The sequence below is a fragment of the Sphaerisporangium sp. NPDC004334 genome (assembly GCF_053602655.1).
In genome coordinates this window covers 112,916-228,258 of the sequence record NZ_JBSGDZ010000005.1, presented here as the reverse complement: position 1 = coordinate 228,258, position 115,343 = coordinate 112,916, and the positions used below count along the sequence as shown (strand labels likewise).

General features: G+C 69.5%; 76 protein-coding genes and 1 pseudogene (2 of these 77 running past the window's edge). 37 read left to right on the top strand and 40 right to left on the bottom strand.

Annotated features, from left to right (window positions below; genetic code table 11):
• Together ACWEN6_RS08115 and ACWEN6_RS08110 are read right to left on the bottom strand one after the other, a co-directional pair.
• On the bottom strand, window positions 1-445 hold the 5' portion of the coding sequence (locus tag ACWEN6_RS08115) for a response regulator (RefSeq protein WP_452569541.1). 227 nt of this gene lie to the left of the window's left edge; the window shows 445 of its 672 coding nt (coding positions 1-445); its start codon is at window positions 443-445; its stop codon lies beyond the left edge, outside the window.
• Complete coding sequence (locus tag ACWEN6_RS08110; RefSeq protein WP_452569540.1) at window positions 442-1,710, bottom strand: sensor histidine kinase; 1,269 nt, start codon at window positions 1,708-1,710, stop codon at window positions 442-444. The genes ACWEN6_RS08115 and ACWEN6_RS08110 overlap by 4 nt, the downstream gene beginning before the upstream one ends.
• 232 nt (window positions 1,711-1,942) lie before the next feature.
• Here ACWEN6_RS08110 and ACWEN6_RS08105 point away from each other — a divergent pair, with 232 nt between their 5' ends.
• The 3 genes from ACWEN6_RS08105 to ACWEN6_RS08095 all read left to right on the top strand — a co-directional run bounded on the left by ACWEN6_RS08105 (window position 1,943) and on the right by ACWEN6_RS08095 (window position 13,266).
• On the top strand, window positions 1,943-5,470 hold the full coding sequence (locus tag ACWEN6_RS08105) for a LamG-like jellyroll fold domain-containing protein (protein ID WP_452569539.1): 3,528 nt from the start codon (window positions 1,943-1,945) through the stop codon (window positions 5,468-5,470).
• 615 nt (window positions 5,471-6,085) lie between these two features.
• Window positions 6,086-12,784, top strand: a complete 6,699-nt coding sequence (locus ACWEN6_RS08100; protein WP_452569538.1) for a polymorphic toxin-type HINT domain-containing protein — start codon at window positions 6,086-6,088, stop codon at window positions 12,782-12,784.
• Window positions 12,784-13,266 (top strand): SMI1/KNR4 family protein, encoded by a 483-nt coding sequence (locus tag ACWEN6_RS08095; RefSeq protein ID WP_452569537.1) that lies wholly within the window; start codon window positions 12,784-12,786, stop codon window positions 13,264-13,266. Before ACWEN6_RS08100 ends, ACWEN6_RS08095 begins: the two co-directional genes overlap by 1 nt.
• Before the next feature lie 110 nt (window positions 13,267-13,376).
• Here the strand turns inward: ACWEN6_RS08095 and ACWEN6_RS08090 are convergent, their stop codons facing one another.
• Window positions 13,377-13,994: a class I SAM-dependent methyltransferase gene (locus ACWEN6_RS08090; RefSeq protein ID WP_452569536.1), complete on the bottom strand. Its 618-nt coding sequence runs from the start codon at window positions 13,992-13,994 to the stop codon at window positions 13,377-13,379.
• Between the two features lie 604 nt (window positions 13,995-14,598).
• Here ACWEN6_RS08090 and ACWEN6_RS08085 point away from each other — a divergent pair.
• From ACWEN6_RS08085 to ACWEN6_RS08070, 4 genes are all read left to right on the top strand, one after another.
• On the top strand, window positions 14,599-15,195 hold the full coding sequence (locus ACWEN6_RS08085) for a dihydrofolate reductase family protein (protein WP_452569535.1): 597 nt from the start codon (window positions 14,599-14,601) through the stop codon (window positions 15,193-15,195).
• Between the two features lie 211 nt (window positions 15,196-15,406).
• Window positions 15,407-15,895 (top strand): DUF6220 domain-containing protein, encoded by a 489-nt coding sequence (locus tag ACWEN6_RS08080; protein ID WP_452569534.1) that lies wholly within the window; start codon window positions 15,407-15,409, stop codon window positions 15,893-15,895.
• Window positions 15,892-18,225 (top strand): multicopper oxidase family protein, encoded by a 2,334-nt coding sequence (locus tag ACWEN6_RS08075; RefSeq protein ID WP_452569533.1) that lies wholly within the window; start codon window positions 15,892-15,894, stop codon window positions 18,223-18,225. The genes ACWEN6_RS08080 and ACWEN6_RS08075 overlap by 4 nt, the downstream gene beginning before the upstream one ends.
• A 104-nt stretch (window positions 18,226-18,329) precedes the next feature.
• Complete coding sequence (locus ACWEN6_RS08070; RefSeq protein WP_452569532.1) at window positions 18,330-19,388, top strand: DUF3152 domain-containing protein; 1,059 nt, start codon at window positions 18,330-18,332, stop codon at window positions 19,386-19,388.
• 88 nt (window positions 19,389-19,476) lie between these two features.
• On the opposite strand, the pseudogene ACWEN6_RS08065 reads toward ACWEN6_RS08070, so the two are convergent.
• A pseudogene (locus ACWEN6_RS08065) lies at window positions 19,477-19,590 on the bottom strand (helix-turn-helix domain-containing protein); the annotation flags it as partial.
• 101 nt (window positions 19,591-19,691) lie between these two features.
• Here ACWEN6_RS08065 and ACWEN6_RS08060 point away from each other — a divergent pair.
• On the top strand, window positions 19,692-19,865 hold the full coding sequence (locus ACWEN6_RS08060) for a hypothetical protein (RefSeq protein WP_452569531.1): 174 nt from the start codon (window positions 19,692-19,694) through the stop codon (window positions 19,863-19,865).
• Window positions 19,866-20,627: 762 nt separating this feature from the next.
• Here the strand turns inward: ACWEN6_RS08060 and ACWEN6_RS08055 are convergent.
• Complete coding sequence (locus ACWEN6_RS08055; RefSeq protein ID WP_452569530.1) at window positions 20,628-21,446, bottom strand: hypothetical protein; 819 nt, start codon at window positions 21,444-21,446, stop codon at window positions 20,628-20,630.
• Between the two features lie 310 nt (window positions 21,447-21,756).
• Here ACWEN6_RS08055 and ACWEN6_RS08050 point away from each other — a divergent pair, with 310 nt between their 5' ends.
• Window positions 21,757-22,605, top strand: a complete 849-nt coding sequence (locus ACWEN6_RS08050) for an NAD(P)H-binding protein (protein ID WP_452569529.1) — start codon at window positions 21,757-21,759, stop codon at window positions 22,603-22,605.
• 24 nt (window positions 22,606-22,629) lie between these two features.
• Here ACWEN6_RS08050 and ACWEN6_RS08045 read toward each other — a convergent pair whose 3' ends face one another.
• Window positions 22,630-23,421, bottom strand: a complete 792-nt coding sequence (locus tag ACWEN6_RS08045; RefSeq protein WP_452569528.1) for an SAM-dependent methyltransferase — start codon at window positions 23,419-23,421, stop codon at window positions 22,630-22,632.
• Between the two features lie 118 nt (window positions 23,422-23,539).
• On the bottom strand, window positions 23,540-24,319 hold the full coding sequence (locus ACWEN6_RS08040; protein ID WP_452569527.1) for an ABC transporter permease subunit: 780 nt from the start codon (window positions 24,317-24,319) through the stop codon (window positions 23,540-23,542).
• A 620-nt stretch (window positions 24,320-24,939) separates the two neighbouring features.
• Here ACWEN6_RS08040 and ACWEN6_RS08035 point away from each other — a divergent pair.
• From ACWEN6_RS08035 to ACWEN6_RS08020, 4 genes are all read left to right on the top strand, one after another.
• The gene (locus ACWEN6_RS08035; RefSeq protein ID WP_452569526.1) at window positions 24,940-29,055 is read left to right on the top strand and encodes a Pls/PosA family non-ribosomal peptide synthetase; all 4,116 of its coding nucleotides are present in this window, start codon (window positions 24,940-24,942) and stop codon (window positions 29,053-29,055) included.
• A gap of 20 nt (window positions 29,056-29,075) precedes the next feature.
• On the top strand, window positions 29,076-30,404 hold the full coding sequence (locus tag ACWEN6_RS08030) for a M1 family metallopeptidase (RefSeq protein WP_452569525.1): 1,329 nt from the start codon (window positions 29,076-29,078) through the stop codon (window positions 30,402-30,404).
• Between the two features lie 249 nt (window positions 30,405-30,653).
• Window positions 30,654-31,235 (top strand): hypothetical protein, encoded by a 582-nt coding sequence (locus ACWEN6_RS08025; RefSeq protein ID WP_354920511.1) that lies wholly within the window; start codon window positions 30,654-30,656, stop codon window positions 31,233-31,235.
• A gap of 385 nt (window positions 31,236-31,620) precedes the next feature.
• On the top strand, window positions 31,621-31,947 hold the full coding sequence (locus tag ACWEN6_RS08020) for a hypothetical protein (protein WP_452569524.1): 327 nt from the start codon (window positions 31,621-31,623) through the stop codon (window positions 31,945-31,947).
• A gap of 63 nt (window positions 31,948-32,010) precedes the next feature.
• On the opposite strand, the gene ACWEN6_RS08015 is transcribed toward ACWEN6_RS08020, so the two are convergent.
• The 3 genes from ACWEN6_RS08015 to ACWEN6_RS08005 all read right to left on the bottom strand — a co-directional run bounded on the left by ACWEN6_RS08015 (window position 32,011) and on the right by ACWEN6_RS08005 (window position 37,962).
• Window positions 32,011-33,933: a hypothetical protein gene (locus tag ACWEN6_RS08015; RefSeq protein ID WP_452569523.1), complete on the bottom strand. Its 1,923-nt coding sequence runs from the start codon at window positions 33,931-33,933 to the stop codon at window positions 32,011-32,013.
• A gap of 181 nt (window positions 33,934-34,114) precedes the next feature.
• Complete coding sequence (locus ACWEN6_RS08010) at window positions 34,115-36,208, bottom strand: ABC transporter ATP-binding protein (protein ID WP_452569522.1); 2,094 nt, start codon at window positions 36,206-36,208, stop codon at window positions 34,115-34,117.
• Between the two features lie 32 nt (window positions 36,209-36,240).
• On the bottom strand, window positions 36,241-37,962 hold the full coding sequence (locus ACWEN6_RS08005) for an ABC transporter ATP-binding protein (protein WP_452569521.1): 1,722 nt from the start codon (window positions 37,960-37,962) through the stop codon (window positions 36,241-36,243).
• Window positions 37,963-38,431: 469 nt separating this feature from the next.
• Between ACWEN6_RS08005 and ACWEN6_RS08000 the strand changes: the two genes are divergently transcribed.
• Together ACWEN6_RS08000 and ACWEN6_RS07995 are read left to right on the top strand one after the other, a co-directional pair.
• Window positions 38,432-39,649, top strand: coding sequence for a cellulose binding domain-containing protein (locus ACWEN6_RS08000; RefSeq protein WP_452569520.1), 1,218 nt, complete (start codon window positions 38,432-38,434; stop codon window positions 39,647-39,649).
• A gap of 174 nt (window positions 39,650-39,823) precedes the next feature.
• Window positions 39,824-41,014, top strand: coding sequence for a cellulose binding domain-containing protein (locus ACWEN6_RS07995; RefSeq protein ID WP_452569519.1), 1,191 nt, complete (start codon window positions 39,824-39,826; stop codon window positions 41,012-41,014).
• A 49-nt stretch (window positions 41,015-41,063) separates the two neighbouring features.
• Here ACWEN6_RS07995 and ACWEN6_RS07990 read toward each other — a convergent pair whose 3' ends face one another.
• A complete protein-coding gene (locus tag ACWEN6_RS07990) occupies window positions 41,064-41,804 on the bottom strand; it encodes an SDR family oxidoreductase (protein ID WP_452569518.1) in 741 nt (246 codons plus the stop codon).
• A 101-nt stretch (window positions 41,805-41,905) separates the two neighbouring features.
• Between ACWEN6_RS07990 and ACWEN6_RS07985 the strand changes: the two genes are divergently transcribed.
• Entirely contained in the window at window positions 41,906-42,544 is a 639-nt protein-coding gene (locus tag ACWEN6_RS07985; protein ID WP_452569517.1) for a TetR/AcrR family transcriptional regulator, read from the top strand.
• Between the two features lie 90 nt (window positions 42,545-42,634).
• Here ACWEN6_RS07985 and ACWEN6_RS07980 read toward each other — a convergent pair whose 3' ends face one another.
• Window positions 42,635-43,753 carry a serine hydrolase domain-containing protein gene (locus tag ACWEN6_RS07980; protein ID WP_452569516.1) on the bottom strand — a complete coding sequence of 373 codons (1,119 nt, stop codon included), beginning with the start codon at window positions 43,751-43,753 and terminating at the stop codon, window positions 42,635-42,637.
• Between the two features lie 72 nt (window positions 43,754-43,825).
• Between ACWEN6_RS07980 and ACWEN6_RS07975 the strand changes: the two genes are divergently transcribed.
• Window positions 43,826-44,503, top strand: coding sequence for a TetR/AcrR family transcriptional regulator (locus tag ACWEN6_RS07975; RefSeq protein WP_452569515.1), 678 nt, complete (start codon window positions 43,826-43,828; stop codon window positions 44,501-44,503).
• A 135-nt stretch (window positions 44,504-44,638) separates the two neighbouring features.
• Here ACWEN6_RS07975 and ACWEN6_RS07970 read toward each other — a convergent pair whose 3' ends face one another.
• Window positions 44,639-45,595, bottom strand: a complete 957-nt coding sequence (locus tag ACWEN6_RS07970; protein WP_452569514.1) for an ArsR/SmtB family transcription factor — start codon at window positions 45,593-45,595, stop codon at window positions 44,639-44,641.
• Window positions 45,596-45,782: 187 nt separating this feature from the next.
• On the opposite strand from ACWEN6_RS07970, the gene ACWEN6_RS07965 reads away from it, so the two are divergent.
• The 3 genes from ACWEN6_RS07965 to ACWEN6_RS07955 all read left to right on the top strand — a co-directional run bounded on the left by ACWEN6_RS07965 (window position 45,783) and on the right by ACWEN6_RS07955 (window position 48,716).
• Complete coding sequence (locus tag ACWEN6_RS07965; protein ID WP_354834377.1) at window positions 45,783-46,103, top strand: hypothetical protein; 321 nt, start codon at window positions 45,783-45,785, stop codon at window positions 46,101-46,103.
• A gap of 588 nt (window positions 46,104-46,691) precedes the next feature.
• Window positions 46,692-47,858, top strand: a complete 1,167-nt coding sequence (locus tag ACWEN6_RS07960) for a cellulose binding domain-containing protein (RefSeq protein WP_452569513.1) — start codon at window positions 46,692-46,694, stop codon at window positions 47,856-47,858.
• A gap of 339 nt (window positions 47,859-48,197) precedes the next feature.
• Window positions 48,198-48,716, top strand: a complete 519-nt coding sequence (locus tag ACWEN6_RS07955; protein WP_452569512.1) for a CGNR zinc finger domain-containing protein — start codon at window positions 48,198-48,200, stop codon at window positions 48,714-48,716.
• Window positions 48,717-48,735: 19 nt separating this feature from the next.
• Here ACWEN6_RS07955 and ACWEN6_RS07950 read toward each other — a convergent pair whose 3' ends face one another.
• Window positions 48,736-50,832 carry a hypothetical protein gene (locus ACWEN6_RS07950; RefSeq protein ID WP_452569511.1) on the bottom strand — a complete coding sequence of 699 codons (2,097 nt, stop codon included), beginning with the start codon at window positions 50,830-50,832 and terminating at the stop codon, window positions 48,736-48,738.
• 579 nt (window positions 50,833-51,411) lie between these two features.
• Complete coding sequence (locus tag ACWEN6_RS07945; RefSeq protein WP_452569510.1) at window positions 51,412-52,017, bottom strand: VOC family protein; 606 nt, start codon at window positions 52,015-52,017, stop codon at window positions 51,412-51,414.
• Between the two features lie 400 nt (window positions 52,018-52,417).
• Here ACWEN6_RS07945 and ACWEN6_RS07940 point away from each other — a divergent pair, with 400 nt between their 5' ends.
• Both ACWEN6_RS07940 and ACWEN6_RS07935 read left to right on the top strand, forming a co-directional pair.
• Window positions 52,418-52,912 carry a group II truncated hemoglobin gene (locus ACWEN6_RS07940; protein WP_452569509.1) on the top strand — a complete coding sequence of 165 codons (495 nt, stop codon included), beginning with the start codon at window positions 52,418-52,420 and terminating at the stop codon, window positions 52,910-52,912.
• A 305-nt stretch (window positions 52,913-53,217) separates the two neighbouring features.
• Window positions 53,218-53,427 (top strand): hypothetical protein, encoded by a 210-nt coding sequence (locus ACWEN6_RS07935; protein WP_452569508.1) that lies wholly within the window; start codon window positions 53,218-53,220, stop codon window positions 53,425-53,427.
• A gap of 105 nt (window positions 53,428-53,532) precedes the next feature.
• Here ACWEN6_RS07935 and ACWEN6_RS07930 read toward each other — a convergent pair whose 3' ends face one another.
• A complete protein-coding gene (locus ACWEN6_RS07930) occupies window positions 53,533-54,939 on the bottom strand; it encodes a trypsin-like serine protease (protein WP_354834398.1) in 1,407 nt (468 codons plus the stop codon).
• Window positions 54,940-55,256: 317 nt separating this feature from the next.
• On the opposite strand from ACWEN6_RS07930, the gene ACWEN6_RS07925 reads away from it, so the two are divergent.
• Window positions 55,257-55,871: a hypothetical protein gene (locus ACWEN6_RS07925; protein WP_452569507.1), complete on the top strand. Its 615-nt coding sequence runs from the start codon at window positions 55,257-55,259 to the stop codon at window positions 55,869-55,871.
• Between the two features lie 54 nt (window positions 55,872-55,925).
• On the opposite strand, the gene ACWEN6_RS07920 is transcribed toward ACWEN6_RS07925, so the two are convergent.
• The 4 genes from ACWEN6_RS07920 to ACWEN6_RS07905 all read right to left on the bottom strand — a co-directional run bounded on the left by ACWEN6_RS07920 (window position 55,926) and on the right by ACWEN6_RS07905 (window position 57,845).
• Window positions 55,926-56,240 carry a hypothetical protein gene (locus ACWEN6_RS07920; protein WP_452569506.1) on the bottom strand — a complete coding sequence of 105 codons (315 nt, stop codon included), beginning with the start codon at window positions 56,238-56,240 and terminating at the stop codon, window positions 55,926-55,928.
• Window positions 56,241-56,263: 23 nt separating this feature from the next.
• Window positions 56,264-56,974 carry an N-acyl homoserine lactonase family protein gene (locus tag ACWEN6_RS07915; protein ID WP_452569505.1) on the bottom strand — a complete coding sequence of 237 codons (711 nt, stop codon included), beginning with the start codon at window positions 56,972-56,974 and terminating at the stop codon, window positions 56,264-56,266.
• A gap of 224 nt (window positions 56,975-57,198) precedes the next feature.
• On the bottom strand, window positions 57,199-57,591 hold the full coding sequence (locus ACWEN6_RS07910; RefSeq protein ID WP_452569504.1) for a hypothetical protein: 393 nt from the start codon (window positions 57,589-57,591) through the stop codon (window positions 57,199-57,201).
• A gap of 53 nt (window positions 57,592-57,644) precedes the next feature.
• Window positions 57,645-57,845, bottom strand: a complete 201-nt coding sequence (locus ACWEN6_RS07905; RefSeq protein ID WP_452569503.1) for a hypothetical protein — start codon at window positions 57,843-57,845, stop codon at window positions 57,645-57,647.
• A gap of 128 nt (window positions 57,846-57,973) precedes the next feature.
• Here ACWEN6_RS07905 and ACWEN6_RS07900 point away from each other — a divergent pair, with 128 nt between their 5' ends.
• The gene (locus ACWEN6_RS07900) at window positions 57,974-59,995 is read left to right on the top strand and encodes a DUF2075 domain-containing protein (RefSeq protein ID WP_452569502.1); all 2,022 of its coding nucleotides are present in this window, start codon (window positions 57,974-57,976) and stop codon (window positions 59,993-59,995) included.
• Between the two features lie 80 nt (window positions 59,996-60,075).
• Here the strand turns inward: ACWEN6_RS07900 and ACWEN6_RS07895 are convergent, their stop codons facing one another.
• The 10 genes from ACWEN6_RS07895 to ACWEN6_RS07850 form a co-directional block, all read right to left on the bottom strand.
• Window positions 60,076-63,153 (bottom strand): putative dsRNA-binding protein, encoded by a 3,078-nt coding sequence (locus ACWEN6_RS07895; RefSeq protein WP_452569501.1) that lies wholly within the window; start codon window positions 63,151-63,153, stop codon window positions 60,076-60,078.
• A gap of 67 nt (window positions 63,154-63,220) precedes the next feature.
• Window positions 63,221-67,876 carry a DEAD/DEAH box helicase gene (locus ACWEN6_RS07890; protein WP_452569500.1) on the bottom strand — a complete coding sequence of 1,552 codons (4,656 nt, stop codon included), beginning with the start codon at window positions 67,874-67,876 and terminating at the stop codon, window positions 63,221-63,223.
• Entirely contained in the window at window positions 67,873-71,169 is a 3,297-nt protein-coding gene (locus ACWEN6_RS07885; RefSeq protein WP_452569499.1) for a hypothetical protein, read from the bottom strand. Before ACWEN6_RS07885 ends, ACWEN6_RS07890 begins: the two co-directional genes overlap by 4 nt.
• Before the next feature lie 93 nt (window positions 71,170-71,262).
• Entirely contained in the window at window positions 71,263-73,260 is a 1,998-nt protein-coding gene (locus ACWEN6_RS07880) for a GmrSD restriction endonuclease domain-containing protein (RefSeq protein WP_452569498.1), read from the bottom strand.
• A 211-nt stretch (window positions 73,261-73,471) separates the two neighbouring features.
• Window positions 73,472-76,855, bottom strand: a complete 3,384-nt coding sequence (locus ACWEN6_RS07875; RefSeq protein WP_452569497.1) for a Swt1 family HEPN domain-containing protein — start codon at window positions 76,853-76,855, stop codon at window positions 73,472-73,474.
• A gap of 4 nt (window positions 76,856-76,859) precedes the next feature.
• On the bottom strand, window positions 76,860-79,619 hold the full coding sequence (locus ACWEN6_RS07870) for a DUF1156 domain-containing protein (RefSeq protein ID WP_452569496.1): 2,760 nt from the start codon (window positions 79,617-79,619) through the stop codon (window positions 76,860-76,862).
• Window positions 79,616-83,131, bottom strand: a complete 3,516-nt coding sequence (locus ACWEN6_RS07865) for a helicase-related protein (protein ID WP_452569495.1) — start codon at window positions 83,129-83,131, stop codon at window positions 79,616-79,618. The genes ACWEN6_RS07870 and ACWEN6_RS07865 overlap by 4 nt, the downstream gene beginning before the upstream one ends.
• Window positions 83,132-83,598: 467 nt before the next feature.
• Window positions 83,599-85,191, bottom strand: a complete 1,593-nt coding sequence (locus ACWEN6_RS07860; protein ID WP_452569494.1) for a protein kinase domain-containing protein — start codon at window positions 85,189-85,191, stop codon at window positions 83,599-83,601.
• 36 nt (window positions 85,192-85,227) lie between these two features.
• Entirely contained in the window at window positions 85,228-87,045 is a 1,818-nt protein-coding gene (locus ACWEN6_RS07855; protein ID WP_452569493.1) for a DNA/RNA helicase domain-containing protein, read from the bottom strand.
• Between the two features lie 281 nt (window positions 87,046-87,326).
• A complete protein-coding gene (locus ACWEN6_RS07850) occupies window positions 87,327-88,703 on the bottom strand; it encodes a helix-turn-helix domain-containing protein (protein ID WP_452569492.1) in 1,377 nt (458 codons plus the stop codon).
• A 218-nt stretch (window positions 88,704-88,921) separates the two neighbouring features.
• On the opposite strand from ACWEN6_RS07850, the gene ACWEN6_RS07845 reads away from it, so the two are divergent.
• Window positions 88,922-89,536, top strand: coding sequence for an ATP-binding protein (locus ACWEN6_RS07845; RefSeq protein WP_452569491.1), 615 nt, complete (start codon window positions 88,922-88,924; stop codon window positions 89,534-89,536).
• A 115-nt stretch (window positions 89,537-89,651) separates the two neighbouring features.
• On the opposite strand, the gene ACWEN6_RS07840 is transcribed toward ACWEN6_RS07845, so the two are convergent.
• The gene (locus tag ACWEN6_RS07840) at window positions 89,652-91,205 is read right to left on the bottom strand and encodes a hypothetical protein (RefSeq protein WP_452569490.1); all 1,554 of its coding nucleotides are present in this window, start codon (window positions 91,203-91,205) and stop codon (window positions 89,652-89,654) included.
• 591 nt (window positions 91,206-91,796) lie between these two features.
• Here ACWEN6_RS07840 and ACWEN6_RS07835 point away from each other — a divergent pair.
• Window positions 91,797-92,153, top strand: a complete 357-nt coding sequence (locus ACWEN6_RS07835; protein ID WP_452569489.1) for a nucleotide pyrophosphohydrolase — start codon at window positions 91,797-91,799, stop codon at window positions 92,151-92,153.
• Between the two features lie 410 nt (window positions 92,154-92,563).
• Here the strand turns inward: ACWEN6_RS07835 and ACWEN6_RS07830 are convergent, their stop codons facing one another.
• Together ACWEN6_RS07830 and ACWEN6_RS07825 are read right to left on the bottom strand one after the other, a co-directional pair.
• On the bottom strand, window positions 92,564-93,445 hold the full coding sequence (locus ACWEN6_RS07830) for a haloalkane dehalogenase (RefSeq protein WP_452569633.1): 882 nt from the start codon (window positions 93,443-93,445) through the stop codon (window positions 92,564-92,566).
• Between the two features lie 178 nt (window positions 93,446-93,623).
• Window positions 93,624-94,457 (bottom strand): NAD(P)H-binding protein, encoded by an 834-nt coding sequence (locus tag ACWEN6_RS07825; protein WP_452569488.1) that lies wholly within the window; start codon window positions 94,455-94,457, stop codon window positions 93,624-93,626.
• A gap of 75 nt (window positions 94,458-94,532) precedes the next feature.
• Between ACWEN6_RS07825 and ACWEN6_RS07820 the strand changes: the two genes are divergently transcribed.
• The 7 genes from ACWEN6_RS07820 to ACWEN6_RS07790 all read left to right on the top strand — a co-directional run bounded on the left by ACWEN6_RS07820 (window position 94,533) and on the right by ACWEN6_RS07790 (window position 102,799).
• Window positions 94,533-95,111: a TetR/AcrR family transcriptional regulator gene (locus ACWEN6_RS07820; RefSeq protein WP_452569487.1), complete on the top strand. Its 579-nt coding sequence runs from the start codon at window positions 94,533-94,535 to the stop codon at window positions 95,109-95,111.
• A 110-nt stretch (window positions 95,112-95,221) separates the two neighbouring features.
• A complete protein-coding gene (locus ACWEN6_RS07815; RefSeq protein ID WP_452569486.1) occupies window positions 95,222-95,800 on the top strand; it encodes a hypothetical protein in 579 nt (192 codons plus the stop codon).
• 325 nt (window positions 95,801-96,125) lie between these two features.
• Window positions 96,126-96,836 carry an alpha/beta fold hydrolase gene (locus tag ACWEN6_RS07810; protein WP_452569485.1) on the top strand — a complete coding sequence of 237 codons (711 nt, stop codon included), beginning with the start codon at window positions 96,126-96,128 and terminating at the stop codon, window positions 96,834-96,836.
• 191 nt (window positions 96,837-97,027) lie between these two features.
• Window positions 97,028-99,481: a molybdopterin oxidoreductase family protein gene (locus tag ACWEN6_RS07805; protein ID WP_452569484.1), complete on the top strand. Its 2,454-nt coding sequence runs from the start codon at window positions 97,028-97,030 to the stop codon at window positions 99,479-99,481.
• A gap of 11 nt (window positions 99,482-99,492) precedes the next feature.
• Window positions 99,493-101,946 (top strand): nitrite reductase large subunit NirB, encoded by a 2,454-nt coding sequence (gene nirB / locus ACWEN6_RS07800; protein ID WP_452569483.1) that lies wholly within the window; start codon window positions 99,493-99,495, stop codon window positions 101,944-101,946.
• Window positions 101,943-102,266, top strand: a complete 324-nt coding sequence (locus tag ACWEN6_RS07795; protein WP_452569482.1) for a Rieske (2Fe-2S) protein — start codon at window positions 101,943-101,945, stop codon at window positions 102,264-102,266. Before nirB ends, ACWEN6_RS07795 begins: the two co-directional genes overlap by 4 nt.
• Window positions 102,267-102,595: 329 nt before the next feature.
• A complete protein-coding gene (locus ACWEN6_RS07790) occupies window positions 102,596-102,799 on the top strand; it encodes a cold-shock protein (RefSeq protein ID WP_350929493.1) in 204 nt (67 codons plus the stop codon).
• A 212-nt stretch (window positions 102,800-103,011) separates the two neighbouring features.
• On the opposite strand, the gene ACWEN6_RS07785 is transcribed toward ACWEN6_RS07790, so the two are convergent.
• From ACWEN6_RS07785 to ACWEN6_RS07765, 5 genes are all read right to left on the bottom strand, one after another.
• Window positions 103,012-103,830, bottom strand: coding sequence for a carbohydrate ABC transporter permease (locus ACWEN6_RS07785; protein WP_452569481.1), 819 nt, complete (start codon window positions 103,828-103,830; stop codon window positions 103,012-103,014).
• Entirely contained in the window at window positions 103,827-104,810 is a 984-nt protein-coding gene (locus ACWEN6_RS07780; protein WP_452569480.1) for a carbohydrate ABC transporter permease, read from the bottom strand. Before ACWEN6_RS07780 ends, ACWEN6_RS07785 begins: the two co-directional genes overlap by 4 nt.
• A 101-nt stretch (window positions 104,811-104,911) precedes the next feature.
• Entirely contained in the window at window positions 104,912-106,186 is a 1,275-nt protein-coding gene (locus ACWEN6_RS07775; protein ID WP_452569479.1) for a sugar ABC transporter substrate-binding protein, read from the bottom strand.
• Between the two features lie 91 nt (window positions 106,187-106,277).
• Entirely contained in the window at window positions 106,278-107,999 is a 1,722-nt protein-coding gene (locus tag ACWEN6_RS07770; RefSeq protein ID WP_452569478.1) for a CBM35 domain-containing protein, read from the bottom strand.
• Window positions 108,000-108,139: 140 nt separating this feature from the next.
• Entirely contained in the window at window positions 108,140-110,167 is a 2,028-nt protein-coding gene (locus ACWEN6_RS07765) for a glycoside hydrolase family 127 protein (RefSeq protein ID WP_452569477.1), read from the bottom strand.
• Between the two features lie 295 nt (window positions 110,168-110,462).
• Between ACWEN6_RS07765 and ACWEN6_RS07760 the strand changes: the two genes are divergently transcribed.
• From ACWEN6_RS07760 to ACWEN6_RS07750, 3 genes are all read left to right on the top strand, one after another.
• A complete protein-coding gene (locus tag ACWEN6_RS07760; protein ID WP_452569476.1) occupies window positions 110,463-111,506 on the top strand; it encodes a LacI family DNA-binding transcriptional regulator in 1,044 nt (347 codons plus the stop codon).
• A gap of 131 nt (window positions 111,507-111,637) precedes the next feature.
• Entirely contained in the window at window positions 111,638-111,922 is a 285-nt protein-coding gene (locus tag ACWEN6_RS07755; protein WP_452569475.1) for a hypothetical protein, read from the top strand.
• Window positions 111,919-112,230 (top strand): hypothetical protein, encoded by a 312-nt coding sequence (locus ACWEN6_RS07750; protein ID WP_452569474.1) that lies wholly within the window; start codon window positions 111,919-111,921, stop codon window positions 112,228-112,230. The genes ACWEN6_RS07755 and ACWEN6_RS07750 overlap by 4 nt, the downstream gene beginning before the upstream one ends.
• Before the next feature lie 52 nt (window positions 112,231-112,282).
• On the opposite strand, the gene ACWEN6_RS07745 is transcribed toward ACWEN6_RS07750, so the two are convergent.
• Together ACWEN6_RS07745 and ACWEN6_RS07740 are read right to left on the bottom strand one after the other, a co-directional pair.
• Window positions 112,283-114,070: a sulfatase-like hydrolase/transferase gene (locus tag ACWEN6_RS07745; RefSeq protein ID WP_452569473.1), complete on the bottom strand. Its 1,788-nt coding sequence runs from the start codon at window positions 114,068-114,070 to the stop codon at window positions 112,283-112,285.
• Between the two features lie 215 nt (window positions 114,071-114,285).
• Window positions 114,286-115,134, bottom strand: coding sequence for a CDP-alcohol phosphatidyltransferase family protein (locus ACWEN6_RS07740; protein WP_452569472.1), 849 nt, complete (start codon window positions 115,132-115,134; stop codon window positions 114,286-114,288).
• Between the two features lie 127 nt (window positions 115,135-115,261).
• On the opposite strand from ACWEN6_RS07740, the gene ACWEN6_RS07735 reads away from it, so the two are divergent.
• Window positions 115,262-115,343 carry the 5' portion of a zinc-dependent alcohol dehydrogenase gene (locus tag ACWEN6_RS07735; protein ID WP_452569471.1) on the top strand. The gene runs 905 nt beyond the window's last position, so the window shows 82 of its 987 coding nt (coding positions 1-82); it begins with the start codon at window positions 115,262-115,264; its stop codon lies beyond the right edge, outside the window.

Genomic DNA, 115,343 nt, shown 5'->3' with positions numbered 1-115,343 from the left:
GGTGCGCGGTGACGTCCGCGCGGCGCGTGTAGGTCTCGATCAGGCGCCGGGTGACGCTGGGCGCGAAGAGCATCTCTCCGGCCGCGACGGTGTGGATCGCGGTGAGCAGGCGCTCGGGCGGGGTGTCCTTGAGCAGGAAGCCCGACGCGCCGGCCCGCAGGGCGTTGTAGACGTAGTCGTCGAGGTCGAAGGTGGTGAGGATCACGACCTTCGGCGGCCGGCCCTCCGCGGCGGCGAGGATGCGCCCGGTGGCGGTCACGCCGCTCATGCCGGGCATCCTGATGTCCATCAGGATCACGTCCGGGCGCCTCGCCGCGGCCAGGCGGACGGCGTCCTCCCCGGTGGCCGCCTCACCGACGACGTCGAGCTCGGGCATGGCGCGGATCAGGGCGGCGAGTCCGGCACGGACCAGAATCTGATCGTCGACAACGAGCACTTTGATCATAAGGACGTCTCACCGGCCGGCGTAGGAGGCTGCTCATCCTCAGTCGGGGATGACAGGGGCAGGGTGACCACGACCTCGAACCCGCCGAGCGGGCGTGGTCCGGCGGCCATCGTTCCCTTGTAGAGCTTGACGCGTTCTCGCATGCCGATCAAGCCGTGACCCTTCTCGCTGTCGGGAGCGGCCGCCCTCTCGCTCCCGCCGCCGTCGTCGGTGACGCGGATCTCCAGTTCCGCAGGGCGGTACAGGAGCGACACCCCGGCCCGCGCGGGCCCGGCGTGCTTGAGCACGTTGGTGAGCGATTCCTGGACGACCCGGTAGGCGCACAGGTCGACACCGGGCGCCAGCGGCCGCGCGGCCCCAGTGACCGTCACCTCCACCGCCACCCCCGCGGAACGCACCCGCTCGGCCAGCTGCCCGAGCCGGTCGAGACCCGGCGCCGGGTCGTAGCTCACCCCATCGCCCTCGTCCTCAGGTTCGATGCGCAGGACCGACAGAAGCCGCCTCATCTCGCCCATGACCTCGCTGCCGGTCTGGGCGATGGTCGCCAGCGCGTCGCGCGCGGTGACCGGATCGGATGTGAACACATACCTGGCGAGTCCCGCCTGCACCGAGATGACGGACATGTGGTGGGCGACGACATCGTGCAGTTCGCGGGCGATGCGCACCCGCTCCTGGCTGACCGCGCGCCGGGCCCTGTCCTCCTGGTCGCGGCTGAGCCGCTCGGACAGCTCGGCCAGCCGCCGGCTCCTGTCCGTCAGCAACCGCGCGCTGTTGCCGAACCCCCAGGCCACGGCGATCATGACACCCGCCTGGACGACGCCCGCCCCCAGGAGACCGACGGGTCCCACCAGGAACGCGTGCGTCCACATGACCAGGATGGCCACCGCGCCCACGGCGGCCAGGCGCGGTGACCGCTGAGCCGCCACCGTGTACAGGGCCAGCAGCGGCGGCATGGTGTTCAACCCGTAGTAGTAGCCCAGCGCGTGGTACACGATCGCGGCCGCGCAGGAGATCAGCAGGACAACGAGCGGGGCGCGCCTGCGCAGCGCCAGCGGGAGGTTCGCCACGAGCGTCAGCGTCATGGAGAACCGGTCCGGCAGCCGGAACCCGTGCTCGGGCGTCATCCCCAGAAGCAACGGATGGCGTGCCACCGCCACCTCGATCGCCACGGTCATGCCGGTGAACACCAGGGCGAGCGCCACGTCGACGATGAGCGGGTTCGTCGCGGCGAACCTCCTGAACGGCGCGACGACCCTTGTGCCCATCAGCGCATGGTAACCAGACGACCACCGGTCCCTCATCCTCCGCCGGACCTACGACGCGTACCGCGGAAGTCACGCGCCCGGCGCGTCGTACGGCAGAGGTTTACCCCCCGGCGGCCCCCGGTGTACGGCGATCTCAATCGCACGCGGGATGACCTCTTTGTCTGACCTCCGTAACGTCTTGCGGTAACGCCGGCGGACCGTCCAGCGTGACAGGAGCCCCCAAGGAGAGCGCGTGCGCCGATACCGTCTCCCCAGCCGCGCGGTCCGGGCGATCGCACTGCCCGCCGCGCTGCTCGCGTCGCTGAGCGGCCTCACCACGGCACCACACCAGGCGAGTCCGGCGAAGGCCGCCGCCGAGGCGCCCCCGCCGGCTCCGACCGAGAGGCAGGCCGTGGAGGCGGCACGGCGGTCGGGGACGCGGGTGGAGGTGCTGTCTCTGCGCACCGAGACCCGGCAGGTCTTCGCCGATCCCGGCGGGGGCTTCACCTCCGAGACGGCAGCGCTGCCTGAGCGGGTACGGCGTGGCGGTGGCTGGGCCGATGTGGACACGACGTTGCGGTTCGCCGGTGACGGCACGGTGCGTCCGGTGGCCACGCCGTTGGACCTGGCCTTCTCCGGGGGCGGGACGGTCCCGCTGGCGAGTATCGGCGAAGGCGGGCGTTCGGTCGCGATGTCCTGGCCGGGCGGGTTGCCGAGACCGGTGCTGGAGGCCGGCACCGCGACGTACGCGTCGGTGCTGCCGGGGGTGGACCTGAAGGTCACCGCGTCGGTGCTCGGGTTCTCCGAGGTGCTGGTGGTGAAGACCCGGGAGGCGGCGGCGAATCCGGCGCTGGCCAGGCTGAGGTTCGCGACGCGGGGCGCCGGGGTGTCGGTGCGAAGGTCGCGGGCCGGCGGGCTGAGTGCCGTGACCGAGGGCGGTGAGACGGTGTTCCACGCGCCGGCGCCGCGAATGTGGGACTCCTCGGGGATCTCGGCGGAGGCGCCGTCGGTGGCTCAGCCGTCGGCGTCGGGGTCCTCGGGGACGGGGTTCTTGGACACGGGTCCGCGGCCGGGCGGACGGCAGGCATTGCTGGGCGTCGAGGCCACGCCCGATGAGGTGGTGCTCACGCCGGACGCGCGGCTGCTCACGGGCGCGAACGTCACCTACCCGGTCTACATCGACCCGCAGTGGTCGGGCTCCAAGCAGGCCTGGACCTACGTGGACCGGGCGTTCCCGGACCAGGAGTACTGGAACTCCGCCCACATGCCGGAGGCGGGCAACTACGGCAGCGGGATCAAACGGTCGTTCTTCCGCATGGACTCCAACAACGTCAACGGGAAGCACATCCTGAAGGCGACGTTCCGCATCACCCAGGCCAAGTCGTGGGGGTGCACCTCCTCCCCGCAGGCCGTACAGCTGTGGTTGACCAGCGGCATCTCCAGCTCCACCACCTGGAACCACCAGCCGTCCTGGTCGGACTGGCAGGACAGTGTGTCCTCCGACGCCGGCTACAACTCCTCGTGCCCGGACAAAGGCATCGAGTTCGACGTGACCGCGACCATCGCCAAGGCGGCCAAGTCGGGCTGGCCCAACACGACGTTCGGGCTGAAGGATTACGACGACACCGGCAGCAGCACGTGGGGGTGGAAGGGCTTCGGCAACGCGCCCAAGCTGGTCGTCGACTACAACACCCCGCCCTCGGCCCCCTCGGGCGTCGGCACGTACCCGGCCACGCCGTGCGTCACCGGGGCGGGACGCCCCGCCGTCAACGCCGGCGACGCCGAGAGCCCCATCAGCCTGAAGGCGAAGATCTACGACCCGGACAAGGCCAACGACGGGGTGCGCGCCGAGTTCGCGTTCCATCACTACAACACCACGACGGCGGTGTGGGACGACGTCACCGCCACCCTGCCCGGCGGCGGGAAGACCGCCTACAAGTACACCACCGCGGCGACCGACCACTCGATCAAGTTGTCGGGGCTGGTGACCGGGCAGAGCTACTCCTACAAGGTCAAGGCCTACGACGGCACCGACTCCAGCGCGTGGAGCCCCTGGTGCGAGTTCACCGTGGACACCGTCGACCCCGCGACGCTCCCGAAGGTCACCTCGGCCGACTACCCGGGCGACACCCCCGACGACTGGCGGGGCGGGGTGGGCAGCGCCGGCGCCTTCACCTTCGCCCCGGGTGACGGAGAGACCGACGTGACGGCCTTCAGGTTCGCCCTCGACGACCCGAGCCTCGCCACCCCCGCGACCCAGGTGGCGATCCCCGCCGGGCAGACCTCGGTGACGGTGCCGGTGGCGCCGCGCCATGACTGGCTCAACGCGCTGTACGTCTTCCCGGTGGACCGGGCGGGCAACGTCGGCAAGATCCCGGCCGTCCACAGCTTCTACGTCAAGGCCGGCGCCGACCCGGTGGGGCTGTGGCGCCTGGACGAGACCGCCGGCACCACGGCGGGCGACTCGGCGGCCGCACCCCACCCGGTGGCGCTGGCGGGCGGCACGGCGTGGACGGGCGGCCGGGTGAGCGGGGCCGCGCGGCTGAACGGTTCCACCGGGTACGGCAGCACGGCGGGGCCGGTGGTGCGCACCGACCGGGGTCTGACCGTCTCGGCCTGGGTGCGGCTCACCGCCAGGACCGTCAACTCCTCGGTGCTGAGCCAGTCGGGTGACCGCAACTCCGGCTTTCAGCTGTACTACTCCTCGACTTACAACCGGTGGATCTTCGGCAAGTACGCCACCGATGTGGACGGCACCGCGCTGTCACGGGCGATAAGCGACACCGAGCCGCAGCTCGGCGTCTGGACGCACCTGACCGGCGTGTACGACGCCCCCGCCGAACAGGTCCGGCTGTACGTCAACGGGACGCTCCAGCAGACCGCCGCGGCCTTCCCGTCCACGCCGTGGAACGCGAACGGCCCTCTGCAGGTCGGGCGCACCAAGTGGGAGGGCGGCTTCCACGAGAACTTCGCGGGCGACATCGACGAGGTCAGGGTGTGGGACCGGATCCTGTCCGACGACCCCCGGACCGTGAACGACCCGATGCTGGGCAACGAGATCGCGGCCATGGCCAAGCAGCCGCCCACCCAGCTCGGCCTGTGGAGGCTGGACGAGGGAACGGGCACCACCGCCGCCGACTCCTCCGGGTACGGACGCAACGCGACGCTCGCCGGCGGCGCGTCCTGGTCCGACGACGGCTTCGACGGCGCCGCCGTGCTGCACCTCAACGGCACGACGGCCTACGCCTCCACCACGTCGGCCCCCGTGCGCACCGACCACAGCTTCACGGTGACGGCCCGCATGCGCCTGACCGGGGACGAAACCTGCGCCATGCCCGTCCACACCCTGACGGCCGTCGGCCAGGACGGCGCCAGGAACAGCGGCTTCTACCTCGGCTACCGGACCTTCACCGAGAACGGCGCCACGGTCTACCGGTGGTCGTTCAGCACGGCCGGCAACGACACCGATTCCTTCACCATGACACACGCCCGGTCCGTCGAGACCGTCGGCTGCTCGACCCTCGACACCTGGACGCTGCTGGTTGGGGTGTACGACGAGGTCGCCAAGGAGCTCCGCCTGTACGTCAACGGGCAACTGGCCGACGTCCGCCCCTTCACCGCCTGGAACGCCGGCGGCGCCCTGCAGATCGGCAGGGTCAGGAACAAGGGCGCCTACGTCGACCACTTCGCCGGCGACGTGGACGACGTTCACGCCTTCGCGGGCACGCTGACCGACCGCCAAGTGCTGAACCTCGCCATGGGACTCCCCCTCGACGGCTGATCCACGACCCGACCCGGCTCGACCCGACCCGGCTCGACCCGGCCTGGCCCGGCTCGGCCTGGCCCGGCTCGGCCTGGCCCGGCTCGGCCTGGCCCGGCTCGCCGCCTCCCGGCGGGGCCGGGCCCGGTTCCCCGACGTTCACTGACGCTCATCGCTCCCCCGGAGGAAGCCGTGCTCGGTTCATGGCGAGGCTTGGCCAAGGTCGCAGGAATGCTGGCCGTCGTGGTACCCGCCACGCTGATCACTCCGGTCGCCGCACGGGCGACGGAAGACCCTCGATGGCATAAGGCCCAGGAGCAGCATCCCGTACCGGGGCATGCCCTCACGGCCCGCGCGCCGCTCCCGGACCCGGGGGCGAAGTACGACCTGAAGGCGGCGCCCCCGGTGACCTGGCCGGAGCCGGGGACGGCCGTGGTGCGGCTCCCGGGCGCCGCCGCCGGTGCCGGGGCCGGTGCCGGGGCCGGTGCCGGGGCAGGAGCAGGCGCGGGAACGGGGGCCGGGGCAGGAGCAGGCGCGGGAACGGGTGCCGGCGCGGAAACAGGGACCGGTGCGGAAACAGAGACCGGCGCGAGAACAGGGGCCGGCGCCGGTACACGGGCCGCGGGCCCCGGCAAGGTGCGGGCCGGGCGCCTGCCGGTCTGGCTCGGCCCGGCGACCCCTAAGGCCGGGGCCGACGGGCCGGTCCGTTCCCGGCAGAGCACCGGCGGACAGGGCGACACCCCGCGGCGGGCGACCGCGGGTGCGACGCCTTCCCCGACCTCGCCGGCCGCGCCGGCGCCGCCCGCCGTCGAGGTGCGCACGCTCGACGCCCGCACCGCCGCGGCGTCGCAGATCGCGGGGCTCGGCCTGCGGCTGACCCCTCAGGCGAGACCAGCGGGCACGGTGCGCCTGTCGGTGGAGGTCGACTACTCGGGGTTCCGATACGCCTTCGGAGGCGACTGGGCGGCGCGGCTGCGGCTGGCCAGGCTGCCGGACTGCGCGGCGACGACACCGGACCGTCCCGAGTGCCAGACTCGCACGCCGCTGGTGACCAGGAACGACGCCACGACCGGGCGGCTGAGCGCCGACGTCGACGTCACCTCGGCGGCCCCGATGACGCTGGCCGCGGTCGCCGCGGCATCGGGTTCGACGGGCAGCTACGAGGCGACCTCCCTTTCCCCCTCGGCGACCTGGAACGTCGGCAACCAGAGCGGGGCCTTCTCCTGGTCCTATCCGCTGCGCCTGCCCCCGCCCCCCGGCGGTCCGACCCCGAACATCGGGTTCGCCTACTCCTCGGGGAGCATCGACGGCCGCACCGTCGCGACCAACAACCAGGCGTCCTGGATCGGCGAGGGCTTCGACTACTGGCCCGGTTTCATCGAGCGCAGGTACAAGCAGTGCGCCGAGGACGGCGTGACGCCCAAGCGCGGCGACCAGTGCTGGCGGTACGACAACGCCACGATGTCGCTCAACGGCCAGGCCACCGAGCTGGTACGGGACGACGCGACGGGCACCTGGCAGCCGCAGAACGACGACGGCGCCAAGATCGAGAAGCTGGGCGGCGCCGCCAACGGGGACAACGACGGCGAGCACTGGCGGGTTACCACGCCCGACGGCACCCAGTACTACTTCGGCCTGAACCACCTGCCCCGCTGGGCCGACGGCGACCCCGAGACCCAGTCGACCTGGACGGTGCCGATCTTCGGCAACAACGACGGCGAACCGTGTCACAAGGACAGCGGCTTCTCCGACTCCTGGTGCCGGCAGGCCTGGCGCTGGAACCTCGACTACGTCGTGGACCCGCACGGCACGGTCAGCACCTTCTGGTACGCGCCGGAGACCAACTACTACCGCCGCGACGTGACCACACTGACCGACGGCCAGCCCAACGGCACGCCCACCGTCTACACCAGGGGCGGCTACCTCAAGCGCGCCGACTACGGTCAGCCTTCCAACGCCGTCTACACCTCCTCCGCTCCCGCACGTGTCGTCTTCGACGCCAAGGAGCGCTGCGTCCCGACCTCCACCTTCGACTGCGCCGAGAGCAAGTTCACCAAGGACAACGCCAAGTACTGGCCGGACGTCCCGTACGACCAGAAGTGCGGCTCGGGCGAGAAGTGCATCGACAACTACTCCCCCACGTTCTGGACGCGCAAGCGGCTCGCCTCCGTCACCACCCAGGTGCTGGTGTCCGGCAGCACCTACAAGGACGTGGACACCTGGACGCTCACCCACGAGATGCGCGCCCCCGGCGACGGCACCGCCGCAGGGCTGTGGCTGGCCTCGATCCAGCACACGGGCAAGGTCGGCGGATCGGTCTCCCTTCCGCCGGTCCGGTTCGCCGGAGTCCAGAAGCCGAACCGGGTCGACGCGCTGGAAGGGCGGCCGCCGCTCACCAAGTGGCGGATCTCGGCGATCGACAACGAGACCGGCGGCGCCCTGTCCATCACCTACTCCAACCCCGACTGCGCGGCCGGGAACACCCCGGAGCCCGACTCGAACACTCGGCGGTGCTACCCGCAGTACTGGTCGCCCGAGGGCGCCACCACGCCCGTCCGCGACTGGTTTCACAAGTACGTCGTCACCCAGGTGCAGCAGATCGACCGCACCGGCGGGGCGCCCGACGTCGTTGACACCTACGAGTATCTCGGCGGCGGCGCCTGGCACCACGATGACGATGACGGACTGACCAGGGAGAAGTACAAAACCTGGTCGCAGTGGCGCGGCTACGGCAAGGTGCGCGTCATCAGCGGCAACCCCGGCGAGCAGCGCTCCCAGGCGGAGTTCACCTACTTCCGCGGCATGGACGGCGACGAACTGTCCGGCGGCGGCACCCGGGACGTGAAGGTCACCGCCTCCGAGGGGCCGCCGCTGGACGACGCCGACGCCCTGCAAGGACGCGTCCTCGAGGAGTTCCACTACGACGGTCCCGGCGGCGCGAAGAAGATGGGGGAGATCACCGGCTACTGGGTCAGGCAGACCGGCAAGCGGGTCCGCTCCTGGGGCACCACCACCGCCAACATGGTGCAGGCTGACGTTGTCCGCACCCGCACGGCCCTGGCGTCCGGCGGGTGGCGGCGCACCTCGTCCGACACCGACTACAACGCCGACGGCCTGATCACCCAGATCAGTGACCTGGGCGACGACTCCACTCCCGCCGACGACCAGTGCGTCCGCACCACCTACGCCCGCGACGACGCACGGTGGATGATCTCCTACGCCTCCCGCGTGGAGACGGTGAGCAAGGCGTGTACCGCGACACCGTCCCGGCCCGGCGACGTGCTGTCCGACGTGCGCAAGTACTACGACGGCAACGCGTTCGGCGCGGCCCCCTCCAAGGGCGACGTCACCAAGGCGGAGAAGCTCGGTTCGTGGAACGGCGGCCCGCAGTACGTCACCCTCGGCAGCACCACCTTCGACGCATACGGTCGGCCGCTGGTCATCACCGACCCTTCCGGCGGCAAGACCACCGCGGCCTACTTCCCTGCCACCGGCATCGCCACCCGTACCGAGGAGACCAACCCGGCCGGCCACATCACCAAGATCGAGATGGAACCGGCCTGGGGTGTGCCCACCGCGACCATCGACCTCAACACCAAGCGCTCCGACCTGGCCTACGACCCGCTCGGCAGGCTCACCGGCGTGTGGTTACCGGGGCGCGCCAAGGCCACGTACCCCACAACTCCGAACATGGAGTTCGGCTACCGGATCCGTACCGACGGGGCGACCGCGGTCTCCACCTCCACCCTGCGCAACGACGGCGCCACGTACATCACCGGCTACACCCTGTACGACGGCCTGCTGCGGCCGCGGCAGACACAGCAGCCCGCCCCGGGCGGCGGCCGACTGATCGACGACACCTTCTACGACGCCCGTGGTCTGGTGGCCAAGTCCAACGACGACTACTACACCGAGGGCACCCCGGGCGCCGCGCTGTGGACTCCGGCCAGCGACGACGACGTACCAGGACAGACCGTAACCGTCTACGACGGCATGGAATGGCCCACCGCGGAGATCTTCCGCAAGCGCGGGAGTGAGCAGTGGCGCACCACGGTGACCTACGGCGGCGACCGCGTCAGCATCGACCCTCCGCCCGGGACGACGCCGATCACGCAGATCACCGACGCGATGGGGCGCACAGTCGAGGTGCGCCAGTACAAGGGCGACGGGCCGAGCGGCGCCTACGACGCGACCAAGACCACCTACGCCCCGAACGGCCAGCCCGCGACTGTCACCGACGCGGCGGGCAGCGTCTGGCGCTACCACTACGACCTGCGGGGACGGGTCGAGCAGATCGACGACCCCGACAAGGGCACCGCGACGCTCGCCTACGACGACCGGACCGACGAGCTGCTGTCGAGCACCGACTCACGCGGCAAGAGCATCGCCTTCACTTACGACTCACTGGGCCGCAAGACCGCCGAGTACGCCGGCACCGACGCGACCGGCACCAAGCTCGCCGACTGGACCTACGACACATTACCCAACGGCACCGTCGTCAAGGGCCAGCCGGCCTCCGCCACCCGCTACGTGAAAAACTCCGCCGGCGGCACCGACGCCTACGTCACCGCGATCACCGGCTACGACGATACCTATCGGCCTACCGGCACCCAGACCGTCATCCCCGCCGCGGAGGGCGCACTTCAGGGCACCTACAGCATCAGCACCGACTACAACCTCGACGGAACCGTCCACCGCACCGTGCTGCCCGCTGCCGGAGGGTTGCTCGGCGAGACGATGCTCTACGACTACGACGAGCTCGGCAACCCGACGACGACCCGGGGACTGACGAACTACGTCACCTCGACGACGTACTCCAAGCTCGGCCAACTCCTGGACATGACGCTGTCCACCGGCGGCAAGCGGGTCAAGGAGACCAACTATTACGAGGAGGGCACCAACCGGCTCGCGCGCTCACTGTTCGAGCGTGAGACGGCCCCCATCTCGATCTCCGACACCAACTACACCTACGACCCGTCGGGCAACATCACCAAGATCGCCGACACCCCGTCCGGGCAACCCGCCGACGTCCAATGCTTCAGGCAGGACTACCTGCAGCGCCTGACCGAGGCCTGGACCGCCATCGACGGCTGCGCAGGCGCGCCTGCCCAGACCGTCGTCGGCGGGCCCGCGCCGTACTGGCAGTCCTTCAGCTATGACGTGGTCGGCAACCGCACCAAGGAGATCGACCACGACCCGGTGGGCGACGTCACCAAGAACTTCACCTACGCCGGCGCCGGCAACCCCCAGCCGCACACGCTCACCTCCGTCGCCTTCCAGGGCGGCACGCGCGACGGCCAGACCGATACCTACGCCTACGACCAGGCGGGCAACACCACTGAACGCGGAGACGGCCGCGTCCTGGAATGGGATGTCGAAGGCCACCTCGCCAAGTCGAACGACCCGTCCGGCGTCAGCACCTACGTCTACGACGCGGGCGGCGAGCGGCTCATCCGGCGCGACCCCACCTCCACCACCCTCTACGTCGCCGGCATGGAGATCCGGCTCGACAAGACCACCGGCGCCAAGACCGCCACGCGGTACTACGACCACGCCGGCCAGGTCATCGCCACCCGGACCTCCACAGGCGTGACGTGGCTCGGAGCCGACGAACACGGCAGCGCCGACACCTCGATCACCGACAACGCCGCCCAGACCGCCGACCGCCGCCGCTTCACGCCCTTCGGCCAGATGCGCGGCGTCCAGCCCGCGTACTGGCCGGGTGAGAGAGGCTTCGTCGGCGGGACCATCGACGCGAGCACCGCTCTCACCCACCTCGGCGCCCGCGAGTACGACGCCGAGACCGGCCGGTTCATCTCCGTCGACCCCATCTTGGACGGCGCCGATCCCCAGAGCTGGAACGGCTACGCCTACTCCGGCAACAACCCGGTCACCACCTCCGACCCGAGCGGCCTGACGCGGGACGGTGGCACCCAGTGCGGCATCATCGCCAGCAACCCCTGTGTCAACAGCTCCGCGTCCTCCAATTGCTCGGGCTGCGGCTACCACCCCCCGCCGCCCGCGACCCACCCCAAGCCGCGCTGCGGCACCTGGGACGTCGGCTGTAAGGCGAAAAAGGTCTGGAAGGACCACGGGAAGACCATCGTCTCCATCGTCGTCTCGGTGGACGTCGCAAACGGATGCATCGCCCTCTTGGGCGTGGAAACCAAGGGAGCGGCGGTCGCTGGCTGCTGGGCCGCAGGTGGAGCCGTCGGCGACCTCGCTGGATACCTGGTCACCACGCCGCCGAGCGAATGGAACCTTGGTACCGCCGTCAAGGAGGCGGCGGTCGGCGCCATCTTCGCGATGACGGGCGGCGCCGTGGCCAAGGGCGCTTCCAGAGCCCTGAGCAAGCTCGCCACGACGGCGGGCGGCAAGGTCGTCACCTCAGCCGTCGGCAAGGCCGCGAGCAAGGCCAAGCCCGCCATAGGCAAGACGGGCCGTGCGGCGGCCGAGGGCGGAGAGCGAGGCGCGGGCAAAGCCGCAGGCAAGGGCGGAGGTAGAGGCAGCCCCCGTGCCTCGTCAGGGGGATCCGGCGGCGGTTGCGAGAGCAGCTTTGTGGCCGGAACCCAGGTCAAGATGGCCGACGGCACCTTCAAGCCGATCGAGAAGATCAAGACCGGCGAAAAGGTCCTCGCCACCGACCCCTTAACCGGTAAGACCACCTCCAAGACCGTCCTGGCCACCTACTCCGGTCTCAGCTACCTCACCCTCGTCCAGATCACCGTCGACACCGACGGCAACCGAGGCGATGCCACCGGCACCATCCTCACCACCGAACACCACCTCTTCTGGGACGCCAAGCACCACACCTGGACCCGCGCCGACCACCTAACCCCCACCGACCACCTCCGTACTCCCAGCGGCAAGACCTTGCACATGGTCTCCGCCGCCCTCCGGCAGGGCCATCCCACCGTCCACGACCTCACCATCGAGAGCCTCCACACGTACTATGTGCTGGCAGGAGCCGCGCCCGTCCTGGTTCACAATTGTGGCTCAGCAGTTCCTGGACATCCGACAACATGCGATTGCGCCAACGGCGGAGTGCCGAAGGTGCGAAATGGAAAGCGTGCGGGAGACGTTCATCCCGTAACTAGCGTTCCATTCGATGTACACGGTTTTCCTGACTTCTCCGCATGGCGCCACCCGCAGGTGCCGGATGTTCGGATTCAGCTCACCGGGAGTCGATATAGAGACTTCAGGCTGGCCAATCAGGCGGCCGGGCTGAGCGAGACTCCACCTGGCTATACATGGCATCATCATCAAGATCCAGGGCTCATGCAGCTCATCGACAGACAGATCCATGCCGCCACTGGGCATACGGGAGGATTCTAATGGCGGAACTGTTCGAGGATGGTGACTACTACACCGGCCCTCCCCTCGATGACGGCATGGTCCGTCAAGCCGAGGAAGATCTTGGCGTGCGCCTGCCCCGCAGCTATATTGAAGTGTTACTCCAGCGAAACGGAGGGACTCCGCGGCGCCGCTGCTGCCCCACGACGTTTCCGACGTCGTGGGCCGACGATCACTTCGAGATCAGCGGAATTCGGGGAATCGGTGGACCCTGGGGAATCGACTCCTCGTCCGGCGCAGGTAGCTCATACCTGATTTCCGAGTGGGGGTATCCAGACATCGGGGTAGTGATTTGTGATACGCCTTCCGCTGGCCATGACACCATAATGCTCGACTATTCCGAGTGCGGCCCTGAGGGTGAACCAGCTGTCGCTTACATCGACGAAGACCGCATTCCTCGCCGCGCAGCTCAGTCTTTTGGTGAGTTCATCGCGCAGCTAGTTGTTTGTGGTTCACTCGCATAGGCGTCTATGCATTCCGTCTGCGCCCTCACGGCCGGGTCCGCGCCCCGGCTCGAGTCGGGTTCGATGTCAAACGGCCACCCGGCCATCGCCGTTCTAGGCGCGCTGGAAGCTCAGAAGCGACAGGTGAGGATGCGGCCGACCTTGCGGAGGAAGTAGAAGCGGTTCATGACTGCCAGGGCGGCGCGGTAGCCGGCCGGGAAGCGGTCGACCTCGGGGACGTCGGAAAAGAACAGTTCTTCGGTCAAGTGGAGGCCGGGGACGGCGGTGGTGAGTTCCGCGGGGTCGTCGAGGCCCCAGCGGAGGGTGGGCTGCAAGCGGCTGAGCTTGACGGCGAGGTGGCTCAGCGCGTCGAAGATGATCTCGCCGGAGGGGAATCGGCCGGTGATCCGGCGTAGCAGGTCGTGGACCTCCTCGGTGGTGAGATACATCATCAGCCCCTCGGCCACGACCAGCACCAGGCGATCGGCCGGGACCCGTTCCAGCTGGCCCGGGTCCGTCGCGGGCAGACCGATCATCGTGTAGCTGGTCGCCGCGTCGCCGTCGCGAGGCGGGTAAAGGCGCTCGCGCAGGGCGATGAGCGCGGGGAAGTCGACGTCGAACCATCGGACGGTCTCGGGCGGGTCGAGGCGGTGGACGCGGGTGTCGAGGCCGCAGGCGAGGTGGACCACCGTCGTCCCGGGGGCGCCGGCGAGATGGGCCGCGGTGAGGGGTGTCGAAGGTCTTCGCATGGATGGCCACGCCCAGGGCGTCGGTGGCGCGCATCTTGAGCTTGGAGAAGTCGTAGCCGATGCGCTCGACCGCCTGCTCGGCCAGCGGGTCGTGCAGGACCGGGTCCTCCGTACGGCTGTGTACGGCGCGCCCGTACAGCGCGGCGAGGAGAGTCTCCTTCTCCTTGGTGAGGTGGACCTTCTCGGTACCCATGCCTCCAGGGTGAATCTGAGCGACGGAAAATCTGCAGGTCAGCGGAGTCCGGACGGCGGGCGGCACGCCTGCCGGGCTCGGCGGGGCGCTCGGCGGGTGACGGGCTCGCCGGCCGTCTTGCGCCGTTCGCGTCCCTCCAGCGGCAGACCGGGAGCATCTCGGAGGCCGGTGGAGGCTCCCAGGCGGGCGTCGGCGATCCGGAGCGGGCGGTCGAGCCGGAGGCGACCATCTCGTCACCGACAACCTAAATCCTCTTGACAATTTTAGTTTTCGGTAGCGGTGTATCGGGCAGTAGAGAGGCGGCGGCCGGAAGGATCGGCGCATCGCCTTCGACATCGAGCTCAGAGCACGCGAGGGATCACCCCGAGCAGGGGATCCGACGGAAAGGACGCGACAATGAGGAAGCTGGTCGTGAGCACCTTTGTCACTCTCGACGGGGTCATGCAGGCCCCGGGCGGCCCCGGCGAGGACGACAGCGACGGCTTCGCGCACGGCGGATGGACCGTGAACTACTGGGACGAGCAGGTGGCCGAGTTCATGGACGAGACCATGTCCACGCCGTTCGACCTCGTCCTCGGACGCAAGACCTATGACCTCTTCGCCTCGTATTGGCCGAACGCCTCGGAGGAGGCCGGCGCCAAGCGCCTGAACGACGCCACCAAGTACGTCGCGTCGCGGAGTCGTCCCACGCTGGAGTGGAGCAACTCGGTTCTGATCGAGGGAGACGTCGCCGAAGGCGTCGCGGCGCTCAAGAAGGAGGACGGGCCCGAGTTGCAGGTGCACGGCAGCGGCGACCTGCTGCGGACGCTGTTGCGACGCGACCTCGTCGACCGGTACCGCCTGCTGATCTTCCCCATCGTCCTCGGCTCGGGCAAGCGGCTGTTCTCCGAAGGCGCCGTTCCCTCGGGACTGAAGCTCGTCGACAGGAAGGTCTCTACCACCGGCGTCCTCATGAACACCTACGAATCGGCCGGCGAGGTCGTCACAGGGTCCTTCGTTCAGGACTGACCGCTTCCGCGAAGCGCGACAGCGGGCCCCCTGGCCAGGCGTTCTCGACCGGGACAACCGATCGGCGAGGAGGCGGGCGGTCCCGGGGGCAGGCCGGCGGGTCCGCGTACTCCCCCGGTAGTACGTGACGTGTCGCTGGAGGGGGGACGACGTGAAGCGGCGCGTGCAACAGCATCGGTCACTACCGACCGAGCTACGAAGGGAGCACGCGATGCGCAGAATCTACGCAGCGCTTGCCGCACTGCTATTGATCGCCGTACTGGCACAGTTCTACTTCGCCGCAGTGGGCGCGTTCGCCAGACCACAGGACGACGGCTCCTTCGCGCTGCACAGCATCACCGGCATGATGATCATTCCGGTCCTGTCGCTGCTGGTCACCATCGCCGCCGCCGCTTCCCGCGCCCCTGGGCGGCAGGTCGCGACGGCCCTGCTGCCGTTCGGCCTGGTGATCGTCCAGGTTCTGATCGTCGTGCTCGGCCGCGTGCTGAACGACAGTGCGGACAACACGACCCCCGCCGGGCTCGCCATCATGGGCCTGCACGGGATCAACGCCATGGCGGTCATGGGAGCCGCCGGCATGGTGCTGCGCAACGCCCGCAAGCTCGCCGGTTCCCCGCGCGGCTCGCAGGCCGCCGACGACGCTCCCGCGACCCGGATCTCCGGTCCTCTGGGGGGCGAATCCGCGGCACGGCCCTCGTGACCGTCGAAGGGCTCATGGCGCTCGACCTGCTCGCCGGAGTGCTCGCCGCGGTGGCGTGGCTAAGCGCGGGCGCGGCGGCGGCCACCCGCCGTATCCGGGTGGCCGCCGGTCTGTTCGTCCTGGCGGTGCTGGCGTCGCTGGCCCGGGGCGGGATCGTCCTGGCGCTCGCCGGCGCCGGCTGGTGGTTCGTCCAGGAGAAGCTCACCCTGACGCTGCCGCTGCTGGCGGCCGGCATGATCGCCGCCGCCGTGTTCGCCGCTCCGTCCCTTGCCAGAGCAGCCCTGCGAGCCGGTCGGGGCGCACCCGGCCTCTCGGAGGCCGCCCACACCGAGTCGACGGCGACGGTACCGCACGCCACGGGGGCGCAGGCGGTCGAGAACCCGGCGTCCGAGACACGGGCGAGTGCCGAGGCAGGACGCGATGTCGTACCCGGTGCGGCGGCGTTGACCAGGCCCGGGGCGGTGCCGGCGCTGTTCGGGGCCGGGTACGCGGCGGCGGCCGGGCCGGTGGTCACGTTGCTGCTGGGATACCCGGCGACCTGGAGCACCGCGGTGATCACCGTGGCCCTCGTGGCCGCCGCGGTGCTCACCACCCAGCGGTTGCTGTCCCCCGGCACGCGCGTCCGCGGGGTGCGGGTCGCCGTGGCGGCGACCGCCGTGGCCGGGTTGATAGGCGGAGGGCTCGCGTTCCTGCCGGCCGACGAGGTCGACACCGGCCGCGCCCCGGCCGCCGCCTCCCCGGGCGCCATGCCGATGCCGGGCGGACACGCCGCCATGCAGGTGGCCGGTGGGCGGTTCGGCGCGGGGCACCCGGCAGGGGCGCACACGGCCGGTGCCCCGGGGTACGACCGTCCGGTGACCGCGCTGCGCGGACCCGCCTCGCCCGCGCCGGGCGGCACGGTGCGCCGGTACGAGCTCACGGCGCGCACGGCCACGGTCACCCTGTCGTCGGGGCGCAAGGTGACCGCGTGGACGTTCAACGGGACCGTCCCCGGTCCGCCGATCACCGCCACCGAGGGCGACCTGGTCGAGGTGCGCCTGCGCAACGCCGACATCGCCGCCGGGGTGACCCTGCACTGGCACGGCTATGACGTGCCCGCCGGCGAGGACGGGGTCCCCGGCCTGACGCAGGACGGCGTGCGACCCGGGCAGGAGTTCGTGTACCGGTTCCGCGCCCTCCAGGTCGGCACGTACTGGTACCACACCCACGAAGTCTCCGACGAAGGGGTGAAGATGGGCCTGTACGGCGCACTGGTGGTGACACGGCGTGGACCGGCACCGCCGGACGCCGACCTCACCCTCCCGGTGCACACCTTCGCCGGCCGCACCGTGCTCGGCGACCACGACCGGCCGATCGAGCGGCGCGTCCCGCCCGGCACGGCCGTCCGGCTGCGGCTGGTCAACACCGACAACACTCCGCACCGGTTCACACTCGCGGGCGCCCGGTACAGGGTGGTCGCCGTGGACGGCTCGGATCTGCACGCCCCGGGCGAGGTGGACCGGGTGGGGCTGCGCCTGCCCGCGGGCGGCCGCTATGACCTCGCCTTCACCCCGGCGGCGGGCGCGCCGGTCACGCTCACCGTGGACGACCGCGTGGCCGGCCTGCGCCTCACCCCCGACCCCACGGCCCCCGCGTCAAGCGCCGCACCTGGCTCGTCCCCGGAGAGCGACGGCACCAGGACCGGCACGGGTGAGGGAGGCGCGGACGCCACGACCGGCACGGGCCGGGGAAACGCGGATGCGGGAGGCGCTGGGGCCACCAACGGTGCGAACGCGCCGGCCGTGGATGACGAGGCAGGACAAGGCGGGCGGGGAGCTGTGGCGGTACCCGACACCCGGGGGTGGCCGGAGTTGGACCTGACCCGGTACGGGACGCCGGCCGGGCCGCTTCCGTACAGCGGCTCCACCCGGTTCGACCGGGACTTCACCATGGTTCTCGACCAGGGGCTCGCCGTGTCGGAAGGCCGCCCTCTGTACGCGCACACAGTGAACGGGCGCGCGTTCCCCTCGGTGCCGACCCAGCAGGTGCGGGATGGCGATCTGGTCCGGATGACGGTGGTGAACCGGGGACGGGAGACCCACCCCTGGCATCTGCACGGCCATCGCGTGCTGGTCCTCGCCCGGGACGGCCGCGCGCCGACCGGCACCCCGCTGTGGCTGGACACCTTCGACGTGCGCCCGGGCGAGGTGTGGCAGGTCGCCTTCCGCGCCTCGAATCCAGGCGTGTGGATGAACCACTGCCACAACCTGAGCCACGCGGACCAGGGCATGATGCTCATGCTGGACTATGAGGGCGTCACCACGCCCTACCACGGCGCGCACAGCGGGTGATCCGGCCGATCGCCACCAGAGTGGCCTAAGGTGATCAATGAGGCGATCGGTACTAGGCTTCGCCCTCGATGTCCGGAAATATCACGCCTCGTATTCTTCGTCGGTTGAAGCCCGGGACCCTGCTCATGGCGTTGCCGATCACTGCCATCTTCCTGCTCAGCGGATACGTCTTCCTGCTCGCCGCCGGCCATGACGCGAAGGCGGTCGCGGGTCGGGACAGGACGGCTCGCGCCGCGGTCGCGGTTCCCTCGGCCTCGGTGGCGGGCCCTCCGGGCTCGGTCGCGACCCCCTCCGCCTCGGGTGCGCCCCCATCGGCCCCCTCGGCCGCCGTGACGTCCGGCGCCCCGGCGGGGACGGCGAGCCCACCGTCCGCCGTGGCTCCGCCTCCCAGCCCCACGTCCGCCGCGTCCGGCTCCGGGGACGGCCCGGACGCACGCTCGGACTCAGGCTCGGCGGGCCGGGCGGAGACCGTCCGGGTCCCGTACTCGGCGAAGGGACGGTACAAGGTCGTCAAGGGGGTCGCCGAGCCGCCGGAGGGAACCCGCGGCAAGGTGGTCCGCTACCTCGTCGAGGTGGAGCGCGGGCTGCCGTTCGACGCCGAGGACTTCGCCGCCATGGTGCACCGGACGCTCAACGACCCGCGCAGCTGGGGCCGGGGGCGCATGCGGTTCGAGCGGGTCGACCACGGCCCGGTGCGCTTCCGCGTGGCGCTGTCCAGCCCCGCGCTGACCAACGTACGGTGCCGTCCCCTGCAGACGTTCGGCGAACTGTCGTGCTGGAACGGCAGGCGCTCGGTCATCAACGCCAAGCGCTGGGGGGTGGCGATTCCCGGATACCACGGCGACCTGGTCGCCTACCGGCAGTACGTGATCAACCATGAGGTCGGCCACGCCCTCGGCCACGCGCACCAGCGGTGCCCCGCCCCCGGCGGGCTCGCGCCGGTGATGACGCAGCAGACCAAGTCTTTGCAGGGCTGCCGCCCGAACGCCTGGCCCTTCCCCCGCTCCAAGGGCGGCTCCGGCGGCGCGAAGCACCACGACGAGCGCAGGCACCGTGCCCCCAAGGGGGACACTCCGGATCGGCGCTCGGAGGGGAACTCCCCCGACGACGACCGGCCCCGCGCGGGCGAGCCCGGCCACCCCGGCCGTGGCCGGCACTCCTGACGCCGGCCGCAGGTGGGACTTCGGGCGGGTGGAGGAGCGCGTTGGCCTGGGTGAAGTTGGTCTTGACGCCTTCGCCGTGGTAGCGGGCGTGGCGCCAGGCCAGGGTGCGGTTCCACACCACGCGCACGCAGCCGAACGTGCGGCTCAGCATGGCCACCTGCTCGGGGGTGGGGTAGGCCCGCACCTTGTATGCCGTACGTATGTTCGAATCTTATCAGAGTTGTTGGATTCGATACCGGCGCGACACCGTCCCGCGTTTCCTCCCGGCCCTGAAGGACCGGTTTCCACGCTCAAGGAGTTTTTATGAAGTACCAGCACATCGATGAGAACGGCCAGGTCCAGGTCCATCCCATCGACATCGCGATGGCGCGGCACATGCTGGTGGCCCTGTGCGGCCCCCAGGCCGCCACCCCCTCCACGCTAAGGGCCCCCGCCGTCCCCCTGTTCCCCACCGAGACCCTGCGCCCGGCACCCTGACAACGGCAGACCCGCCCGCCACGAGCTCTCTCCGCCCGCGACCTGGCGGAGAGAGCCGTCCGCCCCTCAGGATCCGGTTCCGTACGGTCAAGCTCCCGCTCGCCAGCTCGCATGTGACGTCGTGGCGACGGCCGGAGGAAGGAATACGGCCGCAATCACCCTTCGAGACGTCGGCCAGTCCAGATAGAAAGGAACTCCACCTCATGAGGTGCCGGAGAGCGTTGTTCGTCTCGTTGTTCGCGTCTTCTCTGTGCTTCGTCTGCGGCGCATGTTCGATGATCGTGGCGGACGGAGGTCAGCAAGCCTGCGTCTCGGCCGTCGACCAGCGAATGACACGCCTCAAGGCGGAGACCTTCGATCTGTTCCCGGCCGGCGCCATCGGCAAGGTCTCGGAATGGAATGACTGCGATGAGGGGCATGACGGGATGGAACTCCAGGTGGACCTTGTCGGGGGCCGGTCGGCAGAGGTGTTCCTTAGTGGCTTCTGGTCTGCCGGCTGGTCGCATCTCACACCCGGCACGCCTTCATACGACCGAATGTGTTACGGCTGCATCGCCGGGGCGACCAAGATTGTGAACGGCCGAGTCATCTACGTCGCGATAAATTCCGCTGAGGACAGATCCCTGTACGCTCAGATAAATTACCGGGATCGAGGCTCGTCGGGACCTGGGTCCCCCCTTCTTTCTCCCGGCTGACGCGATCCTACGCTGAGTGTGGTCACCGAACCCGGGTCATGGGCCATGCGGGCCGGTGCCACCCCCGTCAGGAGACAGCCAGGGTGCGGCCGGCGGCGACGGCCTCGCGTACGCTGCTCGCCAGGACCGCTCCGACTCCGTGGGCACGCGACGCCAGGTCGCGCAGGCCCTCGAGGTCATCGGTGTGCGCCAGCAGGTCGCGGTACTTGTCGTTACTGCGCAGCAGGTCTTCGGCGTGCAGCGCCGCGTCCGCCGCCTGCACGCGACGCGCGTACGCCTCGAGCGCCGCGACCTGCCCGGTCACCTCGTCGGCCGAGCGCCGCAGCGCGGCGAGCTGGGGCTCGAGCACCGCGCGCAGCTCGGGGGTCAGCACTCCCCCGGTCGCCCGGGCGTGCTCGGCGCGCAGCTCGGACTGGGTGCGGAGCACTCTGGCGATCTCCCACAGCCGCCGGGGCAGGACGACGTCGTTGGCCACCGGGTCCAGCCAGCCCATCTGGTTGACGCGGGAGGCGTAGACCGTCTCGACGGCGTGGCCCGCGCGGTCGAGCAGCAGCCGGGCGGACCGGTCGAGGTCGGCGGGAACGACGTAACGGTCCTGGTAGAGCCGCACGAGGCGGGCGGGCGATCCGAGCACGGCGAAGCGGCCCCACGGAAGGCCCACGGCGGCGGCGCCCACCAGCAGGACCGATAGCGTCGCCGTTCCGCCGATCAACGTCATGCGGTCGAGGGCCACTTCCTGCGACACCGCGATGAGGACGAGGATGAGCAGCAGGCCCGCGATGATGCCGAGCCAGCCGGAGGCGCTGGACGGGACGACACGGCGGTCGGCCAGAGCGTTGTTACCGATGATGCGTCGTTTGTCATCGTCGGGGATGTCCGGATCCACCACCGGCCATCGTCCGATCCACCAGGCGCCCATCGTGAAGCAAGCCCCCTCTCGGCGAAATCGCCGCCCCCCGTCAGCGGCAGAGCCGTGGCCCCGCAGCCGACAATCCCCGTTGGCGTCATTTTAACCGTCGTGCACGGCTCGCGGCGTGGTTCATGGGCGCCGGGAATTGATTCCGGGAATAAACGCCTGCCGCCATTCCCAATTGCGACATATCCGGTAATTCAGATCGATGCCGGCCGGGGTGTTGACCTCAACCGCGCTTGATGTTTCACGATGGTCGCCCTGCACCTCTGACAAGGGAGAACTCATGATTCTGGTCACCGGGGCCACCGGTCGCGTCGGAGGGCACGCCGTGTCGGCCCTGCTGGCGGCGGGCGCCGAGACACGGGCCCTTGCCCGCGACCCGGCGGCCGCCCGCCTGCCGGACGCCGTCGAGGTCGTCCCGGGCGACCTGGCGAAACCCGAGACGCTGGAAGCGGCCCTGGACGGCGTCGAAGCGGTGTTCCTGCTCTGGCCCACCCTGTCCGCCGACCACGCCGCCCCGGCCGCCGTCGAGGCGATCGCCGCGCGCGTCCGCCGCGTCGTCTATGTGTCCGCACGGGGAGTGCCACGCGGGCGGGAGGAGTCGGACGGGACGATCCTCGGCTCGCACGCCCGCCTGGAGAGCCTGATCGAGCGGTCGGGGATGGAGTGGACGTTCCTGCGCCCCGGCGGCTTCGCGGCCAACACCCTCATGTGGGCGCCGCAGATCCGGGAGACCGGGACCGTCCGGTGGGTGCACGGCGCCGCTCGCAGGCCGCTCATCCACGAGCGCGACATCGCGGCCGTCGGTGTGCGCGCGCTGTCGGCCCCCGGGCACGGCGGCGCCGCGTACGAGCTCACCGGGCCGCAGGCGCTCACGCAGGTCGAGCAGGTAACCCTCATCGGCGAGGCCATCGGCCGTCCAGTGCGCTGGGAGGAGCTGTCCCCCGAGGTCGCGCAGCGGGCGATGGTCGCCCAGGGCATGCCGGCCTCGCTGGCCCGCGACATCCTGGACGGGCACGCCGCGATGGTCACCGCCCCGGAGACGGTCACCACGACCGTCGAGGAGATCACCGGCACCCCGGCCACCGGCTTCGCAACCTGGGCCCGCGACCACGCGGACGACTTCCGCTGACCCCGCGTGGGGCGTCGAGGCGGGTCAGCGCCGGTGGGCGACGCCGCAGAAGGCGGGCAGGTCGTCGTCCCCCCGGTAGAGCGGGGAGTCGGGCCGCCACGAGCCCAGGCGCGTCAGCCCCGGCTCCACGAGCTCCAGGCCGTCGAAGAACGCCTCGATCTCCTCCTGGGAGCGCAGCACGGCGGGCGAGCTGGCCCTGTCGTACACCGACGTGCCCGGCATCAGCCGCCGGTCGGCCTCGGCGTGCGACAGGACCAGCACCGAGCCGGGGACCACGGCGTCCATCAGAGCGCGGACGATGCCGCGCGGGTCCTCCTCGTCCCTGATGAAGTGCAGCACGAAGACGAGCAGGACGGCCATGGGCCGGTCGAAGTCGAGGTGCTCCCGCAGCACCGGGTCGCCGACGATCTTCTCCGGCCGGCGCAGGTCGCCGGCGACCATGATGGTCTGCTCGTCGGTGGCGAGCAGGGCCTGACCGTGCGACAGGACGATGGGCTCGAGGTCGACATAGGCGACCCGCGCGGCGGGCAGGACCCGCTGCGCCACCTCGTGGACGTTCTCCTGTGTGGGCAGCCCGGAGCCGATGTCGAGGAACTGGCCGATGCCCGCCTCGGCGGCGGCGTACTCGACCGCGCGCCGCAGGAAGCGACGGTTGGCGACGGCGAGCTCGCGCGTGCGGGGGAACACGCCGATGACCCGCTCGGCCGCTTCCCGGTCGGAGGCGTAATTGTCCTTGCCGCCCAGGTAATAGTCATACATTCGCCCGACATTTGGGGTTATCGGATCGAATGCTGCGTTCAGTGGCGCGGAATCCATAATCACTCCGTCGGAGGCCGGGTGTCATGCGGCGGTTCTCACCGACCGTTCACGTTATTCGGGGCCCGACGTTAACAGCCGCCATCCCGATGCTCAATGGCGAGGGCCGATTCGCCGTTCACAGGTCCCTACGGCGCACGAGCAGGGCGCCCGCGGCGAGCGGCAGCAGAGCGTAGGCGAGCATCACGGCCGCCGCCGCGACCGGGGGCAGCAGCGTGTCGAACACCGTGTTCGCGTCGAGGGTGCCGGTGATCTCGCGGGGCAGGTTCGTCAGCAGGACCGACCCGAGCCGCGCGTCCCACGGCGCCGGCAGGTTGATCGCCACGATCGGGATCACGTACACCAGCCCGATCAGGATGACGATCGACCCGGCCGTGGACCGCAGTACGGTGGCCAGCCCCAGCCCCACCAGGGCGAACACCACCACCGACAGGCCGGTGACGATCAGGACCGGCAGCCGGTGGGCCAAGGGGGTGAGGTACACGCCGTTGAACCGGCCCCCGATGAGCGACCGGCAGGCGAAGTAGGTCCCGAACACCACCAGCGGCCCGGTGACGGCGGCCAGCCCGGCGAGCAGGGCCGCCTTGCCCGCGACGACCGGCCAGCGCCGGGGCACCGCCATCATGGTCGCCCTGATCGTCCCGGTGGTGTACTCCGAGGTGATCGACAGCACGCCGAGGATGCCCAGGCACAGCTGGGGGATGATCACCAGGACCTCCTCGATGTAGGAGACCGAGGAGCGCAGCCGCCCTTCGGGCGAGGTTCCGTCGAACGCGGCCGCCGCCGACCAGGCGATGGCCGCGCCGGCCAGCAGGCCGGCCAGGGCGACGCCCAGGGCGTAGTAGGTGGAGCGGACCGAACGGAGCTTGTGCCACTCCGCGGCCAAAACGTCGATCATCGAGTACCTCCGGTGCGTGGCGCCGACAGCACGGACGCCGATGGTGCGATCGCCCCCACCGCGCACGCCGGCCGGGCGGGCGCCGACAAGACGGCGCTGACAAGACGGCGCTGACAAGACGGCGCTGACACGAGCGGGCGCGAGGACGCGGTGCGCCCGGCGCGTGGACGCCGGCCGTGGGCGAGCGCTCGACGGGACGGGCGCCGGTGAGCGGGTGTTCGGGGACGTGTCAACGCTCCCGCAGCAGAAGCGGCGGCGCATCGGCCCTGCGTCCGAACTCCCACACGGGTCTCACCCTCCAGGCCGTCCTCCTCCGGGCTGATCCGCCCCCGCCCCCACCCCTGTCCCCGCCACCGTCGCTCCCGTCCCCGTGCCGGGTCGACGGCGACGGCGACGGCGACGGCGACGGCGACGGCGATCAAGGTGTCGTCGGGGTGTCCATCAGATGGACGGGAATAGGCGGAATGGCGGCGGAAGTTAAGATCGGGCGATGTCCATGGCGTCAGTAGGGCCGGTTCGGAGCCGAAGAACCGCAGCAGGGTGGTCGACCAGACCGTCGTTCCCCCGCCGCCCCTGACGAAGACCCGGGCGAACCGTCCGGGCACTCACCAGGAGCCTTTTTGCCCTCCTCACCGGTGGAAGCCGAGCAGCCGCTCGCGCGGCGAACCCCGACGCCGGCCGCCTCGCGGACGCCCGCGACCAGAGCCGTCCAGCACGCCCCCCTGACACCGGGCAAGCCCTCCACCCCGGCCGGCTCCCTGCCCGGGACCACCTCCGCGCCGGCCGTCTTCCTTGCCGGGGCGGCCGCCGCGCCGCCGCGGACGCTGGTCGACGTCCTGGCCGAGACGACCCGGCGCCACCCCCGCTCCCCCGCGCTCGACGACGGCCGCACCCGCCTGGACTACCAGGCCCTGAGCGCCGAGGTGGAGTCCCTGGCGGGCGAGCTGCGCCGGGCTGGCGTGCGCACCGGCGACCGCGTGGGCGTGCGCGTCCCGTCCGGCACCGCCGACCTCTACGTCGCGATCCTCGCCGTGCTCGCCGCCGGCGCGGCCTATGTGCCCGTCGACGCGGACGACCCCGACGAGCGCGCCGAACTGGTCTTCACCGAGGCGGGCGTCCACGCCGTCGTCGGCGAAGGCCGCGCGATCACCCGCACCACGACCGCGAGCACGGACGACGCTCGCCATCCCCTCCCCGCGAGCACGGACGGCCCTCGCCACACCGTCCTCTCGGACACAGACTCCCGCCCTCACCCCGAGCCGGACGGCACGCCGGAGCGGCCCGGTCCCGGGCCGGGGGACGACGCCTGGATCATCTTCACCTCGGGCTCCACGGGCAGGCCGAAGGGCGTGGCGGTGACCCACCGCAGCGCGGCGGCGTTCGTCGACGCCGAGGCGCGACTGTTCCTCGCCGACGAGCCGATCGGCCCGGGCGACCGGGTACTCGCGGGCCTTTCCGTGGCCTTCGACGCCTCCTGCGAGGAGATGTGGCTGGCGTGGCGGCACGGCGCCTGCCTGGTGCCCGCGCCCCGCGCGCTCGTGCGCACCGGCATGGACCTCGGCTCCTGGCTCGCCGACAAGGGCATCACTATCATCTCGACGGTGCCGACCCTGGCTGCGCTGTGGCCGGTGGAGACCCTCGACGACGTCCGCCTGCTGATCTTCGGCGGCGAGGCGTGCCCGCCCGAGCTGGCCGAGCGGCTGGCCGTTCCCGGGCGCGAGGTGTGGAACACCTACGGCCCCACCGAGGCCACCGTCGTGGCGTGCGCAGCGCCGCTGACCGGGCGGGGCAAGGTGCGCATCGGCCTGCCGCTCGCCGGCTGGGACCTCGCGGTCGTGGACGACGCGGGCGAGCCCGTGGCCATGGGCGAGACCGGCCAGCTCGTCATCGGCGGCGCCGGCCTGGCCCGCTACCTGGACACCGCCAAGGACGCCGAGAAGTACGCCCCGCTGCCCTCCCTCGGCTGGGCGCGCGCCTACCGCAGCGGCGACCTGGTGACCGCCGAGCCGCGGGGCCTGGTCTTCGTCGGCCGGGCGGACGAGCAGGTCAAGCTCGGCGGCCGGCGCATCGAGCTGGGCGAGGTGGACGCCGCGCTCCAGTCCCTCCCGGGCGTGCGCGGCGCGGCCGCCGCGGTCCGCGCGACCGGCTCGGGGCACCAGCTTCTGGTCGGGTACGTCGTCGCCGCCGAGGACTTCGACGCCGAGGCCGCCCGCGACCGGCTGGCCGAGGCGCTGCCGGCCGCCCTGGTCCCGCGCATCGCGCTCGTGGCCGACCTGCCGACCCGCACCTCCGGGAAGATCGACCGCGACGCCCTGCCGTGGCCGCTGCCCGGCGGCGCGACCCCCGGCGCCGATCCGGGCGCGGCGGGCGCGGCCGCGGAGCTGTCGGACGACGAGCGGTGGGTGGCCGAACGGTGGGCCGGCATCCTGGGCGTGGACGCCGCCGACCGCGACGCCGACTTCTTCGTGCTGGGCGGCACGAGCCTGGCCGCCGCGCTGCTGGTCTCCGAGCTGCGCGCCCGCCACCCCGCGGCGGCGGTCGCCGACGTGTACGAACACCCCACGCTGGGCGGGCTCGCCGCCCACCTGGCCGCGATGGCGGCCCCCCGCGCCGAGAACGCGCAGCGTCCCGTGACGCCGGTGCCGCGGCGTTCCGCGCTCGCGCAGACGGCGCTCATGATTCCGCTGCTGACCATCGGCGGCATGCCGTGGATCGTCGGCCTGGCCACGCTGAACAACATCGTGGCCCTTCCGTGGACGCCCACCGTCTCGTGGTGGTGGGTGCTGGCGGGCTGGCTGCTGTTCGTCTCCCCCTGGGGACGCATCGGCGTGGCCGCCGCGGTGGCCCGGGTGCTGCTGCGCGGCCTGAAGCCGGGCGCCTACCCGCGCGGCGGCGGCACGCACCTGCGGCTGTGGTTCGCCGAGCGGTTCGCCGCGCAGATCGGGGTGGGCCGGCTGTCCGGCGCCCCGTGGAACGCCCGGTACGCGCGGGCGCTCGGCGCGCAGGTCGGCGAGGACGTGGACCTGCACACGCTGCCCCCGGTGACCGGGATGCTCAAGGTCGGCACGAACGCGGCGATCGAGCCCGAGGTCGACCTGCACGGGTACTGGCTGGACGGCGATCTGCTGCGCGTCGGTGAGATCCGCGTCGGCGCCGCCGCCACGATCGGCGCCAGGGCGACGCTGCTCCCCGGGGCCCGCGTCGGCAAGAACGCGCAGGTCGCGCCGGGCGCCGTCGTCGAGGGCGCCGTCCCGTCCGGCGAGCGCTGGGCGGGGGCGCCCGCGAGCCGGCAGGGCAAGGCGCGCCGGTTCCCGCCGTCGGAGCGACCGCCGCGCTCCCGGCGCTGGGAGGCGATGTACGGGCTGTCGGCGATGGCGCTGAGCCTGATCCCGGTCGTGGCCGCCCTGTGCGGGCTGATCGTGCTGGACGTCTTCGCCGGAGACGTGGCCACGCTCGGCGAGGCGCTGCCCGCCGCCCTCTACGGCGTCGCGCCCGCCACGGTGACCGCGCTCGCGGCCTTCGCGCTGATCGTCGTGGTCTGCGTGCGGCTGCTCGGTGTCGGCCTGCGCCCGGGACGGCACCCTGTGCACAGCCGCCAGGCGTGGCAGGCGTGGGCGACCGGCCGGCTCATGGCAGCGGCCCGCGTCTGGCTGTTCCCCCTGTACGCCAGCATCCTCACCCCCGCGTGGCTGCGCGCGCTCGGCATGAAGGTCGGCCGGGACGTCGAGCTGTCCACGGTGCTGGCGCTGCCCACGATGACCACCGTCGGCGACGGGGCCTTCCTCGCCGACGACACGATGGTGGCCCCGTACGAGCTGGTCAACGGCAGCCTGCGGGTGGACCAGGTGCGCATCGGCAAGCGGGCCTTCCTCGGCAACAGCGGCATGACCGCCCCTGGGCGCAAGGTGCCCAAGGACGGGCTGGTCGGCGTGCTGTCGGCCGCGCCGAAGAAGGCCAAGGCGGGGTCGTCCTACCTGGGCATGCCCCCGATCGAGCTGCGCAGGACGGCCGAGTCCGGCGACCGGCACCGCACCTACGACCCGCCGCGCCGGTTGAAGGCCGCGCGGGCGTTCGTGGAGATCTGCCGCGTCGTGCCGGCCATGGGCACGGTCGCGCTCGCCGTGCTCGTCGCCGCGACGCTCGAGTTCCTCGCCGCCTCCTACGGCTTCGCGGTCGCGGCCGGGCTGGTCGGAGTGGTGCTGGCGGGCGCGGGGGCCGTGGCCGCCGCGACCGCCACCGCGGCCAAGTGGGCGATCGTCGGCAGGATCGCGGCGGGCAACCGCCCGTTGTGGAGCTCGTTCGTGTGGCGCAACGAGCTGGCCGACAACTTCGTGGAGGTGCTCGCCGCCCCGTGGTTCGCCGAGGCGTGGCTCGGCACCGCCCCGCTGGCCCTGTGGCTGCGCTCGCTGGGCGCGCGCGTCGGCCGCGGGGTGTGGTGCGAGACCTACTGGCTGCCCGAGGCCGACCTGGTCGAGGTCGGCGACGGGGCGAGCGTCAACCGCGGATGCGTGCTGCAGACCCACCTGTTCCACGACCGCGTGATGAGCATCGATAAGGTCGTGCTGCGGCACGGGGCGACGCTCGGGCCGCACGGCGTGGTCCTCCCCGCGGCGACGATCGGGCAGGACACCACGGTCGGACCGGCGTCCCTGGTGATGCGCGGCGAGACGGTGCCCGCGCGCGCCCGCTGGTTCGGGAACCCGATCACGCCGTGGTCCCGTCCGCCGTCGCGTTGACCCGGAAGGCATGACAGAACGTGAGCGTGGCACCAGGCGTCTCCCGCCGTCCCTACTTTCCCGAGCGGGGCAACGAGGGCTACTGGGTCGAGCACTACGAGCTGTCGCTGGACTACCGGGTCGGCGCCGGCCGGCTGCGCGCGTCGGCGGTGATCTCGGCGTTCGCGAGCCGGTCCCCGTCCCTTCCCGCCTTCACCCTGGACCTTTCGTCCTCGCTGCGCGTGTCCGGGGTGCTGGTCGACGGCGAGCCGGCGCGCTACACGCACCGGGGTGACAAGCTGCGGATCACCCCGGCGCGCCCGCTGCAGGAGGGCACGCTGTTCGCCGTCGACGTGCGGTACGGGGGCGACCCTCGTCCCCTGACCAGCCGCTGGGGCGGCCTCGGCTGGGACCGGCTCACCGACGGGGTCATCGTCGCCGGCCAGCCGACCGGGGCGCCGTCGTGGTTCCCCTGCAACGACGACCCGGCCGACAAGGCCACCTACCGCGTCACGGTGACGACCGGGTCGGCGTACGAGGTGGTGGCCAACGGCCGCCTGGCCGACCGGCGCCGCGCCGCGTCCACCACCACCTGGGTGTACGAGCAGCCGCAGCCGATGGCCACCTACCTGGCGAGCGTGCAGATCGGGCGGTACCAGTCGGCCGAGGTGCCGGGGCCGGTGCCGCAGCGGCTGGTCCACCCCGCCCGTCTGGCCTCGCGGGTGCGGGCGGACTTCGCCCGCCAGCCGGCCATGATCGCCCTGTTCTCCGACCTGTTCGGCCCCTACCCCTTCGCCGGGTACACCGTCGTGGTCACCGCCGACGACCTGGAGATCCCGGTCGAGGCCCAGGGGATGTCGATCTTCGGCGCGAACCACGTGGACGGGCGGCGCGGCGAGGAGCGCCTCATCGCCCACGAGCTGGCCCACCAGTGGTTCGGCAACAGCCTGACGCTGGAGGACTGGCGCGACATCTGGCTGCACGAGGGCTTCGCCGCCTACGCCGAGTGGCTGTGGTCGCAGGCGTCGGGCGAGGAGACGGCCGACGCGCTCGCCGCCCGCTGGCACCGCAGGCTGGCGGCGCTCCCGCAGGACTTCACGCTGGCCGACCCCGGCGCGCGCCGGCTGTTCGACGACCGGGTGTACAAGCGCGGCGCCCTCACCCTGCACGCGCTGCGCCGCGCGATCGGTGACGAGGCGTTCTTCGCGCTGCTGCGCGAGTGGACGGCCACCTACCAGCACGGCGGCGTCACCACCGAGCGGTTCACCCGCCTCGCGGCCCGCCACGCCGCGACCCCGCTTGACGACCTGTTCGCCGAGTGGCTCCACACCGAACGCCTCCCGGCCACCCCGGCCCGCCGGACGGTCTGACCCGACCGGTCTTGGGGATCGGTCTTGGGGGCCGATCTTGGGGGCCGATCTTGGGGGCCGATCTTGGGGGCGGCCGTACGAAGTCCTGGATCGGCTGTGGGTGAAACCGCGCGTGCCGATCGGCACGGTGGCGTTGACTGGCTGTCGGGGTCCCGGCCATGCCGAGACCCCTGGGAGCCACGCGGCGCCCGAGTCCTCGTCGCAGGCCACCACCGCGACAGCGGGAGCCGCGCCGAAGGAAAGGGAAGCATGGGCGAGCACGACGCCTTCCGCATCGACCACGGCCACGATCGCGAACTCGCCTCCGAGGGGTCAAGCCGGTACGCCGAGCACGTACGGCGCAACGTCGCGGCGTTCGACGGCGCGTGGGGCGACATCGCCCCGGTCACCTTCGCGTGCGCCGCCTGGCGGCTGGCCATCACCCCCTCGCCGCCCTACGTGCGGCGCCATCGGCGCATCCTGTCCGCCGCCTGCGACCGCAACTCCTGGGACGGCTCGCTCACCGCCCGCGTGCTGCTCGTCTCGCCGCCGCCGGCGGAGCTCACCGCCTCGCGCGAGTGGTGGCACGACCGCGGCTGGCGCGAGTGGCCGCAGACCTTCGGCCAGTACCTCGAGCCCAGCGACCAGGACCTCACCCGGAACCCGTTCCTGCGCACCACCCTGGTGATCGACGCGCCCCTGCCGCTGGACGCCCTGCCGCCCGCCCCCGACGGCCCGAGCGACACCCTGTCCTCCACCGCCGCGCTCGCGGTCACCACCCTGGTCAGAGAGCTCAACGCCCTGCTCACCCCGATCATCCGCCGCCTGGAGACCACCCAGGCCCGCGGCTGATCGCGGCGCGCGTCGTCATCTCCGCGATCCGCGCACTCAGCACCCTGTCACCCGCGGCCCCGTGGTGAGGATGGACATCCGGCACGGCACACCAGTGCGGTGAGCACACACGTCCACCGACAGCGGCTCCCCACTCCCGCCATGTGCGGGACGTGATGGGCGCCGGGTCGGCGGGTCATGGTACGGCGATGCCGGCGCCTGCTACGGCGCCCGAGCCGGTGCACGTTCGTGGAAGCGCATCAGGGCGGCTCAGTCATGCGATCACGACGCCGAGGACAGCTTGACCGATGCCCGGCGAGGGCGGCGAGGGCTTGAGACGGTTGTGAGACTTCACCGGCGGCGCCGGCTGTTAGGTTCCCGGCACAAGCCCACGAAGGAGGTCATCGTGTCCATCGTCCGAGGGATCAGCAACGGGGCGGCCGCCGCCCTGATCGGCGCCGCGGCCGTCGTCGCGACCACGGCCGCGCCAGCGAGCGCCGCCGTCGACCCGGCGAGCTGCGTCTACGGCTACAACCTCTCCATCCCGCAGGTCTCGGCCACCTGCACCAACCCGACCCCGACCGGCTGGTATCTGCGGGTCGCGTGCGAGACGCCCCGCGGCACCGTCGTGTACGTCAACGGCACCATGGCCTACGGCCCGGGGCGCGACACGTCGCTGGCGCGGTGCCCGCACAACACCGAACTGGGCCCCTCCACCCTGGTCAACGCGTAGCGGCCTGGCAATGTGCGACCGCCCTGGCAACGCGTAACCGCCCTGGTCGATGGCGGCCCAGGGTCAACGCGTGGCGGCGCGCAGGGCCTCGGTCAGGCGGCGGACGCCGTGGTCCAGGCGGCGGAAGTAGGTCGCCCTGCTCAGGTGCAGGCGGTGGGCGGCCGCCTCGTGCGCGATGCCGCCACGAAGGTAGTACAGGCTCAGCACACGCCCGGCCTCCCGGTCCACGGGTGAGCCGGAGTTCGCCAGCGCCTCCACCTGCCGCCGGACGAAGGCCGCGATCGCCTCGGGCGACCCCAGCCCGGGCATCGCGGCCGGCGGGCTCGCGGCCGGTCGGCGCGGGTCGCCCAGCCGGGCGAGGGCGGCGCGGACCGCCTCCGCCAGCGCGTCGTCCTCGGCGGGGACGGCGCCCCGTTCGAGCTGCCGCAGCCAGCCGGGCAGGTTGCGCGGGGTGAACGTGCGCGCGAAGACTCCGCTCCTGCGTCCGCACCGGAACAGGTCGTCGCGGGTCTCTCCCATCCGGACCAGGCCCATGCGCTCCGACAGCCGCTGGTACGGCGCCCACGGCGTGGAGACGACCACCCTGCCGCTCGCCATGGCGGTGGCCAGGATGTGCCGCAGCATGACGGCGCGCGCCGCCGGGCGGCGGGGCGCGGTGACCAGCATCCCCAGGACGACGCCGGCGGAGCCGTCGCCGCCGGGCGAGGGGGCCGGCGGCGCGTGCTGCTGGAGCAGCGCCTCCAGCAGCGGCGCGGCCCCGGCGCCGATGCCCGTCATGTTCGTCATGCCCAGGGGCCGGTCATCGCCGTCGACCACCAGGTCGAACAGGCTGCCGGGGGTGGTCATCCACAGCTCCAGCATCCGGTCGGCGCGGCGCGGGTCGAGCGCCTCCATGCCGGCCCACTGGCGGGTCAGCCGGACGATGTCGTCCTCGTCCGCCGCCTCCGCCGCCCTGACGCGCAGCGGCCCCGGCACGGGCGGGAAGAAGATCGGGCGGACCTGGGGATGGGCGGACATGTGCAGCACCTGGTCGGCCAGTTTGGCGCGCACGCCCGGGTCACCGGTGCGGGTGATCTGACGCCGCCGGTGCGCGGAGCCCTTGTCCAGAAGCGTGCGGGCCGTGACCGGGTGCCGCCACCGGTAGGCCAGCTCGAAGATCGTGCGGAAGGGCTCGACCACGACCAGCCCGTGCGCCTCCGGCCGTACGACGCTCAAGGCGCTGAGCCGGTCGAAGTCGGCGGGTGTCCCCTGCACGAGCGCGGCCAGCAGGTCGGCGTCCGCACCGCCCACGGTGGCCACGACCGGCAGCGCGCCGGGCGGCGGGCCGGCGGTCTCGACAGCGAGCCGCCGCAGCAGCTCCCCCGCCACGACGTCCGCCAGACCTCCCAGAACGTCCGCGAGCCCGCCCCCGGCGAGCGCGCACAGGAGCCGGTCGGCGATGAGCGGGATGCCGCCGGACAGGTCGGCGACCAGGTCGAGCCGGGCCGGGTCGCGCACACCGCGCGAACGCGCGAACCTGCGCACGGCCGTCCGGCTCCACGGGGACAGCGGCACCGTCTCGACCGGCAGGCCGGACCAGCCGGGCCGGGACACCAGCGGCCTGCGCCCGACGACCAGCACGCACGTGCCCGGCGCCACGCCGGCGAGCAGTTCGCGGACGGCCTCGGCGTGCGCGTCGTGGTCGACGCCGTCGACCACGAGCGGACCGGCGGCGCTGCCATCGGCCACCAGCGGCACGGCGCCGGTCCGCATGTCCACCAGCGGCACGGTGCCCGTCCGATCGGCGACCAGAGGGGCGGCGGCCGTCCGGGGGGCCGGCATCGGCCCGGCCGCCGGAGCCGGCACCGTGCCGCCCAGCGCCGAGGCCAGCCGGCTCTTGCCCACGCCGACCGGCCCGCAGAGGTTGACGACGACGACCGGTCCGCCGGGCCGGGCGCCCCGCACCAGGGCGCTCAGCCGCCGGCGCGCGTCGGTGTAGGCGACCACCAGTAAACGGTAGCAATCAGGGCGTCACCGAGGAATCGGTGAAGACCGCGACAGACCTGCGACCGGTGGCCCACCGCCGCCCCGGTGGCTCACCCGCCAAGCGCGGCCCACCGCCGACCCGGTGGCCCACCGCCGACCCGGTGGCCGACCGCCGAGCGATGGCCCACCGCCGGAGGTGGACTTACCCGGCCATGTCGCCGTCGGCTGCCACCAGGGCGCCGCTGAACTGCGCCGAGTACAGGCGGTGGTAGGCGCCGCGGGCGGTGAGCAGCTCGTCGTGGGTGCCGTGCTCGACGATGCTCCCGGCCTCCATCACCAGGATCAGGTCCGCGTCGCGGATCGTGGACAGCCGGTGGGCGATGACGAAGCTGGTGCGGTCGCTGCGCAGCGCGGCCATCGCGTGCTGCACCAGCACCTCGGTGCGGGTGTCCACCGAGCTGGTCGCCTCGTCCAGGATGAGCAGGGACGGGTCGGCCAGGAACGCCCGCGCGATGGTGAGCAGCTGCTTCTCGCCGGCGCTGACGTTGCTCCCCTCCTCGTCGATCACGGTGTCGTAGCCGTCGGGCAGCGAGCGGACGAACCGGTCGACGTAGGTCGCCCGCGCCGCGGCCTGGATCTGCTCCTCGGTGGCCCGCGGGTTGCCGTAGGCGATGTTGTCGCGGATGGTGCCGCCGAACAGCCAGGTGTCCTGGAGCACCATGCCGATCTGGGAGCGCAGGTCGTCGCGGCGCATCGCGGTGATGTCGACGCCGTCCAGGGTGATGCGGCCCGCGTCCAGCTCGTAGAAGCGCATGATGAGGTTGACCAGGGTGGTCTTCCCCGCGCCGGTCGGGCCGACGATCGCAATGGTGTGACCGGGCTCGGCCACCAGCGAGAGGTCTTCGATGAGCGGCTGGTCGGCGTTGTAGCTGAAGGACACGTGCTCGAACTCGACCCGGCCGCGCCGGTCGGCGGGCGGCGCCGCGTCGGCGGGGTCGGGGGCCTGCTCCTCGGCGTCCAGCAGCTCGAAGACCCGCTCGGCCGAGGCCACTCCCGACTGCAGCAGGTTGGCCATCGAGGCGACCTGCGTCAGCGGCTGGGTGAACTGCCGGGAGTACTGGATGAACGCCTGGACGTCGCCGAGGCTCATCGCCCCCGTGGCGACGCGCAGGGCACCGACGACAGCGATGGCGACGTAGTTCAGGTTCCCGATGAACATCATGACCGGCATGATGATCCCGGAGATGAACTGGGCGCCGAAGCTCGCCTTGTACAGGTCCTCGTTGCGCTCGCGGAACACCTCCTCGACCTCCGGGCCGCGCCCGAACACCTTGACCAGCTCGTGGCCGGTGAACGCCTCCTCGATGTGGGCGTTGAGGGTGCCGGTGTGCGCCCACTGGGCGACGAAGAGCTTCTGCGAGCGCTTGGCCACCTGGCCGGTGACGACCATCGACACCGGGATGGTGACCAGGGCGATGACCGCGAGCAGCGGCGAGATCACGAACATCATCACCAGCACGCCGATGACGGTCAGCAGCGAGGTGAGAAGCTGGCTCAACGTCTGCTGGAGGGTCTGCGACACGTTGTCGATGTCGTTGGTGACCCGGCTGAGCAGCTCGCCGCGCGGCTGGCCGTCGAAGAACTTCAGCGGCAGCCGGTTGATCTTGTCTTCGACGTCGGACCGCAGCCGGAAGATGGTGCGCTGGGTCGCGTCGTTGAGCAGGTAGTTCTGCAGCCAGCTGAAGGCCGAGGCCGCGACGTACAGCACCAGGGCCCAGGTCAGCACCGTGGCGAGCGCGCCGAAGTCGATGCCGTGGCCGGGCACCAGGTCCATGCGCGCGAGCATGTCGGCGAGGTTGCCGTTGCCCGAGGCACGGACGCCCTGGACGGCCTGCTCCTTGGTCGTCCCCGCGGGAAGATGCCGGCCGACCACGCCGCTGAAGATGATGTCGGTGGCGCGGCCGAGGATCTTCGGCCCGATGACGGCGAACGCGACGCTGACCACGGCCAGCGCGATGACGGCCAGGATGCGGGGGCGTTCGGGGTCCAGCCGCCGGATCAGCCGGCGGGCGGAGGGGCCGAAGTTCATCGACTTCTCCGCGGGCATCCCTCCCCCGCCGAAGGGCCCCCTGCCGAACGGTCCACCTCCGGCGGGCGGGCGCACCGGAGCCGCGAGCGGCCTGCCCCCCGCCGCGGCGCCCGGTCCACCCTGCCCGGCCTGCGTCCCCTGGCCGTCCTGGGCCGGTCCCCCGGCGGGCGTGGCCTGGTCTTCCGGTGCGGTGGGACGCTCGCTCACGCCGCCCTCCTGACGGTCGGCCGGAACCCGGCTCATACTGCGCTCCCCGCGGTCACCTGGGACTCCACGATCTCGACATAGGTCGGACAGGAGGCCAGCAGTTCGTCATGGGTCCCGATGCCGGCGATCACGCCGTCGTCCAGGACGATGATCTGGTCGGCGTCGGCGATGGTGGAGACCCGCTGGCCGACGATGACGACGGCTGCCTCGGCGGTGCGCGGACGCAACGCGGCGCGCAGGCGGGCGTCGGTGGCCAGGTCCAGAGCCGAGAACGAGTCGTCGAACAGGTAGATCTCGGGCTTGCTGACCAGCGCCCGCGCGATCGACAGCCGCTGCCGCTGCCCGCCGGACACGTTCGTACCGCCCTGTGTGATGGGCGCCTGGAGCCCTTCGGGCATCGCCTCGACGAAGTCGCGCGCCTGGGCGACCTCCAGGGCCTCCCACAGCTCCTCGTCGGTGGCGTTCGGGTTGCCGTACCGCAGGTTGCTCGCGACGGTGCCGGTGAACAGGTACGGCTTCTGCGGCACCAGGCCGATGCGCGTCCACAGCAGCTGCGAGTCAAGGTCGCGGACGTCGACGCCGTCGACCGACACGGTGCCGGAGGTGGCGTCGAACAGCCGCGGCACCAGCGACACCAGGGTCGTCTTGCCCGACCCGGTGCTGCCGATGACGGCGGTGGTCTGCCCCGCGACGGCGCGGAAGGAGATGCCCGACAGCACGGGCGCCGCCGCGCCCGGGTAGCGGAACTCCACGTCCCGCATCACCAGCTCGGCCCGCCTGCCCGCGTCGCGCACCGGCTCGTCCGGCGGGCGCACCGACGACTCGGTGTCCAGCACCTCGCCGATGCGCTCGGCGCAGACGGCCGCCCGCGGGATCATGATCGAGATGAAGGTGGCCATCATCACCGACATCAGGATCTGCATCAGGTACATGAGGAAGGCGGTCAGCGCGCCGACCTGGATCTCGCCGCTGTCCACCCGCGCCGCGCCGAACCACAGCACCGCCACGCTGGAGGCGTTGAGGATGAGCATGACGACGGGGAAGATCAGCGCGGTCAGCCGGCCGACGCGCAGCGCGGTGTCGGTCAGCGCCTGGTTGGCGTCGGCGAACCGGCGCGTCTCCTCGCGCTCCCTGACGAAGGCCCGCACCACGCGGATGCCCGACAGCTGCTCCCTGAGCACCCGGTTGACCTCGTCGATGCGAGTCTGCATCGCGCGGAACTGCGGCACCATGCGGAAGACGATCAGGCCGATCGAGACGAGCAGCGCCGGGACGCAGACCAGCATCAGCCACGACAGGCCGATGTCCTGCCGCAGCGCCATGATGATGCCGCCGACGCACATGATGGGCGCGGCGACCAGCATGGTGCACGTCATCACGACGAGCATCTGCACCTGCTGCACGTCGTTGGTGCTGCGCGTGATCAGCGAAGGCGCCCCGAACTGGGCGACCTCACGGGTGGAGAACCCCACCACGCGGTGGAAGACCGCGCCCCGCACGTCGCGCCCGAACCCGGCCGCGACCTTGGCCCCGTAGTACACCGCCGCGATCGAGCAGGCGATCTGCACCAGCGACACCGTCAGCATCCAGCCACCGGTGCCGACGATGTAACCGGTGTCCCCGGTGGCGACCCCCTTGTCGATGATGTCGGCGTTCAGGCTCGGCAGGTACAGAGACGCGATGGTCCCTACGAGCTGCAACGCGACCACCGCTACCAGTGCCGCCGAATAGGGCCGCAGATGGACCCGCAACAACCGGCTCAACATGTCCGCGCCCCGGTCAGCGCGGCAGAACCCACCGTGGTAATCACTTGGGTCACGCTATAGGAGGAGTTGACTAACTCTCCCCTGTTTTTCGCCCGGCGAAACCGCCCGCGAAGGTCGGGGACGGTCCTGCGCATCCGGCTGAAACTTTCAACTCCGCGTGACCACCGCTCCGCCCCTGACCTGTCATGGAAGGCGGCCGCTCAGACGGCCGCTCAGACGGGGGGTGGACCGGGCCTCGCCCGCGGCGCACGATCGAGGACGGACGGCGCGTGTCGCCGTCCCGCTCGGGGGAGTCGATGCGACGACCGGTCGCGAGCGCGTGTGACGGGGGGCGCTCTGGATCCGCCGGCAGGTGGCGTGCAGGCGTCGCCCGTGCGTCCGGCAGCACCAGCTCCTGACCCCGAACCCAGCGGGCGGGCCGTCCGGAGGTCCGTCCGCTCGACGAGAGAGGCTTCTCATGCCCTTTCCGCGTCCTCGTGGGACCGCGTCGCGTGGCCTTCTGATCGCGGGTTGCGCGGCCGCCGTCACGGCCGCCCTCACGGCCACCGTCCTCGGCGCCGGCCTGACGCCCGCCTCCGGCGCCGCCGCGGGACCGGTGCCCGCCGTGGGCGCCGCCGCCGGCGCGGCGCGGGCCGGTGCGGCCGCCGCCGACACCACCCCGCCCAGCGAACCCACCGGGCTCACCCCCCTGACCGTCTACCGCAACGGCGGGGTGGCGGGCCTCACCTGGGCGCAGTCGACCGACAACGTCGGGGTCACCGGGTACGACATCTACGCCTGGTCCTACGGCTCCCCGGCGTATCCCTCCTTCAGCCGCGTCCAGGCGGACTTCACCCACACGACCACCCAGGTGACCGCCGAGGTGAAGTACCTCACGCCCGGCGGCTCCTACCTGTTCTACGTGGTGGCCATCGACGCCGCCGGCAACAGGAGCGTGCCGAGCCTTCTCGTCATGAACAGGGCCATGGTCGAGCCGCCGTTCCCGAGCCCGTACCCCACCTCGTCCGCGCCGCCCATGCCCTGGGACCTGCGCGTCTTCGCCGGGCCCGAACCCGGCTACGTGGCGATGCAGTGGGCGACCAGCGGTTACACGCCCGAGACGCACTGGCCGGTGTTCGTCCGTTCCTCCACCAGGTGGGGCCTCGGGGACGACAGCCCGCTTCCGCGCACCCTGGTGGTGCCGATCGGCGGCGAGGCGTCCTACACGTTCCAGGTGGTGGCGCGAGACGACACAGGCAATCTGAGTAACCCGTCCAACGCCGTCACCTACATCAACCCCTATCCGTCGCCCTCCCCCACCCCGCCCACGACCCCGACGCCGCCCACGACCCCCTCGGCGACCCCCTCGGCGCCCCGGACGTGCGCGGTCACCTACGTGGCCAAGAGCTGGGCGACCGGCTTCACCTCCGACGTCACGATCGCGAACACCGGCGCCACCCCGATCTCGGGATGGCGGCTGGCGTTCGCCTTCCCCCTCGCCAGCCAGCACCTGACCTCGGGCTGGTCGGCCACCTGGACCCAGACGGGCACGGCCGTCTCCGCAATCAACACCGCCTGGAACAAGACCATCAAACCCGGCCAGTCCCTGAAGATCGGCTTCAACGGCACCTCCTCCGGCGCCAATCCCTCCCCCACCGCCTTCACCGTCAACGGCGCCCCCTGCGCCTCAGGCTGACCTTCCACCGCCGGAGCGCACATCCAGCGGCACTCTCACACCTGACCACCACGCTGATACCTGATCGACACCCTCGCACCTGACCGGCACGCCGTGGCCGCAGGCCCGCCCAAGGTCTGCGGCCGCCCGTCGAGAGGCTCCCCCATGCCCTTCACCCGTCCCCGTGGAGCCACCTTGCGTGGCCTCCTGCTCGGATGCTGCGCGGCCACCGCCACCGCGGCCGTTCTCGCCGCCGGCCCGCTGCCCGCCTCAGGCGCCGCCCTCGGCGCGGGTCCGCAGGCCGCGTCGGGCGCCGTCCTCGGCTCCGGCCGACTGCCCGTTTCGGGCGACGTCCTCGGCTCGGCGCGGACCGGTGCGGCCGCCGCCGACACGACGCCGCCCAGCGAACCCGGCGCGCCTTCCCCCCGTAACGTGTACCTGAACGGGGTGGCGGGCCTGACCTGGCAACCATCGACCGATGACGTCGGGGTCACCGGGTACCAGGTGTACGCGTGGGCCTACGGCACCCCGGCGAACGTCCCCTTCACCCGGGCCAACGCGCGCATCACCACCGCCTCCTCGACCACTCCGGTCTACGCCGAGGTGTCCGACCTCATCCCGGGCCGGGACTACCTGTTCTACGTGGTCGCCGTGGACGCCGCCGGCAACAGGAGCGTGCCGAGCCTGCTGACCAAGGCCACGGCCATGGTCGAGCCGCCGACCCCCGGCCCGTCCCCCGCGCCGGCGATCCCGCACGCGCCCACGAACCTGCGCATCGGGTCCGGGCTCGGCACGGGCAACGTCACGCTGACGTGGTCCACCGAGGACGCCGGCGGCTCGGTGGTCTTCATCGCCTTCCGCCGCTCCTCCTCCGAGTGGAGCTACTCCATCGACAGCGTGATCCCGCGCACCCTGGCGAGCATCGGCGCCGAGCCCTCCTACACCTTCCAGGTGATCGCCCGCAACACGGCCGGCACCCTGCTGAGCCCTCCGTCCGACCCGGCCACCTACACCGCCCCCTCACCCACACCGTCCGCGACGCCCACCGCGACACCGACGCCCTCCGTGGCGTGCGCGGTCACCTACGACGCCACAACGTGGGCGACCGGCTTCCTCGCCGTGGTCAACGTCAAGAACACCGGCAGCACGCCGATCGACGGATGGCGGCTGGCGTTCGACTTCCCCCTCACCACCCAGCGCCTGACCTCGGGCTGGTCCGCCGTCTGGGCCCAGTCCGGCACGACCGTCTCCGCGACCGACCAGTCCTGGAGCAAGATCATCAAACCCGGCCAGGTCCTGTGGCTCGGCTTCAACGGCGTCTACTCCGGCAGCAATCCCTCCCCCACCGCCTTCACCCTGAACGGCGCCACCTGCGCCTCGGGCTGACCGTCAGGAGCGGCCGGGGTCCGAACGGCGGCGAGGGGGAGGCTCCGGGTCAGGCGGCGAAGCCTCCGTCGACGCTGATGGCGGACCCGGTGATGTAGCGGCCTCCCTCGCCGACCAGGTGCGCGACGGTGGAGGCGATGTCGTCGACGGCGCCGTAGCGGCCCAGCGCGGTCGCGCGGCTGAAGCCGGCCGCCTGCGGCCCGTCGGCCGGATTCGCGTGGGTGTCGATCGGGCCGGGATGGACGAGGACGGCGGTGATGCCCCGCGGACCGAGATCGCGGGCCAACCCCTTGGTGAGGCCCGCGAGCGCGGACTTGCTCATCGCGAACAGGGTCATTCCCGGCCCCGGGACGCGTTCGGTCACACAGGTGCCGACGTTGATGAGGCGGCCGTCCGCGCCCATGTGCCGGGCCGCCGCCTGGCAGGCCAGGAAGACCGACCGCACGTTCACCGCGAGCACACGGTCGACCTCCTGAGGCGTGATCTGTCCCAGCTCCGCGGCGGCGAACGCCGCCGCGTTGTTGACCAGGACGTCGATCCGGCCCCACTCCCTCGCGGTTCGCTCGACCGCCGCGACGACCGCGTGCGGGTCGGCGAAGTCCGCTTCGATCACCAGTGCCCGGCCGCCGCCGGTCTCGATGCGCCGGGCCACCGCCTCTGCCTCCTCGGCGGCGTGGGCGTAGGTGATGGCCACGTCCATCCCGTCCTGCGCCAGTCGCAGGGCGATCGCCGCGCCGATGCCGCGGCCGCCCCCCGTCACCAACGCCACCTTGCCGGTCAGTTCGGTCACGTCTCCCCATTTCTTTGTCGATCAGCAAAGAAATAGGTACCAGGATGCGCGCGAGCCGGTCAAGGGATATATTGGTCAATCGACAAAGAAAGGTGGCGGGCGTGGCGGAACGCGGCAGACCGCGTGGCTTCGATCGAGACCTGGCGCTCCGCCAGGCGATGCTGACGTTCTGGGAGCACGGGTACGAGAGCACCTCGATGGCCGACCTCACCACCGCCATGGGCATCGCCTCCGCCAGCATCTACGCCGCCTTCGGCTCCAAGGAGCGGTTGTTCCGGGAGGCCGTCGAGCTGTACGGGGCGACACAGGGCGCCGAGCCGCTGCGGCGCCTGGAGGCCTCGGCGACCGCCCGGGAGGGCATCGCCCGCGCGCTTCAGGTCAACGCTGACCGGTTCGCCGATCCGGCCACGCCACCGGGCTGCATGGTGGTGCTGTCGGCTCTGACCGGCACGACCGCGAACGCCGGGCTGCGCGACTTCCTCGCCGAACGCCGCGCGCTCGTGCCGTGGTCCTTCCGACGGCGGCTGGAACGGGCGATCGAGGAGGGCGACGTCACCCCCGGCACGGACATCGACGCCGTCGCCGCCTTCTACGCCACCGTCCTGCAAGGCATGGCCGTCCAATCCCGCGACGGAGCCGGCAGGGCACACCTGGAGACGATCATCGACTGCGCGCTGGCCGCGTGGACCACCCTCACCTCCCCCCGAATCGCCTCGCCGGCGACCGCGCCGCAGGAGTAGGTGACGGCGAAGTCCCTCCGGGGTGCGTCGAAGCCTCAGCTTGCGGACGGGGCGCCGGTCGGCCGGGAGGGACACACCACGCACATGTGATCAGCAGGACATCGCCACCCGGTAGAACTCCGCGAGCGCGCCGTCGATGGGATGGGGCCGCGGCTTCCCCGAGGAGTCGAGTTCGTTCCACCTCTGCAGGTTGACCGCGACCGACATCCCCCGCCCGCCGTCGGCACGGGTCATGGACATCGCTCCGCCGCCCCAGACCGTGCCGCCATGGCCCCAGAAGGTGCCACCGCCGGGGACCTCCATCGGGTGCAGGCCGAGGCCGTAGTCGATCACCTTCCCCTCTTGGGAGACGACCGGGACGGTGCGGCGCATCTGCGCCAGTGACGATCGGTCCACGATCTCCCCGGCGAGCAGCATGCCGTAGAAGCGGTTGAGATCCGCGACGGTCGAGATCAGCGAGGCCGCCGGCCCGACCCACGACATGTCGTACACGCTGTAGTCGCGCGGCGGTTCGATCATGCCGAACCACGCCTCGTACATGCGCGAGTGCGGTCCGTCGATCTGCGGTCCGGCCGGAAAACCAGTGGCGGTGAGCCCGGCGCGCTCGATGACATCCTGGGTGATGCACCTTTCCGCCGTGGTGCCGCTCACCTGTTCCAGCAGCCGGCCGAGGAGCAGGTAGTTGGTGTTGGAGTACACCCCCGGAGTGCCGCCCGGCGCACCGACGGCTGGCGCCCTGACTCCCATCGCGATGAGATCGGCCGGATGGAACCGCGTGAGCCGGTTGTCGTCCAGGCTGTCGGGCCTGGTGTCGGCCACGGAGGGGAACGCCTTGAGGGACGGGTAGGCGTGAGGGAGGTACTCCGCGAGGCCGCTGGTGTGGTTGATCAGCATCCGGACCGTGATCGCGTCACCGCGGTCTCCAGGGACCAGGCGCGGCAGGTAGTGGCCGATCGACGTGTCGAGCCCGATCTGCCCCCTCTCCACCTGCCGCATCACCGCGGCGGCGGTGAAGGTCTTGGTGATGCTGCCGACGCGGTGCCGCATCCCGGCCGTGACGGGGCGGCCGGTGGCGACATCGGCGACCCCGGCGGCGCCACGCCAGACGTGGCCGCCGTCGCGCACCTCGGCGAACACTCCGGGCACCCCTGCGCGGTGGACCTTCTCCATGGCGGCTTCGAGCGCCGCGACATCCAGTGGGTTCTCCATGCCTCCATTATGCACGCGGCGCGTGCAACAGTGAGTGCATAGATAGGGTTGGATCCGGGCGAGAGGGGTGACATGGCAGGCCGCAGGCGTTGGTCGACCGAGGAGATACTGGACACGGCGGAGCGGCTGCTGCGCACCAGCGACGCCGACTCCTTCAGCGTGCGCCGGCTGGCCGCGGCGCTCGGCACCGATTCCTCCAGCCTCTACCGGCACTTCCGCAACAAGACCGAGCTGTTGCGCGCGGTCACCGACCGCATCCTCATCGCCGCCATGGAGGGCTACCGCCCCGAGGGCGACTGGAAACAGTGCATTACCACCGTCGCCATGCGGGTGAAAGAGGCCTTCGGCCGGCATCCCCAGGTCGCGGCGATCTGGGGACGCTACGCGTCGGGCGGCGCCGGTTCCCGGCTGGTCATAGAGGAGGTGCTGCGGGCGCTGCGGGCATCGGGACTCCCCGACGAGGAGATCCCGGCGCACTACCACCGGCTCGCGATCCTCTTCGCCGCGTTGATCTCCTCCGAGGGGGCGGCGGACAGCGTCAGTCCCGAAGAGCGCGAACAGGGCCTGGAGTCGTTCCGCGTCGCGGTGCTGGGCGCCGACCCGGAGCGCTTCCCCGCACTGGCCCACTTCGGCCGCGACATCCGCCCTCTCCACGAGAACCGCCACGCCGTGTTCGAAGCGATCCTCGCCGCCCAACTCACCCAGATCGAGGCCCGGATCCCCCGGCCCGCCCCTCCGGCCGGCGACTGAACTCGGCAAAGGGCGGACCGGTCCACCCGTACGACGCGGCGCGACCAGCCGAGCACGCCGGTCCGCCTTCCGTGCGCGGCATGGCCGGGCGCGGACCAGGCGACCGGCGGCACAGGTCCGACCAGCGGCACAGGTTCAACCGGCGGAGTCGCCGGCGAGCAGGGCCGAGCCCAGCGGGGTCAAGGTGTGCAGGACGGCGCTGCCCATCCGGGTGGTCGAGACCAGCCCCGCGTCGCGCAGCACGGTGGTGTGCTCGCTGGCGGACGCCCTCGAGATCGCGAGCCGGTCGGCGAGCGCGCTCGTCGTGGCCGGGTGCCGCAGCGTGGCCAGGACCGCGGCCCGCGTCCGGCCGAGCAGCGGGCCGAGCGCGTCCGCCGCGGCGGACGGCCGGCCTCCGGCGTACATCGGATACACCAGCACGGTGGCACGACCAGGCCGGTACATCATCATCGGCCCGGCGGCGAAGTACGACGGGACCAGCAGCAGCCCGTTCCCGCACAACTGGACGTCGTACTCGCCCGCCACCTGGACGTGCAGGACCGGCGGCTCCCAGCGGCAGTGCAGGCTCAACGTCGCCAGCAGGGCGTCGGTGCCGCCGCGCAGCAGCGTCTCGGCGCGCAGCGCGCGGTCCGCGGCGGCCGTGTCGCGGATCCTCGGCCACAAGGGCGCCAGCGAGGAGGAGAAGTAGCCGTACAGGTCGCCGGTGAGCGTCCGCCACGCGACGGCGTCGCCTTCGGCCAGCTCACGTCGCCACGATCCGCCCGCGACAGGCGGGGGAAGCAGACTCAGGTCGGCCATGACCTGCTCCACGGGAGTGCTCTTCGCCAGTTCCACCGCCGCGGCCAGGTCGTCGGCCTCCGGCTGGAGCAGCAGGTCCGGCATGAAGCTCTGACTGGGCACCATGTCCGCCAGCACTCCCGCGCGGTCGATCGAACCGCCGCCCACCGAGCGGCGCCACTCCCTGACCTCGGGGCGCGACCAGGTGGCGCAGGATGGCGGGCGGACGCTCAGAGCGCTCTCCAGCAGCGCGTTCGGGGCCGGCGCGAAGGTGATGAGACGAAGGTCGGCGGCGGTGAAGTGCAGACGCATCATTCGCCCGATCTTCCCGCACCGGCGATCTTCACTCGACCGGCCCCCTGTAAGGGCACGGCGGGAACGGTGTTTCGGCGAGGACCGAAAGGCTTTGTGGATTCCTCCGGGCCTCGACAGGCTCGTGACCAAGGTCGACTTCGGTCGTCCGGAACCACAGTCCGGTCATCGCAACCACAGGAGGAATGCCATGCGCACCGCTACTCGCCGACGGCTCACGGGAGCGGCCGCCGCCGCGGCGGCTCTCACGGCCACCGCTCTGTTCGTCGCGCCCACGCCGGTGTCGGCCTCCACCGCGTCGGCCGCGCGGACGAGTTCGACGGCACGGATCCAGGCCAACTCGTGCAACCTGCCGACCTCCGCCCGGCCAAACAGCAGCTTCATCCAATCCTTCTGGGACTGCAACGAGTGCAAGAAGACCGCGGCGTACGACCACAACACGTTCGGCGGCACCTTCTACTGCACCTACAACCCCAGTAACCGCGCGACCGACGAGCACCGCCAGTACTGACCTTCCCTTCGCGCCCGAGCCCGGTTCCCATCAGCGGAGGCCGGGCTCGGCCGCGTGTCCCCAGTAACCGCGTTTCTCAGTCGGCCGCGTTCTCCCAGGACGCCGCGACGGCCCGGCCGCGTGCAGATCGCCCCGACCCAGCACCTTGGGGTCATCGCCGAACGTGGTCGCGGCGCCCTTGCCCCGTACCGGTCAAGGGCCGCAGAGAACCGGACGGCTTCATGATTAGGTGAGACCAAGTAGGAAACTTTCATCGTCCCGGCGGCGCGTACCGCCTCTGACCTGCCCCGGTGTGCCCAGCACCGACCGGACGATGGACCAAGCCCTCGGGGCGGGCGCAGGATCGTGACGGACGGCGTGATCCGCCGTCCCGCTCGGGGGAGTCGATGCGACGACCGGCCGTCAGGCGCACGCCTGCTCACGGAGCCGATCCGATGTCCCGACGGCCGACGGCCCACCGGCGTCGCCCGCACGTCCGACAGCACCACTCGCTCCTGACCGGTATGTCGCGGTCAGGCTCGCCCGGTCCTGACCGGCACACCGCGGCCAGGTCCGCGCCGGTCCTGTCCGCCCGACGAGAGGCTCGCCATGCCCTTCTCCCGTCCTCGTGGGCCCGCTCTCCGCGCTTTTCTGATCGGATGCGTCGCGGCCGCCGCCACGGCGGCCGTGCTCGGCGCGGGCCCGATGCCCGCCTCCGGCGCCGTCCTCGGCACGCGGGCAGGCGCGGTCGCCGCCGACACCACCCCGCCCAGCACACCCGGCGGGCTCGCCTCACGGCCCGTCTACCTCAGCGGCGTGGTCGGCCTCACCTGGACGCCGTCGACCGATGACGTCGCGGTCACCGGGTACGAGGTCTACGCCTGGTCCTACAGCAACCCGACGGTCGGGACCTTCAGCCGCGCCTCGTCGCGTGTCACCTCCTCGGCCACCGAGGTCGCCGCCCAGGTGTACGACCTCACCCCCGGGCGCGACTACCTGTTCTACGTCGTCGCCGTGGACTCCGCCGGCAACAAGAGCGTGCCGAGCCTGCTGGCCAAGGGCACGGCCATGACCGAGCCACCGAACCCGAGCCCGAGCCCATGGCCGACGACCCCGCCCACGCCCTACGACCTGCGCGTCCTGCCCGGGCCCGATGCGGCCAACGTGATGCTGACATGGGCCACCTCGGGGGGCACACCCCAGGAGCTCGTCAACGCGTTCCGCCGGTCGTCCACCGAATGGACGTACGCGGGATACAGCAGGCTTCCGCGCACCTTGGTGCGCCTCGGCAGCGAGCCCACCGTCACCTTCCAGGTCGTGGTCGTCGGCGAGGCCGGAAACCTGAGCGACCCGTCCAACGCCGTCACCTACCCCCCGTCCTCCTCGCCGAGCCCCTCGGTGACGCCTTCGGTGACCCCCTCCGTCACTCCCTCGTCGACGCCGACGGTGACGCCCGTGGGCTGCGAGATCACCTACACGCCGAGAAGCTGGCAGACCGGCTTCACCACCGACGTCGCCATCAAGAACACCGGCAGCACCCCGATCGACGGCTGGCGGCTGACCTTCGGCTTCACCCTCACCGCCCAGCACCTGACCTCGGGCTGGTCGGCCACCTGGATCCAGTCGGGCATGGCCGTCTCGGCGACCAACCTCGCCTGGAACAAGACCATTCAGCCCGGCCAGACCCTGCGGATCGGCTTCAACGGCACCCACGCCGGAGACAACCCGCCCCCCCTGGCCTTCCGACTGAACGGAAGCCTCTGCACAACAGGGTGACACCCGCGAGCCGCCCCGGCGTCTCCACGTTCCAGACCTACCGGCGCTCCGGCGTTCCCGTGTTCCGGACGTGTCCCGGTGTTCCGGCGTCCCTACGTGCCGTTCCGACGTTCTGACCCGCCGGACCGATGGTCTGAGCTGCTGTTCCGCCCTACCTGGCGGAGGATCGGCCACCCGGCCGCCTCCGCCAGGGGCGGTGAGGGCCTGGCGACGACGCGCCATAGCCCGCAGTGGCAGAACTGGTAGTACACCGAACCTTCGCTGGTGTGGTGATGAGAACGGGTCCGCCACGTGTGCTCGCCATGGTCGTTCATGAGACCAGCGTGATGTAATGGCATTGTGCATCTCAACCCTTACGGGCAGGACGCCGTGTGCCTCATGGCCGACCTGGCCAACCTCCCGCCCGGCTCCCTCCACGAACTGGTCGAACGATGTCTGGACGCCGGTCTCGTGGTGGACATGCCGACGGACGAGAAAGACCTCACCCGCACGCTGGACCTCATCGAGCAGTGGACGGAGATCGTCGACGCCGTCGACGACCGGCGGCGAGCGGAGCTGGTGAACCGCCTGCTCGCGACGGCGACCGCGCACCCCCGCCTGACCGACCACGGCGGGAGCGGCTGGCACCTGCACTACCGCGACAACGGCCTGCCGCTCGGACAAGTGCTACAGGCCCTGGTCGCCGTGGGGACCGCACTCCACCTGACCGGCCGGGGAATGTCCAGGCTCGGCCGCTGCGCCCGGAAAGGCTGCGACCGGGTGTACGTGGACGTGTCCAGAGGCGGCACTCAGCGTTACTGCTCCCCCCGCTGCTCCAACCGCGACGCCGTCCGCCGCCACCGAGCCCGCCGATCCTGAGACGGACGCCGCGAACGGTCTAAAGGCCACAGCGCGGGCGGTCACAGGTGAGGATGTGGTATTCGCCTGCCGCGCCCCAGACGATGCGCGGCAGCCGGTCGGGTCCGATCGCGAGTTCCAGCGGGCCGAGCTCGGCCGCCCGCAGGAGCGGAGCCTCGCGTACGTCGTCGCATCCGTCGTCCGCGCAGGCGAGAAGGGTGACCCGGTCGTCCTCGCGGGAGTAGCCGGCGATCAGCGGCCGGTCGCGGTCGTCCAGCGCGAACCCGAACCCCCGCAGCGGCGCCAGGCGCCGCAACTCCGTGACCTTCGGCGTCCCGGAGCAGGTAGCCGTCGCGCAGGTCAGAATCCGCGCAGCGCCGGACTCCGCATCGTTGTACACGAGCACCGGCCGGCCGTCACGCCTGACCGCGAGGGCCAGCCGGACGTAGTCGTATGAGACAGCCCAGTCGTCGGGTAGCGGGCCCAACGTCTGGACCGTGTGGTCGGCGCAGGACACCGACCCGCAGACCGCCACGGTGATCAGCCCGCGTTCCCTGTCGAAGTGAGCGACCACGGCCCGGCCTGTGGTCCCCACGGCCACAGCCAACGGACGGTCGTGGTAGACGATGTCGGCGACCGCCCGGAACATGCTGACCGTTCGCGGCGAGACGCATGCCGGGCTATCGCACAAAGTGAGCTGGACCGTCGACGAGTCGTCCTTCTTCTGGACCCACGACAGAAAGACGTGATCGCGACCCGCCTCGCCCGAGGAGGCATGTTCGTCCCGAGTCGCGCCAGGAGACGGCCGAGCGCCGTCCCGTCGCCCGTCAGCCTGAGACAGGGCCAAGGAGGGAGACGGAGACGCGGACGCCGAGTCGCGGAGCGCCTTCAACGACTTCTCGGCATCGGGCGACGGGCCCCCTGTCCCCTTGGGCCGGACCACCGATGCGATCACCGGCGCGGGGGAGCCGGCGGCCACGGCGCTGTAAGCGGAAATCCCTTCGTACGACGCCGAGGCGAGGCGCCGCCCCTGGAGCAGATCGCCGCAACGAGGGCGAGGGCAAGGAACCAGCTGGAGGGTCATGTCCGTCCCGTCGCCGACCCACGGGACGATGCGGACGATGCCGTCACTTCCGGGCACCACATTGGTGCCACGCAGGTCCACAAGCCGCCGCTTCTCGTCGATTCCGACCGTATGCCAAGCTCCGCATCGCACATCCTCACAGGCCAGCGGCTCGACACCGGCGATGGTCGGGGCGCCATGCGCGCCGAAGACGACGCGCGGCGGCGCCGGCTCCTCCCGCCCGGCGGGCACGGCGACGAGTGTGGCCGTCGGAAGGCCCAGCGGATCGCCGAGCAGGAGGACACCGTAGAGCGCCCCCGGCACCAGCACCCCCACCACCGTCACGACGGCAGCCGCTTTGCCGTGGCGACGTGGCGTCACCCGCTCGGGCACCGGCATCTGCAACGCCTCCTGACCGGCACGCCGGCACAGGTGGGTGTAACAGCCCGCGAGCAACGCCGCCTGCACCGGTGCCAGCAGCGTCCCCAGGACGACGGCCGCCACGTTGCCCGCGACCACCGCCGGACCACCGGCGAACAGCGAGCGGACCGTCCAGGACGGCAGCCACGCCAGCGCCGAGACCACCGGCACCATCCCCAGATGCACGACGGTCGCGAGGTGATCCGCACGGGCGAGCCGCACCGCCCGCACCGTGGCCGCCACCGCCCCGACCGGGCGCGCCCCCAGGACGGGGATCGCGAGCAGCACCCGGCACACCAGCAGGAACGGACCCACCGCAACCAGCAGACCTACGGCGGTACCGGCGTACACCCCTGTCACCGCGAAAGGGACCACGACGACCGCCATCGCCGCGAACAGGATCGCCGACAGAAGCAGCAGCGCGCCGGCCCGGTGGACCAGCCCGCGTAGCGCCCACGCGACCGACACCGGCTGTCCTTCGATCCCCGCGACCACCAGGCGGCAGCCCGCGATGATGGCGGCCACCCCCGCGACCATCGTCCCGGCGACGGCCGATCCGAGCAGTACCGGCGTCGCGGCCGAGCCACCGCCGGGAACGGGCACCCCGTTGACCACCGATCCGCCCGGCACGGTGACCCACGCCAGCACGGCCACGTCCACGAGCCCCGCCAGGCCCACGGTGACCACCGAGACGAACAGCAGAGGCACGTACAACCGCCCCGCCATCCGGCACGCCCGCCACACGCCGCCCCCGGCCCCCGGCGGCACTCCGGCGGGCTGACCTTCCCCACTCTCGGACGCGGACGGCACGCCCGTCTCACCTCTTCTCCGGTTCTGCGGGTTTCTCCGGTTCTCTGCGCGATCGCCTGCTGAATGGCATCGTGCACCCGCCCACGCTCTGAGCGATCCGCTCCCGATTCTGACGGAAGCCACGCCCCTCGGCGCCCCGTACCGATGAGCCGGTGCACTCGCCTTACCGGGCAGCCGGCGCGTTCGTCGTAGCGAAGAGCCCGCGCATTCGCCTTACCCAATAGCCGGCGCTCTCGCCCTACCGGTGGACTTGTACGCCCCCTACCGGCGGTCTTGTACCCGCCTTACGGGTGGGCGGTATATCCGCCTTACCGTGCGGCCCCGTGACCGGAGGTACACACTTCCGGCGAACGGCGTGAACAGGACCGTGGTGCCGCGCCGGGGCAAGTGACAGCACAGTGAGCCCCTCGCCGATGAGCCTGGTCAGTTCAGGGTGAAGGCGCGACCGTCTACACCGATCTCCGCCAGCAGTGCCGGAGTTTCGCCTGCCCGAGTGGTGACGGCCGCCCCCAGTGCGGCCAGCGCCGGCCGGATCGTCTCTGGTGCGGGATGGATGATCGCCAGCGACCTCAGCGGCACGACCGGGAGTCCGACGGAGGGATGGGCGGTGGTCCCCCAATCGATGAGGAAGGGCAGCGGCCCGCTCCGCAGCGGGGTGAGCCGCCAGGCGAGCAGGGTGCCGTCCGGCCTGCGCCGCGACATGGCGGCAGGCTCGCCCGGGTCGTACCCCGCCCGCCTCGCCCTCGCCACCCGCTCGTCCAGTCCACCGGGCTCGACCCCGAGGGCCCACCCGACCAACGCCGGTGCGGTCAGCTCATCGATCCCGAATGGACGAGGCCGCTCGGGAGCCGGCCGACCGGTATCGGGACCGATGATCTCCAGGTAGGCCCGGCCGCCGAGCCCGAGCAGGAAGTTGCGCGTGCCGAGTCCCGGATGCGGCCCACCTTCGACCGGCCGCACCCCCGTCACCTCCGCGACCCGCGCCACCGCCGCCGCCAGGTCCGGCCCTGCATAAACAAGATGATCCAAAGCCGGATCAATAATCACGGACTCTCCCCGCCCAACCCGAGCCACGAGCTACACGACACAACGGGTCGTCGACACGACTTCCATGGAGAGTGGTCCCCTCCAGTCTCAGCGACCACCACGCCGGCGTCAGCGCCTTGGTCACCCACTGCCCGCCGATCCACCTGTATCAGCCGACGGTCTGGGCCAAGCCATCCGCCGGTTCACCACTTACCCGCAGCAAGCTTGCGACGACTCTTGCTTACATGATTACATCACTGTGCCCCTCGCCGTGCGAGAGGTGCGAGCCCGTCGGCCTCATGTGCGGTCACCCCGATGACTATCGGCAGGCGGAATGGAGACGCAGCACCTACCTTCTCACCGACGTCACCGGCCCCGGCAAGGCCGCGGAACAGGAGAAGCCGTGACCGAGCAGCATGTGAACGAGCCCGCGTCCGGCGTGCCGACCATCTACCAATGGATGGGCGGCGAGGAGGCGCTGAACCGCCTCACCGAGGTCTTCTACGGCCACGTCATGAAGGACCCGCTCCTCGCCCCCGTCTTCGCCGGCATGGACGAGCACCACCCGCGGCACGTCGCCATGTGGCTCGCAGAGGTCTTCGGGGGTCCCTCGACCTACTCCGCCGAACGCGGCGGCCACCCGCACATGGCGCGCATGCACCTGGGCCGCGGCATCACCGAGGCACAGCGCCGCCGCTGGGTCGACCTTTTGCAGGACTCCGCCGACGAGGTCGGCCTGCCAACCGACCCGGAGTTCCGCGCGGTGTTCACCTACTACATCGAGTGGGGCACGCGCATGGCCTTGATCTACTCGGGCGAGAACCCGCCTCCCGTGAACGCGGCCGACGTCCCCCACTGGCACTGGGGCCAGACCCCACCCTGGCAACCGAACAGCTGACGCCCGCGCGCCAAGGCCGCGGCCTCACTCGACCCGCGCCGGCCACCGATGACCTGCGACACACTCCCGACTCGTCCTACCACTCCCTCGACCTTGATCCACTGGACTCTGCGGCGCGTCACGGAAGCAGCTCAGATCGACACCGCCATCACCATCTGTCAATTCATCATGACCGTAAGCACCTAGGCTGGTTGAATCGAGACGGTTCCGTTTCGGCGGTAATCGGCTTGCCGATCGCTGTACCTCCCGGTCCTGCCCTCGCTCGCTGACGACGTGCTCGACCGTACCCTAGGGAGGACCGGCCGATGGGTGAGCTGATCGGCACCGGGGCAGGCGACGCCTATCACGTGACCGAGGACTGCTGGGGGCTACAGGCGGGCCGGTCCGGCGGCGAGGCGCAGGGATACGCCCTGCACGACGTGCTCCGCTTTCCGAATCGAGGGCAGGCCGAGGCGGCCGGCTTTCGGCCATGCGGCATCTGCTTCCCAGTCCGTGGCGTCCCTCAGCAACCGTGAGAGGCGGCGCCGCCCGTTCAGCAGGTTGATCCGGAGGATATGCGGAGAGCCGACGAAGCCCGGACGGCCGATGTCCCTCGGCAGCCCGGGCCTTGCTCACGCGGTTCAGCTCGTTGCGATGACGCCGGGGAAGCCGTAGTAGGCCTCATAGATGTCAGTGAAGTAGTGCCTGCACGGGTCGAGTGCGCCGCCCCAGTTGTCGGAGCCGCCACCGCCGGAGCCGCTGTTGACCCCCTTGGCGACGACCTTGCCGGCCGAGTTCACCGTGTAGACCGGGCCGCCGGAGTCGCCCTTGATGATGCACTGGCCCTGCTTGGTGCCGCGGATCAGGTTCCTGGCGTAGGTGCCGCTGCTGTAGCGCACATTGATCTTGACGGCATTGACCTTCCAGCCGCACAGTTCGCCCGCGGCCTTGCCACCGGTGCAGTACTGGTCCCCGTTACCGGCCCGCCGCGACCACATTCCCGCCACCGCACGGCTGGAGGAGGAACTCTTCGAGCCGACGTAGATACGTGCGGCGCTCGTCTTGCTGCCGCTCAGCTTGATCAGGGACACGTCGCCGTGGTAGGTGCTCTGCCCGTCGATGAATACGGTGCCGGAACTGTTGGCCCAGGTGTCCTTCACCACCGTGCCCATGTACTCGGCGGGTGTGTAGACCGATCCGTTCAGCGAGGTGCAGTGTCCCGCGGTGAGCATGGCCTGGTAGCCGCTGTAGCGCCAGGAGAAGGCGTTCGTGCAGTTCTCGATGCTGGCGCCGCCGTAGAATCCGCCCACGCTCGTGTCGTTCAGTCGGCCACTGGGCTCGTCGGGGCCCGGGTCGGCGACGAGCCGGACGGCGACGGCGTCGGTGCCGTAGCGGCTCGCCAGAGCAGTACGGAACTCCAGAGATGCCTGGGTGGCCTCCACCACGACCCGGTCCTGTTCCACCTGGACGTAGGTGTTGGTCACCTGGTCGACCCCGGGCAGGTCGGCGGAGGGCAGCGCGATGATCTCATCCTTGATCGCTTCGAGCCGGTTCGCGCTGTAGCCGACCATCTTCACCTTGGGGTAGACGAGCCACGGGTCGCCGACGACCGCCTGCGGGGCCGCCGCCTCCGCCTTCTTCTGCGCGACCGTCGCATCGGCTCCGCTCGCCGTGGTCCGCGCCGCGGGGGCCGCGGCCGGGACGCTCTCCTTGTCCTGCGGCGGGGGGACCGATCCCAGGTCCGCCGTGCCGTCGTCCGGCGGGGTGAGCTGAGGCGGCAGGACCAGCGGCCGGCCGGCCTCCTGCACCACGTCCGCCGTGGTCACGGGGGCGATGACCACGCCGGCGCTGACGTAAGGGGTGGCGTAGGCATCGGGGTTGGCCTGAGCTCGGGTCAGGGCCTGGTTCAGGGCGTAGCTCAACTTGTAGTCGGGAGGGGTGGCATTCGCGTACGGGTCATCGGTGAAGACCGGGACGGGAGTCACCAGAGCGGCGTCTGCGGGGAAGAATGAACCGGCCAGGAACGACAGCGCGAGTACGGGACTCACAAGGGCGGCACGTCTGACGAGCGGGAGGCGCATGGGGGGGCTCCACAGCAAGGAGGGCCTAACTGGCTAATTGCCGCCCAAGTGAATCACAGCGCCCATAGGTGATTTTATTATGAAAGTCGTAATTATGTTGTTTTGCGGCATATCGCATCTTTTTTCAAGATTGCCAAGATTCCAGAGGGGCTTTGTGTGATCTTGGTATGTATGCTGGTGCGGATGCGGCGAAGGGCGGAGCTGGGGTGGAACACCCGAATGCACGTGGTCACGTGAATCGGCTCCCGAGGTCACCCACCTCTCACCGGGCCGCTCCCCCGCTCTTGGCGGGGCTCATCGGCGTTGCTCTCGGGAGTCTCGCGGGACTGCTGCACCAGCGCTCCGGGGACCTCTCCCAGGTGTACCTCGGCGCGGAGTCGTTCTTCTTTCGTTTCGCCTACTTCGCAGCGGCCGTCGCCTGCGGGCGGGTCGCCTCCGGGATCCGCCAGGCGGTGGCGGCGGGACCGCTCCTGGCGCTCGGCGCCTCCGTCGCCATGACCGTGATCGACCTGGTGAGGGACGTCCCCCCTCCGTACCCACCCGCGGGCGACGCCTCCGGGATCGCCCTGTACCTGCTGTGGTCCCTGGTGCTCCCGTCGGCCGGGGTGGTGCTGGCCCACCTCACCCGCCGTGATGGTCTCGGCGGAGACCTGGCCATGTCAGCGCTCGTCCAGGGGCAGACTGTCCCCGCCGTCCTGTCCCTGTGGTGGGACTCGGCAGATGGCGAGTGCTGTGTGGCGGTCGAGTGGGGCTATCCATGGCAGGACTGGGCCGGCCTCGCGCTTGCTCTCGTCCTGGTGATCTTCCTGCGCCCGTCCCTCGGCGCACGCCTCCGCACCCTCGCCACGACCATCCTGCTCACCACGCTCGTGTGCGGCCTGGCGCTGAACCTGATGTGATCGCACCCGACCGCCGACCGGCGGGCTTTCACCGTCATCCATGCGGCCACCACTTCACGCCAGGGCGTCCAGGTGGCTGAGGTGGTCGTGGAGGCCGTTCGTCGTCGCATAGACGCGAAGGTCGGCGACGGAAGGGGGCTTCACCTCCAGCCGGTCCGCCAGTACTCCGATGCGCTCGATGAGATCATCCTGGGTGCGCACCTCGCTCAGGCGTGCCATGCCGAGGGCTCGTTCGGCGACGGCCCGGCCGCGCAGATCCTGGTCGTCGCACCACAACTGCAGGAAGTGGTACTTGCGCAACTGGAAGGAGCCGACGCTGCTGAGCGAGAGCTTGCGGGCGCGCCGCGATCCTTCGTCGGGTGAACCCACACCTGGACGACGGCGCCCGGCGCTCAGAAGTCGATGTGCGCGGGTTCCCAGATCGAGCAGTCGTGGGCGAAGAGTACGCGGCGCGGGTCGAAGTCGGCGAGGCGTTCCAGCCAGGACCGATACGAAGGCAGCGAGTCCGCCGCACTGTGGAGTGCCGCCTGGCGGGCCAGGTGGTCGGACGCGAAATGGGACGCGAAGTCGTGGGCCTGGCCGGCGAGGACCACGCTCCCGTCAGGACGCTGGAGGACGAGTGACTGGTGACCCTCGGTGTGCCCCGGGGTGGGGATGATCCAGACGCCGGGCCAGACCTCGGTCTCCCCCGCGAGCTCCTCGTAGGTCGCACCGGCGAAGTCGACGAGTGCGTCCACGGTGTAGTCGCCGCGGCGGGCCGTGGCCAATTCGGAGTCCTGGACCAGGATGGGCGTGCCGCTCAGCATGGGGTTGCCGCCGCAGTGGTCGAAGTGCAGATGGCAGTTCGCGACCAGCGCGATGTCATCGGCGCTCACCCCAGCGTCCCCCAGCGCGTCCCGCAACGGGCGCCGCCGCGGGCGATAGTGCGCCTCGGTCCCGGCATCCGCCGCACCGATCCCGGTGTCGAACAGGATCACCCCGTTGTCGTGCCGCACCAAATAGGCGAGCACCGGCTCCACCCGCGGCCCCGCCCCGCCGGTCTCCGACTCGGGCCGGATGAAGTACCCCAGGTCGAGCCGCCGCACGCTGATCTCCCCGTTCATCCCGTCATCGTGCCAAGCCAGGACGCCTCCCGCACGGGGTCCGCCCATAGCGGAACGGCAAGCCGGCCCACCGGCCGGCACGGTGAGATGACGGGCTCCTGCGGCGGCGGCCTTTATTCGCCCGATTCATGGGGCCGCGACGATCAGTGAGGTCTCGGGCTCACCGAACTCCTGCCGGGGCCTTCCAGGGGCTGGCGCCTGGTGTCCTGGAGGAACCGTTTGACTTACGGAGACGCCGACGCGGCCAGGTGGTCGAGCAGGCGACTGTATGCGCCAAGGTCGGCACACCGGATCAGATATCCGTAGGGAATGGACGCCTTTCCCCGATGCATGCGCCTGGGGAATCTGGTCATTCCCGAGCCGTGCCGGAACCCCGTGGGGATGGTAAGCCCGGGGACCTCGCGCAGTGGTGGGAGGTCACTGTCAGGCGACACGAACACAGCGATGGCGTCAAGCGCGGTCTTCTGGCGGTCCAGGTAGATGACGGTGGCACGGCCGCGGTGTTCGAGTTCGGCGTAGTAGAGCGTCGGAGCCTTACCCGAGGTGAACCCATGCTCGTCGGCGAGCGCCACCAGTCGCGCCTCAAAGCCGGACAAGCGCCTCATATCGTCGATCAACGGGCACCTTCCGCCAGTCTGCCTTCGCTACGGGCCAGAACACCACTTATCAGTCACAAAGATCCTGCCACGGCCATGGAATTGAGAACTTCACCGTGCACGCGCGTGCCCCTCGCCTTTCGGGCGAGCGCCGTTAGCGTGTGTCCGAAAATCGTTGTCATCTCCGCACCGAGGTTTCGCGACGTCTCCCCGACCTTGGTGAACTCCGAGGGCTGGCCGGGCGGCTCCACCCTGCCGACGATCTTGGCGTACATGCTTGCTGAACCACAGGGTCATTGTGACGGCCGCCTGATCGCAGGCAGGTGTCCCTCCGCCCACCTCTTCAGGGGAGATAGGCGGGTTCGCGGTTTGGCCAGTGGATACGCCAGTTTAATGTCTGCGCATGGGCACTGCCCTGATCTGTCCGGATCTGTCGGCAATGATCGCTACAGTACGGCTCGCACCACCCTTCGCCCCCGTCCGTCTGCTGACTGTGCGTCGGCCGTCGTTCCGAAGGAGCGCTCTCGTGGCGTTGCGTTGTCTGTACCAGGGCAGTGCCGGTGAACTAGCCGAGATCATCGCCCAAGGTCATCTCGTGGAGGAGCTGCGCCGACGCTTCGTTGCGCTACACGGAGCGAAGCCGAGAGAGAGCGAGAGCGCCTCGTGGGGCGGCAGCATCCCCACTGTCGTCGATGTGCTGATCAGCGCCGGCCTGCAAGACGTGCAGGTGCTGGTCGAGCTGACCGCGCCGATCTGCAACGAACGCATGGACATCGTCTTGGTCGGAAGCGAGCGCCAGACCGGTGAGCTCTGCGTCATAGTGGTGGAGAACAAACAGTGGTCGCAGGTCCGGCCGGTGCGCGGCACGCAGATGGTGCACGTGCCGAACGCGCCTAGCCGCAACCCACGCTTGCACCCGGCCGTCCAGGCTGACGGGTACCGGCAGGTTCTGCGCGACTTCGTGCCGATGCTGCGGACCGCCAAGGTGATGAGCCTGGTCAACCTGCATAATATGCCCGCCGCGGTCCTCGAGACGATCCAGGGCGACAGCCAGGAACTAGAGGGCGGGGCGAAGCGCACGCAGATGTACGGACAGGCACCGGAGGAACGTGAACGGTTCGCGGCCATGCTCACGAAGACCCTCTCGGGCGAAATGGCACTCGAGCATGCTCACGACCTGCTGTCCGCCCGCGTGTCACCGACTGAGAGCCTGATGACCGCTGTTCACAAGAGCGTGCGCGGACGCTCCGTCTTCCCCCTGCTGGACGAGCAGCGCAAAGCCGTCGAGTACGTCAAGGCCCAGTTGGCGGCGAGCCGCCGGGGCAACAAGCGGGTCGTGCTGATCGTAGGCGGCCCCGGCACCGGCAAGAGCGTGATCGCCTTGGAGCTGTTGGCCATGTGTAGCAAGGATGGGCTGAAAGTCGCGCATGCCACCGGCAGCCGATCCTTCACCCGCACGCTTTGGGAGTACGCCGGCCAGGATACGCGCGCCAGGCGCATTTTCCGGTACTTCAACAGCTTCGAAACCCTTCGCTCGAAGCTGGACGTGCTCATCGCCGACGAGGCGCACCGGCTCAGGCGTCAGGCTTCCGGCGCAGGCCCGTCCCAGGTCAAGCAGCTCATCCAGGCTGCGGACGTACCGGTCTTCCTGCTGGACGAGCATCAGGTGGTACGCCCTGGCGAAGACGGCACCATCCAGCTGATCGAGAACGCGGCCAAGGAGATGAAGCACGAGGTCCTGCGAATCGACCTGCGCAGCCAGTTCCGTTGCGGCGGCGATCCGGAGTACATCCGCTGGGTCGAACAGCTGCTCGGGCTGGTGGCCGGAGAACCGCCGCGCCGGTGGCGGCCGCTGGCGAACTACGAGTTGTACGTCGCCTCCACCCCAGAGGCTATGGAGAAGTTCCTCAACAAGCGCGCCGCCGAGACCAACAGCAGCGCCCGTATCGCGGCTGGCTTCTGCTGGCCCTGGACATTCCCTCGAAATGGCACGCTCGCCGACAACGTCCGTATCAACGGCTGGAACCGGCCGTGGAACGTCAAGGGAGACGAGTGGGTCGGCGACAAGCCACCGCACACGCTCTGGGCGACACACCCTGGCGGTCACGGCCAGATCGGCTGCATCTACACCGCACAGGGCTTCGAGTACGCCTGGGCCGGCGTCATTTTCGGCCCGGACCTGGTCTGGCGCGACGGAGGCTGGCGGGCCGACATCAGCCAGAACCGCGACAGTGCGGTCGAGAACGCGCTCGACTTCGACTTTCTGGTCCGCAACACCTACAGGGTGCTTGCCACCCGCGGAATGCGCGGCACCGTATTCCACTCCGTCGACCACACCACCAACGTGATGCTGGCCAATCTTGGTGCTCGTCCGCTCGACCATGACGGCGTGCCCATGAACACTCCACGGTGGCAGAGCGGCTGAATAGGCCCTCTTACGCAGCGTTACCTGTGTGAATGCCGTGGCTTTGACGAGCCGACCTGCGCGAAGCAGGAGGAAAAAGCTCACTGATCCGCCAAACTGTTCGCAAGGCGTTTCAGTGCATTTACGTGAGGAGACATGGCGTCCAGCGCCTCACTGGCATCTGAGAGATATCGATAACGATCAGTACGATCGTCGGTTTCACTGGCCGTCCGAGCCGTCTCGAAGACTCGGATCTGCTCAACGATAGGAGAAACATGCCGCCGCAGGATAGTGAGCACATGCCGCGCCTCAGAAGCGCTGTCGAGCGCTGCACGAGCGGCTCGCTCAATGGACGTGACCTCTGCTTCGTCACTTGGTTCCTCTGATGTCATCCTAATTAGAAGGTCTCCTGGATTCAGATAGCAGGTCACCGACGGTGAAAGCTCTGCAAGAAGTTCGGCCAGGGGACCCATGCATTCCTCGAAGCCGTCCGTCAGGCCATGTACGAGGACAAGCGCCCCATCTTCCGTCCCACCAAGGTCGATGGCAGTGGCAGACGTTGACCATCTGGCCGTCGCGGTAAGGAGCATTGCGACAATTGTGGCCTGAATGGGTGCGAGAAAAATGGCGCCGGGGTCGAATTTTTCTTCGGTATTCGGATAACGCGAGCCCGCGCTCGTCGCCACCACCGTCGAGAGGTCGACCGCCTCGTCGGGGATGACGCAACGGGAAAATTCCGCCAGGTACGAGAGCGGAGCGAACTCCTCCACCTCGAGTTCTCGGTCCAACGCCTCCAACCACACCACAAATGCGGCTATTCGATTTGCGGTCATCGGAAGAGAGCGACGTTGGAATTGAGAGATACATCGCGCATATAGACTCTGCAAGTTCTTCAGGTCCGCTTGTTGAGCAGCGGCAACGATGTCGCTGGTCACCCCCGCCCATCGCCGAAAAGCCCTCATCTCGCCGCTGATCAGCGCGGATAGGCCTAGGTGCCCTTGGAGCACACAGCGCTGCAGGTTGCGGTCTTCCACCGCAGCCGCATTGGCTATCTGGCTCCCCACATAGTAGGAGATGAAACGTTTTTCGTCCCCGTCAAGATCAGCCGGATAATCTTGATAGGTACGCAGCAGGTCAACGACAGCGCCGGCCGACCGTGCTTTCGCTTGAGACTTGCTCGCCCGACGGTAATCACACTCCAAGGTGAATTCGGCTCCATGTGACTTGAAGATGAGATCCACCGCATAACGGCGTTCATGGTCCGGGCCAGACTCATATGCGATCGAGTCGACTTCGACACCATAAGGCGCGCCCATATTGACGAGCTTTGTATAGCCGTCATGGACAGGCGCAAAGCGTCCCAGCCACTCATGCAGTTCTGCAGGACGAGTATCCATGAGATGCGTTCGCCGATGACGCCAAGCGGCAGCCAGAACGGCCTGAGCCACATCCGCCTTTGCGATATCCGGGTTATCGGCCTGCCCCTTACTCAGGAGAACGCCCCCACCAACAGCCAGCCTGTCGAACAATTCTTGACAGAAGTAATTGTCCGGCGTCCCCATCCGCGCTTCATCTTCGTTCGGCCGGAGGTTTGTGGCAGCCAGTCTCAATACATGTTCGTGGGTACAGAGCGAATCCATGACGAAAGAGCCATGGTGTGCCAGCAGGCCGTTATCTCGTTGCCGTGCATCGGCAACCATTACTTTGTTCTCGTACGCCCAGGAACTGTGCGTCAGTGCCTGACACAGCCAAGGCTCGCTTCCGACGGGCAGGTCGAAGAGTTGCCGCAGGTCGCGTACTGCCTGCCGGTGTCCGGCCGGAGCATTTCGATAGATCAGTGGGGGCCGCGGCGCCGATACGGCCCACGTATCACGCTCCTGCCGCGCGACAACCGCAGGGAGATATCTGCGCAGGAAGTTCTCGGCCGCCTTTTGCGCCGCCTCCTTCTTCCCTCGGCCGACCCCCTCGGCATATCGTCCAGCATCATCCTGGACGCAGGCTGTGAACATCCTGTTGTGAGCCGGTCCTTCTTCCGAGAAACTCCAAGAGCAAGGCTCCTTGCGAGTTTGTCCTTCAAGAAGCGTCCGCCATTCTCGAGGCCGACTTAGAGCAGCCCTTACCTTCACATAACTCGATTGGCAGAGTTGACGAATGGCCTCAACTCCGCCCAGCAGAGCGACAACGCCAAGGACCTGCCGGACCGTGACAGACCTCGCCCTACTGAAGTGGTTTCCACTCGTCGCGGACTCCCCTTTGCCGAGAATTACCGCATCAGCCAATTCCATGCAGTCGTCAATAACTCGGTTGCCCGTCGATTTCAGATCATTCAGAGCAGAACTCTGTGCACCTCGCGTTTTCGGCTGGCACTCGGCCACATAGCAGTCGAGAAGCGCTAGAGTGATCCAACGCTTTCCAACCTCCTCAAATGACTTCAGGAGCCTGGAGTTTACTCCGATGGACAATGCGCGTTCGTTCTCATAGATGTAGCTGGCGTGCATGCATGCGATGCGCAGCCATCGAGATCTGACCGTATCGATGCGCGCGTCCCAGCCGAGTTGAGCCAAGAACTTCACAAGACCCTCGCTTAACGGGATGCCGTCGGCCCACTGGCCGGGATCACCCAGGCAAGGGAGATCAGAATTGTCGATGACCACGAACTCTCGTGTCCGCGGAGGCTCCTGCTTTCGTGTGGCACCTGGCGGCAACGACCGTGTTAGAGCCGGGTTCTTCCTCCACTCAGGATGCCCTGCCGATGCGATCCTCTTCGACTTGTGTACTCCCATGGCCATGGGGTGTGGCCTGGCCACCTCTCTGTTGAGATGATGGGCGACATCGTTGAGCACCCAGTTCGGCAGTTGCCGGTGCGCTGCTCCTTCGCGGTTGACGGCATTCGCAAGGGATAGATAGTAAGCTGCTCGCCCAATGTTGTCAGCCAGTGCGTGCCCTTCGGCCAGCTGCTGAAGAATTCGACAGAACCGTCGTCTGGAGATTTCAAGCTGAGGCGAGACCCTGATCCGCTCCAGTCGCTTAATCGCTCGGCGAAAGGCCGCGATTTTGTGTAGAGGCGTGGGTACGGGCGGCTCCGCTAAGGCCACGACACCCACCCATCGGTTGCCACCGCTGAACGCCGTCACAGGTACCTCCACAAATTCCAGATGGGGATCGATGCGCCATGCCATCCACCGATGGGGCTCGCCACGATCAGGTACGATCAAATCCGCAGATGGGAGACGGCTGACTCTGGGGTCAGCGGTGATCGGCCGCAAGGCCACTACCCTCCATCAGTGGCTGAAGGGCGGCGATGGCGGCCATGCGGCTGAGGACGTCGTGGTGGGCCTGATTGTGGAAGCTGCGCAGGCAGCCGTAGCAGGAGGTCTCCTCGCCGCAGTCGCAGTCCGACACCCGGTGGTACGCGGCCTGTACGACGCCGTCGAGGGCGCGGGCGATGCGCAGTACGCTGCCTGCGCCGCCGGGGACCGCATCGAACAGGACCAGGCTGATCTGGCCGCCCGATCGGGAGTACAGGGTGCCGCCGATGTCGTCACGGCTGAGTTCGAGGCGTTCTGCGGCGCCTTCCAGCAGCGCGTACAGCACGGAATACCAGCTCGCGGTCGTGGCTGCGAGCGGCATCGCGAGATGGTTGAACGTGAGGTCCAGGATGTCGGTCTCGTAGGGATGGGCGAGTGATCTCCGACGCAACGGGCCAGCGCATTCTGTGCCGCGCAGCAGGTGGGTGTGCGTCTTGGGTGCACGCCGGGCCACTGGCACTCCGGCGCCACAGTAGTCACAGATGAGGTAACCGGCTCCGTTCGGCCCTTCGGATAGGGCGATTAGACGGCCTCGGGTGCCGGCCCGGCTCCAGATCATCGCACCGCCCGCCGCCTTCCACACCGTCTCCTCCACCTCGGCGGCCAGCGACAGCACGTGCGTTGCGCCGTTCCAACTGCGCTTGGGTGGCGTCGTGCTCGGCTTGGCGGGCTTGGACTCGGCGACGAAGCCGAACTCGGGCTCGTAGTACTGTCGTGCGGCGTTGCGCGCGAAAGTGGAGCAGGAAGGGCAGACCGGATCGAGTTGCTCGTCGCCCTCCCAATAGTGCTGGCAGTGATCACAGATGAGGTAGTGCTTGCCGATCAGCTCACGGCCGGGCAATCGGTAGACACCGCCGGACCGCCAGAGTAGTCCGCCCGCCACGACCTCCGAGCCCGGGGCGTACTCGTAGATCGCCGCGGACAGGTCGCGGGTGAGCTCCAGCTTCGCACCGACCGGCTCGCCCGAGTAGGCCGTACGTAGTTCCACCGTGTCGACGGGGAATCCGTACTTGGGCAGCACATTGCGGTTGGCCAGGTAGCCGAGCAGGTTGCGCCTCGTCAGCGTGTTGATCGTTTTCGCGTATCGGTTGACGAGGTGATCCTTGCCTGCGTCGAACGCCTCGCGGCGGCGCTGCCGGAAGATGTCCACGTCCTGCGCGAGCTGCTCTCTGACCTCTTCCAGCAGGCCGCACAGCTCTTTCACCCACGCGCCCGTGGTGACCCCGATCTCCTGCTGCACTTCGGGTGGCAGCACTCGGAGCAGAGAATCCATGACGTCGGGCGGAACCGGTGTCAGGAATCCTCGAACCTGGGACGCGGGTACGTCACCCTCGTCGGCGAGAAAGAACTCCCCGGCCGTCGACCACGTGGAGCCCATGACGTTCTTCGCGTGCCGGAAGAACGCCGCCAGCGCGATGGAGTGCGCGTGCCGCCGGTCGATGCGCTCGTTCCCCAGCGGAACGTACGGGGCGCGTACCTCACCGGCGATCATCGAGATCGGGTCCTGGTAGCGGGACAGGTCGTGCGAGCGCCGCTGCGCGTAGGTGACCACGAGCGCGGCCGAGTCCGTACGCCGCCCCGCACGGCCTGCGCGTTGCACATAGTTGGCCGTGGTCGGCGGCATGTTGCGCAGGACCACGGACTGCAGTTCACCGACGTCGACGCCGAGTTCGAACGTGGTCGAGCAGGACAGGACGTTGACCTCCCCCCGCAGGAACCTCTGCTGGATGTCCGCGGCTTCCATGCTCGTCCACTGGGCGGTGTGCTCCCGTGCGATGAGCGGGACGGGGCTCATCGACCGGTAGACGGACCTGTAATGGTTGTCGTCGTGCTCGATGGGCGGAACGGTGAACGGCTCGAGCGCCCCTTGGCAGCCGAGGGTGGGGCAGACGCCGCGCACCGATACGGCGGTGACGCGGCGGCACAGGTCGCACCTGTGCAACGGACGGTCAGGTGTGACCGGCGCGAGCTGGAGCCAGGTGTGGTCGACTTGGCGAAGGGTGCCGAGACGAGGGATGCTCTCGGTGGGCAACCACCCGTCCCGTGAAGTAGTGATCACCTTCCAGCAGCCCCGCAGGACGTCCTTCGGGTCGGCCTGCGAGCCGAGCTTGCCGAGGATGCGCCGGACGTAGTCCAGCCGACGGTTCATGCCGCGGGTGGGCAGCCAGCTGAGGACCTTCTTTGCGGGTTCCGCGCCGTCTTCCCGGAGGTAGATGGGCCCGCGCCGGGGGTCGAAAGCCTCGTCGCGAGGGTCGACGTCCTCCGGCATGGTGAGCACGCCTTGCTGGCGTACGGTTCGCAGCAGTTCACCGAGCATCGCCCAGCTCTCCGAGTCGGACAGCCCCAGTGCCCGCAGCCCCGGCGGCATCGCCCACCGTGGTTCACGGTCCAGGTCGACGCGCATGAGACCGAGTCCCTCCAAGGACTGCCGGTCGTCCATGGCGACGAGTTCCTGCATGATCCACAGGGCTACCGCCCGTTCCCGTTGTTGCCTGGACATCCGGCGGGTGAAGACATGAGCGCTGTCCGCGGCCTTGGCCACGTGGTAGGTGAGATCCGCGACGCTCACCGCTTCCTCGCCGCGGATGGCGGCCTGAAGTCCTTCGAGGATCAGCCGTCGGCGCTGGACGCCGGCGTAACTGGATTCGAAGTAGGGGGCGAAGAAGGCGGCGGCCTGGCGGCTGTCGCTGAACGACAGGAGCTTGCGCCCTTCCCCGGGCTGGTCGGCCAGCACCTCGTCGCCCGCTGGCGGCAATGCCTGGTAGAGCGCTGTGGCCAGAACGGCCACCGCGGCGTCGTTGCCGCTCTCGAACTGGCGGACCATCGCCGTGCCACGGGCGCCGCAGGCGAGACACCCGGACGGGGAGTCCTGCCGGGTGTTCAGCCGGCGGACCGGCCACAGTGTCGTGGCGGTGCATCCGCCGCGCCCGCACACCATGCGTGGTGAGGTGTGCAGCCCTCCGCAGCCGGCGCAGAGGAACGCCTCGTCACCGGTGACGTCCGGCACGTCCTCGAGATCGTCGTCCTCGTCCGTCACGACGGGTGCGTCGCCGAGCAGCAGCCAGACCCGTTGTTCGTCGCGCTTGATCCGGGGAGCGAACACGTACTCGCCATTCTGCGGGCGGACGGCGCCCAGCAGGTGGACGGCGCCACACCGCTTGCAGGCTCCGAACTCGAACACCGCGCCCTGACACGTTTCGCAAACCTCGTGGCGTCCGAGGGAGACATGCGGTCCGGAGTCCGTCAGGCAGGTGAACGCGCCCTCGGTGGCCCGGGCGAACAGGTGGTAGCGGGCGGACAGAACGGGTGAGCCGGCCTCGTCCTTGACTTTGCTGCCGATGGCGACCAGCGCCGCCAGCGCCTCGTCCGGACGCTCGTGCGGCTCGAAGAGTAGCCGCGACAAGATCGCGAACGGTTCGGGCCCGGCCGCGAGGCGCCTGCGCAGTTCGGCCATGCCATGCTCGTGGGCCAGGGCGGTGGCCGCGTCGTCGGCGGCGAACCCGCGTTCCTTGGCCAGCACGAGGATCTCGGCCTCAGGGTCGTCGAGCCGTGCCAGCGTGCGATAGCGGTCGGCGGAAAGCGGGCCCCAAAACGGCCCCTGCGGCATCGTCACGCGCGTCGCGCCGACGAGATCCTGCCGGGAGGCGTCCTGTGGGACCCACTCGAACGGGACGTCGAACAGCTTGGTGGCGAAGTCGGTCACCGCCGCCGGGTCGTCCCCCACCGTGGCACTGGTGGCGATGCACTGCAAGGGCCGGTCCGGCGCGACCCGGTCGTGCAGCCGGCGCAGCAGCATGGCCACTTCGGCCGCCTTGGCCCCGTCGTACACGTGCGCCTCGTCTAGGGCGACGAACCGCCACTCGCGCTGCTCGAACAGGTGCAGGTCGTCCGGGCGGAGCAGCAGGTACTCGAGCATGGCGTAGTTGGTGAGCAGAAGGTGCGGGGGGTTGTCGCGCATCTCCTCGCGGCTGAGCAGTTCGTTGGGCAGGCGTGGCTGACCTGGGTTGAGGGCCTCGAAGTTCTCCGCGCCTTCCCGGGCGCTCGTAGGCGTGTCTCCGGTGTACCGGCCGAAGGTGATCTGCGGGAGGTGGCCCAGCAACTTCCTGAGGCGCTTGAGCTGGTCGTTGGCGAGGGCGTTCATCGGGTAGAGCAGCAGTGCGCGCACGCCGGGTCCGAGTTCGCCGCAGGTTTGCTCGGCGGCGAGCGATCCGAGGATCGGCAGCAGGAAGCTCTCGGTCTTGCCCGACCCGGTGCCGGTGGCGACGACGAGGTTGCGTCCCTTCGTCGCCTTCCGCAGGGCGTTTTCCTGGTGCCGGTACAGCGGCCGGTCCAGCGGCAGCTCCGGACCGGTGAGCATGCGGAACTCCGGGCCGAGCACCCCCTCGTCGATGAGCTCGCCCAGCGTGGCGCCGGTCTGGTAGGGAGGAGTGGCCTCCAGCAGCGGCCCCTTCGTCAGCATGGGGCTGCCTGTGATCTCCTCGGCCAGCGCCGCGGCGATGCGCGGTTCCCGTACGGGGAGCAGCGAGCGCAGGTAGCGCCGGTAGGTCTCGATGATCAGCGTGCTCGTGGCGAGCGCGTCGAGGGTGGTGCTCACTTGTCCTCCGGGTCGTGGGCGGCGATGAGCAGCTCGGCCAGCACGAGGTCGATGGCGACGAGGTCGGGGGCGGCGGTGGCGAGCAGGGCCCAGTCGGCGCGGAGCATCTGTTCCGCTGATCGGCACGCCTCGTCGCCGCGGGCCGCGAGCCGCGCGAGGCAGGCGAGTGCGATCGACGCGGCTGGCAGCGCGTACCATCCGCCCAGGTCGTCGGGGTTCTCCCGACTGCGGATCTGTCCGGCCAGTTCGGGGTGAGAGCTCTTCGCGACGAGTTGATGCGCCGTCTTGACGATCTTCGATGCCATCCGTGCGACGGACGTCGCCGCGGCGGTCTCCCGGGCGTCGAACAACCTGCGCGCCGCGACCAGCCGGGTGTCAGAGTCGAGCAGAGCCTTCGGGACGACGTTGGCGGCCCGCCAGATGCTCTCCAGCTGTTCCGGGGTCATGAGCTTCATGCGCTTGACCTCGGGTCCGAACCTCCCCACGGTGGCGTCGGGATCGACCCCGGTCCGCTGGATCACCGCCAGGTCGTCCCCGCACTGCCGTTCCGCCGCCGCCAGGCAGTCAGGGTCGCTCAGCCCGGCCAGCAGCAGCGCCATCGCCGGCAGGACGGGCCAAACCCGGAGTGCCGTCGCGGTGTTCTCCGGCGCCGGTACGGCCGTGGCCGCGAGACCGGACGCGACAAGAAGCGAAGTCATGCGGTCAGCGGGCAGCCCGAGGTCGGCCAGCCGGGACAGGGCTTCGACCGGCCGCGCCCGCAACGGGCGACAGCACTGCTCGACCAGCCTGCGGACGTCGAAGGCCACCCCGAGCTGGCCGGCGAGTTCGACGATCCACCAGAGCCGGCCCAGGTCGATGACCTTCTCCGGGAAGGGCCCGGCGTCGGCGAGGAACCGGGACAGCGCGGTCTCCTCGGCATCGTCCGAGATGAGGTGCCCATCCGCCGCCGCCACCAGGAATCGCCCAGGCCATCGCGGCCATTCGGTGAACGTCCATGGGTCCTCGATCTGCAGGACGACCAGCAGTGGGCCGGCGTTGTGCAGGTCGGGCGGCAGCGCGACCGTCCCGTCGCGCACCGGTGCGATGGAGGGCTCCCGCCATGGCGCGCGCAGCGCGTAGACCGCGGCGGCGAGCCCTTCGACGTCCGCCGGGTCGCGGAGGACGATCCGGTCACCGTGGTGGGCCAGTCCCGTCGCGAGCTGCCGGGGTCGGACGAACGCCAGCGGGGTGATCACCTCGCTCGCGCCGAAGGCGAGATCGGCGTACTTGAACTCCTCGATCGTCCCGCCGATCCTGGCCAGTTCGTAGCGGGCCACGCCGTCCCGTGCCTGGCCGCCGGGCTCCACCTCCTGCACCACGCGGCCACTGACCACGACCTGAACGGCGGGCAGCGCCCCCGCTCCCGGAACGCGGACCAGCAGCGTGCCGGGATCGTCGGCGAAGGACTCGGTGGCCATCCGCAACGGGCCGGCGAGCCAGGCGGAGGACTGCGTCGTACGTTGCCTGAGCACCTGGACGTGTGGCGGCGTGACGACGAGCGGCTCCGTCTCGCCCTCCGTGCGGAACTCCACGATCTGGCAGAGCTCCCGGGGCGCGAAGGATAACCGCTCAGGGATCGCCCGCCCACCGGCCGCGGCCTTCAGCTCGGCACGGGCCGTGGCGAGCCCAGTGGCGGTGAACAGGCGGTGGCCAGGGCTGTAGGTTACGCGCAGGCCCTCAGCCACGAACACCGATCGGACCGTGCCACGTCCCAGCGGGCCCCGGACGATGATGTCGAAGGCACCCAGGACTGGTCTTGGCAGGTCGGACCACAGGTCCTGGACCGCCGTGGGCGCGTCGGCCGTGAGGGTGCGCGAAGCGACGGTCTCGCCGGTGGCGCTGCGGCGCACGTCCACGAACCATGTCGTGTCCGCGCCCGCCTGCCCGGGCAACCACACGTCCGGCGGCCGGGCCAGGACGCCCGACCCGTACGGCGTGGCGATGCCGGGCACGGGGTCGCCGGTGATGATCCTGGGCCGGGCGTAACCGCGTACCGGGCGCTCGCTTCCCGGCAGACCGGCCAGACCGAGGGATCGGGCGTGTTCCAGGGAGACCTGCTCGAGCCGCCAGCCGTTCCAGCCCAGCGGCAGTTCTCCTTCGATGACCGTCCGCAGTTCCCCATCGGCGCGCAGCTCGCGTTCCTCGGGGTACACCACCCAGACCGCGTCCGGCGGGAGCGGCAGGTTGTCCGCGAGCCGCCGGCCGTCCTCGGCGAAGACCAGCATCGGCGCCTTGGGGTCCACAACGGACCGTTCCACCTGATGGTGCCAGCCCGCGAGCGAGACGGCGACGCTCAGCACCGGCTTGGTCAGCGGGTAGGTGGTGGACGGCGCCGCCTCGGCGACCCCGACCCATTGCGCCCTGCTGCGGACGGTCGCGGTCACGCCGTCGGCCGTCACGTGCCACACCGCGAGCCCGTCCGGCGTGTCGCCCACCGCGGGCAGGACGACCTCGACGCCACGGCCGTAGGGGTCCAGGGCGATGCGCGGCTGCTCCCAGCGGCGCTGCCCGAACGCGCGCTGCCGCGAGCGTGCCGTGAGGTCCAGCCTGCCCTGCGCGGACAGGTCGAGCGCCTCCTTCAGCACGCGCTCGGGCAGGCCGACGGCCTCGATGTCGGGGGCGGGACGGGTCAGCCGGTCAAGAAGGTCGAAGCTGCGCTCGACGAAGTCGTAGGCGTACTCGGTGCCGTGCTGCAGGAATCGCCGGACCGGCACGTCCAGCACCTCGATGCGCTGTTCGCGTCCGGTGGCGGTCGCCCAGGAGAGGAAGCCTTCGGCGTCCAGGCCCGGGTCCTGGGCGCGGCGCTGGAGCAGCAGCCGGAAGTAGTCCTCAAGGCAGAAGGTGGGAATGCCGGTGTGCATGAGGATCGGCCCGAGGTAGGGCATCGGCATGCCCGGGAACGTCGGCATGCCGAGCGAGTCGATCGCCACGGCGAACCCCTTGCCCCAGATCGTTTGCTCCTCGGGCAGACCCTTGTACCTGACCTTCTCCCAGAGCTTCGGCCAGAACGTGCCGTGCTGGTAGTAGCGGGCGGCGATGCCTGTCATCGCGACGGCGAAGCAGGCCGGCCATCGCAGGAAAAGCTCCTCAGGCCGACGCTCGCTCGCGACCCATTTGGCGTACAGCGGGCCCAGCACGCCGGCGACCTGCTCGCTGCGGTCGACCGGGACCTCGGTTTCCGCAACGAGCGAGCAGCCGCGCAGGCGCTTGGACCAGAGTCGTTCCCGCAGGTTCAGTAGTTCAGTCGGGCTCACTTTTCTGGCGGGCCCTGCATCGATGGTGCCTGTCATCTCATCTACCGCGCTCACGCATAGTGGCCAGAACCGGTCGCCGCCCCGTCGATCCGGTCATTCGATGCTCGTCACAGGGAACAGGGTGCGCTCGCCGTCCCAGGGCCGGGGTTGGGTCACCGGGCATTGGGACAGCGGCTGGGCATCGGCCTTCTCGCGCTCCAGCGTCTTGCGCCAGGCGTCGATCGTGCCGGAGGCCAGGAAAGGGCCGATGGGAATGGTCAGCGTGTCGCTCTCCACGCGGACCGGCAGTGCCTCACCGGCGATCTCCAGGTCGCTGTCCAGGCCGCCATCGGCCGCTTCGATGGCGGATTCGAGATCGGCGAAGCTGAACGCCCCCTCCCACTCGAAGTCGTCGCCCTTGGCCTTGACCACGACGCGACCGGTGTCCCAGGAGCTCTGGTAGAGCACGAACTCCAAGGAGGAGCCCGCGAGCGGATCGGCGGTCGTCGCGGACTCGTCCAGCCAGGCGGGCCGGAACCGGTCCAGCAGCTTCGTCATCGCCTCGGCCAGCCGCGTGCGCCGTGCGTTCAGGAAGTCCCGGTAGGCGCCGGCGTGCCACAGTCGCTGTTCGGTAGGGACGAAGTGGGCCGCCAGTTCCTGCTCGGCCAGCGGCTGGCCGGGATCGGCGAGGTACACGCTCGGGGACCGGTCGCTGATCTTCCGGTTGGCCTTGGCCGAGATGAACGCGAGGTTGGCGAGATCGTTGATCTCGGTCTTGCTGTAGCCGTTCCCGTGGTTCCTCAAGGTCGCCTGCGGATGGATGTGGTGGTACTCCAGCTTCTGGCCGGCTTCGGCGGTCGCGGAGATCTCCGTGGAATACCACCAGTCGTGCGCACCGGCGTTCTTGGCGACCAGGAAGCTGAGCAGGAAGTACGGGCTACCGACGGTGCGGCCGACCAGGTCCTGCGGCGTCACCTCCAGGTGTGCGCCGCGGACGCCGAGGTTGGCGAGCAGTTGCTTGACCGGCTCGGGACCTCGGGCGGCGGGGATGTCCTGACCGAGCCGCGTGTCGGTCGAACTGCTGTAGCGGTTGCGGATGTTGGCGAGCAGGAACCAGTAGATGATCCCGTTCGCCGTCTCGGCGTCCAGCGGCGCGTCGGGTCGCTCACCGAGCAGCACGATGAGGGGCAGCAGCGCGATGTGCGAGGAGATCAGGTTGCTGTTGCTGACCTTGAGGTTCTGCTGGAGCAGTGGAACGAGGTGCCTGAGCCCGCGTCGGACGGTCGCCCAGCCCTTCTCCAGCTCCTCGTCACTGGCCGCGATGAGCCGGCCGTGCGACCAGGTGGACAGGCCCCGCCCCAGGACGGTGCCGGTCAGCGCACGGGTCAGGAAGGTGACGTCGAGGTCCTGGTAGTGCTGCTTCGCCCAGTGCGCGGCCTCGTCTTCGAGCTTGTCGAGAATGCCGGTCCAGCGCGCCGACAACGTGGCCAGGGCCAGGTCGCTGGTCTTCAGCGGACGCCCACTGTTGACCCGGACGAAGATCTGGGCGATCTCGTCGTACGGGAACTCGGTGAGGATCTCCATGTGGAAGCGGCGGCTGCGGATCGCGGCGAGCTGGCCCAGACGCTCCCCGATGAGATCGGGATCGAGCGACGGCACGGCCGAGTGGATTCTGGTGACGAGCGGGAACTGCTTGGCCCCAGGGCGGGCCACCTCGTGCACCTTGATCCACCGGGGGTCCTTGGCCGTGGCGGCGCTCTGGTTCTGGAACGCCTCGTTCTCGACGTTGAAGACGATCTGAGCCTCGGGGTGATCGTTGAGCACCCGATGCAGGGAGGTGAGACGTTGCTGCCCGTCGAGAAGGTAGAGCGGCTGCACGGCAGGCTGGGCCTGAGTGGTGCCGATGGCGATGCCGCGCGTCATCGGCTCCTCGTCGGTACGCCAGAAGAGCAGCGACCCGGTGGGATATCCCCGGTACAGCGACTCGATCAGCTTGGCGACCTGTGTGGGTTTCCACACGTACCCGCGTTGGATCTCCGGGAGTTTGATCTCACCGCTGGTGATCTGACCCGCGAGGGTCTGGATGTCGCGCTCCGCTTTCTCAACCGGCATACCAACTCCGTGCGATCAGTGGGGGTCCTGATGTCATCGCGATAATCAGCCTATTAAGGGGAATCCATCATTCCCAAGGGCTGATATTCAATGGTGATACTCTCTGCACCGCCAGGAAACCACTCGGGGGAAATAGGCGGATCAATCAGAGCATTTCCCTGGCGACTGGTGACCGCTCCGCCTCATCGCCCATGACGGAGCGGTCGCCAGCTCAGCGGTCCTCGAATCCGAATTGGTCGAATTTCAGGACACGGGAGTTCTCTGAGACGATGCGCACTTTGTCCTCGGGGAAGCCCTCCGGCTTTCGGGCGCTGATCTCGACGCTGATCTCCAGCTCCACCCCCTCCACGGCGGCGAGGTGCTGGATGACCTCCTGCGCCATCTTGGTGAAGCTCTTCTGGTAGAACTCCGGGTCCAGCTTGGCGGCGCCGAAGAACCTGACGTTCTTCGGGCCGGGTGGCGGGGTGACGGGCGGAACCGCCCCACCGGTCGAGCCGGTCGTGCCAGAGGCAGAGCCGGCGCCGCCGGTCACGACCGGGAGGTCGGCCCCACCGTTCTTCAAAGCTTCGGCCGCCGCCGCTTCCGCGGCGGACCTCAGCTCGGCTTCGCGCTGGCTCATGGCCAGGTCGGGACGCACCAGGAGCGTGCTGTCGGTGATCTGCCCGAAGTGGTCCTTCGGCGGAACCGCCAGCCCCTCGAACCGCTGACCGTCGTAAGCGGTGGCCAGGGCGAACCCGGTCCGCTCCCAGTCGAACTCGTCCAGCCCGGCGATGATGCCGGAGTCCAGCACTCCCCGGTCTCGGAGCCTGGGCAGGTAGGGGTAACGGCAGTAGTAGCCCCACAGCTCCTCGACCGAGATGTGGCCCCGCTTGCTCCAGATGCTGCCCAGCTCCCGGTCGAGGTTCCCGCGGATGACGGACGCCGCCTGGATGACGCGAAGGGCGTCGCGCTGGCGCAGCTTGGTGCTCACCCGCTCTGCCAGCCTGTCCTTGCTCCCGTCGGCCTTCTCCATCTGCCAGGTGATGTGCCCGCCGGGCTGCTGGTCGGGCACGAACGCCCAGTAGTACGTCTCGCGGATGCGCAGGTCGACGGCCTGCTTGGCGTTGGCGAGGCGGGTCTCCACCTGCTTGATCTGCTGGACGGACAGGTCCAGCTCCTCCTTGCGCCCGGAGATGTTCTGCCAGGCGAGGAACTCACGCACCGCTTCGGACAGCTCCTCCATCCGCCGGGCGTCACCGGCCAGGAAGACCAGCATGTTGCGGTTGATGCGCTGCGAAGTGGCCCGCTTGTCCAGCACCTCCTGGGCGAACAGCCGGGCGGAGGACTTGTCGTCCCCCTTGGCGTGCACGAACTTCGGGTGCAGGATGACCAGCCGTGCGTCGCCGGTGTCGGGCACCTCCGAGCTGTCGTCGGTGACGTGAACGGCCGCGAAGTCGCCGCGAATGCGCAGCTCACTGGCTCGCAGCCGCTTGACGATCTCCGCCCACACATCCTCGGGGTACAGCCGTTCGGCGTAGTCCTTCGCCGTCCGGGTGACGGAGGCCTGCGTGTCGAACCAGTAGCGGGCGCCGTCCACGTACAGGAAGGTCGCGCGGTCGGTCAGCATGTGGAGCGCGGAGCCGAAGTTGCCGACGACGTCACCGGGGATCGCGACACCGGCCCAGATGTTCTGCTGCTCGATGCCCTTGTGCGGCTTCGTGAGCGTGGGGGCGGCGCCGAGAAAGACGGTCCGGGCCAGCCTCCGGGTGAGGGCCCGCCGGCCGAAGACGTTGCGTTCCTTGTCGATCTGGACGGGCGTCGCCGTCTCGCCGTCGACATCGGTGTCGATGACCGCCTTCCAGCGGTCTTCGAGGTACTGGTCGATCTCGCTCACCACGGTCGCCTCGTTCAACGGCACCGAGCCGGGCATGATCAGCGGGTCGGCCACCTGGGCGTGCCACAGCTTGTGGATGACCGTGCTCATCAGCCGCAGAACGCCGCGGGTGCGCTGGAAGCGGTCCAGCGTCGACCAGTCCTCGTACAGCCGATCGAACAGCTCCGGGTGGATCGGATAGGCGTTCCTGATGCGCTCCTCGTAGGTCATCTCGGAGCACTCGCGGGGGAACTCGCCCTTGTGGTCGTTGTAGAACTTGTAGAACTGCTTGGCGATCGCGCCGATCTCGGCCTTGGCCTTGGCGTCCGGCTCCTCGAACAGCCGGCGGCGCACGATCTCGAACGACTCGTGGGCCCGGGCCGGCTGCCACTGGCGGGCCACGCGGCGGATCACGTTCTGCAGGCGGTCCAGCGCGGCACGGCCGTTGACGCCGCCGACCTCCAGGGCGCTGCCCATGATGCCGTTCTCGGCCTCGGCATGGCTGGACGCGGGGATCGAGACGACGAGTAGCGCGCCGGGCACGGCCTTGACGGCCTCGGTGATGGTCTGCGCGAAGGTGAACTGGGTGTCGAACGTCCCGGCCGCCAGGTCTTCGCGGTTGTAGAGCTGGCGGGCGTAGGCGACCCACTCGTCGATGAGGATCAGGCAGGGCGAGTAGGCGGCGATCAGCGCGCGGAGCGCGTCGCCCGGATTGGTGTGCGCCTCGTCGGCTTCCCGGACGATCTCGTACGCCTTGCGCCCGCCGAGCTGCCAGGCCAGCTCACCCCAGAGGGTGTGCACCTTGGTGCCGTCGGCTTTCGGCTTACCCGCAGCCGGGTCGATGTGGTTGCCCACCAGGGCCGCGCGCTGGACCGGGGTGCCGACGGCGCCGGCGTCGGCGTCCGCGAAGAGGTCTACGACCTCCTGGGGGAACTGGTGCAGCGGGGTGCCGGAGAAGATGTGCCAGAGGGCGAGCATCGAGTGGGTCTTGCCGCCGCCGAAGTTGGTCTGCAGGTTCCAGACCGGAGTGGCGTTGGGGTCCTTGCCGACTCGGGCGACCGCCTGCTGGAGCAGGTCCTTCAGGCCGTCGGTCAGATAGGTGCGGCGGAAGAACTGGATCGGGTTGGAGTACTCCTCGCTGGTGCTCTCGCCGATGGAGACCATGTGCAGGTCCGCTGCGAACTCGGCGGCGGCCAGCTTGCCCGCCTGCACGTCCGGGTGCGGCGCGATGATGTCACGCCACGGCTTCAGGCCGTTGGCCTCGATGCTCGGTAACGAGGTGACCGACTGGGCGGCCTTGCGGGCCTCGCTGTCGTAGAGACCGCGCTGGTGGTCCAGGCGTAATTTGCGCACCTCGTCGGCCCGGTCCATCGCGCCGACCGCGATCAGCAGGCGCTCCATGGTGTCCAGGGCACGGTAGGTGTCGTCACCGGAGAACGGCTGAGTGTGCGCCCACTTGTTGCCGATGTCCTTGAGCTCGCCGGCGAAGTTCTGCTCCACCCGGGAGAGCCGGTCCTTGAAGACCCGCCATTCCTCGACGATGACCCGGAGCAGGAAACGCACGTCGGTCTTGCTGTAGGTCTTATTCGTACCGTGCTTGGCCGCGTCCCGCGCTTCGAGGACCTGCACCCAGTCCTTGCCGGTGGGGGTGGCCATGTCCATCATCATGTCGACGAACGGCAGCAACCCGGCCCCGAGCAGTTCGAGTCCCCGGCCGATCCTGTCCCTGTTGCTCATCGCCATGTCGTCAGTCCTCGCCGTCGCTGAAGTCGAGCGTCCCCTGAGCACTCACGGCCGGAACGGCACTACGAGACGCCTTCTCGATCTCCGTCCACTCCGAGCCGAGAGCGTTGAATAGGAGGGCGGTCTTAGCCCAATTACGCCGCTCACAAATCGAGAAGAGCAGGTAGGCCAACTCTTTAGCAGTATCGAGATCGATCCGCATCTTCGCGGCTGCCATCAACTGTCCTGCCGCCTCGATACCCTGCTCATCCAGCCGCTTGGCAAGGTGCATAACGACCTCCCACACCGAGACCCTGTCGTCCATCTGCGGGTCATAACTAGGTGTGAGATCTTCAGGTCCAAATAGTTGAACCCTATTGTCCCGAGACCTTAACACGCCCGCGCGACTTAGACCTTCAACAGAGGTATTCGTCGCTTTCGACAGGGTCTCCGCTACACCGTAGACCCCTTCATCGAACCCGTAACTTTCGAACCATTTAACACAGAAACGAGTGTCTGAGTCGAAGTCTCCTTCCTGGTCAGAAAGTACTTCTGCAAGAATTTGATTGATAAGCATAAGCGCTGCTCGCACCCGCATCGGAGAGCCATCCGCCTCTGTGACTTGAGCGTAACGCGAGAAGGTGGCCATGCCGGGCCCTATGGCAGCTTGCGCTAGATCTACAGGAGCGACTCCTCCTTGCTGAAGGTCGCGCAGCGCGCCAGGCAACTCCCCTTTTAGAGCACTGATCAAACCACGTCGATCGATGACTTCCGCGGAATCAGCGCGTGGCCTACACGCCAGAACTATCGAGGACGCTAGAGCGTTTCGCCCGATTTGCCGGAGGCCGCCTGCCTGTTCAGTTCGCACTGGCCAGGTGGCAGCTACTATGGCACCTGCATCAATGAGGGCCTGCAGCATGGTCTCCCACCCTGTCGATGCAGTCCCGGACTCTTCATTTTCCGATTGCTTGAAGGCATAGAAAAGCGTCAGCGGAAAAGCTCGACCTTGAACCTGGAGTGCAGCCTCAAAAAACATGCGCAGACGCTCTTCGAAGAATCTCGTAGCCGCCGCCTTTGAACCCGCACGAGCAGGCTCAGCAATCATTTCTTCAGCCTTAGGCGTAGCCACCGTCCCGTAGAGCTCGGGAAGCACGCCTCCGAGCGGCTTTCGATGCCATACGTAGAAGAAATCCGATAGATCGGCGTACGGAATATTGTCATAGTACGGAGGATCGGTAGAGATGATGTGTCCACCACCATCGGATCCCTTTCCTATGGTGACAGCGTCCTGTTGGATGACAGAGCCCGATCCTCGTGCAGGCGTCCGCTCCAACGCCTCGACGAGGTAATCCAGCTGTCCGTTGATATTGCCACTGGAACTAGAAAATGGATTTGCTTCGGCGTATACCCAGATCATCGGCAAGGCATTACGTCCAAATACCTGCTCTACCGTCTCTCTGCCGGGGTGCCAGAAACTTTGACTCGAGTGTCGATTAGCTACACGCCCAAGCAAGAGCGTCAGATAAACAGCTAGATCGTTGGCATAGCTTCTAGAAGCTCCCTCACTTAGGGATTTCGCTACAGCCGCCTCTATGAGATCCACTAGACAGGCCAGAAGAGTGAGCTGCCGATTAGTAAACAAGTCAGCCCACGACGTGAGTCCATACGCTTGGATTCGGAATCCAAGCGCTTGGTCAGGGAGATCTCCTTCCGGGACGTCATCGGGAGCTGACACAGCTTTGGCGATCCGCTCATGATCTTCAGGCGGCGCTACGTAATACCGACTTCTTGGGCCTTCCGCAGCAATCGCCATCAACTGCGCACCCAACCTGCCAGCCCTACCCTCTGATCGGACATAAGAGAGAGGGACGGGTGTTTCACATATAAGACAGACAGCACCCTGCCGGTTAACAGTACCCTCTCGCGGATTACCTTTCGGTCCACGAACCTCAAACTTGACTCGTTTGCCATGGACGGTCGGCTCGGCGTAGCGCTCTTTGCCCTTCCTGTTGCTTAGCCAGAATCCGTTAGCTAGCGGCATCGTTCCACCGCAGGTTGGGTTCGGGCAGGTCGCAGTCCGAACCCAGAACCAAGCGATAATAGGCGCTTCAGTCCCATCACCTAGTCTGACGTGTGGATAGAGGTTCCCTATCCGTCTCTTCGCTTCGTTCCGTATCCATTCACCGTAGCGACGCACATCTTCAGCAAGACCGCTTGCTCCCTGCCATTCACCGAGTCGACTTTTGGCCGCTCCCGGAAATATAGGTGCCTTATTCCGCCACTTGGGCGGGATCTCGATCAGCGCCTTGTTGATGAGCACTGGAACTGGGTTCAAATCGGAGGCATGAGCATCCAAGCCGAGCCGCTGAGCTTCCAGAGGGATAGAGCCACCGCCAGCGAAAGGGTCTAAAATTGACGGCATCTTTCCATCGCAGGACTTCAATATTTCACTGCGAGCTTCCTCATACAGCCCCTTGTCGTTGATATTGTCCCAGTCAACAAGGCGCTCGATGATGTTGAAGAGGCGCTTACGCTCCAGAGTCTGATCTTCCTCGCTAGGGAACTCATCTGGGCGCGAGGACGGGTCATCTACGAGTTGGGCGAAGAGGACCGCGCGGCAGGCGGCCAGGGGGCGGCGGGCCCACCAGAGGTGGAGGGTGGAGGGGTGGCCGTGGCGGATGGACTTTTCGCGGGCCGACTGCTTGTTGATTTCTTCGAGGGGAAGAGCGACCTCGATGAGCTTGCGGCGGTACCCAGGGGTGCCGGCTTCGTTGTTCGTGGTCATATCGGTGCTCCTCCTCGTGCCCATTCCTTGTGCCAGTTGCCACCGAGGTCGGTGGCGGCGAAGTCGCCGAAGTCCACATCGCGGAAGGGATCCACGATGTAACGGACCTCGTCGTGCTCCGGGCCGTCCGGGTGGACGCTCACGAGCGCCAGCCGGTAGTTCGGCCCGGTGTTCTTGCCGGTGAGAACTTCCGTACGTGTGACGTGGAAGTGATCCGCTCCGTTTACCCGGCCTTTCACTTCGATGAAAATCCAGTGATCAGTGACCGTTCTGGAACGAATGTCATAGCCAGGGTTGTTATGCGGCATTTCCTCCGGGATGCGGCCGAGCTTCCGTTCCTCCTGCAGGACGCGATCGACCGCGCGCCGTTCGACCTCTGCGGTGTCCCGCGCGTACGCCTCCGGCGGCCCGTCGCGTAGTCCGGCGAGCCGGTCCAGCAGTCCCTGCGGGATCACCAGCGCGCCGCCGGCCACCCGAGGAGGCCGGACCTGGAGCAGCTCTCCTTGGTCCAGGTCCGCCATCCGGCGCTGGAGGCGTGCCTCCAGGTCGCGGGCCCGCCGGGCCGCCGTCTCCGGGCGGATCTTGAGGGTCTTGCGGGTCTGCTCGGCGTCAAGGAGGTCGGCGTGCCGGGTGTCCCAGTAGTTGATCTCTTGGAGCAGCCGCTGCCGGACGAGCCTGCGGGTGCGCTCGGTCTGCGCGGCGACCCGGGCGCGGATCTCCCCCACGTACGACGCCAGGCCGTTCTCCACCGCCCAGCCGACCGCGAGCCGGTCGACACCGCTCGCCAGCCAGGCTTCCTCCAGCACTCCCGCGACGAGCCGCCGCTCCGCCTCGGAGGCCAGCGCGTAGTCGAGGTAAGGGGCGGCCCCCGCGGCGCGGGCCGAGCTGCGGCCGATCTCCACGAAGTCGAAGCGCTTGCTGACGACCCGGTCGTGGCCGTCGGCGATCTCCTGGGAGATCGCGACCAGCACGTGCGGCTCCTCGGTCTCGACGCGCCGGTTCACCAGCACGGCGCCCTGCTTGAGCTGTGTGCCGTATCGCTCGATGACCAAGGAGACGACCGCGTCGAGCAGAGGGTGACCGGGAGCGAGCAGATCCGCGCGCGGTAGGCCCGCCGGGCGGACCAGCTCGCGGTCGAAGGTCACCCGCTCGTAGCGGCGCAGCACCGGTACGCCGACCCTGATCTGCCGGTCGTGGGCGACGACGTCGCTGGGGACATGCGTGATCTCGTACCGGCCGGACTCCCGCTCGGAGATACGTCCGCCGAGTCGCCGGAAGGCCGCGAGGAAGAACGCCTTGACGTAGTAGGGCTGGAGGCGCCGGGCCCGGGCCTCCTCCATGCGGAGCCGCCACTCGGCGACATCGGCCTCCTCCAGCTTCTGGTGCGCCAGGGCCCGCTCGGCCATCAGCTTGTCCAGACCCTGGCCCACCGAGGCGTCGATCACCTGGTTGAGCCGGTCGCGGACCTCCGGGCGGTCGCCGTACTGGATGGCCTGCATGAGCAGAGTGCGCAGCGGTTGCCCCTGGAACGCCTCGCCGAGGACGTCGAAGACCTTCCCCTTGTACGCGCGGCGCTGCTCGTCGATCTTGTCGAGCAGGCGGCGGAAGACCGCTCCTTCCCTGGTGTCCTCGGCGACGAGGTTCCACAGGTGGCAGACCTCGGTCTGCCCGATGCGGTGGATACGGCCGAAACGCTGTTCGATGCGGTTGGGGTTCCACGGAAGGTCGTAGTTCACCATCAGGTGAGCACGCTGGAGGTTCAGGCCCTCCCCCGCCGCGTCGGTGGCGACCAGGATGCGGCAGTCCTTGTCCTGGGTGAACAGCTCTTTGACGCGGCGCCGCTGGTCACGGGTCACCCCGCCATGGATGGTGACCACGGCCTCCTCGCGGCCGAGCAGCCCGCGGATGCGTTCCACGAGGTATTCGAGGGTGTCCCGGTGCTCGGTGAAGATGATCAGCTTGCGTGGCCCGCCGTCGGTGTCCCGGATCAGCGTGTGGCTCTGGAGCAGCTCCGACAGCTCGGTCCACTTGCGGTCGGTGCCCGCGTTGCGCACCCCGCGGGCGACCTCCACCAGGTCTTCCAGCAGACCGAGCTCCTTGTCCAGCTCGGCGAGCGTCTGAGCGGTGGTGGCCGCGTCGACGACGTCGTCCTCCAGCTCCTCGACCTCACCGCCGGGCAGGTCGTCGAGATCGGCGTCGAGGTCCTGCGGAGCCCGCCCGGCCAGAGCGGCGAGCCGCTCGCGGAGCCTGCCCTCGGCAGCGCTCGTGCCACCGGTGGCCAGCTCGTGCCGGAGCTGCTTGAGGCGCTTGTGACGGCGTTCGAGCGATTTCAGGATCGCTTCCGGGCTGGAGGCGAGCCGGCGCTGCAGCACGGTGAGCGCGAAGCCGACGGTGTTGCCGCGCCGCGCCTCTCCCCTGGTCGCCAGCTCCTGGGCCCGGCCCATCTGCTCGCGGACGTACTCGGTGACGACCTCGTACAGCTCGCGCTCGGCCTGCGACAGCTCGTAGGGGACGGTGTAGGCGCGGCGCTCGGGGAACAGCGGCTTGCCCTCGAAGGTGAGCAGGTCTTCCTTCACCATGCGGCGCATCAGGCCGTCGGTGTCGGCGGAGCTGATGCCCCCGCGGTACTTCCCTTCGAAGCGGTCGGAGTCGAGCAGCCCCATGAAGAGCTGGAAGTCGGCCTCGCTGCCGGCGTGCGGGGTCGCGGTCATCAGCAGCAGGTGGCGGGCGTGCCTGCCGAGCAGCTCGCCGAGCTGGTAGCGCTTGGTCTTCTTCAGTTCGTCGCCGAAGTAGCGTGCCGACATGCGGTGCGCCTCGTCGACCACGACCAGGTCCCAGTCACTGCGCTGGAGCTGCGCCTGGAGTTCCTCGCTGCGGGAGAGCTGGTCCATGCGGGCGATGAGCAGCGAATGGCGTTCGAAGACGCTCTGCTCCAGTTGCGCGTCGATCAGTTGCCGGGTGAGCAGCTCGAAGCGAAGGCCGAACTTCTCCAGTAGCTCCTCCTGCCACTGCTCGACCAGCCCGCCGGGCGCGACGATCATGCACCGTTCCAAATCGCCGCGGAGCATCAGCTCTTTGATGTAGAGGCCGGCCATGATGGTCTTGCCGGCCCCGGGGTCGTCGGCGAGCACGAACCGCAGAGGCGTGCGGTCGAGCAGTTCGCCGTACACGGCTTGGATCTGATGCGGCAACGGCTCGAGGTCGCTGGTGGTGACGGCCAGCATGGGGTCGAACCGGGCGGCCATGCGGATGCGCAGAGCCTCGGTGGCGAATTTGAAGTGCGCGCCATCGCCGTCGAAGGCGTAGGCGGCGGACGGCCTGCGCAGGACGAGCCGGCTCTCGCGATCGCGGTCGAGCAGCTGAGCGGTGATCTGGTCTGTTTCGGTCTGGTAGGTGAGCTCGAGCGCGTTGGCTCCGTACCAGGTGACGGCCACGACCTTCACGTCACCGCCCGGGATGACCCCGCCGACGATGGCGCCCTGAGTCAGCTCTTCGAGTTTGACGCCCGTCATCGGGAGGCGCACCATAGCCGGTTTGTCCAGAGTTGCACGCTCTTATCAGCCCTTCCGGTTAATCCACCCGCATATGCGGATGCAAGGAACCCGCCGTCTCCAGCGACCGGATGACCGAAAAGTCGGACAGTCGGCGATTTACCGCTGGGCCGTAATTCATCCACACACCGGCCGGATAACGACTTGGGCCACGCGCGTCACAGAATCGGTACGGTTCGATTACCGCGGATGAATGGGCGACCTATCGGGGGGACGGTAGATCAGGTAGAACAAGAGAAACGTTAACACCATGTCCTCGCAGACACAAGTCAAATGTCTGTGTATCGCAGTCACGGGCGCAATGTGCCCTGCTCAAGATGCGGAGCCCAGCGGGGCCGCCTTCCCCCCGCCATCAGGACTTGAGACCGCCTCGGCCTGGCGCTCGAACCACGACGTCGACCCGCCAAGACCTGCCTGTTCTCGGTGAATCACATCGACAGGCGGCTGAGGCTCTCGCGAACCCGTACGGCCTCGGGATGCTCGGCGCCGTACCGCCGAACCAGCTCTGACAGCAGTGCGGTCAGCGTCACCCGCGCCTGCTCGGTGTCGCCGGCACCCAGTTGCAGCAACCCGATCTGACGCCTCAGCTCCAGTGGGCGCGGGTCTTCGTCCCCGTACAGGCTGCGCTCGTCCGCCAGCAGGCGTTCGAGCATCTCAAGCGCCGTGCCCGTCCTACCCATGAGTGCGTGGCAAGTCGCCTCCTGCCTGCGGCAGTGCAGCACCACTTCGTCGTCGGGTCCGTGCCTCTTCGCCAGGTCGGTGCTCAGCTCGGCGAACGTCGGCGCGGCCCGGCGGTAGTCACCGCCCTCGAACAGCACCTCGGCCAGATGAATCCGCAGGTCCAGCACCTCGCTGTCCAAGGCCCCGAAGATCCGGCCGGCGGTCGCGAGAACGGCGGACAGCACCTCCACCGCCTGCCCGTAGCGGGAATCCTCAGCCAGCGCCCTGGCCTCCGTACGCGCCTGGGCGATGTCCCCGCGGCTGAACCCCGCATCGCCGCCCGGGACCCGTGCCGATCGCCGGGCGGAGGGCTCCGGTTCCGCTTGCGGTGACTCCCGGCCGAGTATTTCGGACGCCATGATGCTCTCCGCGCCCGCGCCGATGCGGGCGACCGCGCCGGCGTACATGCGCACCGCGCTCGGCGCGAAGGTGACGGCGCCGGTGATCGGGGGCAGCCCCGTGGTGAACGGCAGCAGCGCCTCGACCACCGACCCGGCCTGCGCCGGGCGGTCCTCCGCGCGCTTCTGCAGCATGCTCATCAGGTAGGCGTCCAGGCCCGCCGGCACGTCCGCCCGCTCCAGCCGTACGGGCGGGGCGGGGATGTTCACCTGCTTGTCGAAGGTGTCGTACTCGGTGTCGCCCTCGAAGAGACGGCGTCCGGTGAGCATCTCGTGCAGGACCAGCCCGAGAGCGTAGATGTCGCTCTGCGGCCCCACCGTCGCACCGCGGATCTGCTCAGGTGACATGTACGAGGGCGTGCCGAGGACCGTGCCGCTACGGGTCAGCTTGGTCAGCTCGGGATCGTGGAACATGGCCAGGCCGAAGTCGAGCACCTTGACCGAGCCGTCCCGGCAGAGCATGAGGTTGCTCGGCTTCAGGTCACGGTGGAAGATGCCCCGCTCGTGAGCGGCCTGGAGCACGGCCGCCGCCTGCGCCGTAATCAGCGCGGCCCAGGCGGCGGGAAGCGGGCCGTGCTCGCTCACCAGGTGGTCGATGGTCACCCCGTCCACGTACTGCATCACCAGGTAAGGACGGGTGCCGAGCCGCGGATCCTGGTAGGCGTTGGCGTCGTACACCGACGGAGCACCGGGATGGTCGAGTTTCGCCATCACCCGCGTCTCGTGGACGAAGCGTTTTACCAGAGCCTCGTCGTACTGGCCATAAGGGAAGCGAATAAGCTTTACGGCCACCCTTCGATCGAGATTTCGGTCATAACCACCGTAAACCTCTCCCATGCCACCCCGACCGAGCGGAAGATCGTCGAGTTCGTAGCGGCCACCGATGATTATCCGCTCCGCCATCCCCGCCCCTCCCCGGCACCGCATTCTGCGGCAAAACTACACCGAGTCGGCCTCGGCACGCAGAGGCCGACTAGGAGCGGCCCGCTCTATGAGAGTGGACAGGAATTCCTGCGTCTCCGGATCGACGGCGTATATCGCGGTGCCCGCCATCCCACGAGTCAGCAGAACCTTGTAGCTGTTACGGATCAACCGGTCCGCCTGCTCGTCGCTGACGCTTCTGGTGAGCGCCGGGTCCTTGCTCGCGGACCGTTTGGTTCGCAGCTTTCCGTCGCGTGCGACCAGGTCGGGACCGATGATGACGCCGTTCCAGTCGTACTCGAAACCCTGGGCGGTGAACACGCACCCCACCTGCCCAAACCCGCCGGGCTCGGTCGCCCATAGCGCACTGGCCGGCGCATCGCCCACGGCCCTGTCCCCCTTGACGTTCCAGGGACGCGTCCAGTCGCCGATCCGTACGTCGTGAACCAGCGTGCCGTCCTTGCCCGGCTCGCTCCACTTCCAGCAGAAGCCGGCCGTCATCCGAGCGGAGTACTGCTGTTCCAGCTTGCTCTTGAGCAGCGCCTCAAGCTCGTACGGGGAATCGGCCAGCGTGACGTCGAAGTGGTCATCCTCGGTCCAGACCTCGGGACCGCCACCGTCGAGGCCGAGGAGGCGCAGCACCCAGTTCTCGTACGTGCGGCTGCCACCGCATCGGAACTGGGCGTCGAGCGACACTTCGTGCACGTGGAATCCGAGCTGCCCGGCATGCCGTCTGATGTCCGCCACCGTGCCGAGCTCCCCGGGCCGTACGACCTGGTGCTCGTCCAGAAGGAACACCGGAACGCGGGCCACGGCCATCAACTCGTCCACCTGAGGGCGACCGGTGCGGTCACTCGCCTTGGTGTACCGCGTCGAGGAGTTCTCCCGAATGCGGTGCGCCTCGTCGCAGATCAGCACTTCGAGCTCGTTCGCGTCCGCGTGCGTGAAGTTGTTGAAGTACTTGAACAGACTCTGCACCCGGGTCGAGCCCTTGCCGACATAGCGGCGCATCGTCTGGGTGAACGACCGGGACCCGGTGGCGTGGACGGCACTCCGGCCCCGGCGGGTCAGCTCGCCCAGCAACGACAGCGCGATGACGCTCTTCCCGCTGCCCGGGCCGCCCGAGACGATGACGACCTCCTTGGAGTTGGCCCGACGAGCCTTCTCGACATGGTGCAGGACGATCTCGTATGCCAGCCGCTGCTCGGCGACCAACACGAACTGCTCGCGGTTCTTGATCTCCGCGGCCGCCAAGCTGAGAAGTTGCTTCGAGGGACGGACGGCGCTGGTCAGCAGCCTGTCGGCGGCACCGGCACCCGCCTGGGGGGCGAACCGGTCGCGAAGGTAGTCGAGAAAAGCCCCGCGGCGGGTCTGGGTGAACATCCGCGTGCGCTCGTCCTGCACGAGGTCGTACAGGTCACGGACGTCCGGGTCGGCGGCGTTGTGCAGGTAGGCCACGCCGCATAAGGCGTCGTGGTGCCCTCCGAGAACGGCGGCGAAGTCGGCGATGTAGTCGCAGTACCCCTGCACCTGCAGCAGCGGGTGGAGGTGAGGGCCTCCCGGCATGCCTTCCACCAGGACGAGCTTCTGGTCCTCTTCGTACAGGTCCGCCTGGCTCCACTGCTTCAGCTCGACGACCACGTACGCGTCACCGCCGGTGCGCCGGTCAACGCCAGCGAGGACCACGTCAGCCCGCTGGCTGGTCATCGGGAGCTGGTATTCGACCAGCATCTCGACCTGACCGAGCCCGGCGTCGATCAGGTCCGAAGCCAGGACCGGAAGGCTACGGTCCCATGACCGGCGCTCCGCCTGGGACGGCGTCACGCCCGCGGTCATCCGTAGATGCTCGGTCAGGAGCTGACTCAACCGCCGTTCTGGAAGTGACTGGGACGCTAACTTGGCCAGACCTTCGGCGGAGTGCCGAAACGCCGTCACGGACCTACCCCCACGCAGCACGAAATCTCGTGCGGTATGGGGGCATGTCCGCGACCGTCAGATCGGCGGAAGCCCGTCGGGCCGCATCACCTATGTGGCAGGCACATTAGCAGCGAGCCCAGACAAAGCCCGGCCGTATACGGCTCAAGGGGCGTGCCAGCCGGATGTGCCCAAGCCGAGCGTTACGCCGCCAGCTCGCTTCGCAGGTGGTCGCGGAACTCTCTGACTGCCATGGTGTCGCCATACGGTTCGAGCTGACCGGCGAACTCGCGGAGACGCTTGACAAGACGGACGGACGTCAGCGACCTGGCTGCTGGGACCGCAGCCTTAGCCGTATCGAGCGCCTGCTCCAACTCCCTCATCCCGAGATACGCTTCCGCGGCGTTCACCCGAGTGAACTGCATGGCCCGGGGATGGCGCTCGTTGTAGTCCCGCAATGCGGTTTCCGCGCAAGCGAGAGCCCTGGCATGCTCACCGGCCAACTGCCAGCAAGCGCCGAGTGCGGCGGCGAAGCCCGGTTGACCGTACGACGTGAGCCATGCGGGGTCTCTGCCGGCAGGTCCTTGAGCATGTAGGCGTTCAGCATCGCCGAGTAGACGCTCTACGCATCCGAGGCTGTGCTTCTCACGCGTGTCCGCAAATCTCCGCTGCAAGGCGATGGCACCCGCCTGCTTGATGAGCATGAACGCCAGGACACATGGTGTCGCCGCACCCTGGCGAGCGGCGTCAACGGCAGCGCCGGCCAGCCGTGGCGCCCACTTCGTTTCCCTGAGGTAGATCGCCTGCTGCGTCAAGGTCATCAGCACCCACGCCCCCGTCAGCAGGTCACCGCCTGCCTTCGCCAGGCTCAGCGCCTGTCCGAAGTGGTGCTGGGCTTGTCCGTGATGGCCGAGATCGAATGCTGTCCAGCCGGCCATTTCCGTTAGCCCGGCCGCGGCGATCATCAGCTCGGAGCCGACATTGGTGTCGTACCGTCCATGAAGCAGTGGCGTCACAACGCTGTTCAGGTACTTAATGACCACTGGCCGGACAAGCCCGGCACCGAACTGCTGATCCATCTGGCTGAACGCCTGGCGGGCCTCGTTGATGCGTTGCACATCGGCCATGCCGACCGCGCGACCCGCCCCGGCGCGCGCGGTGGAGGCGGCCGGGGTGTCGTAGGTCCAGGAGGTCAGCCACTCCCCCAGGGCGGCCGGGACGAACGGCAGCGTGGCCAGCAGGTGACGGCGGGACGGATCCATCTCGTACCTCCACAGCAGGTCGGCCGACTTCACCGTAGCTTCCAGCGACCCCCCGCCACAGTCCACGAGCGGCCAGGAAGGTGTCTCCACGAAGGCCCAGCCCTCCACCCACCGTTCCACCTCGACGGCCTCGACCGCGAACACCACGGCCATCCGCGCCCGATGCCGGGCTCGCACCCCCTGCTCACCGCGCTCCCAGCGCGCCCACGTCGTCGGCGACACCCCGACCGCCTCGGCCGCCGCCTCCTGGCTCAGCCCGCGCCGCCGTCGCGCCCGCACCAGCTCGGGACGACCGGCCTGCTCTCCCCGTACTGCCACGACGGACCCCTTCGGTAATCGCCTGGCCACTGAATGTAATGACGATGACACCGACCGCGGCCACGCGCCAAGCCCTTCGGATCAAACGACTAGAGATCGACCACTTCCGGCGTACGCCATGCCACGTCCCTGATCAACGCGCATGCGACGCCGTTCCACATGCTCCCCCGGCCGTCTTTCCTGCTGTGCACCGTCACCACAACGAACGGAGCACCGTCATGCCCCCCGTCGTCCCCGACCCGCACCCCTCTTCCCAGCGGCCGGACGGCTCGCCTGCCGCCGCCGTGCGGCATCAGGACATCCGGGTGCTGGTGAAGGTCCTGCAGCCCGGCTCGGCCGCACGCCGGGCGCGCACCGTGGTCAGGGAGGTGCTGCGGGAGGCGGGGGTCGGCGACGAAGCGATCACCGACGCCGAGATCGTGGTCGCCGAGCTGGCCGCGAACGCCGAACGGCACGGGCAACGCCCGTACGAGCTGCGCGTCTTCCGTATCGACGGCGTCCCCACCTGGTGCGAGGTCGTCGACGGCGACCCGGGGCCCGAGAAGATCAGCGACGCCTTCCAGCGACTGGCGACGCTGCCCGAGCCCGACCTGTCACTCCTCGCCGAGAACGGGCGCGGCCTGCTACTGACCTACGAACTGTCCCAGGGCCACTGCCAGGCGTACGCGACGACCACGACCACCACCGACTCCCCCGGCAAGGCCGTCGGCTTCGCCCTCCCCACCACCTCAGGCCCGCGCACCCCTTACTCCCACCTCCCCGACCTCCGCCCCGGCCTCGCCCACCTTCGCCAGTGGCGACTCCACCACCCGCCCCCCGGCACCGAGGTGTAGCGCCGGTGTACATCACCTCGTGCCACGTGGCGACCACCGGCCGAGCCTCTGGATGAGCGCACTCATGTCGGACGCTGAGGGGGGTTCACTCGGATCGGATGTGACAGTCAGTCCGTCAAGGACGTGGATCCACGATGCGTAGCATTTCGATGAAACCCTCCACTCTCCTAAGGGTCTCCTCGTCCAACGGGTCGGGAGCGAAGTGCATCAGCTCGTTGCGAACCGTCCGAATAAGTTCCAGCAGTTCCAGGAAGAGCGCGTGATCGAGCGGCCATTCCAAGCGGTTCCAGTGCGCGGAAGTGGCGAGCAGATGCTTGTACGCTCCAAGCATCAGGTCGTTCGCCGAGGTTACCTGGGCGGCCAAGTGCCTGGGCGCGGCCTGCCGGAGTTCGTCGACGGTGAAGACCTCGTCGGCTCGCCTTCTCAATCGGCGCTCGGCCTCCTCCACAAGGACGAAGGGCCGGGCCAGGGTACCGAACTGTTGTGTCAGATCGGCCGCGGTGATGATGCCGGTCACTCTCTTGTCGGAGTCGCAGACGAAGACAAAGCCCCGGTTGTAGATTTCATTCACTTGGCTGAGCAGGTCTTCATGATGGTCGACCAAGCCGACCGTTCGGTCCACCGCATCGGAGACAGTACGGAGTTTCTGCCCCCGCATGGACGCTTTGCCGATGGACTCCCAGCTCAGAGCGCCGCGTAAGGTCCCGTTCTCGTCGATCACGGCAAGCTGTGAGTACTTGCCGCTCAGCATCTTGGTATGGGCGATCTTGAGCTCGTCCTCCAAGCCGACGGAGGCCACGCCCTTGTTCGCGGATTCCAGGACACCGACCCGTAGGGTGATCGCGGGCAGGTCCGGGGCATCCTCGACGTCCGGTAGCAATGACTGGCTGGTAAGCCCCTTGGCACTGGTGGGTTCTTCGCCGATGGGGAGGAGTTCGATGATGTTGTCGAACCAACCCTCGGTGAAGGATGGCCGTGTCGTAACCCCCTTAGCGACGAGATCCGCCTCTATGCGGGCCACCGATGCCGAGGTCCGGCGAGTGACTCCCCAGCGCTTGAGAAACTCGCGGATGGTTAGCCGGATCGGTTCACCGGTGCTGTTGGCGATCACTGCATCGAGAAGCTCGTGAGGGGTGTCGAAACCCTCCAGGACGATCATCTCGTCCGTTGTTGGACCGGGGTCGGTGCCGTACTCAGCGAGATGGGCGATGCGCCGAGGTGCTCCAAACCGGCTGAGGGCGCAGATCGTCAGCAAGGAGCTCATGCTGTTGCGCAGGTCTTGCTCGATATCGCCCTTGACGATGTCCGTGCGCAGCCATTCCACCGGCCGTACCTGGCGGAAACCGAGATCGGCATCGCTCTCATAGCGGTATGGCCCTGTGATCCGTCCCAGGGCGACGGTCGGCCGTGTTTTCAACGGGCACACCACAAGGTCGCCCTCGCGGACCTCCCGGAGAAACCTCCATAATTGCCCTGTCCAGTTGGACAGGGTCGCTTTTCCTTCGTTGGGATAGCTTTTAGCGACCAGGGCCGCCATGTCCGTTCGGCTCTCGCAGGCGCTGAGGTCGCCCAACTCCGGCCACCCCAGAATCGCCTGCCCTTGATGCAGGGCAACCTCTTCCCGCTGTCCGGTCTCGCCCAGTCGAACCAGCCACGCCCGCGACGTCATCGACCCTGCTTTCCTCGACCCACTTCTGTGTGCACGTAACACCAAGAAGATGGTGAACAACATAGAGCCCCGTCCACTGGACGGGGCTCCGGGCCACCCACCGAAACGGGTGGTGCGGTTGGGAATGAGTCAACCCGCTCCCCTTCGTCGCTGTCAACTCACTATGCGCAATGAGAGCCACCTGCCGTCGGCATGGCCGACAAAGACGGCAGAGTGGGCGAACCGGTCAACGAGGTGGCGGCTCTACCGATCTCGGCACGGGAGTGTGGCCGCCTTCCTTGCCTCTCGGACAGGCCTCGGTCTTGACTTCGACCTGGTCGATCGCCTTAAAGATCGAATTCGCGAACTGGGCAAAGACGGTGCAACAACCGCGTCCTCTTTCGCCACGGGGGCACAGACCCGGATGGTTCCCCTCCCCCACCATCCACGATCATTCCGGCTTGTGCGGCCCCGCATCACCAAAGCGGCCATGACCGGAGCGCCCGGGCATCGGACTGCGCACTCCCCGCCGACCGTCGGGTCGCCCGTCGACATACGCACCGCCCTGGTCACGGTTCACCCGCGGACGTGGCACGGCACTAGCTTGCTGCCATGAGCGAGCTTGAGGGGTTGACCGAGCGCATGCGGCAGTTCGCCCGCGACAGGGACTGGGAGCAGTTCCACACGCCCAAGAACCTGGCGATGGCGCTGGCAGGAGAGGTCGGCGAACTGCTCGCGGAGTTGCAGTGGCTGACGCCCGCGGAGGCGTCCGAGGTCATGGCGGACCCCGAGGCGGCCGCCCGTCTGCGCTCCGAGATCGCCGACGTGACGCTTTATCTGGTCCGGCTCGCCGATGTCCTCGGCATCGACCTTGTGACGGCCGGCCACGCGAAACTCGACGAAGGCGACAAGCGCTATACCGTGGAGGACTACCGCGGCTCGGCCAGAAAGGCACCCCCGCTGATCTGAGCCACTCACCTGCAGAGAAGCATTGAGATATCGGGTGTATCGACGGGGATGTGAACAGCGTCACAACTGAACCCCGCGTGCCGAAGCCCCGGCTCGAATGACCCGCGCCAGCCCACCAAGGCCTGCGACACACTCCCGATCGCCCGCACCACCCGGCTCTCGAACCGACTGGCCGGCCACTGGTCCTGCTCCATGGTGTCCGCGCATTCCGCGACGACCACATGCGGATCGCCCTATCCACCGTGGCGGATCAGGGCACGACTTGCCAGACGACATGCGTCGACCGTTGCCCGTGCGGCCAAATGGCACGAACCCCGGACAGTGGCCGGTAAGACCAGGGCCTCGCCCGGTGAACGAGGCCCATGCCCACCCATCGAGTGGGCAGAGACATCTGCCCATGCCATCGGGAATCAGCGGAGTGCGTGCTTGTCGGCCCAGTCGGCGATGGCGGCGGCGATCAGGTGGGGATGGTCTTCCGGGGTATGGTGCCCGGCGATCACGTCGTGGTGCCGGATCTCCAGGCCGGCCATGTTGGCCGCGCACCAGTCGTACATCGCCGGGGTCATCATGTGGCCGGGGCCGGGGTTGAAGGTGAGCAGCAGCTTGGGCACGTCGGGGCTGGTCGCCAGCCACCGGTCGTAGGCCTCGACCCTGGCCACGACGTCGGCGGGTTCTCCGCCGAGCGGCATGGAGCGTGCCCATCGCAGCAGCGGCAGGCGGCTCTCCCGCGTGGGATAGGGCCTGCGGTAGGCGTCGAGGTCCTCCTGGCCGAGGGTGGTGGCGACGCTGCCCGGCAGCCCCTGCTCGAGGAAGAGGTTGTCGTCGAGCATCATCACCTCGCCCACGCCGCTGGTCTTGATCGCCCGGAACAGTTCACGGCCTCCTTCGGGGAACTCCTCCCAGGACATCGGCTTGACGATCGCCTCGGTGAACGCGATGCCGCGGACGCGCCCTGGGTGGCGGGCGGCCCAGTCGAAGGCGAGGAAGCTGCCCCAGTCATGGCCGACCAGCACCACGTCGTCGAGGCCGAGGGCGTCGAACCAGGCGTCCAGGTAGCGGACGTGGTCGGCGAAGGTGTAGTCGATGGGCGGTTTGCCGGAGCTGCCCATGCCGATCAGGTCGGGGGCCAGGCGGCGGCCGGGCTCGCCGACGGCCGGGAGGACGTGCCGCCACAGGTAGGAGGAGGTCGGATTGCCGTGCAGGAAGACCATCGGGGCGCCAGAGCCGAGGTCCTCGTAGTACATCGTCGAGTCGAGTACGGGCTGGATGGGCATAGTGTGTGTCCCTTTCAGATGTTGAGTTTCATCACTCAGTCGACCGCGAGCGCGACCCGGCCGGGCGGGTCGGGCGGCACGGTCCAGCGCGTTCGGCGTACCGGCGTGCCCTACCGGGGAGAGGGCCGGGACGAGGAGCTCACTGTGCAGCCGCCACCCGAGGTCCTCGCGTTCCGGAAGGTCGCCGTCGGCGTGGTCATCGGAAGGCCGCGATGTTGCGTGCCGCCCAGTCGGCGAAGGTGCGCGGCGTGCGGCCGAGGATCCGCTCGACGTCGGGGCTCACCTGCTGCTCGTCGCCCGACGGCTCGCCCAGGATGGCGAGGGTGCCGTCGACGACCGGCTCGGGCATGAACCGCAGCATCTGCGCGCGGGCTTCCTCGCGAGTCTGCTCGACGAACCGGACGGGAGTGCCCAGCGCCCCACCGATCGCCGCGACCCGTTCCCGCGGGGTGACCGGCTCCGGACCGGTGAGCTCGTACGCGCGGCCGGTGTGGCCGTCCTGGGTCAGGGTCGCCGCCGCGACCTCGGCGATGTCCGCCGGGTCGATGGCCGGCAGCCCGACGTCGCCGAACGGCGCGGCGGCCGTCCGCTGCGACCGGATCTGATCGGCCCACGCGAAGGCGTTGGAGTCGAAGCCGCCGGGCCGCAGGATCGTCCACGCCAGACCGGAGCCTCGCACGGCTTCCTCGAACGCGACCGGATGCCGGTAGACCTCGGGTCGCGTCCTGGCTCCCTGAGAGGAGAGCAGCACCACCCGCTGGATTCCGGCCGCCTTGGCCAGGTCCAGAATGCCCTGCGGGTCGTCACCGGCGACGAGCAGGAACAGCGTGTCGGCCCCCTCCAGCGCGGGCTTCAGGCTGACGGGCTCGGCGAGGTCGCCCCGGATGTGCCGTACGCCGGGCGGCAGCTGCGAGGGCTGCACAGGCTGCCGGGAGACCGCCGTCACCTGCTCGCCGGCCGCGGCGAGGATCTGTACGACGTTCCGTCCGACGTTCCCGGTCGCACCCGTTACCACGATCACGCAAACCATCTCCCAGGTAAGTTAGCTGACTAACTGGTTCAGGACCATAGTCGATCAGATCACCACGCGTCTATAGTTAGTCAGGTGACTGACTCGACGAAGGTGCGGCAGAAGCCGGGCAAACGGGAGCGGCTGGCCACGGCCGCGGCCCGCGTCCTGCACGAACAGGGTGTCGAGAAGACGACGCTCGCCGACATCGCCCGAGCGGCCGACGTGCCCGTGGGCAACGTCTACTACTACTTCAAGACCAAGGACCAGCTCGTCGAGGCCGCCATCGACGCGCACGGGCAGAACCTGCGGACGATCATCGCCGCGCTCGACACGCTGCCCACTCCCCAGGACCGGCTGAAGGCGCTCGTAGGCGGGTGGATCGATCAGCGCGAGCTCGCGGCCCGGTACGGCTGCCCCACCGGAACGCTGGCCGCGGAGCTCGACAAACGCGAAGACGGCCTGGACCGCCAGATCGCCAAGATCATGCAAGTCCTGCTCGACTGGGCCGAGCAGCAGTTCCAGGCGATGGGCCGGCCCGACTCCCGCGAGCTCGCCGTGGCCCTGATCGCCGCCTACCAGGGGATCTCCCTGCTGACCAACACCTTCCGCGACCCCCAGCTCATGGCCACCGAAGGCCGCCGCCTGGAACGCTGGATCGACTCCCTGACCTGACCAGAGACGGCGACGGCGGCGCCACCAATGCCGGTGAGACCGGTCACGACCTGCCTGGAGCCCGAGCCGGTCCGCTCGACGTCTCTGGGACGGGTTTCTAGAGTGTGGGGGTGGGCCGGGTATTGGTGTTGTTCCTCGTCCTGGGCGCCGTTCTGTCCGGCTGCGGCTCGGAGGGGGTGCTCAGTCAGGCCGTCATCGACCGAGCTCACGCGCAGGGTGTGGCCCCGGCCCTGATCTACGTCGTGGATCTGCCCGGTTACGAGCTCGCCGAGCAGTCGGTCGGCGGGGTCGGGGAAGAGGGCTTCGGCGCCTTCTACGTCTCCCCCGACGGCAGGCGGGTCGAACTACGCGTTGATCGCGGTGACTTCAGCGACGGCCAGTGTGCCGACACCCCCATCAGCGGCGCCGAGCCGCCCACCGCCCCAGTACGGTGTGACCGCGACGAGGTGGGCTGGTACCGGCAAGGCGGCGGCCGCCACGAGTACACCGCGGTTCGCGGCGACCACTACATCCGCCTCGCCGGACGGCTCGCGGACGTGGACCGGGCCGCCCTGAAGGCGGCCGTCGCCGGAGCACGACCTGCGACCGGGACCGGCACACCTTCCCCACCACCAAGTCCCGTCGAGCGCGGTGACCTGCCCACCGGTGGCGACGGCGCCCCCGACAACGAGGTGGGCCCCGGCGGCTGACCGAACCCGCGACTGGTCAATAACGAGGTAGGCCCCGGCAACCTGAACGGACACGCGACTGAGCAACTTTGGTGGCCGGCCATGAGGTACCCCATCGTGACCGACGAGAGCCGGTGCCTGCCCCCGGCCCCGTCCCCTCCCGCTCGGTCCGCCGAGGATTTGAGGGCGGGCCTGACGGAAATCCGCGTCCGCTCGGTGTCACATGGTGATCTGGTAACACTGCGTCCATGCGGAGGTCCTCAGCCGCGCGGAGCGTCCGCCCGGACCGCATGTCACCAGGAAAGCGTTCCTCGATGTCAGCCGGCGTGGGAGAGAAGGAGAAAGCATGGCGACGTTCGTGCTCGTGCCCGGGGGGTGGCACGGCTCCTGGGCGTTCGAGGCGGTGGCTCCGCTGCTGGAGCGTGCCGGTCATGCCGTTCACGCCCTGACCCTGACCGGTCTGCGGCCGGACGACGACGACGCGACGGTCGCGGCCGCCAACCTCGACACCCATGCCGACGACGTGTTGCGGCTCCTCGACCGCGCCCACATCACCGGTGCGACGCTGGTCGGCCACAGCTACGGCGGGATGGTGATCACCGCGGCCGCCGATCGCGCCGGCGGCCGGGTCTCACGACTGGTGCATCTGGACGCCTACGTGCCGCGCGACGGCGAGTCGTGCTGGTCGTCGACGACCGAGCGCTACCGGGAGGCGTTCGCCGCCGGCGCCGCGACCACCGGCTACGCCGTCCGGCCGCCGGACGGCGTGGATCCCCGCTGCCGTCCCCATCCCCTCGCCTCGTTCGTGCAGGCGATCCGGCTCACAGGCGCGCTCGCGCCTACCCCCCGCCGGGAGTTCATCTACTGCTCGGGTTGGGAAGACCGGACGCCGTTCGCCGAACTCCGCGATCGGCTCCAGGCCGATCCCGACTGGCGGGTCCACGACCTCCCGACCGGCCACGACGCGCTGCATGAGGCCCCTGAGGCGGTCGCCGCGCTCCTGCTCGGTGAATGTGGCCCCCAGGCGTCGACGCGCCCGCAGCAGGCTTGTCGGTGAGGACCGTGCGAGCCCATTTCACCACCGGCGGCTGAAGGTCGAGCCGGCGACGACGTGGTCCAGGTGCTCCCTCGGCTTCGCCGGCTGAGCCTGCGACTCACGGCCCAGAACCGGTGAGGAGGGGTTAACGGCGCCTACATGTCGTACGAATGCCGGTGTAATCGCCGGGGCGGAATCTTGTGGTCGTGGGGATGCCGAGTACGACGACCCATTGCCCGTACTGCTCGTTGCAGTGTGGGATCTCGTTGCAGGTCAGGGGCAGCGAGGTCTCGCTGTCGCCTGCCGACTTCCCGACCAATCGCGGTGGGCTCTGCGTGAAGGGGTGGACGGCGGCCGAGCTGCTGGATCACCCGGATCGGCTGCTCACGCCGCTGGTCAGGGCGGTTCCCGGTGACCGCCGCAGCCCGTTTCGCGCGGCGGGCTGGGAGGAGGCCCTCGACCGCACCGTGGAGGCGATCATCGCCACCCAGGAGCGGTACGGCAGGGACAGTGTCGGGTGCTTCGGCGGCGGCGGGCTCACCAACGAGAAGGCCTACCTGCTGGGGAAGTTCGCGCGGGTCGCGCTGCGGACGGCCTCGATCGACTACAACGGCCGGTTCTGCATGTCGTCGGCGGCGACCGCGGCCAACCGGGCGTTCGGCGTGGACCGGGGGCTGCCGTTTCCGCTGGCCGATGTGGCGAGGACCCAGGTGCTGCTCCTGGCGGGCAGCAATCTCGCCGACACGATGCCGCCGGCGATGCAGTACCTGAACGAGGCGCGTGAACGCGGGGGCGGCCTGGTCGTGGTCGATCCGCGCACGTCCGCGACCGCCAAAATGGCGACGGTCCACCTGCGCCCCGTCCCCGGGACCGACCTCGTGCTGGCCAACGGCCTGCTGCACCTGGTGCTGCGTGCCGGTCGCGCCGACCTTGAGTACATCGCCGCGCGCACCACGGGATTCGACGAGGTGCGGGCGAGCCTGACGGCGTACTGGCCCGACCGGGTCGAGCGCATCACCGGGGTCCCGGTGGAGGACCTGCAACGGGTGGCCGGGATGCTCGGCACCGCCGCCTCCGCGATGATCCTGACGGCCCGGGGGGCCGAGCAGCACAGCCAGGGCAGCGACACGGCGCAGGCCTTCATCAACCTGGCGCTGGCGCTCGGGCTTCCCGGCCGGCCGGGCAGCGGATACGGCTCCATCACGGGTCAGGGCAACGGCCAGGGGGGACGGGAACACGGCCAGAAGGCCGACCAACTGCCCGGATACCGGCGGATCGACGACCCGGCCGCCCGGGCCCACGTGGCCGCGGTCTGGGGGATCGACCCGGAGGAGCTGCCCGGCGCCGGGGTGTCGGCGTACGAAATGCTCAGCGGTCTGGGCCGGGACGGCGGGGTGCGCGCCCTGCTGGTGTTCGCCTCCAACGTGGTGGTGTCCGCCCCTGATCGCGACCGCGTGCTCGATCGCCTGCGCGCGCTGGACTTCCTCGCGGTCTCGGACATGTTCCTGTCGGAGACCGCGATGGAGGCCGACGTGGTGTTCCCCACCGCCCAGTGGGCGGAGGAGGAGGGCACCATGACGAACCTGGAGGGCCGGGTCGTCCGGCGCAGGCCGGCGCGGGTGCCGCCCGGCCAGGCGCGCGACGATCTGCGGATCATCACCGCTCTGGCCCGGCGGCTCGGGCGCGGCGCGTACTTCAGCGCCGACGCGCGTGAGGTGTTCCAGGAGCTGCGGCGCGCCAGTTCCGGCGGCGTCGCCGACTACGGCGGAATCACCTACGAGCGGATCGAGGCGGAGCAGGGGGTGTTCTGGCCGTGCCCTGAGGGTGAGACGGGGGCGGCGAGGATGTTCACCGAACGGTTCCCCACCCCGGACGGCCGGGCCCGGTTCGTCCGGGTGGAGCACCGGGACGCCACCGAACGGCTCGACGCGGAGTTCCCCTACGTCCTCACCACGGGGCGTCTCATGCGCCAGTACCAGAGCGGCACCCAGACGCGCAGGATCGCGGCGCTGACGCAGGGCGATGCGGTTCCGAGCGCGGAGATGCACCCTGACCTGGCCAGGCGGCATGGCATCGGCGCGGGGGACGCCGTCGAGCTGCGCACCCGCCGGGGCAGCGCCCTCTTCGCGGCGGAGCTGGCCGACGGCATCCGTCCCGACACCGTCTTCGTCCCGTTCCACTGGGGCGGCGAGTCCGGCGCGAACGCCCTCACCGATCCGTCGCTGGATCCTCTCTCGCGCATGCCCGCCTTCAAGGCCTGCGCGGTCGCCGTCAGGAAGGTCGAAGACCCACGGCCACGGCTCGACGGAAGGACTCATATGGATTCGACACCCCGGTTCCTGCAGGGAATCTTCTCCTTCACCGGCAAGGGCATGGACGCCCCCTTCCCGCTGGCGTCGGAGTTGCGCTACGTCGTCCCCGACGGCTACGTCACCCAGCCCGTGTACCTGCGGGGCGGGAACTCCTGCGACGAGCTCGTCTGCCTGGTCCTGATGCGCGACGGGACTCCTATGCGGTACTTGCCGATCGGCGCCAAGGCCGGCGTCCACGTCTCCCTTCGCGTCGTCGAGGACCTGATGGCCGGGACCACGATCGAGGTGTACCTGGCCGCCCCGGACGGCGTCTCCGGGTCGGCCGTCGTCGATCTCGGCCTGGTCGAGGTGTGAGGAGGAACGCCATGCGGCAGCGTCTGGTCGTGATCGGCAACGGTATGGCGGGGGCGCGCACGGTGGAGGAGATCCTCGCCAGGGGCGGAGGCGAACGGTTCTCCATCACGATGTTCGGCGACGAGCCGTACGGCAACTACAACCGGATCATGCTGTCGAACGTCCTGGCCGGGACCGACGACGAGGCCGAGATCTTCCTGAATGGGCTCTCCTGGTACGAGGCCAACGGCATCACGCTGCACTCGGGAACCCGCGTCAGACGCATCGACCGCTTCGCCCGGAAGGTGTACGCGGACGACGGAACGTCCACGCCGTACGACCGGCTGATCATCGCCACCGGCAGCCGGCCGTTCGTTCCGGACATCCCCGGGGTGCGCGACGCCAAGCGGGGCTTCCACCAGGGCGTGTTCACCTTCCGGACGATCGACGACACCCGCAACATGCTCCGGTACGCCCGCGGCCACCACGGCGCGGTGGTGATCGGCGGCGGCCTGCTCGGCCTGGAGGCCGCGCGGGGGCTGCAGAGCCACGGCCTTTCCGCCACCGTGGTGCACGCGGGCGGGCACCTGATGAACCAGCAGTTGGACCCCCAGGCGGGCGCGGTGCTGAAACGCAGCGTGGAGAGGCTCGGCATCACCGTCGAGCTGAACGCCCGGACCACCGAGATCCGGGGCGCCGAGCGGGTGACCGGCATCGCATTGTCCGATGGACGGCTCCTCCCCTGCGACATGGTGGTGATCGCGGCGGGAATCCGCCCGAACACCGAGGTGGCGCAGGCGGGCGGCCTGGTCGTGGAGCGCGGCGTCGTCGTCGACGACCAGATGCGGGCGGTCGGCGAGCCCGGCGTCTACGCCGTCGGCGAGTGCGCTCAGCACCGCGGCCAGGTGTACGGCGTGGTGGCGCCGCTGTGGGAGCAGGCCAGGGTCCTGGCCGACCACATCACCGGAGCCGATCCCACCGCCGCCTACCACGGATCGCGCATCGCGACCAAGCTCAAGGTGGCCGGGGTGAACGTGGCGTCCATGGGCCTGAAGGGTCCAGAGCGCGAGGACGACGAGTTCGTGGTGGTGGCCGAGCCCACGCGGGGGATGTACAAGAGCGTCGTGGTCCGCGACGGCCGGTTGGTCGGGGCGACCCTGGTGGACGACCTGAGCAAGGTGGCCTTCCTCATGCAGGCCTTCGACCGCGGGCTCCCGCTGCCCGAGGAGAGGGTCCGGCTGCTGTTCGACCTGGGCGCGCCGTCCGCCGAGACCAGCGTCGAGGAGCTCTCCGACGACGCGCAGGTGTGCAACTGCAACGGCGTCAGCAAGGCGGACCTGGTCTCGGCGGTCAAGGACGGTGCCAGGTCCGTGACCGGGGTGATGGACGCGACCCGGGCCGGCAAGGGATGCGGCTCCTGCCGGTCGCTGGTCACGCAGATCGTCGAGTGGGCGGCCGGCGGACAGACCGAGGAGGACCCCTCGGCCGGCTGGTACGTGCCGGGCGTCCCGCTCGCCAAGCAGGAGCTCATGGCCGAGATCCGGGCGCGCGGCCTGCGATCGGTCTCCGCGGTCTTCGCGGAGCTCGCCCCCGCGGGCAAGGAGGACGCCAAAAGCAAAATGGGCCTGGCGTCGCTGCTCCGCACGATGTGGGCCGGCGAGTACGTCGACGAACGCGACGCCCGCTTCATCAACGACCGGGTGCACGCCAACATCCAGAAGGACGGCACGTTCTCCGTCGTGCCCCAGATGAAGGGCGGCTGCACCACCCCCGACCAGCTCCGCCGCATCGCCGACGTCGCCGACAAGTACCAGGTCCCTCTGGTCAAGGTCACCGGCGGCCAGCGCATCGACCTGCTCGGGATCCGCAAGGAGGACCTGCCGAAGGTGTGGGCCGACCTCGGCATGCCGTCCGGTCACGCGTACGGCAAGAGCTTCCGGACGGTCAAGACCTGCGTGGGCCTGGACTTCTGCAGGTACGGCCTGGGTGACTCCACCGCGCTGGGCATCGCCCTGGAGACCAGGTACCAGGGACTCGAAGCGCCCGCGAAGATGAAGCTGGCCGTCACCGGCTGCCCGCGCAACTGCGCCGAGGCCTACGTCAAAGATCTCGGCGTGGTGGCCGTGGAGGGCGGCCGCTGGGAGATCTACGTGGGCGGAGCGGCGGGGGCGCACATCCGCAAGGGCGACCTTCTGGCCACGGTCGGCACCGCCGAGGAGGTCATCACCCTGACCGGGCGCTTCCTGCAGTACTACCGCGAGAATGCCAACTGGCTCGAGCGCACCTACGCGTTCGTGCCGCGCGTCGGCATCGAGCGGATCCGGGAGGTCGTGGTCGACGACGCCGACGGCATCGCCGCCGGCCTGGACCAGGCGGTACAGGCCTCCGTGGACGCCTACCGCGATCCCTGGCAGGAGGGCGGGGAGCCCGTCACCCCTGGCCAGTTCCGCCCTGCCCTGCCGCTGCTCCCGGTGCCGAAGCGATGACCGCCGGACCGGCCGCCGGAGCGCACCTGCTCGGGCGGCTCGACGAGATCCCGGTCGGCGAGGGCCGGGCGTACACGGTGGACGGCGAGCAGATCGCCGTGTTCCGGCTGCGGGACGGGAACGCGCGCGCCGTCTCCGCCGTGTGCACGCATGCCGGGGGCCCGCTGGCCGACGGGCAGATCGACGGCGACGTCGTCATCTGCCCGTTGCACCAGCACATGTTCGACCTCGCCACCGGCTGCTCGACCACCGGGCGGCCCCCGCTCCGGACCTACGCCCTGCACATCGACCCCGACGGCCACCTGTTCGTCCTCCTCTGAGGAGGAGTTCACCGCCCGGCCACCAGGGTGTCGCGAGTCCGGCGTCGCTCCGCGGGGCCGGGCACCTGACCGGGCACGTCCGGCGATCTCATCGCCGCCCCCGTCCGCGTCAGGATGCCGATCGACGACCCGGCTCGTGCAGCGGGCCGAAGCGTGCTAGGCTAACGTCAGTTGCAGTTGTGGTAACCGTGAACTTTTTACGCGCCTGACGGGACATTGTGACGTCGGGCGCTTTTGTTTTACCGGTCATCTCCGGACGGGCTTATCACGGCGGCGCGGAACCGGCACAGAGCCGTCTCCGGCTCAGCCCCTCATCAAAGGAGATCGACATGGCGACTGGAACCGTGAAGTGGTTCAACTCGGAAAAGGGCTTCGGCTTCATCGAGCAGGACGGCGGCGGCGCTGACGTCTTCGCCCACTACTCCAACATCGCCGCCCAGGGCTACCGTGAGCTGCAGGAAGGCCAGAAGGTCTCCTTCGACGTCACCCAGGGCCAGAAGGGCCCGCAGGCCGAGAACATCGTTCCCGTCTGACGGTCACGCGACACGGCCGGGGCCCGCACCTTCAAGGTGCGGGCCCCGGCTCGCGTTTTGGGCGCCATCCGCGGCATCACTCACCGGTGGGCGAGCGGTCCCCGGGGTTCGCAGCGCGCAAAACGGGTTGCCGAAGCCTTCTTCCTTCGGCGGGTTCGGCGGTCGCCGTACCGCCTGCGTCAAGGATCGGGCTGCCGGTCGGCCTGCCGGGGTCAGTCCTTGACGGCGCCGGCGGTGACTCCGGCGGCGACGTAGCGCTGGGCGATGACGAGAAGCGCGGTGGCCGGGATCGAGGCGACGACGGCGGTGGCCATGATGGCGTTCCACTGCTGGTTGTTGTTGCCGATGTAGTGGTAGATGCCGAGAGTGATCGGCTGGTGGTCGCCGCCCTGGTCCAGCGTGCTGGCGAAGATGAAGTCCGACCACGCCCACAGGAACGCGAACAGCGACACCGTGATGATCGAGTTACGGCTGACCGGCAGCACGACCGACCAGAACGTGCGCATCGCCCCCGCGCCGTCCACCCTGGCCGCCTGCATCAGCTCCTCGGGGATTCCGGACATGAACGTGGTGAGGACCAGCACCGCGAACGGCACCGCCAGCGTCGAGTCGGCCACGATCAGCCCGGGGACCGTGTTGAGCACGCCGGTGCTGAGGAAGATGGCGTAGAACCCCATCGCCATGATGATCCCGGGGATCATCTGGGCGATGAGCAGCACGAAGCTCAGCGCCCCGCCACCCCTCGGACGCAGCTTGGCCAGCGAGTACGCCGCCGGCGCCGAGATGACCAGCGTGAGCGCGACGGTGCCGAGCCCGATCACCAGGCTGGTGACCAGGTAGGGCCCCTGCTGCTCCAGCACCGCCCGGTAGCCCTCCAGCGTCCCGTTGCTCGGCCACAGGTACGGCGGGCTCTTGCGCATGTCCTGGTCCCGGGTGAGGGAAACGTTGATCATCCAGTAGACCGGGAACAGCATCAGGCCGGTCAGCACCAGCCCGAGCGCGCTTTTCGCCCAGCCGCGCGAGGCGATCATGCGAAGGCCTGCCTTCTTTGCACGTAGATGTAGAGCAGCCCGAAGAACAGGGCCATGACGATCAGCAGGTTGCCCACCGCCGCGCCGGGACCGAAGGCCGGCAGCAGGTTGCCGAAGCCCAGCCGGTAGGACCAGGTGGCCAGCGTCGTGGAGGAGTCGCTCGGCCCGCCCTTGGTCATGATCCAGATGATGTCGAACACCTTGAGCGTGTAGACCAGCCCCAGCAGCAGCGTGATCGCCGACACCGGGCGCAGCAGCGGGAAGGTGACCTTCCAGAACCGCTGCCAGCCCGTGGCGCCGTCGAGTTCGGCCGCCTCGTGGATGTGCGCCGGAATCGCCTGCAGGCCGCTGTACAGCACGACCAGGTTGAACGGGATCCCGATCCAGATGTTGGCGATGGTCACCGACCACAGTGACCAGTCGGGCGAGGTCAGCCAGTTGACCGGAGACACCCCGAGGGCGGTCAGCAGCGCGTTGACCAGGCCGGAGTCGCTGTTGAACATCCATGACCAGGTCGAGGACGACACGATCAGCGGCAGCAGCCAGGGCACCAGGAACAGCGCCCGCAGGGTCGCCGCCAGCCGGAAGTGCCGGGTGAAGAACACCGCCAGGCCGAGGCCGATGGTGAACTGGAACACCAGCGACACCACGGTGAACACCACGGTGTGCCACAGCGCCGGGCCGAATGTCGCATTGGCGAAGATCTTGCCGTAGTTGGCGAACCCGGTGAACGGCGCACCCCCTTGCACGAAGGACCGCACCGTGTAGTCGCGCAGGCTCAGGTCCAGGTTGCGGTAGAGGGGGTAGGCGTAGAAGACCAGCAGATAGACGACGACGGGCGCCAGGAACGCCCACGCCGTCCACTGCCCGGACCGCCGCCGCGCGGCCGCGCGCCGTCCGCCCCGGGGTGGCGGAGCCGGAGGCCGCCTCGGCCGGCCGCCCGCGATGGGGGCGGCCGGCGTCTGTGTTGCGTGTTTCATGCTGTCCTTTTTCGACAGAGATCGACAGAGAAGTGAAAGCGACCATGACCCCGGGGCGGCGACGCGCCCCGGGGTCCTCCCCCGGCCCGTGCGCGTCGCTGCTACTGGATCGCGCTCGCCGCGGCGGCCTGGGCGGCGGCCATCGCCTCCTGCGGTTGCTGCGCTCCGCTGAGCGCGGCCTGCATCGCCTTCCACATGGGTTCGGAGATCTTCGGATACTTCGTACCGAGATCATCGCTGGTGCGGCCCTTGGCCGCCTTGACCGCCTCCACCCACACCTTGAGCTCGGGGTTGTCCGCCACCTGCTTGGCCTGCACCTTCTCGGTCGGCGCGATGTAGGACAGCGTGGTGTCGGTGGTGTAGGAGTTCTCGGTGCTGGTCAGGCAGGTGACCAGCTTCTGCGACACGGCGTACCGCGCGGCGTCCTTCTGCACCGGCACGCCGACGAACTCGCCCCCGGTCGGAGCGGGCGCCGCTCCGCCGTCCTTGCCGGGGATCGGGATGATGCCGTACTCGAAGCCGGTCTTCTTGGCGTTGGCCAGTTGCCAGGTGCCGTTCTCGCTGAAGGCGAAGTCGCCGGTCGCGAACTCCTGCCAGCTCGTGGTCTGGGTGTTGTTGATCACCGAGTTGGGGGCGTACCCCTTCTTCAGCCAGTCGGTCCACAGCGACAGCGACGCGACCGCCTGCGGCGAGTCCAGCTTGGTGAGCTGCGCGCCAGCGCCCCAGAACCAGGGCAGGAACTGGAAGCTGCCCTCCTCGGTGCCGATCGCCGAGAACGTGATGCCCTTCTTGCCCGCCGCCTTCACCTTCTCCAGCGCGGCCGTCAGCGACGCCCAGTCCTTGACCGACGTCACGGCCACGCCTGCCTTCTTGAGCACGGCCTTGTTGTAGTACAGAGCGAGGGTGTTGGCGCCGATCGGGACGCCGTAGGTCTTGCCGCCCATCTGGCCCGCCGCCAGCAGGTTCGGCGAGATGGTGGAGGTGTCGATCTTCGTCTCGTCGGTCGAGGTCAGCACCCCCGCCTCGGCCAGCGTCGAGACCACCGGGTTGTCCACGATCAGCACGTCCGGCGAGTTGCCCTGCTGCGCCGCCAGCAGCGCCTTGTTGGTCAGGTCGGTGGTGTCGTACCCGGTGCGCTTGACCGTCACCCCGGCCTGGGTCCCGCAGGACTGCAGGAGCTTCACCCAGTCGGAGGTGTCGTCGAACTGGGGGTAGGGGTCCCAAATCGTGTAGGCGCCGCCCCCGGCCGGAGCCTTCCCGGCGTCGGTGCCGGAGGAGGGGGACGGCGCGGACGAGCACGCCGCGGCGCCGCTCGCCACTGTGACGGCGACGAGGGCCGCGCCAAGGCCCCGTCGTCCTGAACGGCGACTTTCCATAGGTCTTCCTTTCGAAGCCGGATCACCGGCTGAGTCTGTCGGCCGGCCGCGCGGGTTCGCACGGTCAGGATGCGAACCCGCGCGGGCACGCTCAGGTGAGCTGGATGTAGTCCAGCTCGGCATAACCGGTGCCCCCGTTGAAGCCGGGAGAGCCCTTGGCCAGGCGGATCACGTTGTAGCCGGCCTGCAGGTTGACGGTCGTGGCGGCCGTGGCGCCGAACTGGCCCCAGCCGGAGGTCGGCGGGTAGCTGATGGTGCCCCACGCGCCGCCGTTGTAGGCGACCCCCTGCGTGGCGGTCGCACCGGTGCCGTTGGCATAGCCGACGGTCATGGTGTACGAGCGCGCGGACGGCACGTTCACCACGAAATCGACGTAGCTGTCGTCGCGGTGGGTGCCGGTGTTGTTGTCGATGCGGCCGACGTAGCCGCCCTCGGACGCGCTGGAGCTGGTCAGCCGCTGGGCGCGGAAGACCGACCCGTTCTCCGCCTCGTAGCGCTGCTGGTAGGAGGGCACCCCGCTCGCCGGCTGGATGACCAGGTTGTAGGCGCTCGTGGCGGACATGTTGGGCACCGAGACGCTGATCTCTCCGTTGCTCACCGTGGAGGTGGTCGTCGAGATCGTGGTCGGCGCCGTCACGGCGGTGAAGCGGCCGTTGGCCGGCGTCGACTGGAGGGTCACCCTGACGCTGGAGCCCAGGGCGCCGATACCGGTGACGCGGACGGTGTTGGTGCCGGACTCGTTGCCGAACACCACGTTGACGATCTTGCGGGTGCTGTCGTAGGCGGCGAAGCCGTCCAGCGCCGTCTGGTTGGCCGGGGTGGTGGTCACCATCCTGCCCGCCATGTCGCCGTACCACTTGTACAGCCACCACGTGCCGGTCGGCTGGTTGCCGTTGACGACCAGCCCGTTCATCGTGCCGTACTCGTACCAGAAGGCCCGGTGCGCGGTCTCGACGCCGCCGCGCTCCAGCTTGGCCACGTAGCTGGCGACCCGGCCGGGGACGTCGACCTCGCTCGTCGCGGCGTACTCGTTGATGGAGATGCGGCGAGGGCTGATGCCGAGGGAGGACTCCAGCGCGCGGTAGTTCGCGATGTCGGCGGCGATGTTGTTGGGGCTGCCCAGTTCGTGCCAGCAGATGATGTCGGGCAGCGTGCCGCTGGCCTTGGCGCTGGTCAGGAAGGACGACAGCCAGGAGCGGTTGTAGTAGGAGATGCTCGGCCCGACGATCGGCGTGGTGGCGTCCAGCGCACGCACGGCCCGGAAGGTGCGCGCCCAGCCGTCGTTGAAGGCGCCGGCGGCCCCGGTGTTCCACGTCCAGTCCGGCTCGTTCCACAGCTCCCAGCCGACGACGTTGGTCACCGAGGTCGTGTTGAGGCGGGCACGGACCATCGTGTCCACCTTGGCCAGCCAGTCGTTCCAGCTCACCCACTGGTAGGGGAAGTTGGGATAGATGTCCGGCATCCGGATGTACTCCCCGGCGCCGACCCGGGTGGCCTGCGGGGAGACCTTCAGGGAGTCCCCGCCCGGCGGCTGGCCGTTGGGCCGCTGTCCCACGCCGGGGGCGGGCTGCGTCAAGGAGTTCACCTTGAGCGGCAGCAGGGTGGAGTCGGCGGGCCTGCTGTTCTCGGCCAGGCCGTACAGTCCGCCGGTGGCGACGTGGGTGACCGGCCGGAAGGGCTGGGCGACGTTCACCGTGAGGGTGGTTCCGGCCGCCTCGGCGGGCGCTAGGGGGACGAGCCCGCCGAATCCCGCGGCAAGCAGTGCCGCGGTCAGGCCGATCGCGCGTCCCGGCGTGAGTCGGGGTCTGCTCATCAGCTACCTCGCTCTTTCTGTGCTCAGTTGGGGGGCGAGCAGGAGGTGGAACGGGACCGTCCCTCCCCGAGCCGGCGGCGCACCGCGGGCGGTCCCACGCGGAGGGTCGTGCCGGCGGCCACCGGCACGACCCTCCGCGGTCATCCGGTGGTGGCGAGCGGAATCCAGACCCGCATCGGGCCCTCGGTCCGGTTGCCCCACAGGAAGTACGGCACCGCCGTGAGCGTGAGCGGGGTGTTGGTCCGCTCCCGCGAGGCACCGGAGGTGTAGAGCGGGCCGGGCGCGTCGGCCGTGGTGTCGAGCCGGTCGGGCGCGTCGGCGAGCACGCCGCGTGCGCTGAGCACGACCGGGGCGCCGGGCAGGTCGTCCCGGCGGGCCGCCGTGACCGGCGCGGCGGGGTCCAGCCGCACGTCCTCCAGGACGACGCCGGGCGGCAGGTCCGCCTGCTCCAGGCAGTACACCAGGGGCCCGCGCGCCAGGGTGACGCACCCGCGCACCGCGTCGACCCTCGGATGCGCGCCCACCTGCCGCACGGGCATGTCGAGGTCGAGGACCACCTTGGTTCCCGGCGTCCACACGCGGGTGAGCCGCACGTAGCCGTCGGGCGAGGGCGCCCGCACCGTCTCGTCGCCGATGGTCACCGAGTACGCCTCGCACCAGGACGGCACGCGCAGCGCGAGCGTCCAGGGCTCGCTCCGCCCTGCCTCGCCTCCCACCGTCAGCTCGACCCGGCCCTGCCATGGATAGTCGGTGCGCATCTCTAGCCGGACCGGTCGCCCCGCTACAGCGGCGGTGAGGGTGGCCTCGCCGTACAGGTGGACCTGCAGTCCCCCTTCGTCGGCGGTCGCCAGGTATCCGGGCAGCGAGGCCATGAGCCGCGCGATGTTCGGCGGGCAGCAGGCGCACGAGTACCAGGGCAGGCGGCGGGCGGCCTCCTCCTCGCCGGAGCCGACGTGCCCGGTGCGCAGGTGCAGGGGGTTGGAGTAGAAGAAGCGCCGGCCGTCGGCCGACACCGCGGCGGCGACCGCGTTGTACACCGCCCGCTCCATCTCGTCGGCGTAGCGCGCGCGGCCGGTCGCGAGCAGCAGCCGCCAGTTCCACTGGAAGCTGGCGATGGCCGCGCAGGTCTCGGCGTACGCCCGGTCGGGCGGCAGCTCGTACGGGTCGCCGTACGCCTCGTCCCGGTGGCGCGAGCCGTGCGCGCCGGTGACGTAGGTCCGCGTGTGGAAGGCGTCGGACCACAGCCGCTCGGCCGCGTCCAGCAGCGGCAGGTCGCCGGTCTCCACCGCCACGTCGACCATGCCGGCCAGCAGGTACAGCTGACGCACGGCGTGCCCGGCGACCTCGCGCACCTCGCGTACGGGCTGGTGGTCCTGGTGGTAGCGGGGGCCGAACCGGCCACGGCCGAGCAGGCCGTGCCCGCGCAGGTCGAGGAACCGCCGCGCCAGATCCAGATAGGGCCGGTGGCCGGTCAGCCGGTAGAGCTCGGCGAGGGCGGTCTCGATCTCGGGATGACCGCACACCTCTTCCACCCCGTCCGGCCCGAACCGCTCGACCAGCAGATCGGCGAAGCGGCGGGCGACGGACAGCAGGACGGGCTGGGCGCCGACACGGCCGCCGGCGACGGCCGCCTGGATGAGGTGGCCCGCGCAGTACAGTTCGTGGGCCCAGTCGGGCCTGCGCCACCGCTCCTCGGGAGCGGCCACCGTGAAGTAGGAGTTCAGGTACCCGTCGGGCTGCTGGGCCCGGGCCAGCAGTGCCACGGTGTCCTCGACGAACGCCTCCAGAGAGGCGTCACCGGGAGAGGTCCCCAGTTCCCACAGGGCGGCCTCCAGCGTCTTGTGGACGTCGGAGTCGGCGAACCACATGCCCCGGAAGGGCTGCTCGCCCTCTCCCGCGGCGGCCTGGAGGTTGCCGATGTTGCCACTGCCGCGCAGGTTGTCCACACAGTGCGGCAGCGTGTCCTCGGCGTTGCGCCGCCGCCAACCGCCCAGCAGCCCCTCGGGGTGCAGACGGACCTGGTCCACGCCGAGCGGCGAAAGAGCGGCGATGGCCTCCGGCCCGGGGACGGCCGGCCCCGCGGGACCGCCGAGGCCGGACGGGGCCGGCTCCGCGGTCCTGTCCCTGCCGGGGCCGGTCTGCGTGTCTGACAACTTCTGCTCGGTCATTCCGGTCTTTCGTGTGGGATGCGGAGGTCTCTCGCGCGGCCGCGGGGGCTTCGTCCCCCGGCCAGCGGGCCGTTCGGACCGCCGGGGCCGGTCGCCGGGAACAACCGCAGGTGAGAAGGACAAAACGGGGGGCACAGCCGATGAGGAAACCTAGGAAAACGATTGCCGTCACGTTACCAACGCCGTCGGGGAGGGGTCAACAGTATGTTTCAGCGCGGTTACATGGGCGTGCGGGGACGCGACAAGTCGCGCTATACAGTGGACAGGGCAACGACCACCGAAAGCGGAGGGAAACGTGGGGAGACTGGAGCGTCACGCCACCATCACCGACGTCGCGGCGCTGGCCGGCGTGTCGGTGGGCACGGCCTCCAAGGCCCTCAACGGGCGCGGATCGCTACGCGAAGAGACCCGCAGGCGCGTCCGGGAAGCGGCCCGGCAGCTCAACTTCGAGGCGAACGCCGGCGCGCGCAACCTGCACTCGGGCCGCACCTACACGGTGGGCATGATCACGACCGACACGATCGGCCGGTTCAGCATCCCCGTCCTGATGGGCGCGGAGGACGCGCTGGGCGCCGGAGAGATGTCGATCTTCCTCTGCGACGGCCGGGGCGACCCGATCCGCGAGCAGTACTACGTCAAGACCCTGCTCAGCCGGCGGGTCGACGGCATCATCGTGACCGGCCGGCGCACCGAGGCACGGGCCCCCATCGGCGTCGGCCTGCCGGTGCCCGTCGTCTACGCCTTCATCAGCTCGGCCGACCCCGGCGACTGCTCGGTGGTCCCCGACGAGGCGGGCGGCGCCCGCAAGGCGATCGACCATCTGCTGGCCATAGGGCGTGGCCGCATCGCGCACATCACCGGCCCCGACCACCACAACTCCGCCCGGGTGCGCGCCGCGGCGACGACGCGGCGACTGGCCGAAGAAGGGCGTTCCCTGGTCGCGCCGCCGCTGTTCGGCGGATGGAGCGAAGCGTGGGGAGGCCAGGCCGCCGGCATCCTTCTGGGGAGCGGGACGGAGTTCGACGCCGTCTTCTGCGGCAGCGACCAGATCGCGCGCGGCGTCGGCGACGCCCTGAGGGCCGCGGGACGCCGGATCCCCGACGACGTCGCCCTCGTCGGGTTCGACAACTGGGACGTCATGATCGAAGGCGCCAAACCCCCGCTGACCAGCGTCGACATGAACCTCCAAGGGCTCGGCCGATCGGCCGCCGAACGGCTCCTCGCCGCCATCAACGGCTCCCCCTCCCCCGGCGTCCACGCCCTTCCCTGCCACCTGGTGGTGCGCGAATCGACAACGGTGCCCCTGCGGCCCCCTCCTGCGACCGCGGGTGCCGAGTGAGTGCCGCTGGATGTGCGCCGAGGAGAGAACGACGCCCTCTCAAGGTTTCCCCGAAATCCGTCACCATGAGCGCTGGAATGGCTACGCTCGGATAAGTGACCCCCGCACAGGCGACCGCCTACACTCGCGACATGGGCGAGGACGCGTTCGAAGTTCCGTTGGACGAGGCAGACGGCCACCTGCCCGATGTCATCAGCGCGGCAGCCGAACGCAACACCATCGCCTACCTCACCGACCACGGCCGCCGCGTCGCGGCCATCGTGCCCGCCGACGAGGCCTGGTACTGGACTCCCGGCTGGCAGTCCGCCGAAACCGAGGCGGACGCCGATTACCGTGAGGGCCGCACCCGGACCTTCGACAGCATGGAAGACATGTTCGCCGAGATCGACACCGTCCGCGGTGAAGACGACCGGTGAGATACGAACGCTCGGCGTCCTTCCTCCGGGACGCGTCACGGCTACCTCCCGAGCATTACGTCACGTTCAAGGACGCCGTCTACAAGTACCTTCTTCCCGCGATCGAGCAGGGAGCGCACACCGGCCGCGCCCCTTGGCCTGTACGGCTGCGCGTCCACAAGCTCACAGGCACCGACATCTACTCTCTGACCTGGAACTTCACCTCTCCAGACGGCCGGGCCACCTTCCGTTTCGTAACCGCTGACGACGGTGAACCGATCCTGCAATGGCGTCGAGTAGGGGATCATTCGATCTACGACCACCCCTGAGGCGCAGCCGTGGCCTGGTCGCGCGGGCCGGGCGAGGACGGAAGGACAACGGTCACCGGGGTGTCGAGGCCGGCGAGCGAGGGGGCTGGGGGCCGAAGGCGGTGAGGAAGCGGTCGCGGAAGGCGTCCATCCGCCAGACCGGGGCCGTGGGGCCGGGCCTCAGGCCGTCCTGCCAGCCCCAGCCGGACACCCGGTCCAGGACGGCCCGGTCGCGGGCGACGATGGTGATCGGCACGTCGCGGCTCGCGTTCTCGCCGGTGACGATCGGGGCGGGCTGGTGGTCGCCGAGGAAGACCAGCACGAGGTCGTCGTCGCCGTAGGTCTCCACGTAGGAGATGAGGGCGCTCAGCGTGTACTCGATGGAGCGCCGGTACTCGGTGCGCACGCGGGTGGCGTCGCGCCACACGGCGTCCGGCGACTCGCCGGCGGCGGCCATGGGACCGAAGACGGAACCGTCACCGACGGCGTTCCAGTCGGTGAGGCTGGGGATGGGCGCCCAGGGGGCGTGGCTGGAGACCAGGGGCATCTCCACCATCATCGGGGCGTGGCCCGGCTTCGCGCGTTCGAGCCGCTGGAAGGCCGACAGGGTGTACTGGTCGGGCATGGTGCCCCAGTTGAAGCCCGGGCCGCGATACCCGAGGTTGTGGGAGTCGTACACGCGGTCGTAGCCGTAGAACGCCCCCTCCGGCCATGCCTTGGTGTTGCCCGGCATGACGGCGACCGTCCGCCAGCCCGCGCGCCGGAACAGGCTTGGCATGGTCAGGCGGTCGCCGGCGACGAGGGCGCCGTGGCGCTGCTGGTTGTTCACCCACAGCCCCGAGAGCAGCGTGGCGTGGGCGAGCCAGCTGCCGCCGCCGTACGTCGGTGAGGTGAGGAAGGCGCTGCGGGAGGCGAACCCGTCCGCGCGCAGCCGGCGGCTCCCCGCGTCGAGCACCGCGTCGACCTGCGGCGCGAACTCCGGGTCCTCGACGGCGTCGCGGCCGTAGCTCTCGATGAAGGAGAAGACGACGTCCTTGCCGCGCAGCGCGGTCAGCAGATCCTGGCCGGGGGTGTCGCGGAAGGCGTCGACGGCGGCCTGTGCGGCGAACACCCGCTGGTCGCGCAGGCCGGCGCCGATCTGCTGTACATGGTCGTGGACGATGGCGGCCGCGGGCACCTCTGGGGTGATCTGCACCCCGAACAGGGCGCAGACGAGCCAGGCGGCCCCGAGCGTCCCGGCGGCACCGGTCGCCGGGGTGCGATGCCGGGCCACGACCCGGGCCAGGCGCATGACCGACAGCGTGACGAGGACGAGCACGCCCGCGATGAGGACGGCGACCGCGACGACGGCGGCGACCGCACCGGCCCCGCCGAACGACGCCGTGAGGAAGTCCACGGCGTTCCCGAGGAAGGCCCAGTCGAGCAGCAGGTCGAAGGGCCGCTGGAGGGTCGCGTAGAAGCCCAGGTCGGCGAACTTCACGATCGTCACCAGGGCGAGGGCCACTCCGGCGAGCGCCGCCACCACCCGTCTGGGCTTCGGCGGCAGGACGAGCACGAGGGCGACGCCGAGGAGTCCTTCCAGCGGGACGCGGGCGAAGGCCCACGGGGTGAGGTGACCGATCTGGTCGGGGGCGTTGAGGGCGAACAGCACCAGCAGGAAGGCGAAGGCGGTGGTCACCGGCCCGGCGACCGGGTGCGTCCGGGGACGGCCGACGGGTCCGGCCGCGCCGGCATCGCCCAAGGCGTCCTCCGGAGCATCCTTCGAGACGTCCTTCAAAGCATCCTTCGGGGCGTTCTCCAAGGCGTCCTTCGAAGCATTCTCCAAGGCGTCCTTCGAGATGTCCTTCACGGGGTCCTTCAAGGGGTCTCCTTTGAGACGTCCTCCACGACGTCCTCCGGGGCATCCTTCGCGGTCGTCCCTCTCTGAGACGACCGGCGAAAGCGGATGATGGACGACAATCCGCAGATCCTTCCATGCCGAGCCCGGTGACGCCGGTCACCGCCGCGGTGCCGGACGATGCCGCCGGCCCGGGCCGGCGGCATCGTGTACGTATACGGCCCGCGGCCACCGATGGTTCAGGCGGAACCGATCAGGCTCGGCTCGTCCACCACCGCCTCGCGGGCGATCTCACCCGCCCTACCCTTGGCCTCCCCGCGTGCGTGCCATCGGCCGAGGTGCCGGTCGTGGTGGGCGGCGGGCCTCGGCTCCCACCGCGATCGCGACCGGCCGGTGTCCCGGCTTCGCCACAGCCACCGGACGTCCCGGCCGAACGACCACACCAGCGACGCCAGTGCCAGCCCGGCCAGGCCGGTGGCGACGGGAGGCGGGGCCACCCCGGCGCTCACGATGACCAGGATGATCCCCTGCAGCGCGGCCACGGACTTGCGGGCGAAGCTCGGTCGCAAAGGCGCCCGCAGCCAGGGCGCCACCCAGGCCGCCGCGACGAAGACGTACCGCATGGCGCCGATCGCGAGCACCCACGCGCCGGTGGACCCGGCCACGTGGACGCTGAGCACCAGGATGAGGAAGGCGTCGGTCTCCATGTCGAAACGCGCCCCGAGCTCGGACACCGTTCCGGTGCGCCGCGCCACGTACCCGTCCACCCCGTCGAGGATCAGTGCGAAGGCGGCGAGCGCGACCAGCGAGGCGACCGGCACGTCTCCGCCGGTCAGGCCGGTCGTCACCATCGCCGTGACGCCTCCGGCCAGCTCGGCGCGGGCCAGGGTGACCAGACCGGCCGGTCCGAGCGAGTGGATACCGGATCGGCGCATGGAGCGGGTGAGGACGGCCGACAGGATCACGGCACAGGCGACGCCGGCCAGGCAGCCCACCGGGCTCAGGCCCGCGTCGGCCCAGAGCACGGCCAGCAGGACGACCTGCGTCACCACCCCGGCGGCCGGCCCGCGGACCGGCACCTCCGTCACGCGCCAATCCAATGTGGTCAACTACGCCTCCCGCTCCATCACCCCGGATACGGGGCGTCCAATAGCATTCGCTGACCCGCTCCGAGTAGGAGCGACTCCCCTGCGATGTAGTACGGCGAGGAGGCCGATGCGGCTCAAATCAGATGCTTTCTGGCTCAGATCTCCCGGTGAGGGGGAGATCCGCCCGGTATCGGTGCCGCGCCCCGGCG

Coding starts and splice junctions, on each gene's coding strand:
- ACWEN6_RS08110 (WP_452569540.1), bottom strand. CDS start 1,710: ATGGGCACAAGGGTCGTCGCGCCGTTCAGGAGGTTCGCCGCGACGAAC.
- ACWEN6_RS07965 (WP_354834377.1), top strand. CDS start 45,783: ATGCGCACCGCTACTCGCCGACGGCTCACGGGAGCGGCCGCCGCCGCG.
- ACWEN6_RS08050 (WP_452569529.1), top strand. CDS start 21,757: ATGATTCTGGTCACCGGGGCCACCGGTCGCGTCGGAGGGCACGCCGTG.
- ACWEN6_RS07895 (WP_452569501.1), bottom strand. CDS start 63,153: ATGGCATGGCGCATCGATCCCCATCTGGAATTTGTGGAGGTACCTGTG.
- ACWEN6_RS07755 (WP_452569475.1), top strand. CDS start 111,638: ATGGGCGAGGACGCGTTCGAAGTTCCGTTGGACGAGGCAGACGGCCAC.
- ACWEN6_RS07795 (WP_452569482.1), top strand. CDS start 101,943: ATGACCGCCGGACCGGCCGCCGGAGCGCACCTGCTCGGGCGGCTCGAC.
- ACWEN6_RS07765 (WP_452569477.1), bottom strand. CDS start 110,167: ATGACCGAGCAGAAGTTGTCAGACACGCAGACCGGCCCCGGCAGGGAC.
- ACWEN6_RS07900 (WP_452569502.1), top strand. CDS start 57,974: ATGGGCACTGCCCTGATCTGTCCGGATCTGTCGGCAATGATCGCTACA.
- ACWEN6_RS07865 (WP_452569495.1), bottom strand. CDS start 83,131: ATGACGGGCGTCAAACTCGAAGAGCTGACTCAGGGCGCCATCGTCGGC.
- ACWEN6_RS07770 (WP_452569478.1), bottom strand. CDS start 107,999: ATGAGCAGACCCCGACTCACGCCGGGACGCGCGATCGGCCTGACCGCG.
- ACWEN6_RS07775 (WP_452569479.1), bottom strand. CDS start 106,186: ATGGAAAGTCGCCGTTCAGGACGACGGGGCCTTGGCGCGGCCCTCGTC.
- ACWEN6_RS07970 (WP_452569514.1), bottom strand. CDS start 45,595: ATGATGCGTCTGCACTTCACCGCCGCCGACCTTCGTCTCATCACCTTC.
- ACWEN6_RS07780 (WP_452569480.1), bottom strand. CDS start 104,810: ATGAAACACGCAACACAGACGCCGGCCGCCCCCATCGCGGGCGGCCGG.
- ACWEN6_RS07975 (WP_452569515.1), top strand. CDS start 43,826: ATGGCAGGCCGCAGGCGTTGGTCGACCGAGGAGATACTGGACACGGCG.
- ACWEN6_RS08025 (WP_354920511.1), top strand. CDS start 30,654: ATGGGCGAGCACGACGCCTTCCGCATCGACCACGGCCACGATCGCGAA.
- ACWEN6_RS07880 (WP_452569498.1), bottom strand. CDS start 73,260: ATGCCGGTTGAGAAAGCGGAGCGCGACATCCAGACCCTCGCGGGTCAG.
- ACWEN6_RS07810 (WP_452569485.1), top strand. CDS start 96,126: ATGGCGACGTTCGTGCTCGTGCCCGGGGGGTGGCACGGCTCCTGGGCG.
- ACWEN6_RS07875 (WP_452569497.1), bottom strand. CDS start 76,855: ATGGCGATGAGCAACAGGGACAGGATCGGCCGGGGACTCGAACTGCTC.
- ACWEN6_RS07840 (WP_452569490.1), bottom strand. CDS start 91,205: ATGACGTCGCGGGCGTGGCTGGTTCGACTGGGCGAGACCGGACAGCGG.
- ACWEN6_RS07805 (WP_452569484.1), top strand. CDS start 97,028: ATGCCGAGTACGACGACCCATTGCCCGTACTGCTCGTTGCAGTGTGGG.
- ACWEN6_RS08000 (WP_452569520.1), top strand. CDS start 38,432: ATGCCCTTTCCGCGTCCTCGTGGGACCGCGTCGCGTGGCCTTCTGATC.
- ACWEN6_RS07980 (WP_452569516.1), bottom strand. CDS start 43,753: ATGGAGAACCCACTGGATGTCGCGGCGCTCGAAGCCGCCATGGAGAAG.
- ACWEN6_RS07905 (WP_452569503.1), bottom strand. CDS start 57,845: ATGTACGCCAAGATCGTCGGCAGGGTGGAGCCGCCCGGCCAGCCCTCG.
- ACWEN6_RS08090 (WP_452569536.1), bottom strand. CDS start 13,994: ATGCGAAGACCTTCGACACCCCTCACCGCGGCCCATCTCGCCGGCGCC.
- ACWEN6_RS08045 (WP_452569528.1), bottom strand. CDS start 23,421: ATGGATTCCGCGCCACTGAACGCAGCATTCGATCCGATAACCCCAAAT.
- ACWEN6_RS07915 (WP_452569505.1), bottom strand. CDS start 56,974: ATGAACGGGGAGATCAGCGTGCGGCGGCTCGACCTGGGGTACTTCATC.
- ACWEN6_RS07785 (WP_452569481.1), bottom strand. CDS start 103,830: ATGATCGCCTCGCGCGGCTGGGCGAAAAGCGCGCTCGGGCTGGTGCTG.
- ACWEN6_RS08040 (WP_452569527.1), bottom strand. CDS start 24,319: ATGATCGACGTTTTGGCCGCGGAGTGGCACAAGCTCCGTTCGGTCCGC.
- ACWEN6_RS07870 (WP_452569496.1), bottom strand. CDS start 79,619: ATGACCACGAACAACGAAGCCGGCACCCCTGGGTACCGCCGCAAGCTC.
- ACWEN6_RS08095 (WP_452569537.1), top strand. CDS start 12,784: ATGGCGGAACTGTTCGAGGATGGTGACTACTACACCGGCCCTCCCCTC.
- ACWEN6_RS08080 (WP_452569534.1), top strand. CDS start 15,407: ATGCGCAGAATCTACGCAGCGCTTGCCGCACTGCTATTGATCGCCGTA.
- ACWEN6_RS07855 (WP_452569493.1), bottom strand. CDS start 87,045: ATGACCGCGGGCGTGACGCCGTCCCAGGCGGAGCGCCGGTCATGGGAC.
- ACWEN6_RS07860 (WP_452569494.1), bottom strand. CDS start 85,191: ATGGCGGAGCGGATAATCATCGGTGGCCGCTACGAACTCGACGATCTT.
- ACWEN6_RS07935 (WP_452569508.1), top strand. CDS start 53,218: ATGGGTGAGCTGATCGGCACCGGGGCAGGCGACGCCTATCACGTGACC.
- ACWEN6_RS07825 (WP_452569488.1), bottom strand. CDS start 94,457: ATGGTTTGCGTGATCGTGGTAACGGGTGCGACCGGGAACGTCGGACGG.
- nirB (WP_452569483.1), top strand. CDS start 99,493: ATGCGGCAGCGTCTGGTCGTGATCGGCAACGGTATGGCGGGGGCGCGC.
- ACWEN6_RS07835 (WP_452569489.1), top strand. CDS start 91,797: ATGAGCGAGCTTGAGGGGTTGACCGAGCGCATGCGGCAGTTCGCCCGC.
- ACWEN6_RS07790 (WP_350929493.1), top strand. CDS start 102,596: ATGGCGACTGGAACCGTGAAGTGGTTCAACTCGGAAAAGGGCTTCGGC.
- ACWEN6_RS08060 (WP_452569531.1), top strand. CDS start 19,692: ATGAAGTACCAGCACATCGATGAGAACGGCCAGGTCCAGGTCCATCCC.
- ACWEN6_RS07845 (WP_452569491.1), top strand. CDS start 88,922: ATGCCCCCCGTCGTCCCCGACCCGCACCCCTCTTCCCAGCGGCCGGAC.
- ACWEN6_RS07960 (WP_452569513.1), top strand. CDS start 46,692: ATGCCCTTCTCCCGTCCTCGTGGGCCCGCTCTCCGCGCTTTTCTGATC.